General features: G+C 69.4%; 104 protein-coding genes, 2 tRNA genes, 1 other RNA gene and 1 pseudogene (1 of these 108 only partly in view). 46 read left to right on the top strand and 62 right to left on the bottom strand.

Annotated features, from left to right (window positions below):
* From BM109_RS06105 to BM109_RS06090, 4 genes are all read right to left on the bottom strand, one after another.
* A protein-coding gene (locus BM109_RS06105; protein WP_093341427.1) for a DegQ family serine endoprotease crosses the window boundary here: on the bottom strand, positions 1-309 show its 5' portion. The gene continues 1,167 nt to the left of window position 1, outside the view; only the first 309 of its 1,476 coding nucleotides appear in the window; its start codon is at positions 307-309; its stop codon lies off the left edge, out of view.
* Between the two features lie 114 nt (positions 310-423).
* Entirely contained in the window at positions 424-1,761 is a 1,338-nt protein-coding gene (locus BM109_RS06100) for an ATP-binding protein (RefSeq protein ID WP_371268792.1), read from the bottom strand.
* A gap of 8 nt (positions 1,762-1,769) precedes the next feature.
* A complete protein-coding gene (locus tag BM109_RS06095; protein ID WP_057592472.1) occupies positions 1,770-2,429 on the bottom strand; it encodes a response regulator in 660 nt (219 codons plus the stop codon).
* A 55-nt stretch (positions 2,430-2,484) separates the two neighbouring features.
* Positions 2,485-3,255, bottom strand: a complete 771-nt coding sequence (locus BM109_RS06090) for an IclR family transcriptional regulator domain-containing protein (protein WP_057592473.1) — start codon at positions 3,253-3,255, stop codon at positions 2,485-2,487.
* Between the two features lie 130 nt (positions 3,256-3,385).
* Here BM109_RS06090 and pobA point away from each other — a divergent pair, with 130 nt between their 5' ends.
* Positions 3,386-4,567: a 4-hydroxybenzoate 3-monooxygenase gene (pobA, locus tag BM109_RS06085; protein WP_093341425.1), complete on the top strand. Its 1,182-nt coding sequence runs from the start codon at positions 3,386-3,388 to the stop codon at positions 4,565-4,567.
* Here the strand turns inward: pobA and BM109_RS06080 are convergent.
* From BM109_RS06080 to BM109_RS06070, 3 genes are read right to left on the bottom strand one after another with little or no spacing between them, the layout of a single operon-like run.
* Complete coding sequence (locus tag BM109_RS06080; RefSeq protein ID WP_093341424.1) at positions 4,537-4,965, bottom strand: SRPBCC family protein; 429 nt, start codon at positions 4,963-4,965, stop codon at positions 4,537-4,539. The genes pobA and BM109_RS06080 overlap by 31 nt on opposite strands.
* Positions 4,966-5,014: 49 nt before the next feature.
* Positions 5,015-5,932, bottom strand: coding sequence for a helix-turn-helix transcriptional regulator (locus BM109_RS06075; RefSeq protein ID WP_093341423.1), 918 nt, complete (start codon positions 5,930-5,932; stop codon positions 5,015-5,017).
* Between the two features lie 37 nt (positions 5,933-5,969).
* Positions 5,970-8,300 carry a xanthine dehydrogenase family protein molybdopterin-binding subunit gene (locus tag BM109_RS06070; RefSeq protein WP_093341421.1) on the bottom strand — a complete coding sequence of 777 codons (2,331 nt, stop codon included), beginning with the start codon at positions 8,298-8,300 and terminating at the stop codon, positions 5,970-5,972.
* A gap of 237 nt (positions 8,301-8,537) precedes the next feature.
* Between BM109_RS06070 and aat the strand changes: the two genes are divergently transcribed.
* The 3 genes from aat to BM109_RS06055 are packed head-to-tail and all read left to right on the top strand — an operon-like array spanning position 8,538 to position 10,921.
* A complete protein-coding gene (gene aat / locus BM109_RS06065) occupies positions 8,538-9,293 on the top strand; it encodes a leucyl/phenylalanyl-tRNA--protein transferase (protein WP_093341420.1) in 756 nt (251 codons plus the stop codon).
* The gene (locus tag BM109_RS06060; RefSeq protein ID WP_093341418.1) at positions 9,290-10,039 is read left to right on the top strand and encodes an arginyltransferase; all 750 of its coding nucleotides are present in this window, start codon (positions 9,290-9,292) and stop codon (positions 10,037-10,039) included. Before aat ends, BM109_RS06060 begins: the two co-directional genes overlap by 4 nt.
* A gap of 30 nt (positions 10,040-10,069) precedes the next feature.
* Positions 10,070-10,921, top strand: a complete 852-nt coding sequence (locus tag BM109_RS06055; RefSeq protein ID WP_093341417.1) for an IclR family transcriptional regulator — start codon at positions 10,070-10,072, stop codon at positions 10,919-10,921.
* Positions 10,922-11,033: 112 nt separating this feature from the next.
* Here BM109_RS06055 and BM109_RS06050 read toward each other — a convergent pair whose 3' ends face one another.
* The 7 genes from BM109_RS06050 to BM109_RS06020 form a co-directional block, all read right to left on the bottom strand.
* Positions 11,034-12,218: a serine hydrolase gene (locus BM109_RS06050; RefSeq protein WP_093341415.1), complete on the bottom strand. Its 1,185-nt coding sequence runs from the start codon at positions 12,216-12,218 to the stop codon at positions 11,034-11,036.
* A 117-nt stretch (positions 12,219-12,335) separates the two neighbouring features.
* Positions 12,336-13,874 (bottom strand): 2-isopropylmalate synthase, encoded by a 1,539-nt coding sequence (locus BM109_RS06045; protein WP_093341414.1) that lies wholly within the window; start codon positions 13,872-13,874, stop codon positions 12,336-12,338.
* Between the two features lie 50 nt (positions 13,875-13,924).
* A complete protein-coding gene (leuA, locus tag BM109_RS06040) occupies positions 13,925-15,631 on the bottom strand; it encodes a 2-isopropylmalate synthase (RefSeq protein WP_093341412.1) in 1,707 nt (568 codons plus the stop codon).
* A gap of 223 nt (positions 15,632-15,854) precedes the next feature.
* The gene (gene pssA / locus BM109_RS06035; protein ID WP_057592484.1) at positions 15,855-16,679 is read right to left on the bottom strand and encodes a CDP-diacylglycerol--serine O-phosphatidyltransferase; all 825 of its coding nucleotides are present in this window, start codon (positions 16,677-16,679) and stop codon (positions 15,855-15,857) included.
* A gap of 183 nt (positions 16,680-16,862) precedes the next feature.
* Positions 16,863-17,879, bottom strand: a complete 1,017-nt coding sequence (gene ilvC / locus BM109_RS06030) for a ketol-acid reductoisomerase (RefSeq protein WP_093341411.1) — start codon at positions 17,877-17,879, stop codon at positions 16,863-16,865.
* Positions 17,880-18,025: 146 nt separating this feature from the next.
* Positions 18,026-18,517 carry an acetolactate synthase small subunit gene (gene ilvN, locus BM109_RS06025; RefSeq protein ID WP_012747479.1) on the bottom strand — a complete coding sequence of 164 codons (492 nt, stop codon included), beginning with the start codon at positions 18,515-18,517 and terminating at the stop codon, positions 18,026-18,028.
* Between the two features lie 141 nt (positions 18,518-18,658).
* Complete coding sequence (locus BM109_RS06020; protein WP_093341410.1) at positions 18,659-20,443, bottom strand: acetolactate synthase 3 catalytic subunit; 1,785 nt, start codon at positions 20,441-20,443, stop codon at positions 18,659-18,661.
* Between the two features lie 296 nt (positions 20,444-20,739).
* Between BM109_RS06020 and BM109_RS06015 the strand changes: the two genes are divergently transcribed.
* The 6 genes from BM109_RS06015 to BM109_RS05990 all read left to right on the top strand — a co-directional run bounded on the left by BM109_RS06015 (position 20,740) and on the right by BM109_RS05990 (position 24,398).
* A complete protein-coding gene (locus BM109_RS06015) occupies positions 20,740-21,306 on the top strand; it encodes an RNA polymerase sigma factor (RefSeq protein WP_093341408.1) in 567 nt (188 codons plus the stop codon).
* Positions 21,303-21,734, top strand: a complete 432-nt coding sequence (locus tag BM109_RS06010; RefSeq protein WP_093341407.1) for a DUF3619 family protein — start codon at positions 21,303-21,305, stop codon at positions 21,732-21,734. Before BM109_RS06015 ends, BM109_RS06010 begins: the two co-directional genes overlap by 4 nt.
* A gap of 168 nt (positions 21,735-21,902) precedes the next feature.
* A complete protein-coding gene (locus tag BM109_RS06005) occupies positions 21,903-22,781 on the top strand; it encodes a DUF3106 domain-containing protein (protein ID WP_256222386.1) in 879 nt (292 codons plus the stop codon).
* A 12-nt stretch (positions 22,782-22,793) separates the two neighbouring features.
* Positions 22,794-23,372 carry an RDD family protein gene (locus BM109_RS06000; RefSeq protein ID WP_093341404.1) on the top strand — a complete coding sequence of 193 codons (579 nt, stop codon included), beginning with the start codon at positions 22,794-22,796 and terminating at the stop codon, positions 23,370-23,372.
* A complete protein-coding gene (locus tag BM109_RS05995; protein WP_057592491.1) occupies positions 23,369-23,776 on the top strand; it encodes a diacylglycerol kinase in 408 nt (135 codons plus the stop codon). Before BM109_RS06000 ends, BM109_RS05995 begins: the two co-directional genes overlap by 4 nt.
* Positions 23,777-23,807: 31 nt before the next feature.
* Positions 23,808-24,398 carry an LOG family protein gene (locus BM109_RS05990; protein WP_093341403.1) on the top strand — a complete coding sequence of 197 codons (591 nt, stop codon included), beginning with the start codon at positions 23,808-23,810 and terminating at the stop codon, positions 24,396-24,398.
* A 44-nt stretch (positions 24,399-24,442) separates the two neighbouring features.
* Here the strand turns inward: BM109_RS05990 and BM109_RS05985 are convergent, their stop codons facing one another.
* The gene (locus BM109_RS05985) at positions 24,443-24,781 is read right to left on the bottom strand and encodes a P-II family nitrogen regulator (protein WP_013540975.1); all 339 of its coding nucleotides are present in this window, start codon (positions 24,779-24,781) and stop codon (positions 24,443-24,445) included.
* Positions 24,778-26,469 (bottom strand): NAD+ synthase, encoded by a 1,692-nt coding sequence (locus BM109_RS05980; protein ID WP_093341401.1) that lies wholly within the window; start codon positions 26,467-26,469, stop codon positions 24,778-24,780. The genes BM109_RS05985 and BM109_RS05980 overlap by 4 nt, the downstream gene beginning before the upstream one ends.
* A 19-nt stretch (positions 26,470-26,488) precedes the next feature.
* On the opposite strand from BM109_RS05980, the gene BM109_RS05975 reads away from it, so the two are divergent.
* From BM109_RS05975 to BM109_RS05965, 3 genes are all read left to right on the top strand, one after another.
* Positions 26,489-27,655 carry a GNAT family N-acetyltransferase gene (locus tag BM109_RS05975; RefSeq protein WP_093341400.1) on the top strand — a complete coding sequence of 389 codons (1,167 nt, stop codon included), beginning with the start codon at positions 26,489-26,491 and terminating at the stop codon, positions 27,653-27,655.
* Positions 27,656-27,739: 84 nt separating this feature from the next.
* Positions 27,740-28,492, top strand: a complete 753-nt coding sequence (locus BM109_RS05970) for a hypothetical protein (protein ID WP_093341399.1) — start codon at positions 27,740-27,742, stop codon at positions 28,490-28,492.
* A gap of 126 nt (positions 28,493-28,618) precedes the next feature.
* On the top strand, positions 28,619-29,275 hold the full coding sequence (locus tag BM109_RS05965) for a lysozyme inhibitor LprI family protein (protein ID WP_093341398.1): 657 nt from the start codon (positions 28,619-28,621) through the stop codon (positions 29,273-29,275).
* Between the two features lie 30 nt (positions 29,276-29,305).
* On the opposite strand, the gene ppa is transcribed toward BM109_RS05965, so the two are convergent.
* Complete coding sequence (gene ppa, locus BM109_RS05960; RefSeq protein WP_093341396.1) at positions 29,306-29,833, bottom strand: inorganic diphosphatase; 528 nt, start codon at positions 29,831-29,833, stop codon at positions 29,306-29,308.
* Between the two features lie 264 nt (positions 29,834-30,097).
* Here ppa and BM109_RS05955 point away from each other — a divergent pair, with 264 nt between their 5' ends.
* The 5 genes from BM109_RS05955 (at position 30,098) to BM109_RS05935 (ending at position 37,537) form a co-directional block, all read left to right on the top strand.
* Positions 30,098-32,602 (top strand): sodium-translocating pyrophosphatase, encoded by a 2,505-nt coding sequence (locus tag BM109_RS05955; protein WP_093342400.1) that lies wholly within the window; start codon positions 30,098-30,100, stop codon positions 32,600-32,602.
* Between the two features lie 172 nt (positions 32,603-32,774).
* Entirely contained in the window at positions 32,775-34,214 is a 1,440-nt protein-coding gene (locus BM109_RS05950; RefSeq protein WP_093341395.1) for a TolC family protein, read from the top strand.
* Positions 34,215-35,201, top strand: a complete 987-nt coding sequence (locus BM109_RS05945) for an HlyD family secretion protein (RefSeq protein ID WP_093341394.1) — start codon at positions 34,215-34,217, stop codon at positions 35,199-35,201. It begins immediately after the preceding gene.
* A gap of 3 nt (positions 35,202-35,204) precedes the next feature.
* Complete coding sequence (locus tag BM109_RS05940; protein WP_093341392.1) at positions 35,205-36,389, top strand: ABC transporter permease; 1,185 nt, start codon at positions 35,205-35,207, stop codon at positions 36,387-36,389.
* Positions 36,389-37,537 carry an ABC transporter permease gene (locus BM109_RS05935; RefSeq protein ID WP_093341391.1) on the top strand — a complete coding sequence of 383 codons (1,149 nt, stop codon included), beginning with the start codon at positions 36,389-36,391 and terminating at the stop codon, positions 37,535-37,537. The genes BM109_RS05940 and BM109_RS05935 overlap by 1 nt, the downstream gene beginning before the upstream one ends.
* Here the strand turns inward: BM109_RS05935 and BM109_RS05930 are convergent.
* Positions 37,534-38,160: a TetR/AcrR family transcriptional regulator gene (locus BM109_RS05930; protein ID WP_093341389.1), complete on the bottom strand. Its 627-nt coding sequence runs from the start codon at positions 38,158-38,160 to the stop codon at positions 37,534-37,536. The two genes, BM109_RS05935 and BM109_RS05930, sit on opposite strands and share 4 nt — an antisense overlap.
* Before the next feature lie 130 nt (positions 38,161-38,290).
* Here BM109_RS05930 and BM109_RS05925 point away from each other — a divergent pair, with 130 nt between their 5' ends.
* Positions 38,291-39,142 (top strand): metal-dependent hydrolase, encoded by an 852-nt coding sequence (locus BM109_RS05925; protein ID WP_093341387.1) that lies wholly within the window; start codon positions 38,291-38,293, stop codon positions 39,140-39,142.
* A gap of 10 nt (positions 39,143-39,152) precedes the next feature.
* Here the strand turns inward: BM109_RS05925 and BM109_RS05920 are convergent, their stop codons facing one another.
* The 8 genes from BM109_RS05920 to BM109_RS05885 all read right to left on the bottom strand — a co-directional run bounded on the left by BM109_RS05920 (position 39,153) and on the right by BM109_RS05885 (position 46,776).
* The gene (locus BM109_RS05920) at positions 39,153-39,740 is read right to left on the bottom strand and encodes a hypothetical protein (RefSeq protein ID WP_093341385.1); all 588 of its coding nucleotides are present in this window, start codon (positions 39,738-39,740) and stop codon (positions 39,153-39,155) included.
* A 256-nt stretch (positions 39,741-39,996) separates the two neighbouring features.
* The gene (locus BM109_RS05915) at positions 39,997-40,254 is read right to left on the bottom strand and encodes a hypothetical protein (RefSeq protein WP_093341384.1); all 258 of its coding nucleotides are present in this window, start codon (positions 40,252-40,254) and stop codon (positions 39,997-39,999) included.
* Entirely contained in the window at positions 40,241-40,612 is a 372-nt protein-coding gene (locus BM109_RS05910) for a hypothetical protein (RefSeq protein ID WP_093341382.1), read from the bottom strand. Before BM109_RS05910 ends, BM109_RS05915 begins: the two co-directional genes overlap by 14 nt.
* Positions 40,613-40,629: 17 nt before the next feature.
* Positions 40,630-41,565, bottom strand: a complete 936-nt coding sequence (locus BM109_RS05905) for a DUF6999 family protein (RefSeq protein WP_093341380.1) — start codon at positions 41,563-41,565, stop codon at positions 40,630-40,632.
* Positions 41,552-43,477, bottom strand: a complete 1,926-nt coding sequence (locus BM109_RS05900; RefSeq protein WP_093341378.1) for a StlD/DarB family beta-ketosynthase — start codon at positions 43,475-43,477, stop codon at positions 41,552-41,554. The genes BM109_RS05905 and BM109_RS05900 overlap by 14 nt, the downstream gene beginning before the upstream one ends.
* Before the next feature lie 3 nt (positions 43,478-43,480).
* On the bottom strand, positions 43,481-44,404 hold the full coding sequence (locus BM109_RS05895) for a fatty acid desaturase (protein WP_093341376.1): 924 nt from the start codon (positions 44,402-44,404) through the stop codon (positions 43,481-43,483).
* Complete coding sequence (locus tag BM109_RS05890) at positions 44,388-45,182, bottom strand: sterol desaturase family protein (protein WP_093341375.1); 795 nt, start codon at positions 45,180-45,182, stop codon at positions 44,388-44,390. The genes BM109_RS05895 and BM109_RS05890 overlap by 17 nt, the downstream gene beginning before the upstream one ends.
* A 10-nt stretch (positions 45,183-45,192) precedes the next feature.
* Positions 45,193-46,776, bottom strand: a complete 1,584-nt coding sequence (locus BM109_RS05885; protein WP_093341373.1) for a phospholipase D family protein — start codon at positions 46,774-46,776, stop codon at positions 45,193-45,195.
* 165 nt (positions 46,777-46,941) lie between these two features.
* On the opposite strand from BM109_RS05885, the gene BM109_RS05880 reads away from it, so the two are divergent.
* The gene (locus BM109_RS05880; RefSeq protein WP_177239265.1) at positions 46,942-47,505 is read left to right on the top strand and encodes a peroxiredoxin; all 564 of its coding nucleotides are present in this window, start codon (positions 46,942-46,944) and stop codon (positions 47,503-47,505) included.
* A 42-nt stretch (positions 47,506-47,547) separates the two neighbouring features.
* Positions 47,548-48,981: an aldehyde dehydrogenase family protein gene (locus BM109_RS05875; RefSeq protein ID WP_093341372.1), complete on the top strand. Its 1,434-nt coding sequence runs from the start codon at positions 47,548-47,550 to the stop codon at positions 48,979-48,981.
* Between the two features lie 72 nt (positions 48,982-49,053).
* Here BM109_RS05875 and BM109_RS05870 read toward each other — a convergent pair whose 3' ends face one another.
* Both BM109_RS05870 and BM109_RS05865 read right to left on the bottom strand, forming a co-directional pair.
* Positions 49,054-49,944 carry a ZIP family metal transporter gene (locus BM109_RS05870; protein ID WP_256222460.1) on the bottom strand — a complete coding sequence of 297 codons (891 nt, stop codon included), beginning with the start codon at positions 49,942-49,944 and terminating at the stop codon, positions 49,054-49,056.
* A gap of 38 nt (positions 49,945-49,982) precedes the next feature.
* Positions 49,983-50,633, bottom strand: a complete 651-nt coding sequence (locus BM109_RS05865; protein WP_057592514.1) for a superoxide dismutase — start codon at positions 50,631-50,633, stop codon at positions 49,983-49,985.
* A 187-nt stretch (positions 50,634-50,820) separates the two neighbouring features.
* Between BM109_RS05865 and BM109_RS05860 the strand changes: the two genes are divergently transcribed.
* The 8 genes from BM109_RS05860 to BM109_RS05825 all read left to right on the top strand — a co-directional run bounded on the left by BM109_RS05860 (position 50,821) and on the right by BM109_RS05825 (position 59,434).
* A complete protein-coding gene (locus BM109_RS05860) occupies positions 50,821-51,528 on the top strand; it encodes a hypothetical protein (protein WP_093341368.1) in 708 nt (235 codons plus the stop codon).
* A 112-nt stretch (positions 51,529-51,640) separates the two neighbouring features.
* Positions 51,641-52,786 (top strand): GTP 3',8-cyclase MoaA, encoded by a 1,146-nt coding sequence (moaA, locus tag BM109_RS05855; RefSeq protein ID WP_093341367.1) that lies wholly within the window; start codon positions 51,641-51,643, stop codon positions 52,784-52,786.
* Between the two features lie 8 nt (positions 52,787-52,794).
* The gene (glp, locus tag BM109_RS05850) at positions 52,795-54,108 is read left to right on the top strand and encodes a molybdopterin molybdotransferase MoeA (RefSeq protein WP_093341366.1); all 1,314 of its coding nucleotides are present in this window, start codon (positions 52,795-52,797) and stop codon (positions 54,106-54,108) included.
* A 170-nt stretch (positions 54,109-54,278) separates the two neighbouring features.
* Positions 54,279-55,259 carry a Bug family tripartite tricarboxylate transporter substrate binding protein gene (locus BM109_RS05845; RefSeq protein ID WP_093341365.1) on the top strand — a complete coding sequence of 327 codons (981 nt, stop codon included), beginning with the start codon at positions 54,279-54,281 and terminating at the stop codon, positions 55,257-55,259.
* A 14-nt stretch (positions 55,260-55,273) separates the two neighbouring features.
* On the top strand, positions 55,274-57,019 hold the full coding sequence (locus BM109_RS05840) for a CocE/NonD family hydrolase (RefSeq protein WP_093341364.1): 1,746 nt from the start codon (positions 55,274-55,276) through the stop codon (positions 57,017-57,019).
* Positions 57,020-57,079: 60 nt separating this feature from the next.
* The gene (locus BM109_RS05835; RefSeq protein WP_093341362.1) at positions 57,080-57,751 is read left to right on the top strand and encodes a TetR/AcrR family transcriptional regulator; all 672 of its coding nucleotides are present in this window, start codon (positions 57,080-57,082) and stop codon (positions 57,749-57,751) included.
* 25 nt (positions 57,752-57,776) lie between these two features.
* A complete protein-coding gene (locus tag BM109_RS05830) occupies positions 57,777-58,220 on the top strand; it encodes a VOC family protein (RefSeq protein WP_093341360.1) in 444 nt (147 codons plus the stop codon).
* A complete protein-coding gene (locus BM109_RS05825; RefSeq protein WP_093341358.1) occupies positions 58,217-59,434 on the top strand; it encodes an FAD binding domain-containing protein in 1,218 nt (405 codons plus the stop codon). The genes BM109_RS05830 and BM109_RS05825 overlap by 4 nt, the downstream gene beginning before the upstream one ends.
* A 9-nt stretch (positions 59,435-59,443) precedes the next feature.
* Here BM109_RS05825 and BM109_RS05820 read toward each other — a convergent pair whose 3' ends face one another.
* The 12 genes from BM109_RS05820 to BM109_RS05765 form a co-directional block, all read right to left on the bottom strand.
* Positions 59,444-60,433, bottom strand: coding sequence for an acetamidase/formamidase family protein (locus BM109_RS05820; RefSeq protein WP_093341356.1), 990 nt, complete (start codon positions 60,431-60,433; stop codon positions 59,444-59,446).
* Positions 60,434-60,458: 25 nt separating this feature from the next.
* Complete coding sequence (locus BM109_RS05815) at positions 60,459-61,172, bottom strand: ABC transporter ATP-binding protein (RefSeq protein WP_093341355.1); 714 nt, start codon at positions 61,170-61,172, stop codon at positions 60,459-60,461.
* A complete protein-coding gene (locus BM109_RS05810) occupies positions 61,159-61,887 on the bottom strand; it encodes an ABC transporter ATP-binding protein (RefSeq protein ID WP_093341353.1) in 729 nt (242 codons plus the stop codon). Before BM109_RS05810 ends, BM109_RS05815 begins: the two co-directional genes overlap by 14 nt.
* Positions 61,884-62,978: a branched-chain amino acid ABC transporter permease gene (locus BM109_RS05805; RefSeq protein WP_093341351.1), complete on the bottom strand. Its 1,095-nt coding sequence runs from the start codon at positions 62,976-62,978 to the stop codon at positions 61,884-61,886. Before BM109_RS05805 ends, BM109_RS05810 begins: the two co-directional genes overlap by 4 nt.
* Positions 62,979-63,011: 33 nt before the next feature.
* Positions 63,012-63,878 (bottom strand): ABC transporter permease subunit, encoded by an 867-nt coding sequence (locus tag BM109_RS05800; RefSeq protein WP_057592524.1) that lies wholly within the window; start codon positions 63,876-63,878, stop codon positions 63,012-63,014.
* A gap of 38 nt (positions 63,879-63,916) precedes the next feature.
* The gene (locus BM109_RS05795; RefSeq protein WP_093341349.1) at positions 63,917-65,140 is read right to left on the bottom strand and encodes an urea ABC transporter substrate-binding protein; all 1,224 of its coding nucleotides are present in this window, start codon (positions 65,138-65,140) and stop codon (positions 63,917-63,919) included.
* A 65-nt stretch (positions 65,141-65,205) separates the two neighbouring features.
* Positions 65,206-66,606, bottom strand: coding sequence for an amidase (locus BM109_RS05790; protein WP_093342397.1), 1,401 nt, complete (start codon positions 66,604-66,606; stop codon positions 65,206-65,208).
* Positions 66,607-66,756: 150 nt separating this feature from the next.
* Positions 66,757-68,169, bottom strand: a complete 1,413-nt coding sequence (locus BM109_RS05785) for an amidase (RefSeq protein ID WP_093341348.1) — start codon at positions 68,167-68,169, stop codon at positions 66,757-66,759.
* The gene (locus BM109_RS05780; RefSeq protein ID WP_093341346.1) at positions 68,166-68,405 is read right to left on the bottom strand and encodes a hypothetical protein; all 240 of its coding nucleotides are present in this window, start codon (positions 68,403-68,405) and stop codon (positions 68,166-68,168) included. The genes BM109_RS05785 and BM109_RS05780 overlap by 4 nt, the downstream gene beginning before the upstream one ends.
* Positions 68,406-68,532: 127 nt before the next feature.
* The gene (locus BM109_RS05775) at positions 68,533-69,468 is read right to left on the bottom strand and encodes an AraC-like ligand-binding domain-containing protein (protein WP_177239264.1); all 936 of its coding nucleotides are present in this window, start codon (positions 69,466-69,468) and stop codon (positions 68,533-68,535) included.
* 156 nt (positions 69,469-69,624) lie between these two features.
* On the bottom strand, positions 69,625-70,074 hold the full coding sequence (gene rnhA / locus BM109_RS05770; protein WP_093341342.1) for a ribonuclease HI: 450 nt from the start codon (positions 70,072-70,074) through the stop codon (positions 69,625-69,627).
* Positions 70,075-70,117: 43 nt separating this feature from the next.
* On the bottom strand, positions 70,118-70,903 hold the full coding sequence (locus BM109_RS05765; RefSeq protein WP_256222384.1) for a class I SAM-dependent methyltransferase: 786 nt from the start codon (positions 70,901-70,903) through the stop codon (positions 70,118-70,120).
* Here BM109_RS05765 and gloB point away from each other — a divergent pair.
* The 3 genes from gloB (at position 70,902) to BM109_RS05750 (ending at position 75,113) form a co-directional block, all read left to right on the top strand.
* On the top strand, positions 70,902-71,681 hold the full coding sequence (gene gloB, locus BM109_RS05760; protein WP_093341338.1) for a hydroxyacylglutathione hydrolase: 780 nt from the start codon (positions 70,902-70,904) through the stop codon (positions 71,679-71,681). The two genes, BM109_RS05765 and gloB, sit on opposite strands and share 2 nt — an antisense overlap.
* The gene (locus tag BM109_RS05755) at positions 71,678-73,264 is read left to right on the top strand and encodes a transglycosylase SLT domain-containing protein (protein WP_093341336.1); all 1,587 of its coding nucleotides are present in this window, start codon (positions 71,678-71,680) and stop codon (positions 73,262-73,264) included. The genes gloB and BM109_RS05755 overlap by 4 nt, the downstream gene beginning before the upstream one ends.
* Before the next feature lie 82 nt (positions 73,265-73,346).
* Complete coding sequence (locus BM109_RS05750) at positions 73,347-75,113, top strand: monovalent cation:proton antiporter-2 (CPA2) family protein (protein ID WP_093341334.1); 1,767 nt, start codon at positions 73,347-73,349, stop codon at positions 75,111-75,113.
* A gap of 35 nt (positions 75,114-75,148) precedes the next feature.
* On the opposite strand, the gene BM109_RS05745 is transcribed toward BM109_RS05750, so the two are convergent.
* From BM109_RS05745 to dnaX, 7 genes are all read right to left on the bottom strand, one after another.
* The gene (locus BM109_RS05745; protein ID WP_093341333.1) at positions 75,149-75,988 is read right to left on the bottom strand and encodes an ABC transporter permease; all 840 of its coding nucleotides are present in this window, start codon (positions 75,986-75,988) and stop codon (positions 75,149-75,151) included.
* Entirely contained in the window at positions 75,985-76,800 is an 816-nt protein-coding gene (locus BM109_RS05740) for an ABC transporter ATP-binding protein (protein WP_093341331.1), read from the bottom strand. The genes BM109_RS05745 and BM109_RS05740 overlap by 4 nt, the downstream gene beginning before the upstream one ends.
* A 74-nt stretch (positions 76,801-76,874) precedes the next feature.
* Positions 76,875-77,909: an ABC transporter substrate-binding protein gene (locus BM109_RS05735; protein ID WP_093341329.1), complete on the bottom strand. Its 1,035-nt coding sequence runs from the start codon at positions 77,907-77,909 to the stop codon at positions 76,875-76,877.
* Positions 77,910-78,069: 160 nt separating this feature from the next.
* Complete coding sequence (locus BM109_RS05730; protein WP_093341327.1) at positions 78,070-78,462, bottom strand: MAPEG family protein; 393 nt, start codon at positions 78,460-78,462, stop codon at positions 78,070-78,072.
* A 70-nt stretch (positions 78,463-78,532) separates the two neighbouring features.
* Positions 78,533-79,123: a recombination mediator RecR gene (gene recR / locus BM109_RS05725; RefSeq protein WP_093341325.1), complete on the bottom strand. Its 591-nt coding sequence runs from the start codon at positions 79,121-79,123 to the stop codon at positions 78,533-78,535.
* A gap of 24 nt (positions 79,124-79,147) precedes the next feature.
* Complete coding sequence (locus BM109_RS05720; protein ID WP_007836669.1) at positions 79,148-79,480, bottom strand: YbaB/EbfC family nucleoid-associated protein; 333 nt, start codon at positions 79,478-79,480, stop codon at positions 79,148-79,150.
* A gap of 124 nt (positions 79,481-79,604) precedes the next feature.
* Complete coding sequence (dnaX, locus tag BM109_RS05715; RefSeq protein ID WP_093341323.1) at positions 79,605-81,470, bottom strand: DNA polymerase III subunit gamma/tau; 1,866 nt, start codon at positions 81,468-81,470, stop codon at positions 79,605-79,607.
* Positions 81,471-81,588: 118 nt separating this feature from the next.
* Here dnaX and ffs point away from each other — a divergent pair.
* Positions 81,589-81,685: signal recognition particle sRNA small type (gene ffs / locus BM109_RS05710), an RNA gene on the top strand.
* Positions 81,686-81,762: 77 nt separating this feature from the next.
* Here ffs and BM109_RS05705 read toward each other — a convergent pair.
* The 3 genes from BM109_RS05705 to BM109_RS05695 are packed head-to-tail and all read right to left on the bottom strand — an operon-like array spanning position 81,763 to position 88,846.
* Entirely contained in the window at positions 81,763-83,004 is a 1,242-nt protein-coding gene (locus BM109_RS05705; RefSeq protein ID WP_093341321.1) for a TIGR03862 family flavoprotein, read from the bottom strand.
* Positions 83,001-86,264, bottom strand: a complete 3,264-nt coding sequence (locus BM109_RS05700) for a UvrD-helicase domain-containing protein (protein ID WP_093341320.1) — start codon at positions 86,262-86,264, stop codon at positions 83,001-83,003. The genes BM109_RS05705 and BM109_RS05700 overlap by 4 nt, the downstream gene beginning before the upstream one ends.
* Entirely contained in the window at positions 86,261-88,846 is a 2,586-nt protein-coding gene (locus BM109_RS05695; RefSeq protein WP_093341318.1) for a PD-(D/E)XK nuclease family protein, read from the bottom strand. Before BM109_RS05695 ends, BM109_RS05700 begins: the two co-directional genes overlap by 4 nt.
* Positions 88,847-89,003: 157 nt before the next feature.
* On the opposite strand from BM109_RS05695, the gene trxA reads away from it, so the two are divergent.
* Together trxA and rho are read left to right on the top strand one after the other, a co-directional pair.
* Positions 89,004-89,336: a thioredoxin TrxA gene (gene trxA, locus BM109_RS05690; protein WP_057594218.1), complete on the top strand. Its 333-nt coding sequence runs from the start codon at positions 89,004-89,006 to the stop codon at positions 89,334-89,336.
* 188 nt (positions 89,337-89,524) lie between these two features.
* A complete protein-coding gene (rho, locus tag BM109_RS05685) occupies positions 89,525-90,790 on the top strand; it encodes a transcription termination factor Rho (protein ID WP_057594219.1) in 1,266 nt (421 codons plus the stop codon).
* Between the two features lie 67 nt (positions 90,791-90,857).
* On the opposite strand, the gene BM109_RS05680 is transcribed toward rho, so the two are convergent.
* A complete protein-coding gene (locus tag BM109_RS05680) occupies positions 90,858-91,925 on the bottom strand; it encodes an oxidoreductase (RefSeq protein ID WP_093341317.1) in 1,068 nt (355 codons plus the stop codon).
* 135 nt (positions 91,926-92,060) lie between these two features.
* Between BM109_RS05680 and BM109_RS05675 the strand changes: the two genes are divergently transcribed.
* The 3 genes from BM109_RS05675 to BM109_RS05665 all read left to right on the top strand — a co-directional run bounded on the left by BM109_RS05675 (position 92,061) and on the right by BM109_RS05665 (position 95,533).
* On the top strand, positions 92,061-92,333 hold the full coding sequence (locus BM109_RS05675; RefSeq protein WP_093341315.1) for a type B 50S ribosomal protein L31: 273 nt from the start codon (positions 92,061-92,063) through the stop codon (positions 92,331-92,333).
* A 93-nt stretch (positions 92,334-92,426) separates the two neighbouring features.
* Positions 92,427-94,190 (top strand): hypothetical protein, encoded by a 1,764-nt coding sequence (locus BM109_RS05670; RefSeq protein ID WP_093341313.1) that lies wholly within the window; start codon positions 92,427-92,429, stop codon positions 94,188-94,190.
* A complete protein-coding gene (locus BM109_RS05665) occupies positions 94,187-95,533 on the top strand; it encodes an MATE family efflux transporter (protein WP_093341311.1) in 1,347 nt (448 codons plus the stop codon). The genes BM109_RS05670 and BM109_RS05665 overlap by 4 nt, the downstream gene beginning before the upstream one ends.
* Positions 95,534-95,563: 30 nt before the next feature.
* Here BM109_RS05665 and phoR read toward each other — a convergent pair whose 3' ends face one another.
* The 7 genes from phoR to pstS are packed head-to-tail and all read right to left on the bottom strand — an operon-like array spanning position 95,564 to position 102,295.
* A complete protein-coding gene (gene phoR / locus BM109_RS05660) occupies positions 95,564-96,910 on the bottom strand; it encodes a phosphate regulon sensor histidine kinase PhoR (protein WP_093341310.1) in 1,347 nt (448 codons plus the stop codon).
* 44 nt (positions 96,911-96,954) lie between these two features.
* A complete protein-coding gene (phoB, locus tag BM109_RS05655; protein WP_057594225.1) occupies positions 96,955-97,647 on the bottom strand; it encodes a phosphate regulon transcriptional regulator PhoB in 693 nt (230 codons plus the stop codon).
* Positions 97,648-97,685: 38 nt separating this feature from the next.
* Positions 97,686-98,387 (bottom strand): phosphate signaling complex protein PhoU, encoded by a 702-nt coding sequence (gene phoU / locus BM109_RS05650; RefSeq protein WP_093341308.1) that lies wholly within the window; start codon positions 98,385-98,387, stop codon positions 97,686-97,688.
* Between the two features lie 30 nt (positions 98,388-98,417).
* Positions 98,418-99,206, bottom strand: coding sequence for a phosphate ABC transporter ATP-binding protein PstB (pstB, locus tag BM109_RS05645; RefSeq protein ID WP_093341306.1), 789 nt, complete (start codon positions 99,204-99,206; stop codon positions 98,418-98,420).
* 52 nt (positions 99,207-99,258) lie between these two features.
* A complete protein-coding gene (pstA, locus tag BM109_RS05640; protein ID WP_093341305.1) occupies positions 99,259-100,143 on the bottom strand; it encodes a phosphate ABC transporter permease PstA in 885 nt (294 codons plus the stop codon).
* Positions 100,140-101,219: a phosphate ABC transporter permease subunit PstC gene (gene pstC, locus BM109_RS05635; RefSeq protein ID WP_093341303.1), complete on the bottom strand. Its 1,080-nt coding sequence runs from the start codon at positions 101,217-101,219 to the stop codon at positions 100,140-100,142. Before pstC ends, pstA begins: the two co-directional genes overlap by 4 nt.
* A 41-nt stretch (positions 101,220-101,260) precedes the next feature.
* Complete coding sequence (gene pstS, locus BM109_RS05630) at positions 101,261-102,295, bottom strand: phosphate ABC transporter substrate-binding protein PstS (RefSeq protein ID WP_093341301.1); 1,035 nt, start codon at positions 102,293-102,295, stop codon at positions 101,261-101,263.
* 251 nt (positions 102,296-102,546) lie between these two features.
* Here pstS and BM109_RS05625 point away from each other — a divergent pair, with 251 nt between their 5' ends.
* Positions 102,547-104,067 carry a Ppx/GppA phosphatase family protein gene (locus BM109_RS05625; protein WP_093341299.1) on the top strand — a complete coding sequence of 507 codons (1,521 nt, stop codon included), beginning with the start codon at positions 102,547-102,549 and terminating at the stop codon, positions 104,065-104,067.
* Between the two features lie 81 nt (positions 104,068-104,148).
* Here the strand turns inward: BM109_RS05625 and BM109_RS05620 are convergent, their stop codons facing one another.
* From BM109_RS05620 to BM109_RS05610, 3 genes are all read right to left on the bottom strand, one after another.
* On the bottom strand, positions 104,149-104,610 hold the full coding sequence (locus tag BM109_RS05620; RefSeq protein ID WP_057594239.1) for a SixA phosphatase family protein: 462 nt from the start codon (positions 104,608-104,610) through the stop codon (positions 104,149-104,151).
* Between the two features lie 25 nt (positions 104,611-104,635).
* A complete protein-coding gene (gene ppk1, locus BM109_RS05615) occupies positions 104,636-106,777 on the bottom strand; it encodes a polyphosphate kinase 1 (protein WP_093341297.1) in 2,142 nt (713 codons plus the stop codon).
* Positions 106,778-106,962: 185 nt separating this feature from the next.
* Positions 106,963-107,859 carry a GNAT family N-acetyltransferase gene (locus tag BM109_RS05610; protein ID WP_093341295.1) on the bottom strand — a complete coding sequence of 299 codons (897 nt, stop codon included), beginning with the start codon at positions 107,857-107,859 and terminating at the stop codon, positions 106,963-106,965.
* 183 nt (positions 107,860-108,042) lie between these two features.
* Between BM109_RS05610 and BM109_RS05605 the strand changes: the two genes are divergently transcribed.
* From BM109_RS05605 to BM109_RS05585, 5 genes are all read left to right on the top strand, one after another.
* A complete protein-coding gene (locus tag BM109_RS05605; protein WP_093341292.1) occupies positions 108,043-109,740 on the top strand; it encodes an FAD-dependent oxidoreductase in 1,698 nt (565 codons plus the stop codon).
* Between the two features lie 40 nt (positions 109,741-109,780).
* Positions 109,781-110,044, top strand: coding sequence for a UBP-type zinc finger domain-containing protein (locus BM109_RS05600; protein WP_057594236.1), 264 nt, complete (start codon positions 109,781-109,783; stop codon positions 110,042-110,044).
* 115 nt (positions 110,045-110,159) lie between these two features.
* On the top strand, positions 110,160-110,867 hold the full coding sequence (locus tag BM109_RS05595) for a glutathione binding-like protein (RefSeq protein ID WP_093341290.1): 708 nt from the start codon (positions 110,160-110,162) through the stop codon (positions 110,865-110,867).
* 36 nt (positions 110,868-110,903) lie between these two features.
* Positions 110,904-110,980: transfer RNA gene (locus tag BM109_RS05590), tRNA-Pro, on the top strand.
* 41 nt (positions 110,981-111,021) lie between these two features.
* Positions 111,022-111,098: transfer RNA gene (locus tag BM109_RS05585), tRNA-Arg, on the top strand.
* A 70-nt stretch (positions 111,099-111,168) separates the two neighbouring features.
* On the opposite strand, the gene BM109_RS40645 is transcribed toward BM109_RS05585, so the two are convergent.
* Positions 111,169-111,633, bottom strand: coding sequence for an ankyrin repeat domain-containing protein (locus BM109_RS40645; RefSeq protein WP_143129085.1), 465 nt, complete (start codon positions 111,631-111,633; stop codon positions 111,169-111,171).
* A gap of 322 nt (positions 111,634-111,955) precedes the next feature.
* Between BM109_RS40645 and BM109_RS41575 the strand changes: the two genes are divergently transcribed.
* Complete coding sequence (locus BM109_RS41575) at positions 111,956-112,468, top strand: hypothetical protein (RefSeq protein ID WP_256222383.1); 513 nt, start codon at positions 111,956-111,958, stop codon at positions 112,466-112,468.
* A 99-nt stretch (positions 112,469-112,567) separates the two neighbouring features.
* Positions 112,568-112,797, top strand: a pseudogene (locus BM109_RS05575) (TonB-dependent receptor); the annotation flags it as partial.

Raw genomic sequence — 112,797 nt, 5'->3', positions numbered from 1 at the left:
CTGGAAGCGGCGGAAGAACTGGAACATCGGATCGTCGGGATCGATGCCCTGGATCTGCGCGGCCTCCTCGTCGTCCGAGGCCTTCATGGTGCCGGTGACGCTGATGTTGACCACGGCCGCGCCGTCGCGCGCGGTGATGGTCGAGAAGTCGGGCAGCGTGACCATGGCGGCCGGCGCGGTCGCGGTGGCGTTGGTGGGCGTGCCCACGGCGCGCGCGCTGGTGTAGGCGCCGGCGCCGACGGCGCCGATCACGCCCGCGGTGGCCAGGGCCAGGACCAAGGCACGGGGCGAAGTCAGTCGGGTGTTCATGGATCGGTTCCTTTCATTGCGTCGTGACGCTGATGCGATGGAAGGAATGTCGTTGCGCTCGCTTAAGCGCCGCTTAAACGCCGCTGAACGATCCGGCCGGCCTCGGCCGCGGTGTCAGGCGTGCTGCGGAAAGCGCACCACCACCCGCAGCCCGCCCAGGCTCGGCGAGGCATCGAGCGCCACGCTCGCGCCATGCAGCTCGGCGATCGACTTGACGATCGAGAGGCCGAGCCCGCTGCCCGGCGCCTGCGGCTCGCCCGAGCGGTAGAAGCGGTCGAGCACGCGCTCGCGCTCGGTGGGCGGCAGGCCCGGGCCGCTGTCGTCGACGCTGAGCTCGACCGCCTCGCCCTGGCGCGCGATCGCGATGTCGACGCGGCCGTCCTCGGGCGTGTACTTCACGGCGTTCTCGAGCAGGTTGCGCAGCAGCATGCGCAGCGCCTCGGGCTGGCCCTTCACCGCGGCGCCCTCGTCGGCGCGCGCGATGCCGATGTCGATGCGCCGCGCCTGGGCCGCGGCCACGGCGTCCGACACGGCCAGTCGCGCCACCTCCGCGAGCGCCACCGGCTCGGGCGGCGCGCCCGCGGCCATGCTGGCCTCGTGGCGCGCGAGCGCGAGCATCTGCTCGACCAGCCGCGTCGCGCGGTCGATGCCCGCCACCAATCGGCCGACGGCGAGCTCGCGCGCGCCGTCGTCGGTGGCGCGCTGCAGGCCCTGCACCTGCAGCTTGAGCGCGGCCAGCGGCGAACGCAGCTCGTGCGCGGCGTCGGCCACGAAGTGCTTCTGCGCCTCGAAGGCCTGCCGCACGCGGTCGAACAGCAGGTTGAGTTCCTGCACCAGCGGGCGCACCTCGTCGGGCAGTTTCTCCTCGCTCACGGGCGAGAGATCGTCGGCCTGGCGCGACGCCACCTGGGTGCGCACGCGCGCCACCGGCGCGAGCGAGCGGCTCACCACCCACCACACGACCAGCATCAGCAGCGGCGCCATCAGCGCCACCGGCGCGACGGTGCGCAGCGCCAGGGTGCCGGCCATGTGCTGGCGCGCCGCCATGTCCTGCGCCACCTGGATCACCAGCCCGCGCGTCTGCATCGAGAACACGCGGTAGGTGGTGCCGCGCGCGCGCACGTCGGCGAAGCCCAGCACCGCGAGCTGCGGCAGCGCGGCCTGGTCGGCCGATTCGAAGATGCGCACGCCGTCGGCGGTCCAGACCTGCACCACGAAATCGAAGTTCTGCTCGGCACCGCCGAGGCCGCCCACCGCCGCGCTGGGCGGCAGGCCGGCGCGCAGCGACAGCGCCATCTGCTGCATGTGGTAATCAAAGATCTCGTCGGCTTCCTTGAGCACGGTGCGGTAGGCCACCAGCGCCTGCGCGCCGGCCGCCAGCACGATGGCCGCGAGCAGGAACCACAGCAGGCGCGCGCGCAGCGAGCCGGTCATGCGCGCGGCCAGTCCCATCACGCCCCTCACGCCTTCGGCACCATGTAGCCGACGCCGCGCACGTTGCGGATCAGCTCCGCGCCGAGCTTCTTGCGCAGGCCGTGCACGTAGACCTCGACCGCGTTGCTGCTGATCTCGTCCTTCCAGCTGTAGAGCTTCTCCTCGAGCTGCGCGCGCGATAGCACCATGCCGGGCCGTGCCAGCAGCGGCTCGAGCACGGCCCATTCGCGGGCCGACAGCACCACCGGCTGGCCGGCCACGCTGACCTCGCGGGTGGCGGGATTGATGCTCACGCCCATGTGCTCGTAGACCGGCTCGGCGCGCCCGGCCGCGCGGCGCAGCAGCGCGCGGATGCGCGCCAGCAGCTCGTCGAGGTCGTAGGGCTTGAGCACGTAGTCGTCGGCGCCGGCGTCCAGGCCCTCGATGCGCTGCTGGATCGAGTCGCGCGCGGTGGCGATCAGCACCGGCATGCGCTGCTTGCGCGCGCGCAGGTTGCGCAGCACCTCCAGGCCGTCGCGGCGCGGCACGCCGAGGTCGAGCAGCACCAGGTCGTAATCCTGGGTGCGCAGCGCCGACTCGGCGCTGTCGCCGTCCTTGACCCAGTCGACCGCGTACTGCTCGGCACGCAGCAGGTCGAGCACGGCTTCGCCGATCATCACGTCGTCTTCGAGGAGCAGCAGTCGCATGGCGGGTTCCTGATGTTCTGGTTTGGCGGTTCGAGGCGGAGGGACCGGGCGAAGTTCAAAGCAGCGCGCGCACCTCGCGCGCGGCCTCGAACAACAGCGGCAGCATGTCGCGCCGCACGGCCTCCTCCTGGTAGCGCGCGCCCGACAGCACCACGTTGAGCGCGGCCACCGTGTGGCCCTGCATGTCGCGCAGCGGCACGGCCAGCGCCTGCACGCCGAGCTCGTGCTCCTCGCTCGCGAAGCAGTGGTCTTCCTTGCGCGCGCGCGTCACCAACTGGCGCAGCGCGCGCGCCTGGGTGGTGGTCTGCGGCGTGAGGCGCGCCAGGTGGCGGCCCGTGAGCCAGCGCGTGAACTCGGCCGGCGGCAGCGCGGCCAGCAGCACACGGCCGGTGGAGGTGGCATGGGCCGGCAGCCGCGCGCCCAGGTGCAGGCCATAGGCCAGCACGCGCGTGGGCGTGCCGTAGCTGCCGCTGCGCGCCACGATCACCACCTCCTCGCCGTCGAGCACCACGGCCGAGAAGGATTCGCCGGTCTGCGCCGCGAGCCGGTTCAGGGTGGGCTGCAGCGCGCGCGGCAGGCGCGACGAGGCCAGGTAGCTGCCCGAGAAGCGCAGCACCTTGGGCGCCATCCAGAAGTAGCTGCCGTCGGTCTCGAGGTAGCCCAGGTGCGCCAAGGTCAGCAGGTGCCGGCGCGCCGCGGCGCGCGTGAGGCCGGCGCGCTCGGCCGCCAGGGTGGCGTTGAGGCGCTGGCGCTCGGTGTCGAAGCTTTCGAGCACCGCCATTCCCTTGGCGATGCCCTCGATGAAGTCGGCTCTGGCGATGGTCATGATTGAGGCGAAGCGGGAAGTTGCGCGATCATCGCGCAGCCATTCGCATGATCGCACACAGCCGCATCGGCCGGCGTGTCAGGGCGGCGCGCTCGCCCTACGCTTCGCGGAACTTCTCGGAGACATCGACATGCGCACCCAGGTAGCGATCATCGGCGCCGGCCCGGCCGGCCTTCTGCTCGGCCAGCTTCTGTTCAAGGCCGGCATCGACAACGTCATCGTCGAACGCCAGAGCGGCGACTACGTGCTCGGGCGCATCCGCGCGGGCGTGCTCGAACAGGTCACGATGGACCTGCTGGAACGTGCCGGCGTCGACGCCCGCGCCAAGGCCGAGGGCCTGCCGCACGGGGGCATCGAGCTGCTGTTCAAGGGCGCGCGCCATCGCATCGACATGCACGGCCTCACGGGCGGCAAGCAGGTCACCGTGTACGGCCAGACCGAGGTGACGCGCGACCTGATGGAAGCGCGCGCGGCCGAGGGCCTGACCACCATTTACAGCGCGGCCAACGTGAGCCTGCACGACTTCGATTCGCGCTCGCCGCGCGTGCGCTACGAGAAGGACGGCCAGACGCACGAGATCGAATGCGACTTCATCGCCGGCTGCGACGGCTACCACGGCGTGAGCCGCGCGAGCGTGCCGGCCGATGCGATCCAGACCTACGAGAAGGTCTACCCCTTCGGCTGGCTCGGCGTGCTGGCCGACGTGCCGCCGGTGTCGCACGAGCTGATCTACGCCAACACCGAACGCGGCTTCGCGCTGTGCAGCATGCGCAGCGCCACGCGCAGCCGCTACTACGTGCAGGTGCCGACCGAGGAACGGGTGGAGAACTGGAGCGACGAGGCCTTCTGGAACGAACTGCGCGCGCGCCTCGACCCGGAAGCGCGCGAGCGGCTGGTGACCGGGCCTTCGCTCGAGAAGAGCATCGCGCCGCTGCGCAGCTTCGTGGCCGAGCCGATGCGCTTCGGCTCGCTGTTCCTGGCCGGCGACGCGGCGCACATCGTGCCGCCGACCGGCGCCAAGGGGCTGAACCTCGCGACCGCCGACGTGGGCTACCTGTCGCGCGCCTTCGAGATCTTCTACCGCGAGCGCTCGGCCTCGGCGCTCGACCGCTATTCCGACCTGTGCCTGCGCCGGGTCTGGAAGGCCGAGCGCTTCTCGTGGTGGTTCACCTCGCTGATGCACCGCTTCCCCGAGACCGGCGCCTTCGGCCAGAAGATCCAGGAGGCCGAGCTCGACTACCTCGTGCATTCGCACGCGGCCTCGACCTCGCTGGCCGAGAACTACGTCGGGCTGCCGCTCGAGGACTTCTGAGCCTCGGCCTCGAGCTTCTTCTTCATCGCGGCCGCGCCCTCGTCCATCATGCCGGCGATGTAGGGCGCGAGCTCGTCGGGCAGCACGTCGGTGATCCAGACGAAGCGCGAGCGCCCTTCGCCCGCGTCGAACACCTGCGCCGACGCATGGTGATGCCGCATGCGGCTGCCGGTGACGGTGTAGGCGATGCGGCGCAACGACTCGTCGATCGACACCGGCAGCTCGCGCGCCACGCTGCCGTTGGAGAAGTCGAGGATGCGCGCGCCCTCCTCGTCGATGCGACAGCCCGTGAGGAAGCCCGGCGCGAGCCGTTGATGCACGGCGCGGAAGTCGCGCAGCGCGTCCCAGACCTGTGCCGCGCTCGCGACGAGTTCGAATTCCCGGTGGATGGTGGCCATGGCGGGCTCCTTCGCGCTCAGGGATGGCGGCCTGCGCAGGCCGGGACTGTCAGTTCGAGTTCGATGGCGTGATGCATGGCGATGGCTTCCTGGTCGATGAATGGATCAGGCGCTCATCGTCGAGCAAGGCCGCAAGGCGGTCTTGGAGAATCTTGCGGTCGCCGCGCGCGGCACGGCGGAAATCGCCCGGCGAGACACCGGCGGCGCGCCGGAAGGTGCGCACGAAATTGCTGAGGTCGGCAAAGCCCACGTCGAGCGCGATCTCGGTCACGGGACGGTCGCCGTCGGCGAGCAGGCGCGCCGCATGGCGCAGCCGCGAGCGCACGAGGTACTGGTGCGGCGTGACGCCCAGCACCTGGGAGAACAGCCGCAGGAAATGGAAGGCGCTGAGCCCGGCCTCGGCCGCGGCCTGCTCGAGGCCGATGTCCTCGTGCGAACCCTCGGCGATCCACATCGCGGCATCGACGGCGCGGCGCCGGTCGCGCGCGGGGGCCGCTCCAGGCCGCGGCGCATCGCGCCCTTCCACGAGGTCGACGAAGCGATGGGCGAACTGCATGCCGACCTCGTCGAGGCCGAGATCGCTGCGCCCCTCGACCGCGGCCTGCGCGAGTTCGCCGAGCACCATCAGCCCGGACAGCGGCGGCAGGCCGCCGGCCTGCCAGGTGCCGCGCCCGCCGCCGATCAGCTCGACGAAGCCCGGCGAGAGGTGGAAGGCCAGGCACTCGTCGCCGCAGACATGGTGGTCGTGGGTGCAGACGTACTCGTCGCCCGGCGCGCCGACGAGCACCGAGCCGGCCACGAGCTCGTAGGCATGGCCGCGCGTGCGGTAACCGAAGCTGCCCTTGCGCACGTACGAGACCGAATGGCCCTCGTGCATCTCGGCGAAAGGCGGGGCATCGGGGCCCGCGTCGCAGCGGTAGCTCGAGACCCGGATCGGCTCGGTCTGCAGCTCGGTGACCACGAGCATGATGGTTCTCCCGCAGTACCGGCCGTGCGGCGGGTCCTCAGTCGACCGTCTGCATCGCCTGCCACACGCGCGAAGGGCTCAGCGGCATGTGCAGGCGCGGCGCGCGCGCGGCGAGGCCGTTGCGCGCGAAGGCGTCGGCCACGGCATTGACGATGGCCGGCGTGGCACCGATGGTGCCCAGTTCGCCCACGCCCTTCACGCCCAGCGGGTTGTTCTTGCAGGGCGTCGATTCGTCCATCTCCATGTGGAACATGGTGCTGACGATGTCGGCGCGCGGCGCGGCGTAGTCCATCAGGCTGCCGGTGACGGGCTGGCCGGTCTCGTGGTCGTACACCACCTGCTCGTAGAGCGCCTGGCCGATGCCCTGCACGGCGCCGCCCTCGAGCTGGCCGCGCACGATCATCGGGTTGACCACGCGGCCCACGTCATTGACCGAGCTGTAGGCCACCACGCTGATCTCGCCGGTGGGCGGATCGATCTCGATCTCGCAGATGTGGCAGCCGTTGGGCCAGGTCGGGCCGGCCACGGTGCTGGTGGAGTCGACGAAGATCTCGCGCTCGGGCTGCTTGCCGGCCAGCGTGAACAGGTCGAGCTCGAGGTCGGTGCCGATCACGGCGAAGGCGCCGCGGCTGTAGGTCACGTCGTCGATCGCCACCTCGAATTCCTGGGCCGCGAGTTCGCGCGCCTTGTCGATGGTGCGCTCGGCGCCGATGCGCACCGCCGAGCCGCCGGTGAAGAGCGAACGCGAACCCGCACTGCCGAAGCCGTCGCCGCGGTCGGTGTCGCCGAGCACCACGCGCACCTTCTCGATCGGCACGCCGAAGGCGTCGACCGCGAGCTGCGCCAGCGAGGTGGCGATGCCCTGCCCCATGGCGTTGACGGCCGAGAACACCTCGATCACGCCGTCGGCCTGCACCGAGACGGTGACGCGCTCCTCGAACACGTTGCCGCCAGTCCATTCGAGGAAGGTGGCGATGCCCAGGCCGCGGTGCCGGCCGTTGCGCGCCGATTCGGCGGCGCGGCCCTCGAAGCCGTTCCAGTCGGCCAGGCCCAGCGCCTGGTCCATCACCGACTCGAACTTGCCAGTGTCGTAGGTCTGCGCCATCGGGTTCTTGTACGGCATCTGCTCGGGGCGGATGAAGTTGCGCCGGCGCAGCTCGATGCGGTCGATGCCGGTCTGGCGCGCGGCCTCGTCCATCAGTCGCTCGATGGTGAAGATCGCCTCGGGCCGGCCGGCGCCGCGGTAGGCGCCGGTGGGCGCGGTGTTGGTGAGCACCGCCTTGAAGTGGAAGTCGATGGTCTGGATGTCGTAGACGCTGGTCTGCACCCAGGGGCCGATCAGCAGCTGGATCGCAACGCCGGTGCCGGTGGCATAGGCACCGACGTTGGCCAGCGTCTTGATGCGCAGCGCGAGGATGCGACCCTTGGCGTCGAGCGCGAGCTCGGCCTTGGCCTCGATGTCGCGGCCATGGGCGCTCGAGAGGAATTCCTCGCTGCGGTCGGCCACCCATTTCACGGGGCGCTTCACCTGCAGCGCCGCGAAGGCCACCGCGATGTCCTCGGGATAGGCACCGGTCTTCATGCCGAAGCCGCCGCCGACGTCGCCGACCACCACGCGGACCTTGTCCTTGGCCAGGCCGATGGCGGCGCAGATCGAGTCGCGCACGCCCGAGGGCATCTGGGTGCTCATGCGGATCGTGAGGCGGCCGGTGTCGGCGTCGGGCGCGGCGAGCACCGAGCGCGGCTCGATGGTCAGCGCCACCACGCGCTGGTTGACCACGTCGAGCGCCACCACATGGGCGGCCTTGGCGAAGGCGGCCGTGGCGGCCTCGCTGCTGCCGTGGCGCATCTCGGCCGCGATGTTGCCGCCGGCCTCGTCGCACAGCTGCGGCGCGCCGTCGGCGGTGGCGGCCGCGAGGTCGACGACCATCGGCAGCTCCTCGTACTCGACCATCACGGCTTCGGCCGCGTCGCGCGCCTGCTGCACGGTGTCGGCCACCACCACGGCGACGGCCTCGCCGACGAAGCGCACGCGTTCGTGCGCGATGGCATGGCGCGCGGGGCTGGCGCTGTCGCCGCCGTCGGCACGCTTGAAGCCGGCGGCGCCGGGCATCGGCTTGACGCCGGCCGCGGCCAGGTCGGCGCCGGTGATCACGGCGAGCACCCCCGGCAGCGCGAGCGCCGCCGAGGCGTCGACCGAGGCGATGCGCGCATGAGGGTAGGGAGAACGCAGGAAGACCAGGTGGGACTGGCTCGGCAGGGACACATCGTCCGTGTAGCGGCCGGCGCCTGAAAGAAGACTCTGGTCTTCGAGCCGGCGCACGGCCTGGCCGCTGCCGAAACGCATGGGATTGGGGTCTGTGGTCAACGTGGTCCTCTTGTACCGGGCCCGCGCACAACGCTGGCGCGCGGAGACCGTCATGGGGTGCTTCTTCGAAGGAAGCTCCGCACTATATGTGAGCTGGAGCAAACGTGTGCGCCTTTGGACGAGTGCATTGGGAGGGCACCAGAAAGGGGCATGCCCGAGGGGCCCGCGGCGGAGCCGGCGTTGGGTTTTCGCCTCTGACACGAAGATGCGCCCCGCAAGCCGTGTATACCTACGGCCATGCGACAACTGCCCTGGCTCGAACCCGGCGATGCCCTGCCCGACCCCTCGACGGCGTGGGGGATCGCCGATCCCGTGCCCGGGCTGCTGGCCGCCGGCGGCTCGCTCGACGTCGATACTCTCTTGCGCGCCTACGGCCGCTGCGTCTTCCCCTGGTTCAGCGAGGACCAGCCGATCCTGTGGTGGAGCCCCGATCCGCGCATGGTGCTGCAGGTGGCCGATTTCCGGCTCCACCGCTCGCTGCGCAAGACGCTGACGCGCTTCGCGCAGGCGCCGGGCTGCGAGATCCGCATCGACCACGACTTCGGGGCCGTCATCCGGGCCTGCTCGGGCTCGGCCCGCCCGGGCCAGTCGGGCACCTGGATCGTGCCCGACATGGTCGCCGCCTATACCGAATTGCACCGGGCCGGCCATGCCCACAGCGTCGAGACCTGGATCGACGGCGAACTCGCGGGCGGCCTCTACTGCGTGGCGATCGGCGGCGCGGTGTTCGGCGAGTCGATGTTCACGCGCCGCCCCGACGCCTCGAAGACCGCGCTGGCGGCACTGGTGTGCCTGTGCCGGCGCTTCGGCGTGCGGATGATCGACTGCCAGCAGAACACGGCCCACCTCGCGAGCCTGGGCGCGCACGAAATGCCGCGCGCGTGCTTCGTCGAACACGTGGCCCGGGCTCGGGAAGCGACGGGGCCCGCCTGGCGTTTCGAGCCCGTATACTGGTCCGAACTCCTGTCTGCGCGACCCTCTCACCCGACGTGACGCACCTCAAGGATCTCCCGCTCCACACGCTGCAGTTCTACGCGACCGCGCCCTATCCCTGCAGCTACCTGCCGGACCGCCAGGCCCGCTCGCAGGTGGCCACTCCCAGCCACCTGATCCACAACGACGCGTACTCGGACCTGGTGCTCAGCGGCTTCCGGCGCAGCGGCATGTTCACCTACCGCCCGTACTGCGACGGCTGCCGCGCCTGCGTGCCGCTGCGGGTGCTGGCCAATGCCTTCAAGGCCTCGCGCAGCCAGCGCCGTGCCGCCAAGCAGCACGTCGACCTGCAGGCCCGCGTGCTCAAGCTGTGCTTCGTGCCCGAGCACTACCAGCTCTACCTGCGCTACCAGAACGGCCGCCACGCGGGCGGCGGCATGGACCACGACAGCATCGACCAGTACACCCAGTTCCTGCTGCAGAGCCGCGTGAACTCGCGACTGGTGGAGTTCCGCGAGACCCTGCCCGACGGCAGCGCGGGCGCGCTCAAGATGGTGTCGATCCTCGACGTGCTCAACGACGGCATCTCGGCCGTCTACACCTTCTACGAGCCCGAGGACGGCATGGCCTACGGCACCTACAGCGTGCTCTGGCAGATCGAGCAGGCGCGCAAGCTCGGCCTGCCCCACGTCTACCTGGGCTACTGGATCGAACACAGCCCGAAGATGAACTACAAGGCGCGCTTCGCGCCCCACGAATTGCTGATCGACGGCCGCTGGCAGCGCGCCAGCGATTTCACAAGATAAAATGGCGCCCGGTCTTCACCGCACAGCGCCATGAGAAAAAACCATTCAGACATTCCGGCCACCCCCGTCATCCAGGTCATCGAACGCATGTTCGCGCTGATCGACGTGCTGGCCTCGCGCGAAGAAGCCATTTCCCTGAAGGAAATCAGCGAAAAGACGGGGCTTCATCCCTCCACCACCCACCGCATCCTCAACGACCTCGCGGTCGGCCGCTTCGTCGACCGTCCCGAGGCCGGCAGCTACCGGCTCGGCATGCGCCTGCTGGAGCTCGGCAACCTGGTCAAGGGCCGGCTCAACGTGCGCGACGCCGCGCTGGGCCCGATGCGCGAGCTGCACAAGCTCACGCAGCAGCCGGTCAACCTCAGCATGCGCCAGGGCGACGAGATCGTGTACATCGAGCGCTCCTACAGCGAGCGCTCGGGCATGCAGGTGGTGCGCGCCATCGGCGGCCGCGCCGCCCTGCACCTCACTTCCACCGGCAAGCTGTTCCTGGCCGCGGACGATCCGCAGCGGGTGCGCAGCTACGCCACCCGCACCGGGCTGGCCGGCCACACGCGCAACAGCATCACGCAGCTGCCAGCGCTCGAGCGCGAGCTGTCGAAGGCGCGCCAGTACGGCATCGCGCGCGACAACGAAGAGCTGGAGCTGGGCGTGCGCTGCATGGCCGCCGGCATCTACGACGACCAGGGCAAGCTGGTCGCGGGGCTGTCGATCTCGGCGCCGGCCGACCGGCTCGACGAAGGCTGGCTGCCCAAGCTGCAGGCAACGGCGAACGAGATCTCGGAAGCGCTGGGCTTCAAGCAGGGCGTGGCACCCGCTGCCGGGGCCGTGGCGGCCGCTTCGGGGTCGCCGGGCGGCCCATCCCCCTCCGTGGGGGCTTGAGCGCGCCTGGGCGCGTTTCAGGCCCTTGCGGCGACCCTCAGGGGTCGAAGCTCTTCCCCCGCACCATGAAAAAAGCCGGCAACCGCCGGCTTTCGTCTTTGGGCAGACCCGCTCAGCCTGCGATCTGGTACGCCACGGCGCGCGAGGCGGCCGGCGAACCCGGCACGGCGTGCGTGGCCTCGACCCAGCGGCGCACGCGCTCGGCGTCGGCGATGCGGCTGAACTTGCCGGCCGAATCGAGGAACACCATGATCAGCTTGCGGCCCGCGACCCGGGCCTGCATCACCAGGCACTGACCGGCTTCGGAGATGTAGCCGGTCTTCTGCACGCCGATGTCCCAATCGGGGCTCTTCACGAGGCGGTTGGTGGTGTTGAACTGCAAGGTGCGGCGGCCGACCTCGACCTGGTATTCGGGCGAGGTGGACAGCGAACGCACGGTGGCGTCGGCGTAGGCGGCGTTCACCAGCAACGCCAGGTCCTGCGCGCTCGACTGGTTGCGGCTCGACAGGCCGGTGGGCTCGACGTAGCGCGTGTCCTTCATGCCGAGCATGCGCGCCTTGGCGTTCATGATGCTCACGAAGGTGCTCAGGCCACCTGGATAGGTGCGGCCCAGCGCGTGGGCGGCGCGGTTCTCGCTCGACATCAGCGCCAGGTGCAGCAGTTCGCCGCGCGTGAGCGTGGTGCCGACCGTCAGGCGCGAGCTGCTGCGCTTCTCGGTGTCGACGTCGTCCTGAGTGATGGTGATGAGCTCTTCGTTCGGCAGCTTGGCCTCGCTGATCAGCAGGCCCGTCATGAGCTTGGTGAGCGAGGCGATCGGCAGCACGGCGTGGTCGTTCTTGCTGAACAGCACCTCGTGCGTGTCCTGGTCGACCACCAGCGCGACGCTCGACTTGAGCTCGAGCGCGTCGTCGGTGGTGTGCAGGCCGGCCATCTGGCCGAAGGACTGGCGCGGCGGCGCCTCGACACGGACCACCGAGCGGCGCTGCACGGCCACCACGGTCTTGCCGTTCTTCTTTTGCAGGGTGGCCACCACGTTGCGGCCACCACGGACCACCTTGTCGGCCTTGTCGTCGCGCTCGGCACGGCCACCACGCTTGGCGACCTTGGACGACGCGGCATTGCGCTTCACCTCGACCGGCGCAGCGCCGCGGGCTTTCTTCGAGACGGCCGCCGTCTTGGCAGGGGCCGCCTTCTCTTTCTTGGCGGCTTGGGCGCCGGACAACAAAAAAGCCGTCGCGCAGAACGCGACGGCGAGGGTGCGAAGGCTTGAAACGCGGTGGAGACGGGCTTCGGGCATGTACAAAATCTCCAGCGGCAGGAATAAGGACCGCAGTGTATCGAAATCAAAAAAGGCACGCAATATCAGCTACTTGCATCCTTTTCTTCATTCGAATACCAAGGATCGCCCGAAAACCTAACCTTGTGCCGCCACTCTCTCAGCTTGGCTCTGTAACTTGTTGAGCGCACTCAAATAAGCCTTTGCTGACGCCACCACGATGTCGGGATCCGCCCCGACGCCGTTGACCACCCGCCCTGCGTTTTGTAACCGGACTGTAACTTCTCCCTGGCTTTCCGTCGAGCCACTGATGGCATTGACCGAGTAAAGCACCATCTCGGCGCCGCTCTTGACGTGCGACTCGATGGCCTTCAGGGAAGCATCGACCGGGCCATTGCCGTCCGACTCGCCCGTGACTTCCTTGCCATGGACGGTGAAGACGATCTTCGCCTGGGGGCGTTCACCGGTTTCGCTGTGCTGCGCGAGAGAAACGAAAGCAAACTGTTCGCCAACGTTCGCACCCTCCTCCGCGCTGACAAGCGCGAGGATGTCCTCGTCGAAAATTTCGGACTTGCGGTCGGCCAGCTCCTTGAAGCGCAGGAAGGCGGCGTTGATCTCGCCCTCGCTCTCCATGGCCACGCCGAGCTCCTGCAGCCGCTGCTTGAAGGCGTTGCGGCCGCTGAGCTTGCCCAGCACGATCTTGTTGGCGGCCCAGCCCACGTCCTCGGCCCGCATGATCTCGTAGGTGTCGCGCGCCTTGAGCACGCCGTCCTGGTGGATGCCCGAGGCATGCGCGAAGGCATTGGCGCCCACCACCGCCTTGTTCGGCTGCACCACGAAGCCCGTGGTCTGGCTGACCATGCGGCTCGCGGCCACGATGTGCTGGGTGTCGATGTTCAGCGTGAGGCCGAAGTAGTCCTTGCGGGTCTTCACGGCCATCACCACCTCTTCGAGCGAGCAGTTGCCCGCGCGCTCGCCGAGGCCGTTGATCGTGCACTCGATCTGGCGCGCGCCGCCGATCTTCACGCCGGCCAGCGAGTTCGCCACCGCCATGCCGAGGTCGTTGTGGCAGTGCACCGACCAGATCGCCTTGTCGCTGTTGGGAATGCGCTCGCGCAGCGTCTTGATGAAATTGCCGTAGAGCTCGGGGATCGCGTAGCCCACGGTGTCGGGCACGTTGATGGTGGTCGCGCCCTCGGCGATCACGGTCTCGAGCACGCGGCACAGGAAATCGGGATCGCTGCGGTAGCCGTCCTCGGGGCTGAATTCCACGTCGCCCACCTGGTTGCGCGCGAAGCGCACCGCGAGTCTGGCCTGCTCGTATACCTCGTCGGGCGACATGCGCAGCTTCTTCTCCATGTGCAGCGGCGAGGTCGCGATGAAGGTGTGGATGCGGCCGCGCGCCGCGCCCTTCAGCGCCTCGGCGGCGCGCGCGATGTCGCGGTCGTTGGCGCGCGACAGGCCGCACACCGTCGATTCCTTGATCGCGTTGGCGATCGCCTTGACCGCCTCGAAGTCGCCGTTCGAGCTGGCCGGGAAGCCGGCCTCGATGACGTCGACCCGCAGCCGCTCGAGCTGCTTGGCGATGCGCAACTTCTCGTCGCGCGTCATCGAGGCGCCGGGCGACTGCTCGCCGTCGCGCAAGGTGGTGTCGAAAATTATGAGTTGGTCGGTCATCGTGGTTCTCCTTCGTTTCTGGCCACCTGGCGCTTCGGTCGGATCGAGGCTCAGACGGTCGCGGTCTCCGATTGTGCGCTGTGCGCGCCATTGCCCCTGGCGCGCTCCACGCCCGAGACGATCGCCTTCAGCGACGCGGCGATGGTGTCCTCGTCGATGCCCACGCCGAACAGCGTGCGCGACTCGTCCACGCGCAGCTCCAGGTAGGCCACGGCCTTGGCGTCGGCACCGGCGCCGATCGCATGCTGGTGGTAGTCGATGACGCGCACCGCATGGCCCGTCGCGGCGCTCAGCGCGTGCGTGAAGGCATCGATGGGACCGTTGCCGCGGCCCTCGATGGCCACGGTCTCGCCGTCCCAGGCCAGGTCGCCGCGCAGAAGCACCGAGGGGTTGGCGCCGTCCTTGCCCTCCTCCTGCAGCACGCGGTGCTGGAGCGCCTGCACCGACTCGATGCCGTACTCGCGCACGAAGAGCTGCCAGAGGTCCGCGGCCGTGAGCTCCTTGCCCGCGACGTCCATCACACGCTGCACCGTCTGGCTGAATTCCATCTGCAGGCGGCGCGGCATCTCGATGCCGTACTCGCTCTCGAGCAGGTAGGCGATGCCGCCCTTGCCCGACTGGCTGTTGACGCGGATCACGGCCTCGTAGCTGCGGCCGACGTCCTTCGGATCGATCGGGAGGTAGGGCATGTCCCAGATGTCGCCGTCCTTGCGCGCGGAGAAGGCCTTCTTGATCGCGTCCTGGTGCGAGCCCGAGAACGAGGTGTAGACCAGGTCGCCCACGTACGGGTGGCGCGGATGCACCGGGATCTGGTTGCAGTGCTCGACCGTGGCGCGGATCTCGTCGATGTTCGAGAAGTCGAGTTCGGGCGAGACGCCCTGCGTGTAGAGGTTGAGCGCCACGTTGACGAGGTCGAGGTTGCCGGTGCGCTCGCCGTTGCCGAACAGGCAGCCTTCGATGCGGTCGGCGCCGGCCATCAACGCAAACTCGCCGGCGGCGGTGCCGGTGCCGCGGTCGTTGTGCGGATGCACCGAGAGCACGATCGCGTCGCGGCGTTCGAGGTTGCGATGCATCCACTCGATCATGTCGGCAAAGATGTTCGGCGTGGAGTGCTCGACCGTCGACGGCAGGTTGACGATGCACTTGCGCTCGGGCGTCGGCGTCCAGACCGCGGTGACCGCGTCGACCACGCGCTTGGAGAACGCGAGGTCGGTGCCCGAGAACATCTCGGGCGAGTACTGGAAGGTCCAGCGCGTGTTGGGCTGTTTCGCGGCCATCTCGTTGAACATGCGCGCATGCGTGGCGGCGAGCTCGACGATGCCGTCCTCGTCCATGCCGAGCACCACGCGGCGCATCACGGGCGCCACGGCGTTGTAGAGATGGACGATGGCGCGCGGGGCGCCTTGCAAGGCTTCGAAGGTGCGGGCGATCAGGTGGTCGCGCGCCTGCGTCAGCACCTGGATCGTCACGTCGTCGGGAATGCGGTCTTCCTCGATGAGCTTGCGCACGAAGTCGAACTCGACCTGCGACGCGGAGGGAAAGCCGACCTCGATCTCCTTGAAGCCGATGGCCACGAGGGTCTCGAACATGCGCATCTTGCGCGTGATGTCCATCGGCTCGACCAGGGCCTGGTTGCCGTCACGCAGATCGGTCGACAGCCAGATCGGCGCCTTGGTCAGCACGGCGTCGGGCCAGGTGCGGTCCTTGAGACCGATGGGCGCGAACGCACGGTATTTGGCTTGAGGTTGCTTCAACATGTCGATTTCTCTGCTGTGATGGTTGGTGATCAACCAGCAACCCCAAAAACAAACGGCCCGTTGCTGGTGCGAACGGGCCGTGGTGATGGATTTGCGCGTGCGCTACCGTCTCCGCCCGTGAGGGAGAGCTAGTAGGGCCAGCAGCGAAATCATCTTCGTCATGAGGGTTGCGAATTTAGCACAGGCTTCGAGACTTTGTGAAGACAGTGCCGCAATGCCTGTCTCAGTTGTGCAAACCGCGCTCGTCGGGTTCCTCGGTCGAGGTGCTGATCACGCTGGTCTGCTGCCCCTTGGCCTTGCGCCATGCATAGACCACGTAGCCGCTCAGGCCGTAGACCACGAACAGGCCGAACAGCACCGTCGGCGGATGGATGTTGATGACCGCGATGCCGAGCGCGATCAGCACGATCACGGCGAAGGGCACGCTCTTCTTCATCTGCACGTCCTTGAAGCTGTAGAACGGCGCGTTGGTCACCATCGTGAGGCCCGCATAGAGCGTGAAGGCGAAGGTGATCCAGGTGATCTGCGTCCACGAGAGGTACAACACCTCACCGCCGCGCTTGCCCCATTCGGTCATGAGCCAAATGAAGCCGGCCACCAGCGCCGCCGCCGCGGGCGACGGCAGGCCCTGGAACCAGCGCTTGTCGACCACGCCGGTGTTGACGTTGAAGCGTGCGAGCCGCAGCGCGGCGCAGGCGCAATAGACGAAGGCCGCGATCCAGCCCCAGCGGCCCAGGCCCTTGAGCGACCACTCGTAGGCGATCAGCGCTGGCGCGGCGCCAAACGAGACCATGTCGGACAGCGAGTCCATCTGCTCGCCGAACGCGCTCTGCGTGTTGGTCATGCGCGCCACGCGGCCGTCGAGGCTGTCGAGCACCATGGCCGCGAAGACGCCCAGCGCGGCGAGGTCGAAGCGCGCGTTCATCGCCATCACGACCGAATAGAAGCCGCCGAACAGCGCGGCCAGCGTGAACAGGTTCGGCAGGACGTAGATGCCCTTTCGCCGCTTGCGCGGCTGGACCTCGTCGGGGACGGTGTCGTCATGCATTGGATAGGTCTCCGTCCCTCATGGGCATTGTCGGTTCAGCTATCTCTTCGATAGCAATTCGGTCACTGGATCGCATCCCCGGGAGTGTAGTTCAGGGGCACGCCCGCCCCTCCAAGCAAAAGGGCCACCGCGAGGGTGGCCCTTGGGGGAATCGGGCGCCGGAGCGCCCTGCTCGCCGGGAGATCAGTTGCGGGTCTGGTCGACCAGCTTGTTCTTCTTGATCCAGGGCATCATCGCGCGCAGCTTTTCGCCAACCACTTCGATCTGGTGCTCTGCACCCAGGCGACGGCGGCTGATCAGCGTGGGCTGGCCGGCAGCGGCTTCGAGCACGAAGCTCTTGGCGTATTCGCCGGTCTGGATGTCCTTGAGCACCTGCTTCATGATCTTCTTGGTCTCGTCGGTCACGATGCGCGGGCCCGTGACGTACTCGCCGTATTCGGCGTTGTTCGAGATCGAGTAGTTCATGTTGGCGATGCCGCCTTCATAGATCAGGTCGACGATCAGCTTGAGCTCGTGCAGGCATTCGAAGTACGCCATTTCGGGCGCGTAGCCGGCTTCCACCAGCGTTTCGAAACCGGCCTTGATCAGCTCGACCGTGCCGCCGCACAGAACCGCTTGTTCGCCGAACAGGTCGGTCTCGGTTTCTTCGCGGAAGTTGGTCTCGATGATGCCGGCCTTGCCGCCGCCGTTGGCGGTGGCGTAGCTCAGCGCGAGGTCACGCGCCTTGCCGGTCTTGTCCTGGTGCACGGCCACGAGGTGGGGCACGCCGCCGCCTTGGGTGTAGGTGCTGCGCACGGTGTGGCCCGGGGCCTTGGGAGCGACCATCCACACGTCGAGGTCGGCGCGCGGCTGCACGAAGCCGTAGTGCACGTTGAAGCCGTGCGCGAAGACCAGCGAAGCGCCTTCCTTGATGTTCGGCGCCACGTCGTTCTTGTAGACGTTGGCGATCTGCTCGTCGGGCAGCAGGATCATGACGACGTCGGCGGACTTCACGGCATCGGCCACTTCGGCGACCTGCAGGCCGGCCTTGCCGACCTTGTCCCACGAAGCGCCGCCCTTGCGCAGGCCGACCACGACCTTGACGCCGCTGTCGTTCAGGTTCTGCGCGTGCGCGTGGCCTTGCGAGCCGTAACCGATGATGGCCACCGTCTTGCCCTTGATCAGGCTCAGGTCCGCGTCCTTGTCGTAATAAACCTTCATGATGTTCTCCAGATAGATATGCGAGTTGCAGTGTGTTGTGCCGTTCGTCCTGAGCCTGTCGAAGGGCTCAATGCAGTCCCCGCTCGCGCGGGGGCTTCGACAAGCTCGGCCCGAACGGGCAGCGACCGAGCTCCGTTTTCATCGGGTCAGACCCGCAGGATGCGTTCGCCTCGGCCGATGCCGCTGGCGCCGGTGCGCACGGTCTCGAGGATGGCGCTGCGATCGATCGCCTCGAGGAAGGCGTCGTTCTTGCCATGGTCGCCGGTGAGCTCGATGGTGTAGCTCTTGTCGGTGACGTCGATGATGCGGCCGCGGAAGATCTCGGCCATGCGCATCATCTCCTCGCGCTCCTTGCCGACCGCGCGCACCTTCACCATCATGAGCTCGCGCTCGGTGTAGGCGCCTTCGGTCAGGTCGACCACCTTGACCACCTCGATCAGGCGGTTCAGGTGCTTGGTGATCTGCTCGATCACGTCGTCGGAACCGGCGGTGACGATGGTCATGCGCGACAGGCTCGCATCCTCGGTGGGCGCGACGGTCAGCGACTCGATGTTGTAGCCACGGGCCGAGAACAGGCCCACCACGCGGGAAAGAGCACCGGGCTCGTTTTCCAGCAGAACGGCAATGATGTGTTTCATGTGTGCGTGACTCCTCTTTTCGCCAGCGCGGAAGCTTTCGCTTTCGCCGCCCTCCCCCGCGCACGGTAATGCGCGGGCTCGGCGGGCAATAGATTCGTCAGTGAAAGGTTGAGAACGAACGGTCGAAAACAGGCCGAGGGATCAGAGATCCTCGGACCCCAGCAGCATCTCGGTGATGCCCATTCCGGCCTTGACCATCGGGAACACGTTCTCGGTGGGGTCGGTGCGGAAATCCATGAACACGGTGCGGTCCTTGAGCTTGCGCGCTTCGCGCAGCGCGGGCTCCACGTCCTGCGGACGCTCGATCAGCATGCCGACGTGGCCATAGGCCTCGGCGAGCTTCACGAAGTTGGGCAGCGCATCCATGTAGCTGTGGCTGTAGCGGCCGGAGTACTCGATCTCCTGCCACTGGCGCACCATGCCGAGGTAGCGGTTGTTCAGCGAGCAGATCTTGATCGGCGTGTTGTACTGCAGGCAGGTCGACAGTTCCTGGATGCACATCTGCACCGAGCCTTCGCCCGTGATGGTGAAGACTTCCGACTCCGGCTTCGCGAGCTTGATGCCCATGGCGTAGGGAATGCCCACGCCCATGGTGCCCAGGCCGCCGGAGTTGATCCAGCGGCGCGGCTCGTCGAAGCGGTAGTACTGCGCGGCCCACATCTGGTGCTGGCCGACGTCGGACGTGATGTACGCGTCGGCGTCCTTGGTCATGTTCCACAGCGTCTCGACGACGAACTGCGGCTTGATCACGTCCTTGTTGCCGCGGTCGTACTTGAGGCAGTCGCGCGAGCGCCAGCCTTCGATGGTGGTCCACCAGTTGGCGAGCGCGCCGGCATCGGGCTTGGTCGTGCTCTCGCGGATCATCGAGATCAGCTCGGTGAGCACGTCCTTGACGTCGCCCACGATCGGGATGTCGACCTTCACGCGCTTGGAGATGCTCGACGGGTCGATGTCGACGTGGATGATCTTGCGTTCGTTCTGCGCGAAGTGCTTGGGGTTGCCGATCACGCGGTCGTCGAAGCGCGCGCCCACGGCCAGCAGCACGTCGCAGTTCTGCATCGCGTTGTTGGCTTCGATGGTGCCGTGCATGCCCAGCATGCCGAGGAACTTGCGGTCGCTCGCCGGATAGGCGCCCAGGCCCATCAGCGTGTTGGTGACCGGGTAGCCGAGCATGTCGACCAGCGTGCGCAGCTCGTTGGTGGCATTGCCCAGCAGCACGCCGCCACCGGTGTAGATGTAGGGGCGCTTGGCGTTGAGCAGCAGCTGCAGCGCCTTGCGGATCTGGCCGCCGTGGCCCTTGCGCACCGGGTTGTACGAGCGCATCTCGATCTTCTCGGGATAGCCGGCGTAGGCCACCTTCTTGAACGAGACGTCCTTGGGCACGTCCACCACCACCGGGCCCGGACGGCCGCTGCGTGCGATGTGGAAGGCCTTCTTCATCGTCATCGCGAGATCCTTCGGATCCTTGACGAGGAAGTTGTGCTTGACGATCGGGCGCGTGATGCCGACGGTGTCGCATTCCTGGAAGGCATCCAGGCCGATCGCCGCCGTGGGAACCTGGCCCGAGATGATCACCATCGGGATCGAGTCCATGTAGGCCGTCGCGATGCCCGTGACCGCGTTCGTCAGGCCCGGACCCGAGGTGACCAGCGCCACGCCCACCTCGCCGGTGGCGCGCGCATAGCCGTCGGCCGCGTGGACCGCCGCCTGCTCGTGGCGCACCAGCACGTGCTGGATGGTGTCCTGCTTGTAGAACGCGTCGTAGATGTAGAGAACCGCGCCACCGGGGTAGCCCCAGATGTACTGGACGCCTTCGGCCTGCAGTGCCTTGACCAGCACTTCGGCGCCCATGAGTTCTTGCGTGTGATTGCCGGCGCCGGAGGACGCGGCTGCTGCGGAAGCGAGTTCCGCCTTCGAGATTTCCATGATCAACCTTTGGAGTTTTTTCGGGAACGAAAAACCTTGGGTGCCCCTTGCCAACCCTTGTGGGGCCGCGCCAGGACTTGAGGCCAAAGCCATGAGCGGACTGATTGTTCCGCCGGACCGTGACCCGTTTGCCTTTTGACTTGCGAGCGCGATTATGACACCGCCGCGGGCTTCCGCCGAGCCCGTATCGCCCCGCAACACGATTCGTCAAGAGCGGCGGGCATAATTCGCGGCCAACAACGAGGCATTCCCGCCCGACATCCATTCCCACGCGGCGCCCGGCGCCCCTCTCACGCTTGGCCACCGAACAAGAACTCTCCGATTTCCTGAAAAGCGTCGAACGCCGCGCTTTCAAGCGGTCGGTCTATCACGTGCGAGACGATGAAGCGGCGCTCGACATCGTGCAGGACAGCATGATGAAGCTGGCCCAGCACTACGGCGACAAGCCGGCCGCCGAGCTGCCGATGCTGTTCCAGCGCATCCTGTCGAACTGCACGCTCGACTGGTTCCGCCGCCAGAAGACCCGCCGCGCCCTGTTCTCGAACCTCAGCGATTTCGAGGCCACCGACGACGACGGCGATTTCGACCTGCTCGAGAACTTCGCCTCGCCGACCGACTCCAGAGAAACCGAGAGCGCCGAGGACACCACGCGCCGGGCACAGGTCCTGCATGAGATCGAAGAACAGATCGCGGCATTGCCGGGCCGTCAACGCGAGGCTTTCCTGATGCGTTACTGGGAAGAAATGGACGTCGCAGAGACGGCCGCCGCAATGGGCTGCTCCGAGGGCAGCGTCAAAACCCACTGCTCGCGCGCCGTCCACGCTCTGAGCAAGGCGCTCAAAGCCAAGGGAATTTCGCTATGAATACTAAGGTTCCTCTTTCTTCCGTCGCCGAAAACGAATTCGGTCAACGCGTGGCCGCGCGCCTGTCCGCCGGCAACCAGGCGTTGCCGCACGACATCGGCGAACGCCTGCGCGTGGCGCGCGCGCAAGCCGTGGCCCAGCGCAAGCAGGCCCCGCAGCTGCGCGCCGCGCCCGCCGTGGTGCAGGCGGGCAACACCGCCGCGTTGGGTGGCGGTGGTGGCTGGGGCTGGTGGACGCGCATCGGCACCGTGGTGCCGCTCGTGGCCCTGGTGGCCGGCCTGGTCACCATCAGCGTGATGCAGGACGAGGACCGCGCCAGCGAGCTGGCCGAAGTCGATTCCGCGCTGCTCACCGGCGACCTGCCGCCGGCGGCCTACACCGACCCGGGCTTCGCGCAGTTCCTCAAGTCCGACGGCGCCTCCGACTGACGAGGGCCTCACCCGCCCTCCCAGCCCCGCGCCCGGCTTCGCCGCTCCCGTCTGCCGCCTAGACCTTCCCGCCTGTCCGAAGCCTCCATCCGACCGATCATCCGAATGCCACGCCGCACCCTGCCCCCCGCGATTTCGCCCCGCTCCTCGCGCTCGTGGTCGCAAGGCGTGGCGACTCGTCTCGCCGGGGTCGGCACCGTGGCCGCCGCGGCACTGGGACTGACGATCGCGGCCGCGCAGACCACGCCCGTGCGCTCGGAAGCCGTTCGCGCGGAGACGCCGAAGGCCGCGCCGACCGGCACCATGGCCGCGTCCGCCGCCGCCAAGCCGCCCACCCTCACCAAGCCGCTGTGGGCCGAGCTCACCGCCGAGCAGCAGCAGGCCCTGCAACCGCTGGCGCCGCACTGGAACACCCTCAACGTCGGCCAGAAGCGCAAGTGGCTCGCGCTGTCGCGCAACTACGCCTCGCTGCCGGCCGAGGACCAGATCACGCTGCGCAGCCGCATGATCGAGTGGGCCGCGCTCAGCAACCAGCAGCGCGTCCAGGCGCGCCTGAACTTCGCCGAGGTCAAGCGCGTGCCGGCCGACGAGCGCAAGGCCAAGTGGGAGCAGTACCAGGCGCTGAGCGAAGAGGAAAAGCGCAAGCTCGCCGAGCGTGCGCCCGCCAAGCCCAAGGGCGCCGCCATCCCGGTGCGGCCGGTGTCGTCCCAGAAGCTCGTGGCCGTGCCCACGGTCACGCCGCCCGGGCAGCACACGCCCCGCATCCAGCTCGCGCCGCCGATGGCGCCCGCGACGCCGGCCATCGTGCCCGCTGCGGCCGTCGTCACGACCCCGCCGGCCGCATCCTCCGGCACGGCTGCGGCCACCGTCGCCCCGGCGACGCCCTCGGCCGCGACCCCCGCCACCTTCACGCCCCAGCCGGTGCCGGCCGAAGCCCAGGTGCCGTCTCCGTACTCTTCATCGTCCGGCCCGTCGACTTCGGTATCCTCCACACCGTCTTCCACTTCTGCGGGGCGCACGCTCGAGCAACCCTCGGCCGCCCCCTGACCCAAGGTCTCGATGGTTTCCAGCTCTTCCGAAGTTTCGGAGTCGGATTCGCCTGCTTCGCTCGTCCCTCCTGCGTCTGACGTTTCTTCTTCCACGGCACAGGGCCCGGTTCCGGGACTCTGGCGTCGCATGGCCTGCTGGCTCTACGAAGGCATGCTGCTGTTCGCGGTGGTGTTCGTTTCGGGCTGGCTCTTCAGCACGCTGGGCCAGATGCGCGACGCCATGGACTCGCGGCGCCACCTGTTCCAGGGCTTCCTCTTCGTGGTGTTCGGCGTCTACTTCGTCTGGTTCTGGGCCAAGGGCCAGACGCTGGCGATGAAGACCTGGAACATCCGCATCGTCGACGTGCACGGCCACCCGGTCAGCCAGCGCCGCGCGCTCGCGCGCTACCTGCTGAGCTGGATCTGGTTCCTGCCGCCGCTCGCCGCCGTCGCGCCCTTCAAGCTGTCGGGCCCCGAAGTCACGGTGCTCGTCTTCGGCTGGGTGGCCATCTGGGCCCTGCTGGCACGCTTCCATCCGCAACGCCAGTTCTGGCATGACGCCTGGGCCGGCACCCGGCTCATTACCTCCAAGCCCATGAGCCGCCGATGAGCGCCCTGCCCGAACTTCCCGATCCCGCCGTCAATCCGCAGAAGGCCCGCAAGGGCTTCGATCGCGTCTGGCACGCCACGCTGATCTCGCTGCACGGCCTGCGCGCCGGCTGGGGCGAGCCGGCCTTCCGGCAGGAAGCCATCCTGTCGATGGTCATGATCCCCGCCGCCTTCTGGCTCGGCCGCAGCTGGGTCGAGATCGCCCTGCTCGCGGGCAGCGCGGTGCTGGTGATGATCGTCGAGCTGCTCAACACGGCTGTGGAAGCGGCCATCGACCGCATCGGTCCCGAATGGCACGACCTCTCCAAGCGCGCCAAGGACATGGGCAGCGCCGCGGTGCTGCTGTCGCTCTCGCTGTGCACCTGCATCTGGGCCGCCGCCCTGTGGACGCGCTTCGTGTCATGAGCGGGCCCGCCGCGCGAGGCATGATCGGGGGATGACCCCTGAATTTTCGATTTGCGTGTATTGCGGCTCGCGCCCCGGCGAGCGTCCCGAGTTCACAGAAGCCGCCACGGCGGTAGGCCGTTGGATCGGCCAGCAGCGTGGCCAGCTGGTCTACGGCGGCGGCCGCACCGGCCTGATGGGCACGGTGGCCGAGGCCACGCGCGCCGCGGGCGGACGCGTGGTCGGCATCATCCCCAAGGCCCTGGTCGACAAGGAACTGGCCAACCCGCTGTGCGATGAGCTGCACGTGGTCGACACCATGCACGAACGCAAGGCGATGATGGGCGAGCGCGCCGATGCCTTCCTGGCCATGGCCGGCGGCATCGGCACCTTCGAGGAACTGTTCGAGATCTGGACCTGGCGCCAGCTCGGCTACCACGACAAGCCGGTCGGCATCCTCAACAGCGCCGGCTACTACGACAAGCTGCTCGACTTCCTCGGCCAGAGCGTGCGCGACGGCCTGATGGGCGACTGGCAGATGAGCCTGGTGCGCACCGGCACCGAAGCCGAGCCGCTGCTCGCGGCGCTGCGTGCCGAGGTGCCGCGCCATCCGCGCGACGACCGGCTGGCCGAGAACCTCTGAACCTCTGGTGAAAGGCCGGCGAGCGCCGGCCCCTGCGGTTCAGCTCAGACCGCGTTCTCGTTCTCTTCGCCGGTACGGATGCGCACGATGCGCTCGACGGCCGTGACGAAGATCTTGCCGTCGCCGATCTTGCCGGTGCGCGCCGAGTTGACGATGGCCTCGATGCAGCGCTCGACATCGCCCTCGTTGACGACGACTTCGACCTTCATCTTCGGCAGGAAGTCGACCACGTACTCGGCGCCGCGGTACAGCTCGGTGTGGCCCTTCTGGCGGCCGAAGCCCTTGACCTCGGTCACGGTGAGTCCGGTGACGCCCACTTCGGCCAGGGCCTCGCGTACGTCCTCGAGCTTGAAGGGTTTGACGATGGCGGTGATCTGCTTCATGGTTTGCGTGCTCCGGCGGTTTCGTTGAATTTGCTGGTGATAGGGTAACGCCAATCCTTGCCAAAACTGCGGTGCGTCACCCGGATGCCTACCGGCGCCTGGCGCCGCTTGTATTCGTTGATCTTGATGAGCCGTGCCACCCGCTCGACCACCGCGCGGTCGTAGCCCGCGGCGATGATCTCGTCGATGCCCTCGTCGTCCTGCATGTAGCGTGCCAGGATCGCGTCGAGGATGTCGTAGGGCGGCAGGCTGTCCTGGTCGGTCTGGTCGGGCCGCAGCTCGGCGCTCGGGGGCCGCGTGATGATGCGCTCGGGGATCGGCTCGGCGCCGGTGCCGTAGGGATCATGGGCATTGCGCCAGCGCGCGAGCGCGAACACGGTCGTCTTCAGCAGGTCCTTGATGACCGCGAAGCCGCCCGCCATGTCGCCGTAGAGCGTGCAGTAGCCGGTGGCCATCTCGCTCTTGTTGCCCGTGGTGAGAACGATCGAGCCGAACTTGTTCGACAACCCCATCAGCAGCGTGCCGCGGATGCGGGCCTGGATGTTCTCTTCGGCCGTGTCCTCGGGCCGACCCGCGAACTCGGGGGCCAGCGCCGCCTTGAACGACTCGAAGGTGGGCCTGATCGAGATCTCGTCGTAGCGCACGCCCAGGCGACCCGCCATGTCGCGCGCATCGATCCAGCTGATGTCGGCCGTGTAGGGCGAGGGCATCATCACCGCGCGCACCTTGTCCTTGCCGAGCGCATCGACGGCGATCGCGAGCACCAGCGCCGAATCGATGCCGCCCGACAGCCCGAGGATCGCGCCCGGAAAACCGTTCTTGCCCACGTAGTCGCGCACGCCGAGCACCAGCGCATCCCAGAGCTGGGCCTCGGCGTCGCGCGGCGCGGCGATGGGCTCGGGCAGGAAGCGCACGCCCTGCGACGGTGCACGCTCGAGCTCGGCCAGCACCAGCTTCTCCTCGAAGCCCGGCGCCTGCACGGCGAGCGCGCCATCGGCCTGCAGCGCGAAGGAGGCGCCGTCGAACACCACCTCGTCCTGCCCGCCCACGAGGTGGGCATAGACCAGCGGCAGCCCCACGGCGCGCGCGCGATCGGCCATGCGCGCCACGCGCTCGCCCTCCTTGCCCACGTGGTAGGGCGAGGCATTGATGACGGCCAGCACCTCGGCGCCGGCGGCACGCGCCAGCTCGGCCGGCGCGTCGAACCAGGCGTCCTCGCAGATCAGCAGCCCGACCGACACGCCGCCGGCCTCGAACACGCAGGTGCCCTGCCCCGGCGCGAAGTAGCGACGCTCATCGAACACCTGGTAGTTGGGCAGCTCGCGCTTGGCGTAGGTCTGGAGGATGCGGCCTTCCTTGAGCACGCTGGCCGCGTTGTGGCGCAGCTGCACCGACACGGAGCGCCCGCGCAGGCTGCCGCCGCTCGGATGCCCCACCACCACGACCATGTCTTTGAGGTCGGCCAGAGCGGCGGCGATGCCTTTCACGGCATCATCGCAAGCTTCGGTGAAGGCGGGCCGCAGGAACAGGTCCTCGGCCGCATAGCCGGCGATCGAGAGTTCGGGCGTCAGCAGAAGGCGAGCGCCCTGGGCATGGGCCTCGCGCGCGGCCGCCACGATTCTTCGGGCATTGCCGGGGAGATCGCCCACCACGAAATTGAGTTGCGCGATGGCGAGCTTGAGCGTCATACGGAAGGAAGAAACAGGCTTGAACGATTATGTCATTCGGGTTGTCGCGTCGCCGTCGGACGTGAACCCGCAGGCCTGGAACGCGCTGCTCGCCGCGCAGGCCGAACCCTCGCCCTTCATGCGCCACGAGTACCTGGCCGCGCTGCACGAGAGCGGCAGCGCCACGCCCGAGAGCGGCTGGACGGCCCAGTTCTTCACCCTCTGGCGCGGCGACACGCTCGAGGCCGCCTGCCCGGTCTACGTCAAGGACCATTCCTATGGCGAGTACGTGTTCGACTGGGCCTGGGCCAACGCCTACCAGCAGCACGGCCTGGCCTACTACCCGAAGGCGACGGTCGCGGTGCCGTTCACGCCCGTGCCCGGCGCGCGCCTGCTCGCGCGCGACGCGACCGGCCGCGCGCTGCTGGCCCAGGCGCTGGTGGCCTGGTGCAAGGAGAGCGAGCTCTCGTCGCTGCACCTGCTGTTCGGTGGCGCGGCCGACATCGAGGCCTGCACCGAGGCCGGGCTGATGCTGCGGCACACGGTGCAGTTCCATTGGCAGAACCCGACGCCCGGATACGCGGACTTCGAGGCTTTCCTCGCGAGCCTCGCGCACGACAAGCGCAAGAAGATCCGCCAGGAGCGCCGCAAGGTCGCCGATGCCGGCGTGCGCTTCCGCTGGTCGCGCGGGACCGACATCTCGCGCGCCGACTGGGACTTCTTCTACCGCTGCTATGCGCGCACCTACCGCGAGCACGGCAACCCGCCCTACCTCACGCGCGACTTCTTCCATCGCATGGCCGACACGCTGCCCGAGGCCTGGCTGCTGTTCATCGCCGAGCGCGAAGGCAAGCCGATCGCCGCCAGCCTGATCGCACTGGCCACCGACGAGAGCACCGGCAACCCGCTCGTGGCCTACGGCCGCTACTGGGGCGCGGTCGAGCGCGTCGACTGCCTGCACTTCGAAGCCTGCTACTACCAGCCGCTGGCCTGGTGCATCGCGCACGGCGTGCAGCGCTTCGAGGGCGGCGCGCAGGGCGAGCACAAGATGGCGCGCGCCCTGATGCCCGTGAAGACCACCAGCGCCCACTGGCTCGCGCATCCGGCCTTCGCCGACGCGGTCGAGCGCTTCCTCGAGCGCGAGGGCGAAGGCATCGAGAACTACATGGACCACCTGGGCGAGCGCAGCCCGTTCAAGGCCGCCTGAGCGCGACGGCGGGCCCGCGTCAGGCCACGGCCAAACACGGCTGCTATAAACCCCGGCAGATCGCCAACAACAAGGGGAAAAGTCATGCCATTCGTCGGCCTGGGTCTGCACATCCTGATCGCGCTGTTCTTCGCGGTGCACGCGATGCGCCACGGCAAGCAGATGTACTGGCTCTTGATCCTGTTCAGCTTTCCGCTGCTGGGCAGCATCGTCTACTTCGTGGTCGAGTACCTGCCCGCCTCGCGCATGCAGCGCACCGCGGGCAAGGTCGCGAGCGCGGCCATCGGCTTCATCGATCCCGAGCGCGAATACCGCGCGGCCGATCAGGCCTACGACCTCGCGCCGACGGCGCAGAACAAGCTGCGCCTCGCCAAGGCCGCGCTCGATCGCGGCCAGGCCGGCGAGGCGGTCGGGCACTACCGCGATGCGCTCAAGGGCCCGCTGGCCTCCGATCCCGAGCTGCAGTTCGGCCTCGCGAGCGCACTGCTGGCCGCGGGCGGTCCGGGCGCGGGCAGCGAAGCGATGCAGGCGCTGCAAAGCCTGCGCTCGACCCGCGACGACTACCGCAAGGACGAGGTCGCGCTGCTGGTGGCCCGCGCCCTGGCCGCCGAGGGCCGCCATGACGAGGCGCGCCAGGCTTTCGAATCGACCCTGAGCCTCTACAACACCGTCGAGGCGCGTGCGCGCTACGTGGCCTGGCTCGCGCAGCAGGGCGACAGCGCCGCCGCGCAGCGCCAGTGGGACGAGCTCCAGCAGGCCGCGCGCCACTGGAACTCGCACGCCCGCTCGGTCAACCGCGAATGGATGCGGCTGGCCGGCGACGCGGCCCGCGGCTGAGGTCGAGGCTCCGACCAAGGGCATAGCCGGCCCTGCCGTTCGGCAGATCGACAGCGGCCGGCGCGGGAACGAGCATGCGGCCATCGCGCGCGCCCGGCGCGCAGGAGAGCACCGCATGCCGCATCGATCCACCCCCTCTTCCCCTGGGCGCTGGTCCTGGGCCTCGCGGCCCTCGCCTGTGTCCCGGCCCATGCCGCCAGCTTCGACTGCGCCAAGGCCTCGAACCCCACCGAGAAGACCATCTGCGCCACGCCCGCGCTCTCGCTGCAGGACGAGAGCATGGCCGAGCTCTATCGCAAGCAACTCGCGATACCCAACGCCGGCCAATGGGCCACCTACCTGAAGCGCGACCAGCGCGACTGGCTCGCGGTGCGCAACCGGCACTGCAAGGCCGACGTGAAATGCCTGCGGGAAGACTACGAGCGGCGCATCCGCTACCTGGTGGAGCCGCTGCTGCACTGGACCGGCCGCTACGTGGAGGGCCGTTGTCCGAAGGACGGGCGTTTCCTGGACGTGACGCCGTCGAACGACGGCACGCTCGACATCGAGCTCTACATCTGCCCCGATGCGCGCGGCAACATGCTGCTGCAGGGCGGTGGCCGGCTCGACGAACGGCAGCGGCTGGTGGTGCCGTTCGGCGGGCGTTGCACCCGCACCCTGCAATTCAGCGCCGACCGCATCGTGGTGACCGACACGCCCGCGGGCGCCGCGGAATGCGCGAGCCCGTCGACGGCCGGCACCTTCGTGCGCGATGCGCGCCGGTCGCCATTCGAGCAGGAGTGACTGCCCGCGCGACCGACACGCCCCGCCCGATCACTTCTTGTAGGCGGCGATACCGTCGAGGATTTCCTTGCGGGCGGCGTCGATGCCTTCCCAGCCCAGCACCTTGACCCACTTGCCGGCTTCGAGGTCCTTGTAGTGCTCGAAGAAGTGGCTGATGGCCTTCAGGCGCATCGGGTTCACGTCGTCCACCGATTTCCAGTGGCTGTAGATCGGCAGCACCTTGTCGGTCGGCACGGCCAGCACCTTGCCGTCCACGCCGGCTTCGTCTTCCATCATCAGGATGCCCAGCGGGCGGCAGGGCACGACCACGCCCGGCAGCAGCGGGTACGGCGCGATCACCAGCACGTCGACCGGGTCGCCGTCGCCCGACAGCGTCTGCGGCACGTAGCCGTAGTTGGCCGGGTAGTACATGGCCGTGGTCATGAAGCGGTCGACGAAGATCGCGCCCGACTCCTTGTCGACCTCGTACTTGATCGGGTCGGCATTCATCGGGATTTCGATCACGACGTTGAAGGCATCGGGGACGTTCTTGCCGGGGGAGACTTTGTCGAAGGACATGACGTTTTTCGAGTAGTTGAAAAGTATGAGGGGGATGCGGACAAACCCGAAGTTTACTTTCCGAGTCACGGACCCGTCGCACGCGATTTCGTTTTTGCCTGTAAATTGCAGCCGTTGGCCAATCGGCTCCGCACCCCGGCTCCCCGGGATGCAGCGAGCTTCGAGGAAGCAACGCGGCGGAAATCTCGACTCCCGCGCGTTGCACGCAACGGATCCTCGCGCTTTCCGTCTCCACGTCACAACGAACGAATGGAGAAGCAACGCATGAATGGCAACACCCCTCTCATCCTCGCCATCGTCTGCGGCCTCGTGGCCGTGGCCTACGGCATCTGGGCCCGAAGTTGGATCCTCGCCAAGGACGCGGGCAACGCGCGCATGCAGGAGATCGCGGCGGCGATCCAGCAGGGCGCGGCGGCCTACCTGGCCAAGCAGTACCGCACCATCGCCATCGTGGGCGTGGTGCTCGCGATCCTGATCGCCCTCTTCCTCGACCTCACGACCGCGGTCGGCTTCGTGGTCGGCGCGGTGCTCTCGGGCGCCTGCGGCTTCATCGGCATGAACGTCTCGGTGCGCGCCAACGTGCGCACCGCGCAGGCCGCCACGCAAGGCATCGGGCCGGCGCTCGACGTGGCTTTCCGCGGCGGCGCCATTACCGGCATGCTGGTGGTCGGGCTGGGCCTGCTGGGCGTGTCGATCTTCTACTGGTTCCTGGCCTCCAGGGGCCTGCCGAGCGGCAACCATGCGCTGGCGGCGCTGCTCAATCCGCTGATCGGCTTCGCCTTCGGCTCCTCGCTGATCTCGATCTTCGCGCGCCTGGGCGGCGGCATCTTCACCAAGGGCGCCGACGTCGGCGCCGACCTGGTGGGCAAGGTCGAGGCCGGCATCCCCGAGGACGATCCGCGCAACCCCGCGGTGATCGCCGACAACGTGGGCGACAACGTCGGCGACTGCGCCGGCATGGCGGCCGACCTGTTCGAGACCTACGCGGTGACGCTGATCGCCACCATGGTGCTCGGTGCGCTGATGGTCACGGCGGCGCCGGTCAACGCGGTGCTCTATCCGCTGGCGCTGGGCGGCGTGTCGATCATCGCGTCGATCATCGGCTGCTTCTTCGTCAAGGCCTCGCCGGGCATGACCAACGTGATGCCGGCGCTCTACAAGGGCCTGGCGGTGGCGGGCATCCTGTCGCTGATCGCGTTCTGGTTCGTCACCAGCTGGCTCATTCCCGACAACGCGATCGCGGCCAGCGGCAGCCAGCTCAAGCTGTTCGGCGCCTGCTTCGTGGGCCTGGCGCTGACGGCGGCGCTGGTGTGGATCACCGAGTACTACACCGGCACACAGTACAAGCCGGTGCAGCACATCGCGCAGGCCTCGACCACGGGCCACGGCACCAACATCATCGCGGGCCTCGGCGTGTCGATGCGCTCGACGGCCTGGCCCGTGATCTTCGTGTGCATCGCCATCCTGGCCTCGTACGCGCTGGCAGGCCTGTTCGGCATCGCGGTGGCCGCGACCTCCATGCTCAGCATGGCCGGCATCGTGGTGGCGCTGGACGCCTACGGCCCCATCACCGACAACGCCGGCGGCATCGCCGAGATGAGCGAGCTGCCCGCGAGCGTGCGCGACATCACCGACCCGCTGGATGCGGTGGGCAACACCACCAAGGCCGTGACCAAGGGCTACGCCATCGGCTCGGCCGGCCTCGCGGCGCTGGTGCTGTTCGCCGACTACACGCACAAGCTCGAGAGCTTCGGCCTGAACATCACGTTCAACCTCAGCGACCCGATGGTGATCGTCGGCCTGTTCATCGGCGGCCTGATCCCCTACCTGTTCGGCGCGATGGCGATGGAAGCCGTGGGCCGCGCCGCGGGCTCGGTGGTCGAGGAAGTGCGCCGGCAGTTCCGCGACATCCCCGGCATCATGGAAGGCACCGCCAAGCCCGAATACGGCAAGGCCGTGAGCATGCTGACCGGCGCGGCCATCAAGGAGATGATGATCCCCTCGCTGCTGCCGGTGCTGGTGCCGATCGTGGTCGGCCTGCTGCTCGGACCGAAGGCCCTGGGCGGCCTGCTGATGGGCACCATCGTCACGGGCCTGTTCGTCGCCATCTCCATGTGCACCGGCGGCGGTGCCTGGGACAACGCCAAGAAGTACATCGAGGACGGCCACTTCGGCGGCAAGGGCAGCGAGACGCACAAGGCCGCCGTCACCGGCGACACCGTGGGCGACCCCTACAAGGACACGGCCGGCCCGGCCGTGAACCCGCTGATCAAGATCATCAACATCGTGGCACTGCTCATCGTGCCGCTGGTGGTGAAGTTCCATGCCGGCGATGCGACGGCGGCCGTGCCGCCCCCGGCACCGGTGGCCGCCACGGCACCGGCCGCGGTCAGCACGCCGGCGGGCGCCGTGGCCTCGGGCGCGGTGACCGCGGCCGAAGCCGCCGCGGTCAAGGTCGAGAACGGCGTGGTCAAGTTCTACTTCGCCACCGGCAGCGCCGAGGTCGCGCCCAATGCCAGGGAAGCGCTGGCCGACGTGATCAAGGCGGTGCAGAGCGGCAACACGGTGCTGGTGAGCGGCTACCACGACGCCACCGGCGACGCCGCGAAGAACGCGGAGCTCGCCAAGCAGCGCGCGATGGCGGTCGGCGATGCGCTCAAGGCCGCGGGCGCGCCCGAGGACAAGATCGAGCTCGCCAAGCCCGAGCAGACCCAGGCCGACGGCCCCGCGGGCGAAGCGCGGCGCGTCGAGGTGAAAGTGAAGTCCTGAGGCTCGCGCCCGACTGAAACGCCATTCCGCACGGGGCGACGCCGCATTGGCGTCGCCCCTTTTTCTTGCGCCTTCGGGAACACCCGCCATCGAAGCGAGGTGCGCGCGCCACGTTTCGCGTGACCGGGCCGCGCCGGCCCGCTACGCTTGCGCGCAAGGCATTTCGAATCCGATGACACACCTTCACCTTCGCAACGCCCTCCTCCAGGCCCTGGCCCCGCTGCTGCTCGCGGCCACCGGCGGCGCGGCCTTCGCGCAGGCCCCCGCGCCAGCCGACGATGCCACCGCGATGAGCTTCGATGCCGCGCGTGCCCGCATGCTCGACCGCTCCGACAAGCTGGCCGCCGCGCGCGCCGCGGTCGAGGCCAAGCAGCTGCAGAGCGATGGCCTCAAGCGGCTGGGCGGCCCGGTGGTCAGCGTGTCGGGCCTGGCCTATGCGTACAACGCCAACCTGAACCTCGACCTCGATCCGCTCAACCAGAAGCTCGGCCAGATCGGGCAGGCGCTGCCGCCCTCGATCCAGAGCTTCATCGCGCGCGTGCCGATCCCGCAACTGCCCAACAGCTACACCTTGAACCGGCACGACACCGGCTCCAACGCCTCGGTGTCGGCGGTCTGGCCGATCTACCTGGGCGGCGCCACCGATGCGGTGCGCGGCTTCGTGTCGGCGCAGACGCGCGAGGCCGAGGCCGATGCCGAACAGGCCAGCCACGAGGTCGACACGCTGCTGGTGCAGCGCTACTTCGGCGCCCAGCTCGCGCAGCGCGCGGCGCAGTTGCGCGCGCAGGCCGAGCGCACCATCGCGCAGCACGACGCGGCGGCGCAGAAGATGCTCGCAGCCGGCGTGATCTCGCGCGTCGAACGGCTGCAGGCCAGCGCGGCCTACGAGGAGGCGCGCCGCAACGCGCGCAAGGCCGAGAACGACGCCGCGCTCGCGGCCGTGGCGCTGGCGCGCACGGTGCGCGCCGAGGGCCGCGTGGCACCGCAGACGCCGCTGTTCGTGATCAGCGCGCCGGTCGAGCCGCTGGGCTGGTTCATCGATTCGGCGCTCAACCGCCATCCGGGCCTCGAGAAGGTCGCGGCCAAGAAGTCGCAGGCCGAGCAGCTGCACGAAGGCGAGGAAGCGCTGCGGCGCCCGCAGGTCATCGCCTTCGGCACGCGCCAGCTCAAGAGCGGCAATGCCGACTGGGTCGCGGGCCTGGGCGTGCGCTGGACCTTGTACGACTCGGTCGATCGCGATGCGCTCTCGGCCGCGTCGCAAAAGCAGGTCGAGCAGGCCGAACGCACCGGCGCCCAGGCGCGCAGCGACATCTCGCTGCTGGTGGAACGCAACTGGCGCGCGCTCGACAACGCGCGCCGCCAGTACCTCGAGATGCAGGCCTCGGTGGAACTGGCGCGCGAGGTGCTGAAGCTGCGCACCTCGGGCCTGCGCGAAGGCACCAGCACCACGCTCGACCTGATCGATGCCGAGACCAACCAGGCCAAGGTGCTGACCGAGCGCGCGCAGGCCGCCAACGAGTACGTGCAGGCGCTGGCCCAGCTGCTCGAGAGCGCGGGCCTGTCCGACCGCTTTTCCGACTACATCGCGCGTGCCGACGTGAAGGTGAACTGAATGATGAGTGCCAAGACCCGCAAACTGATCGCGATCCTGGCCGCGCTGCTCGTGCTGGCGCTGCTGGCCTGGGGCTTCTGGCGCGCCTCGCGGCCCGCGCCCGAGGTGTTCCAGGGCCAGATGGAGGCGCGCGAGACCGATGTCGCCGGCAAGGTGACGGCGCGCGTGGCCGAGGTGCTGGTGAAGGAAGGCGATCGCATCCAGGCCGGCGCGGTGCTGGTGCGCATGGACAGCCCCGAGGTGCGCGCCAAGCTCGCCCAGGCCACCGCCGCCGAGCAGGCCGCGCAGGCCGTGGCGCAGAAGGCGCAGAACGGCGCGCGGCCGCAGGAGATCGAGATGGCGCGCATGCAATGGCAGCGCGCCGAGACCGCGGCCCAGCTCGCGCAGACCTCGTTCCGCCGCGTCGACGGCCTCGCGCGCGAGGGCCTGGTGGCCGACCAGAAGCGCGACGAGGCCGAGGCCAACTGGAAGGCCTCGCGCGACGCGGCCATCGCCGCCAGGGCGCAGTACGACATGGCACGCGCCGGTGCGCGCCCCGAGGACCAGGCCGCGGCCAGCGCGCAGGCGCGCCAGGTGGCCGGCGTGGTCGCGGAAGCTGAGGCCGCCAAGGCCGAGACCGAGCTGCGCAGCCCGGTCGCCGGCGAGGTGGCCAAGGTGCTCGCCAAGGTCGGCGAACTCTCGCCGCAGGGCGTGGCGGTGGTCACGGTGGTCGACCTGGCCGACCAGTGGGTGGTGCTCAACGTGCGCGAGGACCGGCTGCCGCGCTTCGCGATGGGCAGCGAGTTCGAGGCCCGCCTGCCCGCGCTGGCCGAGGACCGGCGCACGGCGCGCTTCAAGGTCTACTACAGCGGCGTGCTGCCCGACTTCGCGACCTGGCGCGCCACCCGCGGCGGCGCCGGCTTCGACGTGCGCACCTTCGAGGTCCGCGCGCGGCCGCTGCAGCCGATCGAGGGCGCGCGGCCCGGCATGAGCGTGCTGGTCGACTAGAACATGAGCCTTCGCGGCTTTTCCACCGCCAGCGCACGGCGCGAGTTCGCGCTGCTGCGCACGCGGCCCTGGGACCTCGCGATGATCACCTGGGTGCCGCTGCTCGCGGTGCTCTTGATCTGGTGGATCTTCTCGGCCGGCCTGCCCGAGCGGTTGCCGATCGGCGTGCTCGACCAGGACCGCTCGGCGCTGTCGCGCCAGATCGTGCGCTTCCTCGATGCCACGCCGGGCCTGTGCGTGGTGCAGCGCTTCGACGACGAAGGCGCGATGGCGCGCGCGCTCACCAGCGGCGCGGTCGATGCCGCGGTGCAGCTGCCGCGCGATCTCAGCCGCGAGGTCAAGCAGGGCCGCACGGGCCAGGTCGTGCTGCTGCACAACGCCCAGCTCGGCACCCATTCGAGCCTGATCCAGCGCGACGTGCGCACCGTGGTCGCCACGGTCTCGGGCGGGGTCGAGCTCGCGGTGCGCAACAAGCGCGGCGAATCGATGATCGCCGCGCGCGCCACCATGGAGCCGCTGAAGGCCGGCACCGTCGCGCTGTTCAACACCTCGGGCGACTACGAGCAGTTCCTCGGCGCCGCGCTGATCCCGGCGCTGCTGCACATCCTCGCGATGACCGCCGGCGCCTGGGCCGTGGGCCGCGAGCTGCGCGACCGCAGCATCGGCGGCTGGCTCGGCGCCGCGCCGCGCTGGCACGAGGCACTGGCCGCGCTCGCGGGCAAGCTGGCGCTGCCGTTCGCGAGCCTGTCGCTGGTCGGCATCGCCGCCATGCTGTGGATCACGGCCGGGCGCGGCTGGCATCCGGTGGGTTCGCTCGGCTGGACGCTGTTCGCGCTGGTGGTGTTCCTCGCGCTGTCGATCGCGCTCGGCGGCTTCGTGGCGGCGCTCACGCGCTCGCTGCGCACCGCGCTGTCGGCCACCGGCTTCATCACCGCGCCGGCCTTCGCGTTCGGCGGCGTGGGCTTCCCGCTGGTGGCCATGCCCGCGCTGGCGCAGCTGTGGGCCGCGCTGCTGCCCTACACCCACTACATCCGCGTGCAGATGGAGCAGCTGCAGATGGGCGCGCCGCTGGCCTATTCGGCCGCGACGCCGCTGTGGATGGTGCTGGGCAGCGCCGTGCTGCTGGCCGCGACGGCCGCCGCGCTGGGCCGCGCGGCGCGCGCGCCCGATTCGTGGGGCGGCCGCTGATGGACCGCCACCGCGCCCTCGCCCGCTTCGGCGCCGCCTGGAGCGACACCGCGCTGGCGGTGCTGCGCGACAAGGGCGTGCTGCTGATCATGCTGCTGGCGCCGATCATCTACGGCTTCTTCTACCCCTGGCCCTACGGCTCGCAGGCCGTGACCCGCGTGCCGGTGGCGGTGGTCGACCAGGACCACACCGGGCTGTCGCGCCAGATCGCGCGCTTCGCGATGGCCAATCCGCGGCTGGACGTGCGCCTGGTCACGGCCGACGTGCACGAGGCGCAGCAGGCCCTGTGGCGCGGCGAGATCGAGGGCTATGCGCTGCTGCCGGCCGACCTCAAGCGCAGCGTGCTGCGCGGACTGCCGGCGGTGGTCAGCATCGAGGGCAACGGCGCCTATGCGCTGCTCAACAAGGCGGTGCTCTATGGCTTCTCGGAGGCGGTGGGCACGGTCTCGGCCGGGGTCGAGATCCGCAAGCTGCAGGCCGGCGGCCAGAGCGCCGTGCAGGCGGCGCGCAGCCGCAGCCCGCTGGTCACGCAACTGGTGGCGCTCTTCAACCCCACCGAGGGTTACGGCAGCTACGTGGTGCCGGCGGTGGCGCTCTTGATCCTGCAGCAGACGCTGCTGATGGGCACCGCCATGCTGGCCGGCACCTGGGCCGAGGCGCGGCGGCTGCGCGCCTCGATGAGCGCCTGGCTGGGCCGGCTGGCGGCGCTGTCGGGCTTCGGCGTGCTCAGCGGCATCTTCTATTTCGGCTGGGTGTTCTTCCTGCAGGACTATCCGCGCGGCGGCAACCCCTTCGGCGCGCTGGTGCTGCTGGCCTTCTACGTGCCCGCGATCTGCACGCTGGGCCTGCTGCTGGGCTGCTGGTTCCGCGACCGCGAACGGGCGCTGCAGGTGCTGTTGTTCACGGCCCTGCCGATGGCTTTTCTGTCGGGCTTCTCGTGGCCGGTCGAGGCCCTGCCCGCGCCGCTGCAGGCCCTGCGCTGGCTGTTCCCGAGCACGGCGGGCATCCAGGCCTCGCTGCGGCTCAACCAGATGGGGGCGCCGCTGCACGACGTGCTGCCGCACCTGGGCGTGTTGCTGGCGCTGCTGACCGCGGGCCTATTGGCGCTGTGGCTCGCGGCAACGCCGCAGCGTGCGACACCCGCCTAGCGCTGGCTCTCCGCCGCCACCGCGCGCACCAGCCGCGTGGCCGGCGCGACCAGCTCGCGCAGATCGCCCGCGCGCTCCTGCTCGATGGCCTGCAGCACCAGCTCGTTGATGCCGCCGACCACCGTCATCGCCATCTCGCTCGTCAGGTGCGCCTGCGGGCCCGGGCCGGTCGTGCCGCTGCTGTTGATCGCGGCCTGGATGAAGTTCGCGATCTCGTCGTTGACCCGGCGCCGCGCCACCAGCCCCGGCATGCCCAGGCCCAGGATCTCGACGAACAGCGTGCGCAGCAGCACCGGGTCCTGCGCCAGATAGTCGAAATAGGCCGTGATCGCGCGCTCCACCTGCGCATGCCAAGGCTGCACCGGATCGAAGGCTTCGCTGACCGCCTGCAGCGCCAGATGGCTGGCCGCCTCGTAGAGCGCGATCAGGCATTCGGTCTTGGTCGCGAAGTGCTCGTAGAAGGTACGGCGCGACACCGCGGCCTCGCGCACGATGTCGGCGATGGTGGTGTCGGCGTAGCCCTTGGCTGCCACCGCGCGGGCCATGCCCTCGAGCAGCCGGTGGTAGTGCTCGTTGCGCGATTCGGCCGGAGTCCGGGAGGTGTTGTCGGTGACGGCACTCATGAACGGAACATTTTCCTACGCCTTGGTACTTGACAGTACCAAGCACCCGGAGGCACCATGCAGGCATCGCGGTACGCATCTGTACCACGCTCCCTTGCCACCATCATTCCGATTCACGAGGATTGTCTTCATGAGCACCGAACTCGTCGTCCGCCGCCTTCTGATCGATCTCCAGGCCCCGTTTGCCCGCGACTGGTGCGGCGGCGACGCATTCTCCACCGCCTTCTTCAACGCCCTGTCGATGAGTTTTCCCTTCGGCGAGCAGTTCTTCATCGATGCCGTGCGCGACGCCGTCGCCACCCTGCCGCCCGAGACCCAGGACAAGTACCGCGCCGAGGTGCGCGGCTTCATCGGCCAGGAGGCGACGCACCGGCGCATCCATTCGCTGTTCAACGCCCATCTCGAGAAGCAGGGCCTGGTCGACCGCTGGACCGAGCGCGCGAGCAAGCGGCTGTCGCTGATGGAAGGCGCCGACCCCCGCCACGCGCTCGCGGTGACGGCCGCCACCGAGCACTTCACGGCCATGTTCGCCGAGTGGCTGCTCGCGCATCCGCAGATCCTCGACGGCGCCGAGCCCCGGCTGCGCACCATGTGGCTGTGGCACAGCGCAGAGGAGCTCGAGCACAAGAGCGTGGCCTTCGACGTCTACCGGGCCGCGGGCGGTTCCGACGAATGGCGCACGCGCTGGTTCCGCCGCGTCACGCTGATGTTCCTCGGCGACCTGATGCACCAAACGCTGGCCAACCTGCGGCACGAGAAGCAGCTGTGGAAATGGTCGACCTGGAAGAGCGCCGCGCGCATCCTGCTCGCGCGCGACGGGCTGCTGCGCGGCAACTACGCGATGTGGCGCCGCTACCTGCGCACCGATTTCCATCCGGCGCAGCAGGACAGCAGCCTGTCGGAACGCTGGCTGGTGGACAACCGCGCGGCCTATGTGCCGGTCGGCGCGGCCGCGACGCAGCCTGACACCGCCGCGGCCTGAGCGCGGCCCCTCAGAAGAAGCTGGTGCGGTGCTGCGGCACCGTGCCGCCGGCCTGCTGCTGCGGGTCGACGCGCAGCGGCACCTCGTGCAGGGTGTCGAAGTCCGAGGGCGCATCGGGCACGCGCATCACGGCTTCGAGTTCGTGCATCGAGGCCACCCAGCGGCCGGCCGGCGACTCGGCCGGCTCGTCGTTGGCGAAGGTGCCGTCGCGGATGTAGAAGGTCTCGCCCTCGGGGCGCTCGCCGTGCAGCTCGACCAGGCGCGCGATCGAGAAGTTGTAGGTCACCAGCTTCTCGCGCGTCAGGCGGTCCTTGCCGCCGCAGTTGAACGAGCCCTCGGCCGCGATCACGATGCACGAGCCGTCCACGCTGCTGTCGGTGCCGTGGCCCGAGCGCCAGATGGCGTTGGGCAGCCGCACCCGCACCTTGTCGATGACTAGGTCGCGCTGCTTGTTGAGGCTGCCCAGCGGCGGCACCAGCGAACGCAACTGCCGCAGGCGCTCGGCGAAGTTGTCGTCCATCACGAATTCCACATGGTGCGACGCGCTGCCCGAAGACCGCTTGACCACCTGCATGACGACGTGACGCGGTTTAGCCACGGCAGCTTCCTTTTGCGCGCGCGGACGACCGCACTACGCCAAAAGCACCCATTGCCTTGCTGCAAATCATCTGATGTCGGCCTGAAATTAGAACTTTTTGACCAATGCAATTACATGCATCAATTGTTTCTAACTGTATAACTATTGCGGCCGCTGTGGAAGTCGGACGACGCGATGCCCGCACGGGCATGTCGCCAAGGCGTCGCCCCGCCGTGCTAGACGAGGCGCGCGGAAAAACGCCCTTGCGGGCGTTGCGTCATTCGGGCGACGACGGCGCGGCGGCGGCTTCCAGTGCCTCGTCGAGCGCCTTGCAGGACGGCGCGCAGACGGTCTGGGACTTGCCGAGCACCTGGCGGGTGCGCAGTTGCGAGCGCACGCGGTGCTTGCCGCACATGAAGCACGACATGGTGGCGCCGCTGAACGACGCGGAGGCGCGGAACGGGGACCCCGGCGTCTTCGACTTGTAGCGCAGGCCGTCTTCCAGGACGGCAGTCTTCACCTCAGCCTTGGCCATCGGTTTCTTCCTTCTTCTTCGGTTCGGGGCGGCGCATGGCGCGCGCGATTGCTTCCCTGGCGCGGGTCTCGGCCGCCAGCGAGGCGTCGAGCGCGGAGCGGCACAGGCCGGCGTGCTTGTAGTTGAGGTTCTCGTACACCTCGGCGGCGGCCGGATAGGCGTCGAGCAGGCGACTGAGGTCGGCGCCCGATTCGACGTCTTCGAACTCGTGCACCAGGTGCGCGACCACCGAGCGGTACTGCTCGGCACCGACGGGCACCTTGCTGTGCTCCAGCCGCTCGAGCAACTGGGCCAGCACATGGGTCACCGACAGATCGGTCTTGGGGGACGGAGTGTGGGTCGTGTTCATGGTCTGCATCTGGGGACAGCATACCCCTATGCAAGTGGCGGGGTGTCGGCCGAAGCCCCTTCCCCGGCCGGGACGAAGCCGGATTCGCCGCCCTCGCCGCTCCTCGCGGCCTTCATGCGCTGCAGCAGGCTGTGCAGCATTTCGGTCGAGAGGCCATGGATCACCAGCCGATGCCCGGCCCGCAGGGTCGACAGCGGCACCAGCGGGTGCTTGTTGTTGACCAGGATCAGGTGCTCGGGCGCCGCGAGGATGGTGGCGGCATAGATGCCGATGGTTTCATCCAGTTGCAGCGAATTGGCGGCGCGCCAGAAGTCGTTGTCGGTCAGCATCAGCTGGTAGAGCGGCGTGAACAGCTCGATGGCGCTTTGCAGGTCGAGGAAATTGAGCCGCCCATGCGGCATGTCTTCCAGCCGCAACGCGGGCTCCCGGATCATCGAGAAATCGGGCGCCTCCGTCTTGCCCAGCGCCAGCCCGCGGTCGCGCAGCGCCTGGTTCAGCCGGATCACGAAATTGAACAGGTTGAGGTCGTGCTTGAGGAACATGTCGTCCTTCAGCGCCTCGATGTCCGGCGGCTCCAGCGGCGAGGTGGCGACCGGCGCCGGCGAATTGCGCCCGATGAAGGCCAGCACCTGCGAGCCCAGGTGGAAGTGCCGCAGGATCAGCCAGTTGGCCTCGGGCGACACGAAATGCTGGAGCCCCCAGGCCAGGATGCGATGCAGCAGCCGCGAGTGCGACCAGTTGCGCGGCACGAACACCTTCACCACCTGGATCAGGATGATGGTGGCGCGCGCGATCGGCCGCAGGAACGGCAGCAGGTACTGCCGCGAGCCCGAGCTCGAATCGGCGAGCCAGGCCGCCTTGACCTCGTCGGGCAGCGGCGTGCTCTGGTCGAGGTAGAGCGCCAGCCAGGGGCTGGGATCGCGCTCGTCGTGCCCTCGGGCCAGGAATTCAGGCGTTCGCATGGGAAATCCGCTCGGTGATGTGCTGGAACTGCATCAGGTAGAGGGCGGCCGTGTGGCGCGCCGTGTCGGCGATCTGGCGCGCGGCGCGGGCCTGGCCCTCGACGGCCATCACCATCTCGACCGCGAGCAGCCAGCGGTTCAGGTGGTTCTCGTCGTTGTGGCCGTGGTATTCGAGGAAGCGGAAGGCATCGGGCGGCAGCCGCAGGCTGGCCTTGAGCAGCGGCAGCAGCGCCGGCACGATGCGCTGGCCCGTGCCCTCGATGATGTAGATCGCGCCCAGCAGGCCGATCGGGTCGCGCGTGGCGGCCAGCGCATGCAGGTAGGCGTTGAGCGCCTCGCCGCCCGGGTTGCGGCGCAGGTCCTCGATGCGCTCGACCGTGCCGCCGGCCTTGCGGTAGTCGCTGAACAGGATCTGGAAGTCGTTCTGCTCCTCGCCCGCATGCACGCCGATCAGCGACGACAGCGCCTGGTACGGCTCGCTCAGCGAGGCCGCGCCCTCGCGCATCCAGAGGCTGCCTTCGCGCACCTGCGGCACCCACTGCTCCATCCAGTTCAGGTAGTCGGGCACGGCGAAGCGGCGCTCGCGGATCTGCCGCACGAGCGGCGTGCGCCAGACGCGCGAGCGGTAGTCGTGCCAGATGGCGGCCAGCTCGGTCAGCAGCGCGCCCAGGCCCTCGGGCGCGGCGGCCGGGTCGTGCGGTGGCGCGATCACGAGCTCGTCGTCGGCCGCGGCTGCAGCAGTTGCAGCGGCGCGCGGCGCGACCATCACGGGCGGCGCCTCCACCGCCTCCACCTCGAGCAGCATGTAGGCCGCCATGAAGCGCCCCGACTCCGGCACGTAGCAGAAGACCTGCTCGCCGGGCTTCAGCGCGCGGGTGTGGAGGAACTCGGCCAGCATCACCAGGATCGACGCCGCCCCGGTGTTGCCGCGCCACGCGAGGTTGCTCCACCAACGCTCGCGCGGGATCGACAGCTCGGCCTTGGCCATCAGGTCCTCGACCACCGGGATGAACTTCTCCGACGAGTAGTGGCAGAGGAAATGGTCGACGCGCTTGGGATCGACCCAGCCGTCGCGCACCAGCCCCGCGTATTCGTGGATGCCGATGTCGAACAGGTGCGGCAGCAGCCGGATGTCCTGGCGCAGCGACAGCGCGCCGGCCGCCTCGGCCTCGGACCAGGAGGCGAAGTCGAGGTGGCCACGCGCGCGGTCCTCGGTCAGGCCCAGCTGCATGCAGACCGGGTAGTCGCCCGAGAACGAGCGCTGGTGCACCCACTTCAGGCGCAGCCGCAGGCCCGGCGAGCCGGCCAGCGCGGGCGCGCCGTCGGACAGCAGCAGCGCCCCGGCGCCGTCCGACAGCATCCAGCGCAGGAAGTGCGAGTCGAAGTCGGTCTCGTAGCCGCGCGCCGCGAAGCGCGAGCGCTTGAACAGCCGCGAGGGCATCTCGCTGGCCACCGCGAGCGCCGAGCGGTGCGCGCCCAACTCGATGCCCTGCGCGGCGGCCTGGATCGCCGACACGCCGGCCGCGCAGATGCCGTGCACCGCGAGCGTTTCCATCGGTGCCGCCGCGAGCTCGCCCTGGATCATGTTGGCGAAGCCGGGCATCAGCGTGTCGCCGCCCGAGGAGCCGCTGGCCAAGAGCGACACGCGCGACAGCTCGGCGCCACCGCGGCGCAGGCAGTCGCGGATCGCGCCGGCCGCCATCTGCGCATTGGTGTGGCGCGTCGCGCCCTCGGCATCGATCGCGTAGTGGCGCGTGCGGATGCCGTTCTCGGCCAGGATGCGGCGCTTGATGCGCTCGGACATCCGGTTGAGCGGCGCGATGAAGTCGGCCATGCGCTCGTTGGGCACGGGGTCGCCCGGCATGAAGTAGCCGGCGCTTTCGAGGTAGACGCGTTGGAAGGGAACTGGCATGTGTCAGGAAGTGAAGGAATCGCCCGGCATCAGCGGTCGGCTGCGCCATCGCGGCCAGACCGCACCGAGCACGAACACGCGCGCCATGTACGGCACCAGCCCGCCCTCGTTGAGCGACGGATCGACCCGCGCGCGGTAATGCGTGAGATGCAGATGCGTGAGCTCGGACCAATGGGCATGCGGGTTCTCGTGGTGCGCCGTGTGGAGCCCGATGTTGAACAGCAGCGGATTGACCCAGCCCTCGAAATTGCGCGCGTAGTTCAGCGGGGTACCCGAGGTATCGCCGCGCGCCCCCCGTGCGGGCCGGCGGCCGTCGGCATGCGCGTGCTGCAGGTAGTTGGTGGCCAGCAGCCAGTGCAGGCCGTGCAGCTGCGGCAGGATCACGAACACCAGCGCCTTGCGCCAGTCGAGCGCGAGCAGCACGGCCCAGCTCGCGAGCCACAGCGCGTACTGCGCCATGCAGTAGCGCCAGGCCCCGCGCCGGTGGCGATGCAGCCGGCCCAGCCACGCGATGAACAGCGGGAACAGCACCCACACCGCCTGGAACGGATGCAGCAGGTAGCCGCGCAGGTGGTTGGTGTCGCCGCCGAAGCGGTAGGTGCGCGCCACGTCCTTCGGGCCATGGCGATGGCGGTGGTGGTTGGCCACGTGCGCGGGCCAGAACACGAAGGTCGGATGGCCCTGCAGCAGCGTGATCCAGAAGTCGGTCAGCCGGTTCATGCGCCGGCCACGCCACATGCGCAGGTGCACGTGGTTGTGGTGGATCACGCCGACGCCGAGCGTGAGGAACAGCATCGGCGCATAGAGCCAGAGGCTGAAGCCATGCACCCATTGCCAGGCGGCGAGCGCCGGCAAGGCCGCCAAATAGAACAGGCTCTGCCAGTCGCGCCAGTGACGCAGCCGCGGCATCTCAGGCCGGCCTGCCATCGTGCGTGGCCGGACGGCCGCGCTGCCTGTCGCGAAAGCCCCGGAACAGCGGCTCGGCCGCGTCGGCCGCGATGCGGGTGCCGAACAGCCGGTCCATGAAGGTGAACTGGAAGCCGTAGTTGCCGTTGTGGCAGGCGTGGTGCAGGTGATGGCGCCGGCTGGCCGCGAACCAGTGGCTGTACGACACGCGCGGGAAGAAGTCGTAGTTCGAATGCCCGACGCTGTTGAAGAACAGGCTGAACACCGGCACCAAGGCCAGCGACCAGAAGCTGAAGTCGTGCAGCACCATCGGCAGCAGGATCACGTTGCCGAGCATCGCGGCCTCCAGCGGATGGAAGCTGTAGGTGGCCCAGGGCGTGGTCACGAAGGAGCGATGGTGCGGCCCATGGAAGCGCCGCAGCCAGCGCGTGTGCAGCAGCCGGTGGTTGAGCCAGAAATGCACGTCGTTCCACAGCGCGAGCACCACGATCTCCAGCACGACCTGGCGCCAGCCCGCATCGGGATCGAGCCGCGCCCAGCCCAGCTGCAGCAGCCCCCAGGGAAACACCATGCCGAGCCCGAAGATCAGCACCGAGATGCCCGACTGCGTGAGCTCGCGCCGCAGTTGCCCGGGCTGCAGCGGCCGTGGGTCGAGCACCCGGCCGATGCCCAGCGCCGGCAGCACGCGCCGGGTCAGCAGGGCATTGAGCGCGCCGAAGCCGAGGTAGATGCCGCCGAAGAACAGCAGCCCCCACAGCATCACCTGCGGGGCGGAAAGGGACGTGAAGGTCTGCGCCATCCCCCCGAGGCTACAGCAGCATCTCGGGCACGATCGGGGCGATCAGCATGTTGTAGAAGCGCTGGAAGAAATCCGACTCGGGCTCGGCGGTCAGGATCAGCTCCTTCTCGCCGTCGGTCGTGAGCCATTCCAGGGTGCCCGTGCCCTTGGCCAGCCGCAGCCGGTAGGAGTTCTGCAGCTTGCTGATGTTGATCACGCGCAGCATCTCGCGCGCGAGCTGCGGGCTGTCGGCCACCACGCCCATCTCGGTGTTCTGGCTGGCCGAGCGCGGGTCGAGGTTCATCGAGCCGATGAAGATGCGGCGCTTGTCGATGGCCGCGGTCTTGGCATGCAGCCGGCCCAGCGACTTGCCGAACATGCCGAAGCGCTCGCCCGCGCTGGTGCGCTTGGGGCTCAGCTCGTAGACATCGGCGCCGCTGCGCAGCAGCCGCTCGCGGTAGCGCGCATAGCCGGTGTGCACCAGCGGCTCGTCGTTGGCGGCCAGCGAGTTGGTCAGCAGCGTGAGCTTGACCTTGCGCTTCGTCAGTTCCTCGAAGGCCGCCATGCCGCGCTCGCCCGGCACCAGGTAGGGCGAGGTCAGGTCGACCTCGCTCTGCGCGTCGAGCATCAGGGTCCAGACCTTCATCGTCACGCTGGTGGCGATGGCCTCCTCGGCGGTCATGGTGGTCGGCTTGGTCGGCGGATCGGCGATGGCGCGCGCCTCGCCCCACAAGAGGCCCATGCGGCCCGCGTCGAGTTCCTCGGCGATCGGCCCGTAGCCGAGGATGTCGACCGGCGGCAGCACGATCTTCGGCGGCGGCGCGGCCATGCCGATCCAGGCGTCGAAATCGGCCGCGCCCGGCGCACGGCCGCCCTCGCCCGTCACGATGTCGGCCACCGGCCAGACCTGCTGGCTGTTCCAGTAGGTGTCGAAGATCGATTCGAGCTGCGGCACCACCTTGCCGACCACCAGCGCGTCCATGTCGATGAAGTTCTGCGCCTCGCTGAGCACGAAGTACTCGTCGGCGATGTTGCGCCCGCCCACCACGGCCATCGCGCCGTCGGCGATGAACAGCTTGTTGTGCATGCGGTGGTTGAGCCGCGCGATCTCCAGCGGCGAGGCCGCGAAGCGCGACAGCAGCCCGCCGCCACGCCCGCAGCAGAAGGGGTTGAACAGCCGCACCTGCACGTTGGGCACGGCGGCCAGCGCCAGCAGCAGCTGCTGGCTCTTCATGGTGTAGAGGTCGTCGACCAGCAGGCGCACCTGCACGCCACGCGCGGCGGCCTCGCGCAGCGAACGCAGCAGCAGCCGGCCGGTGGCGTCGTTCTCGAGCTGGTAGTACTGCACCACGAGCGAACGCTGGGCCCGCTGCGCGAGCTGGATGCGCGCGTCGAGCGAATACACGCCCAGCGGCATCAGCCGGAAGCCCGAGTGCTCGCCGGGCGGCGTCGAGGCCTCGGCGATCTTCGCGAGCCGGGTCGAGGGATCGAAGGCGGCGGCATGCTCGGCGGGCCGTTCGCGCGCGGGCGGCAGCGCACCGCAGGCGGCGAGCGTCGCGGCCACGCCGAGGGCGTACACGAGGCGCAGCGCGCGCCGGATCCAGGCATTCGTCATTTCTTCCGTCCTTCCCCACCATCGGCGCGATGAGCGCGCTCCCGGGGCCGCATCTTCCCTCTTTTCGACCGCGGCCCCTGCAGCAAGTACGGCGCGCACGCCGCGCCGGTTTCAGCGGCGGCATCGTCCTAGAATCCGCCCCCACAGCGACCGGAGCACACCGCCATGCAACTTCCGACCTTCTCGCGCGCGGCATTCGGAACCCTCGCCCTCACCCTGGCCGCGGCGGCACTCTGCGCACCCGCCCACGCGGCACTCGACATCGGCGACCCCGCGCCCCGCTTCACCGCCACCGCCGCGCTCGGCGGCAAGACCTTCCGCTACTCGCTGGCCGATGCGCTCGCCAAGGGGCCGGTGGTGCTGTACTTCTTTCCGGCCGCCGACTCGAACGAGTGCTCGATCGAGGCCCATGCCTTCGCCGAGGCCATCGACCAGTTCGCGGCCCTGGGCGCGACGGTGATCGGCGTCTCGGCCGACGACATCGACACGCTGTCGAAGTTCTCGGTCAAGTCCTGCCAGAGCCGCTTTCCGGTGGCCTCCGACGAATCGAAGGCCGTGATCCAGTCCTTCGACGCGGTGATGCAGACCCGGCCCGACTTCGCCAACCGGCTGTCGTACGTGATCGCGCCCGACGGCAAGGTCGCCTCCTACTACCAGAACCTCAATCCCGACAAGCATGTCGAGCGCATGCTCAATGCGGTGAAGGCGCTGCCCAGGGCCGCACGGTAGGCGCCGCGCGGGGTTTCGCCGCTTCGCGCAAAATCCCGGCCCATGCAGCTCAACTTCATCGCCAACGCCGACGTTCCCTCGGCCTCCGGCCGCACCCTCCCCGTCATCGACCCTTCCGACGGCCAGCCCTACGACGAGATCCAGCGCAGCAATGCCGCCGACATCGACAGCGCGGTGCGTGCCGCGCGCGACTGCTTCGAGGGCGTGTGGCACAAGGTCAGCGCGGCCGACCGCGGCCGGCTGCTGTTCAAGCTTTCGCTGAAGATCGCCGAGCACGTCGACGAGCTCGCGGCCATCGAGCAGCGCGACTGCGGCAAGCCCGTGAAGCAGGCGCGTGCCGATGCGCTCGCGCTGGTGCGCTACTTCGAGTTCTATGCCGGCGCCTGCGACAAGCTGCACGGCGAGACCATCCCCTACCAGGACGGCTACAGCGTCTTCACCTGGCGCGAGCCGCACGGCGTGACCGGCCACGTGATCCCGTGGAACTACCCGATGCAGATCTTCGGGCGCAGCGTGGGCGGCGCGCTCGCGGCCGGCAACGTCTGCGTGGTCAAGCCGGCCGAGGACGCCTGCCTGTCGCTGATCCGCGTGGCGCAGCTCGCGGCCGAGGTCGGCTTCCCGGCCGGCGCGCTCAACATCGTCACGGGCTACGGCCACGAGGTGGGCGACGCGCTCGCGCGCCACGAGGGCATCGACCACATCAGCTTCACCGGCAGCCCGAAGATCGGCACGCTGATCCAGCAGGTGGCGGCCGAGCGGCATTGCCCGGTCACGCTCGAGCTCGGCGGCAAGAGCCCGCAGATCATCTTCGCCGACGCCAACCTCGACGCGGCGATCCCGGTGCTGATCAACGCCATCGTGCAGAACGCCGGCCAGACCTGCTCGGCCGGCTCGCGCGTGCTGGTCGAGCGGGCCATCTACGAGCCGCTGCTCGAACGCCTGGGCCATGCCTTCGAGGCGCTGCGCGTGGGCCCGGCCGCGATGGACCTCGACGTCGGCCCGCTGATCCGCCAGACCCAGCAGCAGCGCGTGTGGGACTTCCTGAGCGACGCGCAGGTGGCCGGCATCCCGATGGTGGCCCAGGGCATCGTGGTCGACGAAGCACCGGAGACCGGCTTCTACCAGGCACCCACGCTGCTGCGCGACGTGCCGGTGAACCACCGCCTCGCGCAGGAGGAAGTGTTCGGCCCGGTGCTCGCCGCCATGGCCTTCGCCGACGAGGACGAAGCCGTCGCGCTTGCCAACGCCACCCAGTTCGGCCTGGTCGCTGGCATCTGGACCGAGAACGGCGCGCGCCAGTTCCGCATGGCCAAGCGCGTGCGCAGCGGCCAGGTGTTCATCAACAACTACGGCGCCGGCGGCGGCGTCGAGCTGCCCTTCGGCGGCGTCAAGTCCTCTGGCTATGGCCGCGAGAAGGGCTTCGAGGCGCTGTACGGCTTCACCACGCTGAAAACGGTGGCGGTGAAGCACGGCTGAGTCGCCTCCCTTCAAGACAGAACGCGGCGGACCGAAAGGCCCGCCGCGTTTTTTCTTGTGTGCCGCAGCCGCTCAGCCCAGCGCCGTATCGAGCAGCATCATGAGCACGAAGCCGACCATCAGCCCGCCGGTGGCGAAGGCCTCGTGCCCCTTGCGGTGCGACTCGGGAATGATCTCGTGGCTGATCACGAACAGCATCGCACCCGCCGCGAAGCCCAGCCCCCAGGGCAGCAGCATCGCCGAATGGCCGACCACGGCCGCGCCGAGCACCGCGCCCAGCGGCTCGACCAGGCCCGAGGCCATGCCGATCAGCACGGCGAAGCTGCGGCTGTACCCCGCGGCCAGCAGCGCCACCGCCACCACCAGGCCCTCGGGCACGTCCTGGATCGCGATGCCGGTGGCCAGTGCGTCGGCGCGCAGGCCGTTGTTGGCCGCGTAGCCGACACCGATCGCCAGCCCCTCTGGCACGTTGTGCAGCGCGATCGCGAACACGAACAGCCAGGTGCGCCGGATCTGCCTCGCCGCCTGCCCTTCGCGGCCCTTGATGAAATGCTCGTGCGGCAGCACGCGGTCCATCACCATCAGCGCGATGCCGCCGAGCAGGATCGCGCCGCCGATCACGCCGCCGGCCGCCCAGTCGCCACCGCCGAAGACGCCGATCGACTTGGCCGCCTCGAGGCCCGGAATGATCAGCGAGAAGGCGCAGGCCGCGAGCATCACGCCGGCGCCGAAGCCGAACAGCGTGTCCTGCACGCGGTCGGGCAGGCGCTGCGAAAAGATCACGGGCGTGGTGCCCAGCGCCGTGGCGAAGGCCGCCACCGAGCCGCCGAGAAACGCGTTCCAGACCACCGGGTCGGCGGTCACGAAACGCCAGAAATGCGCCACCACGACGACCGCGCCGGCCGCCACGATCGCCAGCCCGAGCCATTCGCGCGTGCTGCGGGCGGGACGCGGGCCGTGCATCGCGGGAGCCGCTGCCGGTTGCTCGGAGCTGTCGGGGTTCATGCGCCGGAATTTCCGCCGCGCAGCGCCGCGGCATGGCGACGGGCCACCTCGGCCCAGTTCACGACGTTGTAGAAGGCCGCGATGTATTCGGGGCGGCGGTTCTGGTACTTGAGGTAGTAGGCGTGCTCCCACACGTCGAGCCCGAGGATCGGCACGTTGCCCGAGCCGATGCCGCGCATCAGCGGGCTGTCCTGGTTGCCGCTGCTCTCCACCGCCAGCTTGCCGGCGGGTGTGACCGTGAGCCAGGCCCAGCCGCTGCCGAAGCGCGTGAGCGCGGCCTTGGTGAAGGCCTCCTTGAAGGCCTCGAAGCCGCCGAGGTCGGCATCGATGGCCTTGGCGAGTTCGCCTTCGGGCGCGCCGCCGCCGCCCTGGCCCACGGGCGCCATCACGGTCCAGAACAGGCCGTGGTTGGCGTGGCCGCCTCCGTTGTTGCGCACCGGGGCGCGCAGGGCTTCGGGCAATTGCTCGACGCCGGCGATCAGTGCCTCGACCGGCTGGCCTTCGTGCGGCGTGTCCTTCAGCGCGGCGTTGAGGTTGTTGACGTAGGTCTGGTGGTGCTTGCCGTGGTGGATTTCCATCGTCTGCGCGTCGATATGGGGCTCGAGCGCGTCGAAGGCATAGGGCAAGGCGGGAAGAACGTAGGGCACGATGACAAAGCTCCTGGTTGAAAGAAGCCCTTTGCGTCGTCCATTCGCTACGTACTCAGGCGCACAAATGATAATTGTTCGCATTGTCCATGTCCAGACAGGCTGCCTGGGAATGGCGAGAACCCGCCAGACGGGGGCGCGGCCGATACACTGGCCGGGCCGTCGCCGCCTGCGCAAAGAACGCCCGATGAACGCTCCACGCCCCCTGCCCTTCGTCCGCCTCCTCCCCGTGCTCGTGCTCGCCGCCGCCGGCCTCGCCCGCGCCGAGTTCGCCTCGCCGCCGCCCGGCGAATACATCTACCAGGGCGGCAACGGCGCCCTGCGCGTCAAGCCCAACGGCCATTTCGACATCACGACCATCGGCGCCAACGCCCACACCTGCGCGCTCGACGGCAACGTGGCGCGCGGCACGGCGAAGCTCGACGACTCGAGCTGCGTGGTGAACTTCACCGTCAACGGCGGTACGGTCAAGGTCGGCAGCAACGGCGCCGACCAGTGCCGCGACAGCTGCGGCGCCCGTGCCACCTTCGAGGGCACCTACACCCGCCCGGCCCCGGCCTGCACCGACAAGGCCGTGGCCGCCTCGCGCCAGGGCTTCAAGCGCCGCTACGACGCGCGCGACTACGCCGCCGCCCTCACCACGCTGGCGCCCGTGCTCACCGAGTGCGACAAGACCCTGGACTGGATCAGCAAGGGCTGGATGCGCAACGACCTCGCGCTGACCCAGTACAAGCTCGGCGACCGCGCCGCCTGCCTGCAGACCCTGGCGCCGCTGGCCGAGAGCGCGGGCAAGAGCGACGAGAAGATCCAGGAGGAATACCCGCCGGCCGACGCCGAGATCTACCTGCCGGTGGTGCGCGCCACCCGCACCAACCTCAAGCTCTGCCGCGGTTGAACGGCCCCGTATCGCCGAAGCTTGACCGCGGGCAAGGTCCGCCGCGGCGCGATCCAGTAGCCTGCGCGGCACAGGCCCTTGGGCCATGGCGCAAAATCGGACCCCTCGCCCCATGAACAACCGCAGCAGCTCCAGCACCGTCATCCCGATCGCCGAGATCGGCCGCGCGCGCGCGGCCCTCGCCGTGCCCGGGATCGCGCTGCCCGCCACCGGCGCGCTGCACGACCGCCTGGGCCGGCCGCTGACCGACCTGCGCATCAGCGTGACCGACCGCTGCAACTTCCGCTGCAGCTACTGCATGCCGAAGGACGTGTTCGACAAGGACTACCAGTACCTGCCGCACAGCGCGCTGCTGAGCTTCGAGGAGATCACCCGGCTGGCGCGCCTGTTCGCCGCGCATGGCGTGCGCAAGATCCGGCTGACCGGCGGCGAGCCGCTGCTGCGCAAGAACATCGAGGGCCTGATCGAACAGCTCGCCGCGCTGCGCACGCCCGCGGGCGAGCCCCTTGAGCTCACGCTCACCACCAACGGCTCGCTGCTCAAGCGCAAGGCCGCCGCGCTCAAGGCCGCCGGCCTGCAGCGCGTGACCGTCAGCCTCGACAGCCTCGACGATGCCGTGTTCCGCCACATGAACGACGTCGACTTCCCGGTCGCCGACGTGCTGGCCGGCATCGAGGCCGCGCATGCCGCGGGCCTGGGCCCGATCAAGGTCAACATGGTGGTCAAGCGCGGCACCAACGAGCAGGAGATCCTGCCGATGGCACGCCACTTCCGCGACCAGCTCGACGGCAAGGTCGTGCTGCGCTTCATCGAGTACATGGACGTCGGTGCCACCAACGGCTGGCGCATGGACGAGGTGCTGCCCTCGGCCGAGGTCGTCGCGCGCATCGGCGCCGAATTCCCGCTGCGTCCGCTCGAGGCCAGCGTGGCCGGCGAGACCGCCCAGCGCTGGGCCTATGCCGACGGCCGCGGCGAGATCGGCGTCATCAGCAGCGTCACGCAGGCCTTCTGCCACGACTGCAGCCGCGCGCGGCTGTCGACCGAGGGCAAGCTCTACCTGTGCCTGTTCGCGAGCGCCGGCCACGACCTGCGCCCGCTGCTGCGCGGCGCCGCCAGCGACGAGGAGATCGCCTCGGCCATCGGCCATGTCTGGCAGGGCCGCGCCGACCGCTACTCGGAACTGCGCGCGCTGCGCGGCCCCGACGATGGCGGCGCCAAGGCGCAGCGCCGCGTCGAGATGAGCTACATCGGCGGATGAGCGCACCGATGGGCCGCATCGCCGACATCGCCGCCGGCCTCGCCTGCCACGACCCCCAGGACCTCGGCGTCGACGGCGTGCGCAGCTTCATCGAGCGGCTGGTCGAGGGCGCCGTCGTCGCGCAGCGCGAGCAGCTCGGCCTGCGCCAGGCGCTCGGCCGCGTGCTGGCCGAAGACATCGTCTCCCCCGTCAGCGTGCCGCCGCACGACAACTCCGCCATGGACGGCTTCGCCTTCGACGGCGCATTGCTGCGCGACGATGCGCCCAGCGATGCCTCGGTCTCGCTGCGCATCGTCGGCACGGCATTGGCCGGCGCCACCTGGCGCGGCGCGCTGGCCCCGGGCGACGCGGTGCGCATAATGACCGGCGCCGTCATGCCCGCCGGGCTCGACACCGTGATCCCGCAGGAGTTCTGCCGCGTCGAGGACGATCGCCTGAGCTTCCCCGCGCGCGTGGTGCGCCGCGGCGACAACCGCCGCCTCACGGGCGAGGACCTGATGCAGGGCCAGCCCGCGCTGCGCCGCGGCCAGCGGCTGTCGCCCGCCGCGCTCGGCATGGTCGCGAGCCTGGGGCTGACCGGCGTGCCGGTGCTGCGGCGGCTGCGCGTGGCCTGCCTGTCGACCGGCGACGAGATCCTCGAGATCGGCGACGCGCCGCGCGAAGGCGCCGTCTACGACAGCAACCGCTACACCGTCACCGCCCTGCTCGAGCGGCTGGGCTGCGAGGTCATCGATCTCGGCCTGGTGCGCGACGATCCCGCCTCGCTGGCGGCCGCCGTGCAGCGCGCGGCGCGCGAGGCCGATGCCATCGTCACCAGCGGCGGCGTCAGTGCCGGCGCGGCCGACCACACGCGCGACGTGATGCAGCAGCTCGGCGACATCGCCTTCTGGCGCGTCGCGATGCGTCCGGGCCGGCCGATGGCCGTGGGCCTGATCCCTCGCGAGCCCCAGGGCCACGAATCCGCCGTGCTGTTCGGCCTGCCCGGCAATCCCGTCGCCGTGATGGTCACCTTCCTCGCCTTCGTGCGGCCCGCGCTGCTGCGCATGATGGGCTGCCATGCCGCGGCCGCCGCGCACCCGCCGCTGCTGCGCGCGCGCAGCCTCGGACCGATCCGCAAGAAACCGGGCCGCACCGAGTACCAGCGCGGCTTCGTGCAGTCGGTGCCCGGCACGCTGCCCGAGGTGCGGGTGGCGGGCAACCAGGGCTCGGGCGTGCTCAGTTCGATGGTCGAGGCCAACGGCCTCGTGGTGCTGCACCACGACCAGGGACCGGTGGCCGCGGGCGACGAAGTCGACGTGATGATGTTCGACGGGATCGTCTAGCGCGCCCGCCGGGCGGCCTGCCGCCAAATCGTTGCAGTTGATAAATAAAGAGCTGCAACCCCTCTCCCCCACCTCTCCCACTCCCTTCGGGTTAACACCGAGAAATTCCGATTTCTTGCGGGCTATGCTTCGCCTAGTTGTTGATCAAACGATTATTTAAAGGAGACAAGATGCAGCCCGACCGAAGAGCCTTCCACCGACTGTCCGCCGCGCTGGCCGGCCTGCTGCTGCCCGCGTTCCCGCTCGCCGCGCTGGCCGCCGAGGGCCCGGCCGTGGTGCGCATCGTCGTGCCCTTCGGCGCCGGCAACCCGCTCGACACCTCGGCGCGCGTGCTCGCGCAGAGCCTGTCGCAGGTCACGCAACGGCAGTTCATCGTCGACAACAAGCCCGGCGCCGGCGGCCTGATCGGCACGGCCGAGGTGGCGCGCGCCAGGCCCGACGGCTCGGTGCTGCTGTTCACCACCGGCGGCCACACCACCAACGCCGTGCTCTACAACAAGCTGCCCTACGACACGCTGGCCGACTTCACGCCGATCACGCAGATCCACAGGGCCGACGGCTTCGTGCTGCTGGTGCGCGCCGACTCGCCCTACAAGAGCGTGGCCGACGTGCTGCAGGCCGCGCGCGCCAAGCCCGGCGCGGTGAGCTACGGCTCCTGGGGCACCGGCAACACCACGCACCTGGTGGGCGAGCTGTTCTCGCGCTCGGCCAACGTCAGCCTGCTGCACGTGCCCTACAAGGGCTCGCCGCTCACGGACTTCCTCGGCGGCCATGTGCAGCTCACCTTCCTCGGCACCTCGTTGGCGCAGCCGCTGCTGCAGGAAGGCAAGGTGCGCGCGCTCGCCATCACCAACCCGCACCGCGTGGCCAGCCTGCCCGAGGTACCCACGCTCGAGGAACTCAGCATCCGCAACGTCGACGTGCCCGCCTGGTCGGGCCTGCTCGGCCCGGCCGGCATGCCCGCCGCGATGACCGACGGACTGCAGAAGGACCTGGCCAGCGCCGTGAAGCTACCCGATTACCAGGCCAGCATGAAGATCCAGGGCGTGACGCCGGTGGTCTCCACGCCCGCGCAGTTCGCGGCCTACATCCGTTCCGAGGTGCAGCGCTACAGGCAGCAGCTGGCACCGCTCCACATCAGCCTCGACTAAGGAAAGACCTCACCATGCACAGCGAAACAAGAGACGGCATGCGCATCGACTGGGATGCGCCGATCGAGATGTCCGACGGCCTCGTGCTGCGGGCCGACGTGTTCCGCCCGATCGGCGAGGGCCGCTACCCGGTGCTCATGAGCTACGGCCCCTACGGCAAGGGACTCGCGTTCCAGGAAGGCTATTCGACCGCCTGGACCATCATGGCCGCGCAGAAGCCCGAGGTGCTCGAGGGCAGCAGCAACAAGTACCAGCAGTGGGAAGTCTGCGACCCCGAGAAGTGGGTGCCGCACGGCTACGTCTGCATCCGCGTCGACTCGCGCGGCGCCGGCCGCTCGCCGGGCGTGCTCGACTGCCATTCGCTGCGCGAGACCGAGGACTTCCGCGAATGCATCGAATGGGCCGGCGAACAGCCCTGGTCCAGCGGCAAGGTGGGCCTGAGCGGCATCTCCTACTACGCGATGAACCAGTGGAGGGTGGCCGCGCTGCGGCCGCGCCACCTGGCGGCGCTGATGATCTGGGAAGGCGCGGTCGACCGCTACCGCGAGGCCTCGCGCCACGGCGGCATCGCCTGCTCGTTCTCGAAGAACTGGCTCGAGATGCAGGTCAAGCCGCTGCAGCACGGCCGCGGCGAACGCGGAGCGCGCAGCGCCGTCACCGGCGAACTGGTGTGCGGCCCCGAGACCGTGCCCGACGAGGAACTCGCGAAGCTGCGCGTCGATGCCTGGCCCTCGCTGATCAACCGGCCGCTCGACGACGACAACTACCGCGACCGCAGCGGCCTGCCCGAGCGCATCGAGGTGCCGCTGCTGTCGGCCGCCAACTGGGGCGGCCAGGGCCTGCACCTGCGCGGCAACATCGAGGGCTTCCTCGCGGCCGGCTCGCAGCGCAAGTGGCTCGAGGTGCATGGCGGCACGCACTGGGTCGAGTACTACACCGACTACGGCATCGGGCTGCAGCGGCGCTTCTTCGACCATTTCCTCAAGGGCGTCGACAACGGCTGGGACCGCGAGCCGCCGGTGCTGCTCAACGTGCGCCGGGTCGACGGCTTCGTGCAGCGCGCCGAGCACGAATGGCCGCTCGCGCGCACTCGCTGGACCCGCCTGTACCTGCATGCCGAGGGCATGGCGCTGCGCCCCGAGCCGCCCACCGTCGCCGCCACGCTCGACTACGACACGATGGGCGAAGGCCTCAGCTTCCGCTCGGCCCCGATGGCCGAGGAGACCGAGATCACCGGCCCGAGCGCGCTGCGCCTGCGCCTGTCCTCGCGCACGCGCGATGCCGACCTGTTCGCCGTGCTGCGCGTGTTCGATCCCGCGGGGAAGGAGCTGCTGTTCTACGGCGCGCTCGATCCCAAGACGCCGGTCGGCCAGGGCTGGCTGCGCGCCTCGCACCGCAAGCTCGACGCCGCGCGCAGCACGCCCTGGCGGCCCTACCACACGCACGACGAGCTGCAGCCGCTCGCGCCCGGCGAGCCGGTCGACCTCGACGTCGAGATCTGGCCCACCTCGGTGGTCGTTCCCAAGGGCTGGAGCGTCGCGCTCACGCTGCTCGGGCGCGACTACGAGCACGGCCAGGACAGCGCGGCGCTGTCGAACATGAAGAACCCGATGCGCGGCTGCGGCCCCTTCGTGCACGACGATGCCGACGACCGGCCGCCGGCCGTGTTCGACACCGTCTGCACGCTGCACCTCGATCCGGCCGACCCGGCCTGGCTGCTGCTGCCCGTCGTGCCCGAAGCCGCGAAGGAGGTAGGATGACTCCGGCAACCCAGGCCACGCGCCGGCCCGTCGGCCGCGTGCACCGCCCTTCCGTTTTTCATGCCCGAGAAATCCTCCCCTTCCATCGCGACCGAGCGTGCCCCGCGGCGGCGGCTGGCGCCCGAAGACCGGCAGGAGCAGATCCTGCAGGCGGCCATCGCCTTCTTCGCGCGCCATGGCTTCGAGGCCAGCACGCGCGACCTCGCCAGCGAGATCGGCATCACCCAGCCGCTGCTCTACCGCTACTTCCCGACCAAGGAGTCGCTGATCGACAGCGTGTACGAGGAGATCTTCGTGCGGCGCTGGAATCCCGAGTGGGAGGAATGGCTGGCCGACCGCGCGGTGCCGCTCGAGGCGCGGCTCCAGCGCTACCTGGTCGACTACGGCCGCTTCGTGCTGCGCAGCGACTTCGTGCGCATCTTCATCCAGGCCGGCCTGAGCCGCGAGGGCATCAACCAGAAGTACCTGGCGCGGCTGCGCGAGCGCCACTTCGTGCTGATCGCGCGCGAAATGCGCCAGACCTTCGGCATTCCCGAACCGAAGGACCAGGCCGCGCTCGACGAGGAGATCGAGCTGATCTGGGCCATGCATTCGAGCGTGTTCTACCTCGGCGTGCGCAAGTGGATCTACCAGTTGCCCACCCCGCGCGAGGTGGAGCGCGTGATCGACCTGCGCGTGCGTGCCTTTCTTTCGGGCGTGCCGGCGGTGCTGAAGGCCGAGCGCGGCGCCTGAGCCGCCTCGCGCGGGAGGCCCGCGCATGACGATCCGCAAGCTCGACCACTGCTCGATCCGCACGCCCGACCTCGCGGCCTCGCTGCGCTTCTACGTCGACATCCTCGGCCTGCGCGAGGGCCACCGGCCGCCGTTCGACTTTCCCGGCGCCTGGCTCTACCGCGACGGCGACCAGGCCGACTACGGCGTGGTCCACCTGATCGGCATCGACCGCGACCATCCCGAGGGCCTGGCCGCCTACCTCGGCGACAAACCCGAGGCGCAGCTGCACGGCTCGGGCGCGATCGATCACCTCGCCTTCCTCGCCAGCGGCCTGGCCGGCATGCGCGCGCGGCTGCGCGGCGCCGGCCTGCCGTTCACCGAACGCACCGTGCCCGCGATGGGCCTGCACCAGCTCTTCGTCGCCGACCCGTCGGGCCTGACGATCGAGCTCAACTACGAGGCCGCCGAAGCGGTGGAGACCCGATGAAGGCGGTGATCGCGGGCGGTTCGCTCGGCGGCCTGTTCGCGGCCCACATGCTGCGGCGCCGGGGCTGGACCGTGGAGGTGCACGAGCGCGTCGAGCAGGCACTGCAGGGCCGCGGCGCCGGCATCGTGACCCATCCCGCGCTGCTCGAGGCGCTGCGCGCGTTCGGCCTGCCGGCCGACGATTCGCTCGGCGTGCGCGTGGCCGAGCGCCTCGTGCTGGCGCGCGACGGCAGCGTGCGCGGCCACCGCGAGGTGCCGCAGCTGCTGACGGCCTGGTCGCGCCTGTTCCACCTGCTACGCACGGCACTGCCCGACGAGTGCTATCGCTCGGCCAGCGAGGTCGTGGGTTTCGAGCAGGACGACGAGTGCGTGCGCATCCGCCTCTCGAACGGCCGCGAGATCGAGGCCGCCCTGCTGGTGGCCGCCGACGGCCTGCGCTCCGCGATCCGCAAGCGCCTGCTGCCCGGTGCCGAGCCGCGCTACGCGGGCTACGTGGCCTGGCGCGGCATGGTCGACGAGGCCGTGCTGTCGGCGCCGGTGCGCGAGCGCGTATTCCCGCATTTCGTCTTCGACCTGCCGCCGCACGAGCAACTGGTCGCCTACCCGATCGCGGGCGCCGACAATAGCGTCGAGCCGGGCCGGCGCCGCTTCAACTTCGTCTGGTACCGCCCGGCCGACGAGCACGGCGCGCTGCGCGACCTGCTGACCGATGCCGAGGGCCGCCACTGGCCCGAAGGCATACCGCCGCCGCGCGTGCGGCCCGAGGTGCTCGCGGCCGCGCGCCACGCCGCGGCCGAGGTGCTGTCGCCGCAGTGCGCCGAGGTGATCGCCAAGGCCACCAACCTGTTCTTCCAGCCGATCTTCGACCTCGAGAGCCCGCGCCTGGCCTTCGGCCGCGTCGCGTTGCTCGGCGATGCGGCCTTCGTCGCGCGGCCGCATTGCGGCATGGGCGTGAGCAAGGCCGCCGACGACGCGAGTGCGCTGGCCGAGGCGCTCGCGGGCACGGCCTCGGTCGCCGAAGCGCTGCAGGCCTACGAGCGCAGGCGCCAGCCCGAAGGCACGCGCATCGTGGCGCATGCCCGCGCGCTCGGCACCTACATGCAGGCGCAGTTGCGGACCGACGAGGAGCGCGCGATGGCCGAGCGCCACCGCTCGCCCGAGGCCGTGATGCGCGAGACCGCGATGCCGATCACGCCGGGCGTCGCCGTGGACTGAACGCGCGGTTCAGGGCGCCAGATACTCCTTCGAGATCCCCGCCCCCACCGTGTACTTCGGATCCACGAAGTTGCCCAGCCGCACCTTGCCGCACTGGCTCAGCATCATGTAGGCGTCCCAGCGGTCGTAGCCGTACTCGGCCTCCATCCACAGCACCAACTCCTTGTAGGCGATGCGGGTCGCGTCCTCGAGCGGCCGCGCGCTGCCGATGGCCATGATCATGGCCTCGGTCTCCAGGCGCGGCCATTCGAGCTTCCAGCCCTTGATCAGGTCGACGCGGATGGTCGTGAGGCTTGGGTACTCGACCGCGGTGCCGCAGACCTCGCCGTCGCCCTGGCAGGCATGGGCATCGCCGATGAACAGCCGCCCGCCCGGCGTGCGCACCGGCAGGTAGGTGATGCTGCCCGGGCCCATGTCGGGCAGGTCCATGTTGCCGCCGTGCTGGTCGGGCGTGAGGCTGTTGATGGAGTCGAGCTCGGGCGAGCAACTCAGGGTGCCGATGTGCGGGCGGTACGGCAGGGTGACGCGCTTGCTCCAGTACACGCCCTCCTCGTCCACGTCGATCTTGCGCACGGTCTCGGGCAGCGGCTGGTTCAGCAGCGCGGTGAAGGCTGTGCCGCTCAGCGCGCCGAAGTCCGGGATCATGCAGCAGGTGCCGCGCGGATTGGGCCCGCGCGGCGCCATCGATTCGATGTGCACCGCGATCGCGTCGCCGGGCTCTGCGCCCTCGACCATGATCGGGCCGTTCTGCGGATTGACGAACGGCATGGTCAGCACCTTCGAAGGCAGGTCCTGCTCGGTCTTGACCTTGCCGTCGAAGGCATCGCGCGTCTCGACCACGATGCGGTCGCCGGGCTTCACCGTCAGCACGGGCTGGGTGTAGGGGCCGATGGTGAAGTGGTAGGTGCCCTGCTTCGCCTCGGTGAGTTCGTGGGTGGCCACGCTGCGGCTGCGGCCCTCGCCGCGCGTCTGCATGATCGATCGTTCGAGCCAGCTCATGGATTGGGTCTCCTTCTTGGTTGCTTCACAGCGAGAGGTGCTCGCGCACCGCCTGCGCGTTCATGGCGCCGGGCTCGATGCGCCCGACGATGCGGCCCTTCTCCATCACGTAGGCGCGCTCGCCCACGTCGAGGATGGTGTCGAGGTTCTGCTCGACGAACAGGATGGTGGTGCCGAGGTCGCGGCGGATCGCGCGCAGCACGTCGCAGATCAGCTGCACGATCGAGGGCTGGATGCCTTCCGAGGGTTCGTCGAGCAGCATCAGCGCCGGGTTGCCCACTAGCGCGCGGCCGATGGCGAGCTGCTGCTGCTCGCCGCCCGACATGGTGCCCGCGAGCTGGTCGCGCCGCTCGGCCAGGCGCGGGAAGTACTGGTAGACCAGCTCGGGCTGCTTGCGGCCGCGCGGGCCGCCGATCAGCTCGCCCACCATCAGGTTCTCGGCCACCGTCATGCGCGGGAACACCTCGCGCCCCTGCGGCACATAGCCGATACCCAGCCGCGCGCGCGCATCGCTGGTCAGGGTCTCGATGTCGCGCCCCAGGAAGCGGATGCCGCCGCCGCGCGTGCGCAGCAGGCCCATCAGGCAGCGCATGGTGGTGGTCTTGCCCACGCCGTTGCGCCCGATCAGCGCCACGATCTCGCCCTTGCCCACTGTCAGGTCGACGCCCTGCAGGATCGGCGTGGCGCCATAGCCGGCCTGCAGGCCGCGGATCTCGAGCACGGTCTCAGTGGTGTTCATGCGTCTTCCCCAGGTAGATCTCGGCCACGCGCGGATCGGCGATCACCTCGGCGATCGAGCCCTCGGCGAACACCTTGCCGAAGTGCAGCACGGTCACGCGCTGCGCGATCTGGCGGATGAAGGCCATGTCGTGCTCGACCACCAGCACCGTCATGCCCTCGGCATTGAGCTTCTGGATCAGCTCGCCGGTCTTGAAGGTCTCCTCGGGCGACAGTCCGGCGGTTGGCTCGTCCATCAGCAGCAGCACCGGCTTGAGCGCCAGCGCCATGCCGATCTCCAGCCACTGCTGCTGGCCGTGGGACAGCTCGCCCGCGGGCTTGTCGGCATCGGCCGCGAGGTCCAGCAGCTCGAGCAGCCGGTCCTCCTCGCGCCGCAGCTCGGCCAGCCGCGCATGGTGCTGCAGCGCGATGTGGATGTTCTGCCGCACCGGCAGTTCGCGGAACACGCTGGGCGCCTGCATCTTGATGCTCATGCCCTGCTGCACGCGCTGGTAGGGCCGCTCGCCGGTCACCTCGCGGCCCTGGAACTCGATGCGGCCCTCGCTGGCCTCGTGGGTGCCGACGATCAGCTTGAACAGCGTGCTCTTGCCCGCGCCGTTGGGCCCGATCAGGCAATGGATCTCGCCGCGGCGCACCGAGAGGTCGACCTCCGACACGGCCGCATGGCCGCCGAAGCGCTTCGACAGGCCGTGGGTCTGCAACAAGACCTCGCTCATGCGCGCACCTCCGCGGTCGTGGCTTCGGGCAGCTTCGACGGCGCCGCGGCCTTGGTTGCGCCGCGCCGCGCGAACAGCCGCCGCACCGCGTTCGCCACGCCGATCACGAAGCCCTGCGGCGCCACCATCACGGTGCACAGCAGCATCGCGCCCATCAGCAGCAGCGCCGCCTGCTGGCTGTAGACCGTCAGCGCCTGGAAGGCCCAGAGCACGAGGAAGGAACCGACCAGCGTGGCCGTGATGTCGCCGCGGCCCGAGAACGCGACCCAGACGATCGGCATCGCCGCGGCCGGCAGGCCGATGCTCGCGGGCGTGATGAACTGACCCCAGGAGGTGTAGAGCACGCCGCTCAGGCCCGCCAGCGCGGAGCCGATCACGAAGGTGGCGAGCTGGTACTTGCGCACGTCGTAGCCGAGCAGCTCGGCGCGCTGCGGATCCTCGTGCACCGCCACCACCACGTTGCCGAAGCGCGAGTTCAGCAGGATGCGCAGGCCCAGGTAGACCACGAGGATCAGCGCCACCACCAGGTAGTACAGCGCCACGCCCTCGAAGAACAGTGGCTCGCCGCCGAACCACGGGATGTTCAGCGGCGCCATGTCCTTCATGCCGTTGAAGCCGTTGAGCCGCGCGTTGCCGATGTGCCATTCGGGCCCGGCCGTCTGGCCGAGGAAGAAGGCCAGCACCAGCGTGGCCGACAAGGTGACGATGCCGAAGAACACGCCGCCCACGCGGCCCCAGATCATGAAGTAGCCGAGCACCGCCGCCGCCAGCGCGGCCAGGCCGAGGGCCAGCGCCAGCGCGAGGAAGGTGGTGCCCGACTCGCCGCCCAGGTTGGTGGCCAGCACGCCGTAGCCGTAGCCGGCCACGCCGAAGAAGAAGGTCTGGCCGAAGGACAGCATGCCGCCGTAGCCCCAGACCAGGCACAGGCCCATGGCCATGAAGGTCCAGGTCAGCAGGTAGGCCATGTTGCCGACGTCGTACGAATCGGCGACGGCCGGGTACGCGAGCACCAGGACCAGCACGGCGAGGAAGGGAAGCCAGAAGACGCGGCTGGCGCCCAGCGTCTGCGGCCCGTTGATGAGTTGGAACATGCGAGGAGGACTCCGTGCAGGGGAAGACGCCATTCAGCGGGTGCGCCGGGCCAGCCAGCCCGACACCCCTTCGGGCAGGATGCGGATCACCACGATCACCGCCAGCAGCATCCCGATCTGGCCCACGATCTGGCCGCCCCAGCCATTGAGGCCGGTGCGGATGACCGCGAGCAGGATGCCGGCCGGCGCGGTGCCCAGCAGCACGTTGGCGCCGCCCACCACCACCGTGACGAAGCTCTCGACCAGGAAGGCCGCGCCCATGGTCGGGATCAGGGTCATGGTCGGCGCATAGAGCGCGCCGCACAGCCCCGCGAGGCCGGCGCCGATGCCGAAGCTCAGCGCGTACACGCGGCCCACGCGCACGCCGGTGGCCTGCGCGATCGAGGCGTTCTGCATGGTGGCGCGCGCATGCACGCCGAAGCGGGTGCGCATGAAGACCAGGTAGATGCCGCCGAGCACCGCCACCGCGGCCGCGAACAGCACCAGCCGGTAGACCGAAAAGCTGTAGCCGCCCACGCTGAAGCTGCCCTCGGGCGTGCCCACGCCCGCGAGCGTGGAGCCGAACACCAGCAGCATGCCCTGCGTGACGATCAGGCTCAGGCCGAAGGTGGCGAGCAGCGAGTCGAGCGGCCGCTTGTAGAGCTTGCGCACCAGGCTCCACTCCACGGCCATGCCGATCAGGCCGGCCGCGAGCGTGCCGCACAGCTGCGCGAGCGGCAGCGGCAGCCCGCCGTGCACCAGGCCCACGGTGACGTAAGCGCCGCACATGATGAACTCGCCGTGCGCCATGTTGATCACGCCCATCATCCCGAACACCACGGCCAGGCCGGCCGCCGAGAGGATGAGGAACGCGAACACGTCGGCGAACTGGTAGAGGAAGGAGAAGATTTCGGCGAACACCGCGGCTCCCGGTCAGTGGCTGGCTGGTGCAAACGCGCTCAGGACTTCTTCGGCAGGTCCGAGGGCGTGTACTGCTTGCGGTCGTTCTTCTTCGTCAGGTCGCAGCCGATCTGGCCGAGCCAGTAGGGCTGGATGGTCCCGTAGTCCTTGAGCACCTTCACCGCATGCTTGTCGTCGACCGAGATCAGCCGCATCTGGTGCGACACGTGCTGGCTCTTGGGATCGATGCAGATCTTGCCCTCGGCCGCCTCGATGCAGGCGTCGCCGGTGGCGATCACCTTGCGCAGGTCGGCCAGCTTGGTCGACTTGGCCTTCTCGACCAGGGTCTTGTACATGTAGAGCGTGTTGTAGGCGTTGTAGCCCATGTCGTTGATGTAGGGCTCGTTCGGGAACTTGGCGTGCCAGCGCTTCTTGAACTCGGTGGCCGCGGGCGTGTCGATCTCCTCGAACCAGTTGGCCGTGGCATGCATGCGGTTGAGCGCGGGCGGCGCGAAGCGCTTGTGCTCGAAGCCCAGCATCACCTTCACCGACGAGCCCATCGGCAGGTTCAGCTTGGCGGCCGCGGCCTGCTCGAAGAAGGAGTCCTGCGCCGCGCCCACGTTGAGCATCAAGAGCCAGTCGGGCTTGGCCTTCTGGATGTTCTGGATCGTCTGCGCGAACTGCGACACGCCCAGCGGGATGAACTCCTCGCCCACCACGGTGCCGCCCAGGTCCTTGAGGATGGTGCGGTTCCACTCGGCGGAGATCTGGCCGAAGTTGTAGTCGGCCGCCACCACGTAGACCTTCTTGCCGAAGGTCTGGACCATGTAGGGGATCAGCGTGGAGAACTGCTGCTCGGGCACCGCGCCCATGCTGATCATGTTGGCGTCGCACACGCCGCCCTCGTACTGGTTGGTATAGAAGTACGGCGTCTGCGTGCGGTCGACGATCGGGCGCACCGCCTCGCGCGAGGCCGAGGTGATGCCGCCGATCAGCAGGTCGACCTTGTCCTTGCTCAGCAGGCGCCGCGTGAACTCCTGGTAGCGCGCGTTGTCGCCCTGCGGATCGAGGTGGATCAGCTCGATCTGGCGGCCCATGATGCCGCCGGCCTTGTTGATCTCCTCCACGGCCAGCAGCGAGCCGTTGAGCTTGGGCTTGCCGAGCACGGCGAGGTCGCCCGAGACGTCTTCCATCAGGCCGATCTTCAGCGGATCGGCGGCCATCGCCGAGGTGGCCAGCGCCAGCGTGCAGCCCAGGGAGAGAAGCGCATTGCGTAGTGTCATGGTGGTGCTTTCGAGGGAAGAGAAAAAGAACGAGGGAGAACGAAGGAATGGGAAGCCCGCGGCGCTCACAGCGCGGGATGGCGGCGGTGCCAGTCGGTGAGCTGCTGGAAGGCCGCGCCGGCGCGCACCAGCAGCGCCTCGTCGAAGTGGCGCGACACGAACTGGAAGGCCACCGGCATGCCCGCGGGCGTGAAGCCGCCGGGCAGCGTGATCGTGGGGCTGCCGGTCATGTCGAACGGGCAGGTGTAGCGCAGCATCGCGGCCATCAGCTCGGCGTCGACACCCATCTGCGCCATGCGCTCCATGGTCGGCGAGGCGATGCCGGTGGCCGGGATCAGCAGCAGGTCGATGTCCTCGAACATCGCGCGCACGCGGCCGCTGAAGTCGTGGCGGTGCAGCACGATCTTCTGGTAGTCGGTGCCGCTTTGCGCCAGGCCCAGCTCGATCAGGCCGGCCACGGCCGGGCCGTACATCTCCTTGCGCGCCGGATAGGTCTTCTCGTGCACCACCGCGGCCTCGATGCCGCACAGCGGGAACCAGTCGGCCAGCGCCTGCGCCGGATCGGGAAAGCGCACCTCGCGCAGTTCGCCGCCCAGTGTCTTCACCGCGGCGACGGCGGCATCGAAGACCTCGCGCGTCGGCGCGTCCACGCCCTCGGTGGCCCAGCGCGGGTCGATGCCCACGCGCAGCCCGGCCAGGCCCCGGCCGATGTCGGCCAGGTAGTCGGGCACCGGCAGCAGGCTGGCGGTGGGATCGTTCGCGTCGGCGCCCGCGATGGCGCCGAGCATCGCGCCCGCATCGGCGGCGCTGCGCGTCATCGGGCCGATGTGGTCGAGCGTGGCGGCGAGCTCGAAGGCGCCGTGGCGGCTCACGCGGCCCCAGGTCGGCTTCAGGCCCGTGAGGCCGTTGGCGGCCGAGGGAAAGCGGATCGATCCTCCCGTGTCGGTGCCCAGCGAGCCGTAGCACAGGCCCGCCGCGGTGGCCACGCCCGAGCCGCTGGAGGACACGCCCGGCCAGTGCGCCGCGTTCCACGGATTGACCGGCGGCGACACGCTCGGATGATGGTCGGCATAGGCGCTCTCGGTGAGCTGCAGCTTGCCGAGGATCGGCGCGCCGGCCTCGCGCAGCTTGCGCACCACGGTGCCGTCGACCTCGGGCACGAAGTCCTGGTAGAGCGTCATGCCGGCGGCCGTGGGCACGCCCGCGGTCCAGCACAGGTCCTTCACCGCCACCGGCACGCCGTGCAGCGGGCCGCGCGATTCGCCGCGCGCGATCTCGGCGTCGGCGCGCGTGGCCTCGGCCAGCGCCGAGTCGGCCATCACGCGCACATAGCTGCGCAGGCCGCCGTCGACCTGCTCGATGCGATCGAGCTGGGCCTGCGTGACCTCGACGCTCGAGAGTTCCTTCGACTGGATCAGGCGGCCGACTTCGAGCAGTTCGAGGTAGTGCAGATCGGTGTTCGGCATGGTGTGGAGGCTCCGTTCGTTGTGGATGGAAAAGGGGTCGGCCTGTAGGAAGACGCCGACATCGAAGGTATAGAAGCGCCGCCTTGGCGGCTTGGCTCGCAGCGCCATCGCGATGTGCTGGCGCGGCCAGTCGTGGGTGGGTTGGCGCTTTCAGGCCAGCGCGGGCGCGCGGCGATGGAAATCGGTGGCCTGCTGGAACGCATGGCCCGCGCGCAGCAGCGTGGCCTCGGCGAAGGGCCGGCCGATCAGCTGCATGCCGATCGGCAGGCCGTCGGGATCGAAGCCGCAGGGCACGTTGAGCGAGGGCAGCCCCGTGAGGCTGGCCACGCCGGTGAACTGCATGATCGCGGACAGCATGTCCTCGGGCCGGCCCGGCTCGATCTCCACGCTGGTTTCGCCGATGCGTGTGGCCGCGAAGGGCAGCGAGGGACAGACGAACACGTCGACGCGGCGGAAGGCCTCGAGGAACTCGGCGCGCAGCAGCGCGCGGTAGCGCTGCGCCTGCAGGTAGTGGGTGGCCAGCAGCATCTCGCCAGCCTCGAGCAGCGTGCGCACGTCGTCGCCGTAGTCGCCGGGCCGCTCGCGCAGGCTGCGCTGGTGATAGGTGCTGGGCTCGGCCGACTCGATGGTGAGCTGGGCCGAGATGTTGCCGTGGATGTGGCCGATGTCGACCTCGACCACCTGCGCGCCGAGTTCGACGAAGGCCGCGATCGCGGCCTGCACGGCGTCGTGCACCGGTGCCTGCAGGTGCTCGAAGAAGTAGCCCGGCACGATGCCGATGCGCAGGTGGCGGCAGCCGCCCTCGAGGTCTTGCAGGTAGTCGTCCACCGCGCGCGGCGCGCTGGCCGCGTCCTTCGGATCGAAGCCCGCGATGGCGCCGAACATCAGCGCGCAGTCCTCCACGCTGCGGGCCATCGGGCCCACCGTGTCCATGCTCCAGGCCAGCGGGATCACGCCGTGGTTGCTGACCCGGCCATAGGTGGGCCGCAGCCCGACGATGCCGTTGATGGCCGAGGGCAGCCGGATCGAACCGCCGGTGTCGGTGCCGATGGCGCCGAAGCACAGGCGCGCGGCCACCGCCACGGCCGAGCCGCCGCTGGAGCCGGCCGGGAAGCGCTCGGTGTCCCAGGGGTTGCGCACCGCGCCGTAGTGCGGGTTGGCCGAGGTGCCGCCCCAGGCGAACTCGTGCATGTTGGTCTTGCCGATGAACAGCGCGCCGGCCTGGCGCAACCGTGTGGCGACAGTGGCGTCGGCCTCGGGCAGCCAGTCGGCCAGCAGCTTGCTGCCGGCCGTGGTGCGGCTGCCGCGCAGCGCGACGTTGTCCTTGAGCGCCAGCGGCACGCCGTGCAGCGGACCGAGCTCGTGGCCCGCGGCCGACAGCATCTCGGCCGCGCGCGCGACCTGCAGCGCCTGTTCCTCGAACACGGTGATGAAGGACTTGAGCACGCCGTCGTGGGCGCGGATGCGCGCGAGCGAGGCCTCGACCAGTTCCACGGGCGAGACCTTGCGCGCGCGCACCAGGCGCGCGGCCTCGGCCAGCCCCAGGTTCGCGATGTCGTTCATGCGCCCTCCTCCGGCAGCTCGTGCGCATGCGTGAAGGCCGTGACCGGCATCAGCGCCTGCCGCGCGGGATCGCTCATCTGCGCGCTGAGCGCATTGGCGGCCGGGATCCAGGCCTGCAGCACGGCATCGACCGCGGCCAGCCGCTCGGGGCTCAGGTCGAGGCCGGCGCAGCGCGCCAGCGCGGCGGTGTCGATCGCCGGCGGGGCATCGGAGGGGGCGGATGAGGGGGAAGGCATCGTCGTTTCCTTGCGTGAAGCGCCCGTCTGGAGGCTGGCTTCACGATAGGCAACGACGCGGTTCGCGGCTTGGCTGCGCCTGCCATCGCGATGGGCTGGAACCGCCAGCCGCGGCGGACGGCCGTGCTCAGTGGCGGCGCAGCAGGGTCTGCGGCGTCACGCCGTAGGCCTTCTTGAACACGCGGCAGAAATGCGAGAGGTCGCTGAAGCCGTGCTGGAACGCGGCCTGCGTGACCTGCCGCACCCGGCCTTCGCTGAGCGCCGCATGGCTGGCCTCGAGGCGCTGCTTCCACAGGTGCTGGATCGGCGTGCTGCCGTATTCGGCGAACACGCGCGCCAGCGTGCGCGCCGACACGTGCTGCGCCGCGGCGATCTGCTCCACGTCGAGCTCGCAGTCGTCGAGGTGCGCGGCGATGTACTCGCGCGTGCGCTGATAGAGCTGGGCATGCGAGGACAGCGCGGCCTCGGCGCCGTCGCTCTGCACCTGCAGCACGGCCGAGAGCATGTCGAGCATCGAGCCCGCGAGGCTGGCCTCCATGGCCTCGCTGCCCGAGAGCTCGAGGCTCGCCGCCTCGCGGATCATGTGGCCGAGCAGCCGCGCCGTGGGATGGCCCTCGGCCAGGTGCATCGCCGTGAGGTTGTGGGCCTCGGGAAAGCGGCACAGCAGTTGCCGGCGCGGAATGCGAACCAGCAGCGTGGACTCGGGCGCGAGGTCGAAGCTGAAGGGCCGCGCGGCGTCGTAGAGCACGATGTCGCCGTTGCGCTGCACCACTTCCCGCCCCGACTGCGAGAGCACGCCGTGGCCCGACACCATCAGGCTCAGCATGAAGTCCTCGTTGGGGCCGCTGCGCAGGTGCTGGGCATCACGCTCCCAGACATGGCGCGGCGACGACATCTCGGCCAGCGCGAGCTTGCCGAGCGAGCGCAGCCTGAAGCGCGCGTTGAAATGCTGGCGGTCGGGCACCACGCTCTTGGCCGGGATCAGGTGCTGGCACACCACGTCGCTCCAGTAAGCAAAGCGCTGGGCGTCGTCGACCGTGTCGGTGGAGTAGTCGAGGTGCATGCTGCGAGCGAAGGGTTGGAAACCATCTCGCGATGGCCATCGCAACGCCTCAAGCAACATCCATGCCCTTGCCGAGGCCTGCCCGCGCACTCTAGCGTGCGGGCCCCGCTTCCCTCTGAGGGCTGACCCGTAGTCTCCGCGTGTTCAGCCGCGCGCTCAGCCGCGGCCCAGCGCCTTGTCCACGCCCTTGTTGGCCAGCATGTCGGCGCGCTCGTTGCCCGGGTCGCCCGAATGGCCCTTGACCCAGCGCCACTCGATGACGTGGCCGCCCTCCTGCACCAGCTTGTCCAGCCGCTGCCAGAGCTCGACGTTCTTCACCGGCTGCTTGGTCGAGGTGAGCCAGCCCTTGGCCTTCCAGCCGCGGATCCACTCGGTGATGCCCTGGCGCACGTACTGGCTGTCGAGGTAGAGCGTGACCTTGCAGGGCCGCTTGAGCGCGGCCAGGCCCTCGATCACGGCCGTGAGCTCCATGCGGTTGTTGGTGGTGTTCAGCTCGCCGCCGAACAGCTCCTTCTCGGTGGGGCCCGACTTGAGCCAGGCGCCCCAGCCCCCGGGGCCGGGATTGCCCTTGCAGGCACCATCGGTGTAGATCACGACTTCGTTCAAGCTCTCTGTTCCTTCATTTCTTCACTGTCGATATTCATTCACGTCATTCGCCGTCGGCGCGGCGTCCCTGCCGGTGCACCTTGCCCGCGATCGGCACCGGCGCCGTGGCGCGGGCGCTGGCGCGGCGCCACTCGGGGCTCAAGAGGCGCATGCCGCGCACGCGCTTGACCGCCACCAGGAAGTAGGCCGCGCCGAAGATCGGCCACCAGCGTTCGCCGGCCACGTCCATCCAGCGGCTGCGCTCGAGCCAGGCCTCGCTGCGCGCGGACGGCCGGTAGACGCCGAAGCGGCCCGACTCGACCTCGAAGCTCAGCAGGCGCAGCCAGTCGCGCATGCGCCAGTAGCCGATGAACTCGCCGCCCTCGGGCAGGAAGAGTTCGCCGAAGCCCAGGCGCCGGTACAGGTGCGCGCGGCGCTGCCGCATGCCCCAGAGGCTGGTCGGGTTGAGCCCGCAGATCACCACCCGGCCCTCGGGCACCAGCACCCGCTCGACCTCGCGCAGCGTGGCGTGCGGATCGGGGCTGAGCTCGAGCGCATGCGGCAGCACCACCAGGTCCAGGCTGTTGGCCGCGAACGGCAGCGCCGCGAAATCGGTCAGCAGCACGGCCTGCGGCGCATGCGCGAGGTGCGCCGGGTCGTCGAGCGCCAGCCAGCGGTGCGGCATGCGGTTGGCGCGCAGGCCCTCGACCTGGGCGGCCCCGAGCTGCAGCGCGTGGTAGCCGAAAACGTCGGCCACGGCCTGGTCGAACTGGGCTTGTTCCCAGGCGAGAAGGTAGCGTCCGGGGGGGGTCGCGAACCACTCCTGCAAACCTATAATTTGACCGCTCATGACCCTCGTTCCGCTGCCCGCCTTCGCCGACAACTACATCTGGATGCTGCAGGACGGGTCCAACGCGATCGTGGTGGACCCGGGCGATGCCCGGCCGGTGCTCGACGCACTGGCAAGCGGCAAGCTGCAACTGGCCGCGATTTTAGTCACGCACCATCACGCCGATCACACGGGCGGCGTGGCCGAGCTGCGCGCCGCCACCGGCGCCGCGGTGTGGGGTCCGAGGCACGAGCGCATCCCCGAGCCCTATGCCCCGCTGGTGCAGGGCGACCACGCGGATGCACTGGGCCTGCGCTTCGAGGTGATCGACGTGCCGGGCCACACGGCCGGCCACATCGCCTACTTCCTGCCGGCCGCCGAGGGCCGTGCACCGCTGCTGTTCTGCGGCGACACCCTGTTCTCGGGCGGGTGCGGGCGCCTGTTCGAGGGCACGCCCGCGCAGATGCTGGCCTCGCTCGACGCGCTCGCCGCGCTGCCCGGCGACACCCGCGTATGCTGCGCCCACGAATACACACTTTCTAACCTGCGCTTCGCCCAGGCGGTGGAACCCGGCAACACCGACCTGACTCAGTACCGGGCGCATTGCGAAAGCCTGCGCGCCCAGGGCGAGCCCACGCTGCCATCGCAGCTGGCCCTCGAACGCCGGATCAACCCCTTTCTTCGCAGCCGCGAAGCCACTGTCCTTCGAGCGGTGCGCGCGCATGCCGAGCTGTCCCCCGACGCGGGCGAAGCCGACGTGTTCGCGGCGCTGCGCCAATGGAAAAACGACTTCCGATGAAACTCACCGCTGCCGCCTGCCTTGCAGGCATCCTGTTGCTCGCCGGCTGCGCGGGCACCGGCACCCCCTCTTCCTCGTCTTCCTCCCCTTCCCCCTCCTCTCCCCCCACCGCCGGTGGCACCGGCGCCGCCGCCAGCCGGGCCGCGCCCATCTACCCGAGCGGCCAGCTCGCCCCCATCGCCAGCAGCGAGGCGCGTTCGCAGAGCGTGGTCACGCTGGCCCCGCCGGCCGACATGTGGGACCGCATCCGCCGCGGCTTCAAGATGCCCGACCTCGACAGCGACCTGGTGCGCGACCGCGAGCAGTGGTATGCGAGCCGGCCCGACTACATCCAGCGCATGACCGAGCGCTCGAACAAGTACATCTTCCACATCGTCGAGGAGCTCGAGCGCCGCAACATGCCCACCGAGCTGGCGCTGCTGCCCTACATCGAGAGCGCCTTCAACCCGCAGGCCGTGTCGAGCGCGCGCGCCGCCGGCATGTGGCAGTTCATGCCGGCCACCGGCACCGACTTCGACCTCAAGCAGAACATCTTCCGCGACGACCGCCGCGACGTGGTCGCCTCCACGCGCGCCGCGCTCGACTACCTGCAGAAGCTCTACAACATGTTCGGCGACTGGCAGCTCGCGCTGGCCGCCTACAACTGGGGCGAGGGCAGCGTGAGCCGCGCCATCGCCAAGAACCAGCGCCTGGGCCTGCCCACCACCTACAGCGACCTCACGATGCCGGCCGAGACCCGCATGTACGTGCCCAAGCTGCAGGCGGTGAAGAACATCGTGGCCAACCCGCAGGCCTTCAACGCCGAGCTGCCGGTGATCGCCAACCACCCCTACTTCCAGACCGTGCCGCTCACGCGCGACCTCGACGTGGAACTGGCCGCCAAGCTCGCCGACGTGCGCATCGAGGACTTCCGCGCGCTCAACCCGGCGGCCCACAAGCCGGTGCTGATCGCCGCCGGCACCTCCGAGATCCTGCTGCCCTGGGACAACGCCGCCGTGTTCCAGCGCAACTTCGACGCCTACACGCAGGGCCAGTACGCGAGCTGGACCGCCTGGGTCGTGCCCAACACCATGACCGTGGCCGATGCCGCGCAGCGCGCCGGCATGAGCGAGTCGGACCTGCGCGCGCTCAACAATGTGCCGCCGCGCATGCTGATCAAGGCCGGCTCCACGCTGATCGTGCCGCGCGGCGCGCGCGTCAAGGAGGACGTGGCGGCGGTGGTGGCCGACAGCGGCCACCTGAGCTTCCAGCCCGAGATCGTCACGCGCCGCACCACCGTCAAGGCCGGGCGCAGCGACAACGTGGCGAGCATCGCGCGGCGCTACAACCTGCGGCCCGCGAACGTCGCCGAGTGGAACGACGTCAAGCCCAACCATGCCTTCAAGCGCGGCATCAGCGTGGTGGTCTACCTGCCGGTGCGCGCCGCCCCGGCCGCGCGCGTCGGCAGCGGTGCCGGTCCGCGCGCACGCCCGGTCGCGCAGGTCAAGCGCGGCAGCAACGTGAGCAAGGTGCCGGCCAGCGCGCCGAGCAAGCAGGTGGTGCGCGAGAAGCGCGGCGGCACGCCCTCGAAGAAGAAGCGCTGAAGAAGCACCGAAGTGGCGGCAAGGCCGGCGCATCGCCTTTCGCGGCGCCGGTCATGAATAACTAGATCAGGAGGGCCACGACATGGCAGTGGAAGGAAGCGCGGGCGATCTCGTCAAGGTCGTCACGCTGTTGGGGGCCGCGGTGGTCGCGGTGCCGCTGTTCAAGCGCATCGGGCTCGGCTCGGTGCTCGGCTACCTGGCCGCGGGGCTGGCCATCGGCCCGTTCGGCTTCGGCCTCTTCACCGATCCGCAGACCATCCTGCACACGGCCGAGCTCGGCGTGGTGATGTTCCTGTTCGTGATCGGCCTCGAGATGCGGCCCTCGCACCTGTGGAGCATGCGGCGCGACATCTTCGGCCTCGGCAGCCTGCAGGTGGTGGTCTGCGGCATCCTGCTGACCGGCGTGGGCATGGCCTTCGGCTTCCCGCTCGCCGTGTCCTTCGTCTGCGCGATGGGCTTCGTGCTGACCTCCACCGCCATCGTGATGCAGCTGCTCGGCGAACGCGGCGACATCGCGGCGCCGCGCGGCCAGAAGATCGTCGCCGTGCTGCTGTTCGAGGACCTGCTGATCGTGCCGCTGCTGGCCATCGTGGCCTTCATCGCGCCGCCCGACGCCACGCAGCACGTGGTCGAGGCCGGCTCGCGCTGGATCGGCGTGGGCATCGCGCTGGCCGCGCTCGCGGCGCTGGTGGCGGCCGGCATCTGGCTCTTGAACCCGCTGTTCCGCGTGCTCGCCAATTCGAAGGCGCGCGAGGTCATGACCGCCGCCGCGCTGCTGGTGGTGCTGGGCGCGGCGCTGCTGATGCAACTCGGTGGCCTTTCGATGGCCATGGGCGCCTTCATCGCGGGCGTGCTGCTGTCCGAATCCACCTTCCGCCACCAGCTCGAGGCCGACATCGAGCCCTTCCGCGGCCTGCTGCTCGGGCTGTTCTTCATCGGCGTGGGCATGTCGCTCGACCTCGCGGTGGTGGCGCGCAACTGGCAGTTGATCCTGGCCGGCGTGCTGTCGATGATGGTGGTGAAGTCGCTGTGCATCTACGCGGTGGCGCGGCTCGCGAAGAGCTCGCGCGCCGACGCGCTCGACCGCGCGGTGCTGATGGCCCAGGGTGGCGAGTTCGCCTTCGTGCTGTTCTCCTCGGCGCTCGCCGCGGGCGTCATCAGCCCGGTGGTCAACGCCAACATGACGGCGGTGGTGGTGCTCTCGATGGCGCTCACGCCGCTGGTGGTGCTCGCGCACCGCCGCTTCGCGCCGGCCGTGGCCGAGTCCATGGACGGCATCGACAAGGCCGAGGACCTGGTCGGCAACGTGCTGGTGATCGGCTTCGGCCGCTTCGGCCAGATCGCGATCCAGGGCGCGCTGGCGCGCGGCGCCTCGATCGCGATCATCGACACCGACACCCAGGTGATCCGCGACGCCGCCCTGTTCGGCTTCAAGGTCTACTACGGCGACGGCTCGCGCGCCGACGTGCTGCATGCCGCCGGCGCCCACAGCGCGCGCGTCATCATGGTCTGCGTGAACGACAAGGCCGCCACCACGCGCATCGTCGAGCTGCTCAAGGCCGAGTTCCCGCATGCGCAACTGCTGGTGCGCGCCTACGACCGCGAACACATGCTCGAGATCGGCAAGCTCAACGTCGACTTCCAGATCCGCGAGACCTTCGAATCGGCGATGGCCTTCGGCCGCCAGGGCGTGCTGGCGCTCGGCGCCTCCGACACCGAGGCCGACGAGGTGATCGACGAGCTGCGGCGGCGCGACGCGGAGCGCCTGGTGCTCGAGATGGCCGGCGGCATCTTCGCGGGCCGCGCGCTGGTGCAGGTCAACACCGAGGCGCACGGCAAGAACGCCTGAGCGCGCCCGAGCTCGTTCTCGGGCCACCGCGCGGTTCAGAGCTTCTCGGTCTCGCCGCTGCGCGGCTGCCACTTCATGAGCCGCTTCTCGATCAGGCCCACCAGCGCGTCGAGCGCGAGCGCGAAGGCCGTCAGCACCACGATGCCGGCGAACACGGTGTTGACGTCGAAGGTGCCCTCGGCCTGCAGGATCAGGTAGCCGACACCGCGCGCCGAGCCCAGGTACTCGCCCACCACCGCGCCCACGAAGGCCAGGCCCACCGAGGTGTGCAGGCTCGAGAACACCCAGCTCGTGGCGCTCGGCAGGTAGACGGTGCGCAGCAGTTGGCGCTGGTTGGCGCCCAGCATGCGCGCATTGGCCAGCACCACCGGGCTCACCTCGCGCACGCCCTGGTAGACATTGAAGAACACGATGAAGAACACCAGCGTGACCGCCAGCGCCACCTTGCTCCAGATGCCGAGGCCGAACCACAGCGCGAAGATCGGCGCGAGGATCACGCGCGGCATCGAGTTGGCGGCCTTGATGTAGGGGTCGAGGATCAGGCTCGCGGTGGGCGCGAGCGCGAGCCACAGGCCGCAGCCCAGGCCCAGCACGGTGCCGATGCCGAAGGCCAGCACGGTCTCGAGCAGCGTGGTGCCCAGGTGCAGGTAGATGTCGGCATTGCCCTTGAGCCCCTCGGGGAACAGCGGGTTCGCCGGCACCTCGAAGGGCAGGAACCAGCTCCAGATGCGCCCAGCCACCTGGATCGGCTCGCCGAGGAAGAAGGCCACCTGCTGGTTGCGCGAGGCCAGGTGCCAGCCCACGAGGATCACGACCAGCAGCACCAGCTGCCAGAAGCGCGCGTTGCGTTCGTTGAGGGCCAGGCGCGACATCATGCGGCCTTCTTCAGTTGCTGCGCGTAGCCCTTGAGCACCTCGTCGCGCAGCACCTCCCAGATCTGGGTGTGCAGCTCGACGAAGCGCGGCTGGGTCCGTACCTCGGCCACGTCGCGCGGGCGCGGCAGGTCGATCTCGAACTCGCCGATCGGATGGGTGGCGGGTCCGGCCGAGAGCACGACCACGCGGTCGCTCATCGCGATGGCCTCGTCGAGGTCGTGGGTGATGAACAGCACGGCCTTCTTCTTCGCGCTCCAGAGGTCGAGCACCTCGTTCTCCATCAGCTGCCGGGTCTGGATGTCGAGCGCGCTGAAGGGCTCGTCCATCAGGATGATGTCGGGGTCGAGCACCAGCGTCTGCGCCAGCGCCACGCGCTTGCGCATGCCGCCCGAGAGCTGGTGCGGATAGCGGTCGCCGAAGCCCGAGAGGCCCACGCGCGCGAGCCAGGCCTCGGCCTCGCGGCGCGCTTCGGCATCAGGCACGCCGCGGTACTGCAGTCCCACCATCACGTTGTCGATGGCGCTGCGCCAGGGCATCAGCGCCTCGGTCTGGAACATGTAGCCCGCGCGCGCGTTGATGCCCGCGAGCGGCTGGCCGAACACCTTGACCGTGCCGGACGAGGGCTGCAGCAGCCCTGCGCCGATGTTGAGCAGGGTCGACTTGCCGCAGCCCGTGGGACCGACCACCGACACGAACTCGCCGGCGCGCACGCGCAAGGTGGTGTCGGCCACCGCGGTGTAGCGCTGGCCGGGGTCGTCCTTCGAATGGAAGATGCAGCTGATCGAGAGGAGTTCGAGTGCGTGGTCGGACATGGCGGAACTGGATGTCGAGCGAAGTGCGTCCCCCAGAAAAAACCCGGCCGAAGCCGGGTCGCGGGACATCGAGGTCAGGCCTTGAACCTGTCCTTCGCTCGCCGTGCGAAATCGTTGGTGTAGGTTTTCGCCAGGTCGATCTTGTCGGCCTTGACGGATGTATCGAAACTCGCGATCGCCGCCAGCGCGGTCTTGGGTCCTTCAGACGGCACGATGCCGTCGGGCGCGATCGATTCGCGCACCTTGTCGAACGAGGCGAGGTAGAGCGCGCGGTCGCCGAGCAGGTAGGTCTCGGGCACGGTCTTGATGATGTCGCCCGGGCCCGCGGTCTGCAGCCACTTGAGGCCGTGCACGATCGCGTTGGCCAGCGCCTGGCAGGTGTTGGGGTTCTTCTGCACGAAGTCGACCGGCGCGTAGAGGCAGGCGGCCGGCATCGGCCCGCCGAACACCTGCTGCGTGCCCTTGAGCGTGCGCGTGTCGCTGATGATCTTCACGTCGCCCTTCTGCTCGAGCATGGTCATCACCGGGTCGGTGTTGCTGATGGCGTCGATCTGGCCCGAGCGCAGCGCGGTGAGCGCGCCGGCGGCGACGCCCACGCCGATGTAGCTCACGTCGCTGGCCTTGAGGCCGCCGCGCGAGAGCACGAGGTTGGCCACCATGTTGGTCGACGAGCCCGGCGCCGAGACGCCGATCTTCTTGCCCTTGAGGTCGGCGATGCCGGCATAGCTCGACATGTTCTTGGTCGACACGCCCATCGCGATCTGCGGTGCGCGGCCCTGCAGCACGAAGGCCTGGAAGAACTGGTTCTTGGCCTGCAGGTTGATGGTGTGCTCGTAGGCACCCGAGCACACGTCGGCCGAGCCGCCGACCACCGCCTGCAAAGCACGCGCGCCGCCCGCGAAGTCGGAGATCTCGACGTCGAGCCCCTCGGCCTTGAAGTAGCCGAGCTGCTCGGAGATGGTGAGCGGCAGGTAATAGAACGCCGCCTTGCCGCCGACCGCGATCGAGATCCTGGTTTTCTCCAGCTTCGGCTGCGCAAACACCCGCGGCAACGCGATGGTGGCGGCGGCGATGGCCGAGGCGGAGATGAGGGTGCGGCGGTGAAGCATGGAACGTGGCCTGCGGCGGCTTGGGGTGGCTCTGGGATGCGTCGAAACTGAATCGAGCTTAGGGGCGCGCGCAGGGTCGCTGCATCGGGGTCATCCCGTGCGGGTTTTCACGTAAGCATGAAGGCCTCTCACAGAGTGAAAAAGGCCGGATTCGACCGCGCTATTTCGCGAGGAACAGGATCGCGATGTTGACCACGAACGCAGCCGCCCAGACCGCGCTGCGCAGCGCCGGAATGCCCTTGATGTAGAGCGCGAGATAGGCCACGCGCAGCAGCACGTAGGCGATCGCGAGGCGGTCGATCCACAGCTGCGCGGCGCCGAGCTGGTGCGCGATGAGCACCGCGCCGATGAAGAACGGCAGGCCTTCGAAGCTGTTGGCCTGCGCGGCATTGGCGCGCGCGCGCCAGCCCGCCTGCTTCGCGGCCCAGTCGCGCGGCTGCGCGTTGTCGCTGGGACGGAACGCGCCGGCCTTGGCGATCCAGGCCGCGAGGTACGGCAGGCCGCAGGCGATGAAGACGCACCAGTAGGCGACGGTGAGCAGCGACAGGGTCATGGTGTCTCCGGAATCTCCTGGATGCGCGGCGCGGTATGGGCGCCGCGCTGCGGCGGTGGCCGCCGCGGGATCAGCGCCGGTCGACCAGCGCGTGCGCGATGGTGCCGAGGTCCACGTACTCGAGCTCGCTGCCCGCGGGCACGCCGCGCGCGAGCCGCGTGACCGTGAGGCCGCGCTGGCGTAGCGCATCGCCGATGACGTGCGCCGTGGCCTCGCCCTCGGCCGTGAAGTTGGTCGCGAGGATCACCTCGGCCACGGTGCCGTCGAGCGCGCGCTCGAACAGCTTCTGCAGGCCGATGTCCTTGGGACCGATGCCGTCGAGCGGACTGAGCTTGCCCATCAGCACGAAGTAGTAGCCGCGGAAGGCGTTGGTGCGTTCGAGCGCGGCCTGGTCGGCCGGCGTCTCGACCACGCAGAGCTTGGTCGCGTCGCGCCGCACGTCGAGGCAGACGTTGCACACCGGCATCTCGGTGAAGGTGTTGCAGCGCTCGCAATGGCGCACCTGCCCCGCCGCCTGCTGCAGGGCGCGCGCGAGCAGCTGCGCGCCCTCGCGGTCGTGCTGCAGCAGGTGGAAGGCCATGCGCGAGGCCGACTTGACGCCCACGCCCGGCAGGCGGCGCAGCGCATCGACGAGCGCGTCGAGGGAACCGGCGTCGGACACGTCAGCCTTGGTGGCTCGGCGGCATCAGAACGGCAGCTTCATGCCCGGGGGCAGGCCCGGCATGCCGGCGGTCAGCTTGCCCATCTTCTGCTCGCTGGTCTCCTCGGCCTTGCGCACGGCGGCATTGAAGGCGGCGGCCACGAGGTCCTCGAGCATGTCCTTGTCGTCGGCCAGCAGGCTCGGGTCGATGGTGATGCGCTTGACGTCGTGCTTGCAGGTCATCACGACCTTGACCAGGCCGGCGCCCGATTCGCCCTCGACCTCGATGTGGGCCAGTTCTTCCTGGGCCTTCTTGAGGTTGTCCTGCATTGCCTGCGCCTGCTTCATGAGGCCGGCCAGTTGTCCTTTGTTGAACATCGTTGGTCCTGTGGATCGGTTGGGTGGATGGGGAAGGATAAGAGATGGAAGCGCAGATGGCGGCGAAGCCTCGCCGCCGCAAGGGCCACGGCCGATTGTCGCCGCTGCGCGTGGCCCGCTGCGCTCAGGCCGGTTTGAGCGAGCCCGGGACGATCCTCGCGTCGAAGTCGCGCATCAGGGCCTGGATCTCGGGGTCGCTGCGGATCGCCTCCTCGGCGATGCGCTGGCGCTCGTCGGCGGCGGCCTTGTTGCGGCGTGCCGGGCTGTCGACCACGCCGCCGACCTCGATCGCGAGCTTGACCTCGTGGCCGATCGCGGCCAGCGCGGCGATCAGCTTCTCGCGGCTCGAGGGCTGGTTGAGCGATTCGCGCTCGATGCGCAGCAGCCACTGGTCGGTATCGCGCGCCACCAGCTGCGACTGCAGCGCCAGTTCGCGCGTGAGCGCGGCGATGCTCTCGGCCGCGATCAGCTGCGTGACGGTGGCGAACCAGAAGTCGCCCTCCTCGCTCGGCGGGATCGGCGCGGCCGGGGCCTGGGCGCCGTCGCGCGGCGTGTCGCGCGCGCCGGGCGGCGGCTGCACGCGCATCGGCACGGCGACCACCTTGGCGGGATCGGGCTCGGGGGCGTCCTCGGGCGGACGCGCCTCGGGCCGGCGCACGGGCTGGTCGACGACCGGCAGGCGGTGGCCTGCGGGCGCGTGGGCCGGCGGCTGCGTGGGCGCGGCATCGGACACGGGCGCCGGACGCGGCACTTCGGCCGACATGCTGCGCACCGGGATCGGCCGCGGCGGCTGCACGGGGGCGGCAACGGGGGCCGGCGCCGCCGCCGGGGCGTCATTCAGAGTTTTTTTTTCCGCGGAGGCCGAGCCGGCCGCGTTCTGCGCAGGCTTGAACGCCAGCAGCCGCAGCAGCACCATCGTGAGCGCCGCGTATTCGTCGGGCGCGAGGCCGAGCTCGCCGCGGCCGTGCAGGCACAGGCTGTAGAGCAGCTGGGTCTCGTCGGCCGGCATCAGCAGCGCGAGCCGCGCGGTGTCGGCCGCGTCGGGATCGGTGGCGGACGTGGCGGCCTCGGCGCGCGAAGGCACGGCCTGCAGCACCGCCATGGCCTGCAGCACCGCGGTCATTTCCTCGAGCGTGGAAGCGGCCGACATGCCGTCGATGCGCAGCGCCTCGGAGGTCTCGACCACGGTCTTGCCGTCGCCCTGCGCGAGCGCCTCGATCAGGCGGAACACATGGCCGCGGTCGACGCTGCCGAGCATCTGGCGCACGCCGGCCTCGACCAGCTCGCCGTTGCCGAAGGCGATCGCCTGGTCGGTCAGCGAGAGCGCGTCGCGCATCGAGCCGCGCGCCGCGCGCGCGAGCAGGCGCAGCGCCTGCGGCTCGGCCGGCACCTGCTCGGTCTGCAGCACCGAGGTCAGGTGCTCGAGCACCGTCTCGGGCGCCATCGGGCGCAGGTTGAACTGCAGGCAGCGCGACAGCACCGTGACCGGCACCTTCTGCGGATCGGTGGTGGCCAGCACGAACTTGAGGTACTCGGGCGGCTCCTCGAGCGTCTTCAGCATCGCGTTGAACGCGGTGTTGGTCAGCATGTGCACTTCGTCGATCATGAAGACCTTGAAGCGGCCCTGCACCGGTTTGTAGACCGCCTGCTCGAGCAGCGACTGCACCTCGTCGACGCCGCGGTTCGAGGCCGCGTCGAGCTCGGTGTAGTCGACGAAGCGGCCGGCGTCGATGTCGCGGCAGGCCTGGCACACGCCGCAGGGCGTGGCGGTGATGCCGCCCTGCCCGTCCGGCCCCTGGCAGTTGAGCGACTTGGCCAGGATGCGCGAGACGGTGGTCTTGCCCACGCCACGTGTGCCGGTGAACAGGTAGGCGTGATGCAGGCGCTGGGTGGTGAGCGCGTTCTCGAGCGCCTGCACCACGTGCCCCTGACCGACCATCTCAGCGAAGGTTTTCGGACGGAACTTGCGGGCGAGCACGATATAGGACATTGCGCCCATTCTAAAAGCCGCGAAGGGGGCCTTCGGCGTCCGCCTCTTCGATGTTTCTCATCGATCGATTCACCGCCCCGGCGAAGGGGGCAACGCGAGCGAGGTTAGAATCGCCGCTGACGGGCCTCCCTGCATGGTGAAGTGGCCAACCGGGTCAGGTGGGGAACCAAGCAGCCCTAACTGCGTAGTCAGTGCCAGGGGTAAGGCTCGTCAACTTCTTCAGCGCTTTCGTTTCGGCTCGAAACGGGAGCCGCGCCAACCGCTCCTCGTTCCATCGATCACGGCCTGGGTCTCACGCAAGACCCAGCCGTGCGAGCACGCCACGCGCGGCCGCAACGCCGCTGGCCATCGAGGCGGTGAGCAGGTAGCCGCCGGTCGGCGCTTCCCAGTCGAGCATCTCCCCCGCCACGAACACACCGGGCAGCGCGCTCGTCATCAGTTGCGCATCGAGCGCCTCGAAGCGCACGCCGCCCGCGGTGCTGATCGCCTCGTCGACCGGGCGCGCGGCCAGCAGCCGCAGCGGCACGGCCTTGATCGCCTGCGCGAGCTGCGGCGGATCGTGCATCGCCTCGCGGCTCAGCACCTCGTAGAGCACGCCGGCCTTGATGCCCTCGAGGCCGAGCCGGCTCTTGAGATGGCTGCCGAGCGAACGCGCGCCGCGCGGATGCTTGACCGCGGCCAGCACCTGTTCGGCGCTGCGGTCGGGCAGCAGGTCGAGCAGCAGCGTGGCGCTGCCGTGGGCGGCGATCTCGTCGCGCAGCAGGGCCGAGACGGCATAGACGAGGCTGCCCTCGATGCCGCCCGCCGTGGCGACGAACTCGCCCTTGCGCGCGAACTGCCGGCCGCGGCTGTCGGTGAACGACACGGCCACCGACTTGAAGGGCTGGCCCGCGAAACGCTCCGAGAAATGCGCGCTCCAGCCGCTGCCGTCGAAACCGCAGTTGGCGGGTTGCAGCTCCGCCACCGCCACGCCCTGCGCCTGCAGCCGCGGCGCCCAGGCGCCATCGGAACCGAGCCGCGCCCAACTCGCGCCGCCGAGCGCGAGCACCACCGCGTCGGCCGAGGCCTCGACCTCGCCCGTGGGCGTGTCGAAGCGCAGCACGCCGGGCGAGACCACGGCATCGCCGGTCCAGCGGTGTCGCATGTGGAACTGCACGCCGGCCTCGCGCAGCCGGTGCAGCCAGGCGCGCAGCAGCGGCGCAGCCTTCATGTCGGTGGGAAATACGCGGCCCGAGCTGCCGACGAAGGTCTCGATGCCCAGGCCCGCGGCCCATTCGCGCAGTTGCGCGGGATCGAAGGCCGCGAGCATCGGCTCGAGTTCGGCGCGGCGTTCGCCGAAGCGGCCCACGAAGGCCTCGAAGGGCTCGGAGTGCGTGAGGTTGAGCCCGCCGCGCCCCGCGAGCAGGAACTTGCGCCCCACCGAGGGCATGGCGTCGTAGAGGTGCACGTTCGCACCGGCCGCGGAGAGGATTTCCGCCGCCATCAGGCCGGCGGGGCCGCCGCCGATCACGGCGACGGTGGGAGAAGAAGTCATTCGAGGTTCACCAGTTCGCCCTGCCCGGTCAGGAACGCGGCGCGTACCGTGGCACCGGGATGGGCCTGCTGCACGGCCGCGCGGTAGCGCTGCATCTGTGCGATGAGCGCGGCATCGCGCTCGGGCCTTGCGGCCGATTTGTAGTCGAGGATCCACCAGGTGCCGCTGGCGCGCTCGCGCACCAGCCGGTCGATGCGCAGCGTGTCGCCTTCGTGCACCAGCGTGACCTCGTTGCCGTGCCAGTCGATCCGCTCGAGGTCCCAGGCCCAGGCACCCGCGCCGGCGCGGATGCGCGCGGCCAGCGCCGCGGCGCCGCGCGCCTGCTGCGCGTCGAGCAGGAACTCCTGCGCCGCCGCGCGCACATGGGCCGCGGCCAAGGGTTCGCCGGGCACCGACCATTCGAGCAAGCGATGCATCGCCTGGCCGAAGGCCGCGGCGCGCGCGTCGAGGGTGGCCGCCTTTTCCTTGCGCGCGACGGACACGGTCGGCGTCGCGGAAGCGAACACCGGCAGTTCGTGGATCGCGAAGACGGCCTGCGCCTGCGCCGCGATCGGGGCCACCAGCGGCTCGTCGGCAGCTACGGTCTCGCAGGCCTCGGCCAGCCGCGCCCACCAGCTGCCTTCGTTGGCGCGCGCGGGGCGCACCGACGACAGCACCAGCCGCGCGCGGGCGCGCGTGGTCGCGACATAGAGGCCGTTGAGCTCCTCGCGGTGGCGCGCGCGCTGCTCGTCGAGCAGCAGCGATGCCGCGCAGGCCGGCGGCGTCTTCTCGCTCGCGAGGAAGACGAAGCGCGTCGGCACGCGGTCGCCGCCCTTCCACTCGACCAGCACGCCCATGGTCTGGGCGCGCGGCGGCGGCGCGTCGCAGTCGAGCATCAGCACGGTATCGGCCTCGAGCCCCTTGGCGCCGTGCACCGTCAGCAACTGCACCGCCTCGGGCGCGGCCACCGACGGGGCGCGGACGCCGCCGGCGCGCAGCGCGCGGACCAGCGCATAGGGCGTGACGAAGCGCGCGCCGTCGATGTCGAGCGACGCGGCCAGGAGGCCGCGCAGGTTGGCCAGCGCGCCCTGGCGCAGCGCTGCGGGCACGGCCGCACCGAACTTCGCGAGCACGTCGCCGTCGTGGAAGATCGCATCGAGCGCATCGTGCGGCGGCAGCGTGGCCAGCCAGCGCTGCCAGCGCTTGAGCCGCGGCGCGGCCTCGGCCAGCGCGGCCGGCAGGTCCTCGCCGGTCTGCAGCAGCCGGAACCAGCTCCAGCCCGGCAGCGCGCGCTGGCGCAGCGCCAGTTGCACCAGGTCGTCGTCGCCGATGCCGAACAGCGGCGACTTGAGCGCGCGCGCCAGCGAGAGATCGTGCGCGGGCGAGACCAGCGCGTCGATCAGCGCCACCATGTCCTGCACCTCGGGTGCATCGTGCAGTTCGTTCTTCTCGGGCTGCTGCACCGGGATGTGGCGCTGGCGCAGCGCGTCCTGCATCGCGGCGAGCCGGCTGCGGCGGCGCGACAGCACCATGATCTGGCGCGGCGGCGTGCCGTCGGCGATCAGTTGCGCGATCCAGCGCGCGGCCTGTTCGCACTCCTTCTGCAGCAGCTGCTCCTCGGGCAGCACGCGCGGCGTGACCAGGCTGTCGCGCCAGTGCAGCATGCCGTCGTCGGCCGGTGCCGCCTCGGCCGCGGCTTCGGCGGCATCGCGCTCGATGGCCGGCAGCTTCAGCAGCGCGCCCTCGTCGCTGCGCTCGGTGGTGTGGGCACGGAAACCGTCGAACTCGCCGGCCTCCTGCGCGGCCAGCATGGCCTGGTTGACCAGGCCCACGACGGCGCGCGCATTGCGGTGCGTGTGGTCGCAGTTGAGCAACTCGCCGCCGAGGCCCTCGCGCACGAACTTCTTCGCGGCGATGAAGACCTGCGGCTCGGCGCGGCGGAAGCGGTAGATGCTCTGCTTCGGATCGCCCACGACGAACACGCGCGGCGCGCTGCCGCCCGCGCCCACGTAGGCGCTGAGCCAGCCGTAGAGCGCCTGCCACTGCAGCGGATTGGTGTCCTGGAACTCGTCGATCAAGAGGTGCGCGATGCGCGCATCGAGCCGCTCCTGCACCCAGCCCGAGAGCGCCGACTGGCCCAGCAGCAGTTGTGCGGCCTGCTCGACGTCGTTCATGTCGACCCAGCCATGAGCCCGCTTGACGCCCGCGAAGGCATCGATCAGCAGGCGCGTGAGCCGCGTCATGCGCTGCTGGTAAAGCCAGGCCGCGTGCTGGGCCTGCGCGGCGCACAGCAGCTGCAGCTCGGCCTCGGCCTCCTGCGCTGCGGGGTACTTCTGCAGGTTCTTGTTGAGCCGGTCTTCGGTTGCGACGAAGAAGCTCTTGCGCAGCAGCGCGAGCGCCGCCGGCAGCGCGGACTCGGCCGGCTCGCCGGTGCCGAAGATGTCGATGACGGCCTCGGCCGCCTTCTGCGGCGTCTTGTTGGTCTCGCGGCCGAGCGCGGCGGCGCGGTCGAGCCAGCGCCGGCGCACGGCCTCGCCGCGCAGCGCGTCGGTCGGCGTGTCGAAGCCGGCCAGCGCCGGATGCAGGTCGGCGAAATGCCGCACCGCCTCGGCCGGCTCGGCGAGCGAGAACTCCACGCGCCGCGTGAGCGCCTCGCCGAGCGCCTTGGCGGTCTGCGAGCGGCCGTAGGTGGCGACCACCGCGTAGTAGTCGGCCAGCGCATCGGGGTCGGCGGTCACGGCCTCGAAGAAGGGGCGCCAGGTGCGCGAGCGCGCCTCGGCATCGTCCTCGAGCAGTTCGTAGTTCGACGGCAGGCCGAGCTCGCGCAGCACCGCCAGCGGCGCATTGCGCAGCAGGCCCGCGAACCAGGCGTGGAAGGTGCGGAACTGCACCGGCCGGCCGCCTTCGAGCAACTGCCGGTACAGGCCCTTCAGGCGCGGCGCGGCGGCCAGCGCCTCGGCCGGCGGCATGCCGCGCATCACCAGTTCCTTGACCAACTCTTCGGGCTCGCGCTCGGCGAAGGCCTCGAGCCACTGGTCGAGCCGCTCGCGCATCTCGCCGGCGGCCTTCTTGGTGAAGGTGATGGCGAGGATCTCGTGCGGCTGGCAGGCGTTGGCACCGTCGTCGAGCAGCGCGCGCACGATGCGCGACACCAGCATCCAGGTCTTGCCCGCGCCCGCGCAGGCCTCGACCGCCACCGAGCGCCGCGGATCGCAGGCGACGGTGTAGAAGGCCTCGCGCGGCACGCGCTGGCCGTTGTGTTCGTAGGCGGCGCCATTCATGGCGTGCTCCCCTGCAGCACGGCGGCGCCGGCATCGTCGCTCCAGAAGTCCTTGCGGCACAGGCCGCGCGCGGTGCAGTGCTCGCACACCGTGCCCTCGCCCAGCGGCGGCAGCGGCGTGCCTTCGGCGATGCGCCGGAAGTCGTCGAGGATGCCGGCCACCAGCGCATCGCGCGCCTGCACCACCACCGGCTGCTCCACCGTCTGCGTGCCCGAGGACTTCTCGCCCACGTTGACGTAGGCCGCGCGCAGCGTGTCGTCGGCCACCAGCGCGGCATAGAAGGCCAGCTGCGTGTCCTCGGTCGGCTCCTTCACGCGCTCCTTGGTCACGGCCGAGGATTCGGTCTTGTAGTCGATCACGAAGGGCTGGCCATCGGGCATGCGGTCGATGCGGTCGAGCCGGCCCACCAGCTGCAGCGCGCCCAGCGGCTGCTCCTTCCAGGGTTCGGACTCGACGAAGACCGCGCCCGCGGCCTCGTGGCCCGCGAGCCAGTCGAGATAGCCATCGCGCACCGCGGGCCAGGCCGCGGCGAAGGGCAGGAACTCCGCGTCCGACAGGCCGTACTCGCGCGTGGCGCGCACGGCCGCGTCCTCGATGAAGTGCAGGCGCTCGCCGGCGTCGCGCGTGGGCATCTCCCGCAGCGTCTCGTGGAAGTGGCCGAGCACCGCATGCAGCCAGTTGCCGAAGTCGCGCTTGTCGACCTCGGCATCGAGCTCGTCGGCGCTGCGCAGGCCGAGCTGGCGCAGCGCGAAGAAGCGGTAGGGACAGCGGCGCAGGTCCTCGTAGACGCTGGTCGACACGTTGCGCAGCGGCAGCAGCGCGCCCGAGGGCATCGGATAGAGGGTGGGGCGCACGGGCACCTCGCGCCGCGTGCGCGGATCGTCGGTGAACGCGAGCGCATGGTCGAGCTCGAGGCCCTGCACCAGCGGGCTGGGCCGCACGGGCTCGCCGCTGGCATCGGCGCTGCGCCACAGCAGTTCGCACCAGGGATTGCACAGGGCCGCGTTCCAGGCCGCGCGCTGCGCCGCCTCGAGCGCCTCGCGCGAAGGCAGGCCGAGCTCGAGCCGCTGCGCGGCGCTCCAGTTGCCGGGCGGCTCGGGCGATGCGGGCAGGCGGCGGTCATCGCAGCCCGGGATCACGATCGCGCCGAAGGCCCGGCCCAGCAGCTGGTGCAGCGGCAGCACGATCACCTGCGGTATCTCGCCATTGACGGGCGGCACGAAGCTCGCGTCCTCGAGCACGTCGCGCACCCAGGCCGTGAACTCGGACAGCGTGTGACGACCGCCCGGAAAAGCCTCGTCGTCGCCGTGCGCGCCGGCATCGAGCCACAGTGCCGAGATCACCTTGCCGCCCGCGAGGTCGGCCTCGAGCGGCTCCCACTGGCCGGCCGCCTCGAGCAGCGCGCGCAATGCGACCAGCCATTCGGCGAGCGGGCGCGCCCGCGCCATCGGCGCGCGGCGGGCCTCGATCTCGTTCGTGAAGGGCATCAGCGCGACGTCCTGCGGCTTCTCGCTGTGCGCGGCCTGCGCGCACCAGGCCGACCAGTCGCGCACGCCCTCGCGCCGCAATCTCGACTCGAGTCCCTGCACCGCGAGTGCATCGCCGTCGTCGCCGCTCTTGAGCCAGTCGAGCACCTGGTCGCTGCCGGCGTCGTGCGCGCAGGCGCGCAGCGCGCTCATCAGCATGGCGGCCGCGCGCGTGGTCGAGAGCTTCCAGCCGGTCTCGTCCTGCGCCGTGACGCCCTGCCCCTTGAGCCGCGCGCCGATGCGGCGCGTGAGCGCGCGGTCGGTGGCGACCAGCGCGACCGGGCTACGGCCCTCGGCCAGGTGGCGCAGCGCGCAGGCCGCGGCGAGTTCGGCCTCGTCCTCGGGATCGATCGCGACATGGGCCGCGGACTGCCCGCGCGGCGCGATGGCCGGCACCAGCGACAGGCGCACGGCGCGCTCGCCCCACAGGCCGCACAGGGTCTGCGTCAAAGGGTCGGTCTGGAAGCCCTCGAGCACGATCAGCACGTCGATCTGCGCGCGCGCGGGTTCGCGCAGCAGCACATCGGTGGCATAGCTGGCGTTCGCGGCCCAGGCGACCGCGATGCGGATCAGCGCGCTCTCGATGCGGAACCACTCCGACTCGCTGCCCGCCTGGGCCACGCCCGCGGCGCGCTCGGCCCAGGCGCTGCCGCGCTCCTCGGGCGCGACCGCGGCCGCGAGCGGCGCGAGCTGGTAGGCCAGCTCGACCACGCGGCCCGCGAGCGCGAAGCGTTCGGCGCCGAAGCCGGTCTGTGAGAGCAGGCCCTGCGCGGTCACGAGGTCGCGCGCCATGTCGAAGGCGATGTCGTAGCCCGAAGGGACGAAGCCGCCCGCGCTGCGCGCCCAGTTGCGCGTGGTCTCGAAGCGTGGCACGAAGCCCGGCGAGCCGCAGCGCGCCCACATGGCCTGCGCCACGCCCATGAGCTGCGCATAGGGCACCAGCACCATCGTGCGCGCCGCATGCGCCTGGCGTTCGGCGAGCACGCGCACGATGCGCGCGACCACACCATCGGCAGGGTCGCACCACAGGGCCTGGACGGGATGGCCTTCGTTCATGTTCTGTCGCGGGGGATTCGGTAGCGGGGCCGGGTCGCGGCGAGGGCTCTGGCTATCGGCGCCATAGCCTTCGTGCATGCCACGTCACCCCTTGGTTTCTGTCACAATGACCCGCACTGTAGCTGCACCGAAACTCCCCGCGCACAAGGACTCCATCATGGCCAGCGAGCTGATCAAACACATCTCCGATTCCTCCTTCGAAGCCGACGTGCTCAAGTCCAGCCAGCCCGTGCTGGTCGACTACTGGGCCGAATGGTGCGGCCCCTGCAAGATGATCGCCCCGATCCTCGACGAAGTGTCGAGCGCCTACGAAGGCAAGCTGCAGATCGCCAAGCTCAACGTCGACGAGAACCGCGACATCCCCGCCAAGTTCGGCATTCGCGGCATCCCCACGCTGATGCTGTTCAAGGACGGCCAGCTCGCCGCCACCAAGGTCGGCGCCATGAGCAAAGCCCAGCTCACCGCCTTCATCGACCAGCAACTCGCCTGAGTGCTTTCAAACCGGCCAGCGCGCAACGCGTTGGCCGGCGCGTTTTTCCTGTCATAATCCTTAGCAGATCGCCGGCCCTTTCAGGTAGCCGGTTCGAGTTCCCCGGTCAGTGAGGCAGTTCTCGTCTCACATCGAACCACCCCCCTGTTCTCCGTTTCCCCTCGATTGCCCCCGCAAGGGGTCGTTCCATGCACTTAAACGAACTCAAGGCACTCCACGTGTCTGAAGTCCTCAAGCAGGCCGAAGCCCTTGAGATCGAAAACGTCGGCCGCATGCGCAAGCAGGAGCTGATGTTCGCGATCATCAAGAAGCGCGCGAAGGCCGGCGAACAGGTCTTCGCCGACGGTGTGCTCGAAATCCTGCCCGACGGCTTCGGCTTCCTGCGCAGCCCGGACACCAGCTTCACCGCCAGCACCGACGACATCTACATCAGCCCGAGCCAGGTGCGCCGCTTCAACCTGCACACCGGTGACATGATCGAGGGCGAGGTCCGCATTCCGAAGGACGGCGAACGCTACTTCGCGCTGACCAAGCTCGACGCCGTCAACGGCGGACCGCCCGAGCAGAACAAGCACAAGGTGATGTTCGAAAACCTGACGCCGCTGTTCCCCAAGGAACAGATGCGCCTCGAGCGCGACGGCATCAAGGGCGAAGAGAACATCACCGGTCGCGTCATCGACATCATCGCGCCCATCGGCAAGGGCCAGCGCGCCCTGCTCGTGGCACCGCCCAAGAGCGGCAAGACGGTGATGATGCAGCACATCGCGCACGCGATCAGCGCCAACTACCCCGAGGTCCACATGATGGTGCTGCTCGTCGACGAGCGCCCCGAAGAAGTGACCGAAATGCAGCGCACGGTGAAGGGCGAGGTCATCGCCTCCACCTTCGACGAGCCCGCCGCGCGCCACGTGCACGTGGCCGAAATGGTGATCGAGCGCGCCAAGCGCCTGGTCGAGCTCAAGAAGGACGTGGTGATCCTGCTCGACTCGATCACCCGCCTCGCACGCGCCTACAACAACGTCGTGCCCTCGTCGGGCAAGGTGCTGACCGGCGGTGTCGACGCCAACGCACTGCAGCGTCCCAAGCGCTTCCTGGGCGCGGCACGCAATGTCGAAGAAGGCGGCTCGCTGACCATCATCGGCACCGCGCTGATCGACACCGGCAGCCGCATGGACGAAGTGATCTTCGAAGAGTTCAAGGGCACCGGCAACTCCGAAATCCACCTCGACCGCCGCCTCTACGAGAAGCGCGTGTTCCCCTCGATCCAGCTCAACCGCAGCGGCACGCGCCGCGAAGAGCTGCTGCTCGCGCCCGAGATCCTGCAGAAGACCCGCATCCTGCGTCAGCTCATGTACAACATGGACGAGATCGAGTCGATGGAGCTGATGCTCAAGAACATGAAGGCGACGAAGACCAATGTCGAGTTCTTCGACATGATGCGTCGCGGGGGTTGAGCCGGTCTTCGACCGAAGCTCGCCTCCCCAAAAAGCGCGTTGCATCGCAAGATGCAGCGCGCTTTTTTCATGGGCGCGCGACGGGCAGCGCGCGACCTTCCTCGGCACTGCGCCGGCCGAGATCGAGCAGTTCCATCAGCGCCACCGCCTGCGCGGGCGGCACGGGATTCGGCCCCTGGCCGAGGATCGCATCGCGCACGGCCGCGTAGTACGCGACATAGTCGCCCGCGCGCGTGGGCCAGGCGCGCTTCGCCACCGTGCCGTCGGCCGCGGGCAGCACGAGCTCGCCATCGAGCGGATCGACGCCCCACCCCACGATCGGCGGCCGCTGGCCGGCGCGCAGCGCGTCCTCCTGCGGATCGACGCCGTGCTTGACGTAGCTGCCGCGCGTGCCGTGCACGAGGTAGCGCGGCGCGGCATGGGCCGCGAGCGTGGTCGAGTGCAGCACCACGCGCAGCGGCGCATGCGGCCCCGACTCGTAGCGCAGCACCGCGTGGAAGTAGTCCTCGACCAGGGCCCCGTCGCGCAGCACGGCGGTGTCGAGCTGCAGGGTGTCGGGCATGCCGAACAGCTGCACCGCCTGGTCGACCAGGTGCGCCCCCAGGTCGACCCAGATGCCCGCGCCCGGCACCTTCTGCTCGCGCCAGCGCTCGCGCACCTCGGGCCGGTAGCGGTCGAAATGCGATTCGAAATAGACCGGGCGGCCCAGCTCGCTGCTGGCCAGCAGTTCCTTCAGGGTCAGGAAATCGGCGTCGAAACGGCGGTTCTGGTAGACCGCGAGCACCCGATCGTTGCGTTCGGACAACAGCTTGAGCTCGCGCGCCTCCCCGGCATCGAGCGTGAACGGCTTGTCGACCACCACGTGCTTGCCGGCCAGCAGTGCCGCCTTCGCGACCGGATGGTGCTGGGCGTTCGGCGTGGCGACCACGACGAGGTCGATGTCCTGCCGCGCGACCAGCGCCGCCGTGTCGGGCACCACGGCCACGCCGGGCCAGTCGGCATGCACCTTGTGCGGCTGGGAACTGGCCACGGCCGCCAGCTCGAGCCCGGGCACGGCCGACAGCACGGGGGCATGGAAGGTCTGGCCGGCAAAGCCGTAGCCGACGAGGCCGGCGCGCAGGGGTCTGGAGGTCATGGGAGGCCCGATTTGGCTGGGGACGGGCCGAAGTGGCCGCCATCGGCCCAGTATGCGATAATCGACGGCTTCGCGAAAAGTGCGGCCGGCGTCCTGCCCGCCAGTGGCTCTCGCATCGACCCCCAAGGAAAGACCATGGCAAAAGAAGGCATCCACCCGAATTACCGCGAAGTCCTGTTCGTCGACATGTCGAACGGCTTCAAGTTCGTGACCCGTTCCTGCGTGAACACGAAGGAAACCGCCAAGGCGGACGACGGCCGCGAGCTGCCCCTGTTCAAGCTGGACACGACCAGCGAATCGCACCCGTTCTACACCGGCACCCAGAAGTCGGTCGACAACATGGGCGGTCGCGTCGAGAAGTTCCGCAACCGCTTCGGCAAGACGACCGGCGCCGCTGCCTCCAAGTAAGGCACGCACCCAGGCTCAGGCCTGGCGTCGAGGGCAGCCCGGTTTACCGCGCTGCCCTTTTTGTTTCCCCCACCCGTTGCCGCCCATCGCCCTTTGAACCAGCCCACGCCCGCGATCGTTGCCCAGAATGCCGTGCGCCGGCTGCCGCGCATCGCGCTGCTGCTGCTGTGCGCCGCCTATCTGCTGCCGGGGCTGGTCGGCCGAGGGCCCTGGAAGAGCGCCGACATCACGGCCTTCGGCTACATGGCCGAACTGGCGCGCAGCACCGAGGGCATCGCCCGCTGGTTCGATCCGCGCCTGCTGGGCATCGCGCCCGAAACGCCCGCGCTGGTGCCGTACTGGATCGGCGCGCTGGCAATCAAGATCGCGCCCGCCTGGCTGCATCCCGACTTCGCGGTGCGCATCGTGTTCGCGCTGCTGCTGTGGGGCACCTTCACCGCGACCTGGTACGCGGTCTATTACCTGGCCCGAACCGCGCGCGCCCAGCCCGTGGCCTTCGCCTTCGGCGGCGAGGCGCGGCCGACCGACTACGCGCGCGCCATGGCCGACGGCGCCCTGCTCGCGCTGATCGCCTGCCTGGGCCTGGCGCAGCTCGGCCATGAAACCACGCCCGCGCTGGCCCAGCTCTACTTCGCCTCGCACCTGTTCTACGGCGTGGCGGCCCTGCCCTACCGGCGCGCCGGGCCGGTCATCGCGCTGGTGGTCGGCACGCTGGGCATGACGCTCAGCGGCGGCCCGACCGTCGGCCTGGCTCTCGCCACCGGCAGCGTGCTGTTCATCGCCTACGAGCGTCGCCGCATGCGCCGCGCCGCCGAACCCGCGAGCACCGGCTGGTCCGGCACGGGCGAGGACGAAGGCCCGGGCTACACGCGCGGTGCGCTGTTGACCATGGCCGGCGTGACGCTGCTGGCCGCGGCGCTCGCGATCGGCCTCGGCCTGCTGCAATGGAAGATCGACCTGCCCGGCGCCCATCCCGGCACCTCGATCGCAAGCGACATCCGCAGCCAGGCCCGGCTGCTGCTGTGGTTCACCTGGCCGGCCTGGCCGCTCGCGCTGTGGACGCTGTGGCGCTGGCGCCGCCAGCTCGCGGCGCGCCACGTGGCGCTGCCGTTCTGGTTCGCGCTGGTGCCGCTGGCCGCCACCTGGACCACCGACTACTCCGACCGCTCGCTGATGCTGGCGCTGCCCGCGATGGCCACGCTCGCGGCCTTCGCGCTGCCGACCTTCCGCCGCAGCGTGGCGGCGCTGGTCGACTGGTTCACCCTGCTCTTCTTCAGCGGCCTCGCGCTGCTGGGCTGGATCTACTGGATCGCGATGCAGACCGGCTACCCGCCCAAGCCCGCGGCCAGCGTGGCGCGGCTGGTGCCGGGCTTCGTGCCCGAGTTCTCGCCCATCGCCTTCGTGCTCGCGCTCGCCGCCACCATCGCCTGGTGCTGGCTGGTGCGCTGGCGCACCGGCCGCCACCGCGCGGCGCTCTGGAAGACGCTGGTGCTGCCGGCCGGCGGCACCGCGCTGTGCTGGATGCTGCTGATGACGCTGTGGCTGCCGCCGATCGACTATGCGCGCAGCTACGCGCCGCAGGTGCGCGCGGTGAGCGAGCGCGTGGGCCATCCCAAGTGCGTGGCCGAGCTCGCGCTGAGTCGCGCCCACATCGCGGCGCTGCAATACCACGGCCACTTCGAGCTGCAGCCGCTGCTGCTGGGCACCGATTGCCCGTGGCTGCTGGTGGCCCCCGAGACCATCGAGCGGCTGCACACCATCATCTCGCTCGACCAATGGCGCTTCGCGGGGACCCTGCGCCGCCCCAGCAGTCCCTCCGACGACCTGCTGCTGTACGAGAAGATCGCACCGCGGTGAGGGGCGAACGCGGACTGATCGCCCGCCACGCGGGCACGGTGCTGGTCGGCCAGCTCGCCGTGATGGCCTTCGGCGTGACCGACACCATCGTGGCCGGCCGCTATTCCGAGGACGCGCTGGCCGCCCTGTCGGTCGGTGCCGCCATCTTCGTCAGCGTCTACGTCTCGCTCATGGGCGTGCTGCAGGCCCTGCTGCCGGTGTGGGCCGAGCTGCACGGCGGCGGCCGCGGCGCCGAGGTGGGCCGCTCGGTGCGGCAGTCGCTCTACCTCGCGGGACTGGCGATCGTCGTGGGCATGGCGCTGCTGCTGCTGCCGGGGCCGGCCCTGCAATGGACCCAGGTGCCGCCCGCCATGCGCAGCGAGGTCGAGGCCTACCTGATGGTGCTGGCCTTCGCGCTCGCGCCCGCGCTGCTGTTCCGCCTGTTCAGCACCCTGAGCCAGAGCCTGGGCAAGCCGCAGCTCGTGACCTGGCTGCAACTCGCCTCGCTGGCGATCAAGCTGCCGCTGTCGGTCTGGTTCACCTTCGGCGGCGCCGGGCTGCCGGCCATGGGCCTGGTCGGCTGCGGCTGGGCCACCCTGGTCGTCAACTGGGCGATGCTCGGCTGCGCCGTGTGGCTGCTGCGCGCCAGCCCGTTCTACCGCGGCTACCGGCTCTGGCAACCGATCGAGAAGCCCGACTGGGCGCAGATTGGCCAGTTTGCGCGCCTGGGCGTGCCGGCCGGCCTCGCGGTGCTGGTCGAGGTCACCTCGTTCACGCTGATGGCGCTGTTCATCGCGCGCCTGGGCACGACCGCGGCCGCGGCGCACCAGATCGCCGCCAACCTGCTGGCCGTGGCCTACATGGTGCCGCTGTCGCTCGCGATCGCCACCAGCGCGCGCGTGAGCTTCTGGCTCGGTGCCGGCGATCCGGCGCTGGCGCGGCGCGCCTGCCGCACCGGCTTCGAGCTGACCGTGCTGTGCGCGCTGCTGTTCGCGCTCGCCATGTGGGGGCTGCGCTTCCAGCTCGCGGCCGTGTATTCGGACAAGCCGGCCGTGATCGCGCTCGCGGGCGCGCTGCTGCTCGTGGTGGCGCTCTACCACTTCGCCGATGCGCTGCAGACCCTGTGCGTGTTCGTGCTGCGCTGCTACCGCGTCACGCTCGCGCCGCTGGCGATCTACTGCACGCTGCTGTGGGTGGTGGGCCTGGGCGGCAGCTACCTGCTGGCCTACCGCGGGCTCGGCCCCTGGCCGGCCATGCAGTCGCCGCTAGCGTTCTGGATCATGGGTGCCGCCGCGCTGGCCGTCACGGCGCTGCTGTTCGGCGCGCTGCTGCGCTGGACCATGGCGCACCGCGTGCGCGGCTGAGCTGCTGAGTGGTGACAGCGGCGCGGCCGTTCAGGCCTGCAGCCGCGCCAGCACCCGCGCTTCGCGCACGCGCGTGGCCGGGAACAGCAGCGCGAAGCGCGAGCCCTTGCCCACCGTGCTCTCGATGCGCAGCTCCGCGCCATGGCGCTGGGCGATGTGCTTGACGATCGCCAGCCCGAGCCCGGTGCCGCCGGTCTCGCGCGAACGGCTGCGGTCGATGCGGTAGAAGCGCTCGGTCAGCCGCGGGATGTGCTCGGCCGCGATGCCCGGGCCGGTGTCCTTCACCGCGTACTCGCCGCGGCCGTCGGGCAACACGCGCCAGCTCACCGCCACCTCGCCACCGCCGGGCGTGTAGCGGATCGCATTGCTCAGCAGGTTCGACATCGCGCTCTGCAGCTCGGTGGCGGCGCCGGACATCTCGGAATCGGCATCGATGGTGAACGACAGCTTGTGGCCCAGCTGCGGCGAGAGCCGGCCCGACAGGCCGCGGCCCTCGTCCTCGCACTGCGCGAGCAAGGCGCGGATGCGGGTCCACTGGGTGCCGCCCGGCGCGGCACTGCCCTCGAGGCGCGACAGGGTCAGCAGGTCGTTGACCAGCGTCTCCATGCGATGCGACTGCTGCCCCATCAGCCCGAGGTAGCGCGCGCGCTCGTCGGCATCGAGCGGCAGGTTCTGCAGCGTCTCGACGAAGCCCGCGAGCACCGTGAGCGGCGTGCGGATCTCGTGCGAGACGTTGGCCACGAAGTCACGCCGCATCGCCTCGGCCTGCTCGAGCGCGGTGATGTCGCGCGTGAGCAGCATGCGGCGGTTGCCGGCATAGGGATGCACCTGCACCGACAGCCGCACCGTGTGGCTGCGTTGCTGCGAGCCCGGGCCGTGGCCGTCGATGACGACGTCGCGGCTGTAGTTCCATGACGCGAGGTAGGCGACGAAGGCCGGATCGCGCACGAGGTTGGCCAGGTGCTGCAGCAGGTCGCGCTCGGCATCGATGCCGAACTGCGCCGCCGCGGTCTGGTTGCACCACTCGATGCGGCCCTGCTCGTCGAGCAGCACCACGCCGTTGGGCGAGGCCTGGATCGCGGCCAGGAACTCCTGCAGCCGGTCCTCGGCCTGGCGGGTCTGCTGTTCGCGATCGCGCAGCAGCTTGCGGATGCGCTCGGCCAGTTCGCCCCACATGCCGACGCCGCGGCTGGGCAACCCGACCGCGTCGTTGCGCAGGATCTGCAGCAGCCGCTTGGCACGCCAGCCGTCGAAGGCCAGCCAGACCACCGCGCCGCCCCAGGCGCCGATCCAGCCGAGCTTCCAGCCGAAAAAGGCTGTAACGCCCGCTCCACCAAGGAGAGACGCTATTAAAAAGGTAGCAATGCGAAACGGCATGGCGGGCGATTATCCGCGCCCGCGGGCGGAGACGCTCACGGCGGTCAAACGGTGGCTTGGGCCGTCAGTCGGTAGCCGGCGCCGCGCACCGTCTCGACCATCGGGGACGCCGCACCCAGCGATTCGCGCAGGCGCTTGACGTGCACGTCGACCGTGCGCTCCTCGATGTAGACGTGGTCGCCCCACACCTTGTCGAGCAGCTGGGCCCGGCTGTGGACGCGCTCGGCGTGCTGCATCAGGTAGGCCAGCAGCTTGAACTCGGTCGGGCCGACCTTCAGCGCATTGCCCTGCCAGGTCACGCGGTGGGTGGCGGTGTCGAGCGCGAGCTCGCCGATCTCGACGCGCTCGGTCACCACCTCGGGCGCGCGGCGGCGCAGCACGGCGCGGATGCGCGCGAGCATTTCCTGGGTGGAGAAGGGCTTGGTGATGTAGTCGTCGGCGCCGGCGTCGAGGCCGGCCACCTTGTCGGGCTCATCGCCGCGCGCGGTCAGCATCAGGATCGGGACAGCCTTGGTACGGGGGTCCTTGCGCCACTGGCGCGCGAGCTGCAGGCCGCTCTGGCCCGGCAGCATCCAGTCGAGCAGGATCAGGTCCGGCAGGAAGGCATCGATCTCGCGTTGGGCCGCCGCGCCATCCTCCGACCAGATCGGCTCGAAGCCGTTGTGGCGGAGGTTGACGGCGATCAGCTCGGCGATCGAGGACTCGTCTTCGACGATCAGGACTCGGGGTTTTTTCATGCTTTCTTGGGAGTCTTGCCGCAGTCGTACTGGTGTCGTTACTGCAGCGCCGACTCGATTTCCTGCATCGAAGTGTGCCGCACATCGGCACCCTTGACGATGTAGATGATGAACTCGGCGATGTTCTTGGCGTGGTCGCCGATGCGCTCGATGGCCTTGGCCAGGAACAGCAGGTCGAGGCTCGCGGAGATGGTGCGCGGGTCTTCCATCATGTAGGTGACCAGCTTGCGCACGAAGCCGTCGAACTCCTTGTCGATCAGGTCGTCGTCCTTGAGGATCGACAGCGCCGCGGCGGTGTCGAGGCGCGCGAACGCGTCGAGCGCGGTGCGCAGCAGGTTCGACGCCAGGTCGGCCGCGATGCGCAGCTCGGTGGTCGGCAGCACGCGCGAAGCACCGCTCTCGATGATCGACTTGACCATGCGCGCGATCTTGTTGGACTCGTCGCCCACGCGCTCGAGGTTGGCGGTGGTCTTGGAGATCGCGATCAGCAGGCGCAGGTCGCGCGCGGTCGGCTGGCGACGCGCGATGATCGACGACAGCTCGCGGTCGATCTCGATTTCCATCGCGTTCACGCGGTGCTCGGTTTCCATCACGCGGTCGGCCGCGTCCGAATCGAACTGCAGCAGCGCGTAGATCGCCTGGTGGATCTGCGACTCGACCATGCCGCCGAGTTCCATCACGCGCGACGAGACGCCGTTGAGTTCGCTGTCGAACTGGCTGGAGAGGTGTTTTTCAGTCATGGTGTCGTCCTCTTTGCATCCGTTGTTGCATCAGCCGAAGCGGCCGGTGATGTAGTCCTCGGTCTCCTTGCGCTGCGGCTTGAAGAACATCTGCTCGGTGGCACCGAACTCGATCAGGTCGCCCAGGTACATATAGGCGGTGTAGTCGCTGCAGCGGGCCGCCTGCTGCATGTTGTGGGTCACGATGACCACCGTGTATTCGTTCTTCAGCTCGGCGATCAGTTCCTCGATCTTGGCGGTCGAGATCGGATCCAGGGCCGAGCAGGGTTCGTCGAGCAGCAGCACTTCGGGCTTGATCGCGATGCCGCGCGCGATGCACAGGCGCTGTTGCTGGCCGCCCGAGAGGCCCGAGCCGCTTTGCTGCAGCTTGTCGCGCACTTCGGTCCACAGGGCCGCCTTCTTCAGCGCCCATTCGACGCGGTCGTCCATGTCGCTGGCCGAGAGATTCTCGAACAGCTTCACGCCGAAGGCGATGTTGTCGTAGATCGACATCGGGAACGGCGTCGGCTTCTGGAACACCATGCCGACCTTGGCGCGGATCAGCGCCACGTCCTGCTTGCTGGTCAGCAGGTTCTCGCCGTCGAGCTCGATGGCGCCCTCGGCGCGCTGCTCGGGATAGAGCTCGAACATGCGGTTGAAGGTGCGCAGCAAGGTCGACTTGCCGCAGCCCGAGGGGCCGATGAAGGCCGTGACCTTGTTCTCGGGGATCTCGAGGTTGATGCCCTTGAGCGCATGGAACTTGCCGTAGTAGAAGTTCAGGTTCTTGACCGAGATCTTCGCGGGCGCTGCGGCGGCGGTGGGAGCGGTGATGGGTGCCATGTTGCGTTTCTCTTGTTCGTTCTGTGCGGGTTGCGTGGAAGCCGCTTCGGGTTCAGTGCTTGGAGCGCGTGAGGACCCGCGCCAGGATGTTGAGGACGAGCACCGCGACGGTGATCAGGAACACGCCGGCCCAGGCGAGCTGTTGCCAGTTCTCGTAGGGGCTCATGGCGAACTTGAAGATCGTCACCGGCAGGCTGGCCATCGGCTGCGTCACGTCGGCGGTCCAGAACTGGTTGTTCAGCGCGGTGAACAGCAGCGGCGCGGTCTCGCCGGCGATGCGGGCCACGGCCAGCAGGATGCCGGTCACGACACCGGCGCGCGCGGCGCGCAGCGTGATGCTCAGGATCACCTTCCACTTCGGCGTGCCGAGGGCGTAGGCGGCTTCGCGCAGGCCAGGGGGCACCAGCTGCAGCATGTTCTCGGTGGTGCGGATCACGACCGGGATCACGATCAGCGCGAGCGACAGCGCGCCGGCCAGGCCCGAGAAGTTCTTGAAGTAGGCCACGACCACCGCGTAGACGAACAGGCCGATCACGATCGACGGTGCCGACAGCAGGATGTCGTTGACGAAGCGCGTGACCGACGACAGCATGCCCTTGGGGTTGTACTCGGCCAGGTAGATGCCGGCCATGATGCCGATCGGCGTGCCGACGAAGGTCGCCAGCAGCACCATCACGAAGGAGCCGAAGATGGCGTTCAGGATGCCACCCGGCTCGTTCGGCGGCGGGGTCATCTCGGTGAAGGCCATGATCGACAGGCCGCCGATGCCCAGGCGCAGGGTTTCCCAGAGGATCCAGACGAGCCAGAACACGCCGAACACCATCGCGGCGAGCGACAGCGTGAGGGCGATCTTGTTGACGCGGTTGCGCGAGGCGAAGCGGGCCTGGCGGGTTTCGGCCAGGGTCTTGGCGTTGATGAGGGATTGGCTTGTGCTCACGACTTCTTTCCTTCGCTCTTCTTCATCTGCGCCAGCAGCACCTTCGACAGCGACAGCACGACGAAGGTGATGAAGAACAGCACGAGGCCCAGGTACATCAGCGCGGCCTGGTGCAGGCCGGCGCCGGCTTCGGCGAACTCGTTGGCGAGCGCCGAGGTGATGCTGTTGGCCGCCTCGAACACCGAGAGCGAGTTCAGCTGGTTCATGTTGCCGATCACGAAGGTGACGGCCATGGTCTCGCCGAGCGCGCGGCCCAGGCCGAGCATGATGCCGCCGATGACGCCGGCCTTGGTGTAGGGAAGCACGACCTTGGAGACGACCTCCCAGGTGGTGGAGCCGAGGCCGTAGGCCGATTCCTTGAGCAGCGGGGGCGTGACCTCGAACACGTCGCGCATCACCGAGGCGATGAACGGGATGATCATGATCGCGAGGATGATGCCGGCCGAGAGAATGCCGATGCCCACCGGGGGACCGGACACCAGCGCGCCGAGGTAGGGCACGCCGGCCAGCAGCTTCTGCAGCGGCTGCTGGACCCAGCTCGAGAGGATGGGGCCGAACACCAGCAGGCCCCACATGCCGTAGACGATCGACGGCACGGCCGCCAGCAATTCGATGGCGGTGCCCAGCGGGCGCTTGAGCCAGCCGGGCGAAAGTTCGGTGAGGAAGAGCGCGATGCCGAAGCTCACGGGCACCGCGATCACCAGGGCGATGGCCGAGGTGGCCAGCGTGCCGTAGATCATCACGAGGCCGCCGTATTCGTTCTGGACCGGGTCCCACACGCTGCTCGTGAGGAAGCCGAGGCCGTACTTGGTGATGGCAGGCCAGGCGCCGACGATCAGCGACAGCAGGATGCCGATCAGCATCGCCAGCGTCAGCAGTGCGGCACCCTTGGCGGCCAGGCCGAACAGGCGATCGACCATGGGACCGGAGCGCGATGCCTTCATCGGCGGCGGTGCGGTGGTGCGGCCCTGCTCGGCGGAAAGATCGAGCGCGGTGGCGGCGGCGGGGAAAGTGGATGACACGTGTCGCTCCGGCAAGGACGAAAGCGGCGCGCCATCGAGCGGATTGCTGCTCATTGGCGCGCCGTGTTTTCTTTTTCTATCGGGAAGAGAAAGGCTTACTTGAAGGCAACGGGCTTGCCCGAAGCGTCCTTGACCTCACCCCAGGACTTGGCGATCGTGGCCTTCACGGCGTCGGGCATCGGCACGTAGTCCAGTTCGTCGGCCGTCTTGTCGCCGCTCTTGTAGGCCCAGTCGAAGAACTTCAGCACGGTGGTGGCATTGGCCGGCTTGTCCTGCGTCTTGTGCAGCAGGATGAAGGTGGCGCCGGTGATCGGCCATGCACCCTTGTCGGCCTGGTTCGTCAGCACCTGGTAGAAGCTCTTGTTCCAGTCGGCACCGGCGGCGGCGGCCTTGAAGGCGGTGTCGTCGGGCGAGACGAAGTTGCCGGCGGCGTTCTGCATCTGGGCGTACGTCATCTTGTTCTGCTTGACGTAGGCGTATTCCACGTAGCCGATCGAGTTCGGCAGGCGGCCCACGAAGGCGGCGACGCCTTCATTGCCCTTGCCGCCCGCGCCGGTGGGCCAGTTCACGGCCGTGCCTTCGCCGACCTTGCTCTTCCACTCGGCGTTGACCTTCGACAGGTAGTTGGTGAACAGGAAGCTGGTGCCCGAACCGTCGGCGCGGCGAACCGGGGCGATGGCAGCGTCGGGCAGGTTCAGCGAACCGTTCAGGGCCTTGATCGCGGGGTCGTTCCACTTCGTGATCTTGCCGAGGTAGATGTCGCCCAGCACCTGGCCGCTGAGCTTGAGTTCGCCGGGCTTGATGCCCTGGATGTTCACGACCGGGATCACGCCGCCGATGACGGTGGGGAACTGCATCAGGCCCTTGGCCTGGAGTTCGTCGTCCTTCAGGGGAGCGTCCGACGCGCCGAAGTCGACGGTCTTGGCTTCGATCTGCTTCAGGCCGGCGCCCGAACCGACCGACTGGTAGTTGATCTTGACGCCGGTGGCCTTGTTGAAGTCCGAAGCCCACTTGGCATACAGCGGGGCGGGGAAGCTGGCGCCGGCACCGGTCACGTCCTGGGCGAACGCGGGAAGAGCGAAAACCGCGGCGACGAGGCCGGCGGTTGCAAATTTGAACGTCGTTTTCATGAAGCTTCCTTTAGAAGTAAGAAGTAGTCCCCTTTCGGGCTTGCGACGGACTCTAGAAAGCTTGTGTGACATCGATGTGACACCCCTCTGTCGAGGGAAAATGGGGCTACGGAGCCCTCCGGCTCTGTGACGCTGTCACACAACCGTCATGCGCCCGAACTAGCCTCTCGAACCTCGCTGCGGTGGGGTTTGGAGGCGGTGGGGAAACCGTCAACGACATACGAATCAGGCTCCGCCTTCTTTACTACAACATGCAAAACGGCACCCGCCTCGCAGCGGTCGATCTCGGTTCCAACAGCTTCCGGCTCGAAATCGGCCAGGTCGATCACGGCCAGATCCACCGCACCGAATACCTGAAGGAGACCGTGCGCCAGGGCAACGGCCTGGACAGCGCACGCAACCTCACGCCCGAAGCCATGCAGCGCGGCTGGGACGCCCTCGCCCGCTTCGGCGAGCGGCTGGCCGGCTTCAAGCGCTCGCAGGTGCGGGCCGTCGCCACCCAGACGCTGCGCGAGGCGCGCAACCGCGAGGAATTCCTGCTGCGCGCGCGCACCATCCTGGGCTTCGGCATCGACGTGATCCCGGGGCGCGAGGAAGCCCGCCTGATCTATCAGGGCGTGGCGCACATGCTGCCGCACAACGACGCCTCGGACCGCGAACGCCGGCTGGTGATCGACATCGGCGGGCGCTCCACCGAAATGATCATCGGCCGCGCCCTCGAGGCCGAGCTGATGGAGTCTTACCGCGTCGGCAGCGTCGCCTGGTCGATGAAGCACTTCCCCGAGGGCCAGTTCACCGCTGCCGCCTTCCGCGCCGCCGAGGTCGCGGCCAAGGCGGTGCTCGACGACGCGCTCGGCAGCTACACGCGCGACCAGTGGGACGTGGCCTATGGCGCCTCGGGCACGATCGGCGCGGTCGGCGACGTGCTGGCCGCGGCCGGCGGCGAGCCCGGCGTGGTCAAGCGCGAGGGCCTCGACTGGCTGCTCGACCGGCTGCTCAAGGCCGGCGGCGCCGACAAGCTGCGCATCGAGGGCATGCGCGAGGACCGCAAGGCCGTCATCGGCGGCGGCCTGAGCGTGCTGCGCGCGGTGTTCGACCTGCTGGGCATCGAGGAGATGAAGGTGGCCCAGGGCGCGCTGCGCCACGGCGTGCTCTACGAACTGCTGGAACGCGACGAGAGCGTGGCCGACATGCGCACCACCACGGTCGCGCGCCTCGCCACCCGTTTCGCGGTCGACCCGGTCCAGGCCCGGCGCGTGGGCGACACGGCCGCCGCCCTGTTCGTGCAGCTGGCGCCGGCCGCGCGCGGCGGCAGCACCACCAGCCGCGCCGGCCGCGCGCTGCGCAAGCTCGGCTGGGCCGCGCAGCTGCACGAGATCGGCGCACTGGTCTCGCACAGCGACTACCACAAGCACGGCGCCTACATCCTCGACAACACCGACGCCCCCGGCTTCGCGGTCAACGAGCTCCACACCCTCGCCCAGCTGGTGCTGGGCCAGCGCGGCAAGCTGCGCAAGCTCGAGGGCTCGCTCGACGACGAGACCTTCGTGATGCAGCTGCTGGCGCTGCGGCTCGCGGTGATCCTGTGCCACGCGCGCCGCGACCCCGCGCCCGAGGCGCTGCACCTGTCGCCGCTCGGCACCCGCACTTTCTCGATCGCCTGCGCGCCCGACTGGGCCGAGGCCTTCCCGCAGTCGGCCCACCTGCTGCGCGAGGAGGTGCTGGCCTGGCAGAAGATCAGTACCTGGCGCGTGGACCTGGCGGGCTGCTGAGCCGCCCGGCCGGATGGCCGGCGGACAGCCGGCACCGCTGCCCGCGGCGACACCGTACGAGCGGCATGGCCGCGCGCAGGCTCAGAGAAGTTCGGGCGACTGCACCGTCACCACGACGGTCTGCACGTCGCCATCGCGCTCGCGCGTGCGGATCCACCACAGCGCGCCCTTGCGCACCGGGCAGCTGTCCTGCTTCAAGCCCAGCAGCAGCGAGATCGCCTGCCCCAGCGACGGCTGGTGGCCGATCATCAGCACCACCGACTTGCCGTTGGGCCAGCCGGCCGAGGCCAGCAGTGCGTCGGCGGTGGTGTCGGGCGCCAGTTCGCTGCGCAGCTTGTACTTGCGCCCGAGCGCCAGCGCGGTCTGTTCGCAGCGCCGCGCGGGGCTGCTGATGATGCGCGTACCGTCGGGCAGCTGGCGGTCGAGCCAGCTGGCCATGCGCTTGGCCTGCTTCTCGCCGCGCGCGGTGAGCGAGCGCTGCATGTCGTCGCAGCCCTCGGTCCAGTCATCGGCTTCCGCATGGCGCCAGAAGATCAGGTCCATGGTCATCGTCTTTCGAACTTCGGCTTCATTCGCCGGATGCGACGTCACGGGGCCCTCGCGCTGCATAGCGGTTCATCAGGGCGGCCTGCGCGCCGTGCGCCTCGATCGCACGCGACGCACCGGCTTCGCCCGGGTGCGTGTCGTGGTCGATGCGGGTGTAGACGCCATCGGCGCCGAGGTCCCAGGCATCGCGGCCGTCGTGCAGGTAGGCGACCAGGCACTCGTCGATGAGTCGCTGGCGCAGCACCGGGTCGGTCACGGGCCAGGCGAGCTCGATGCGCCGCATCATGTTGCGGTTCATCCAGTCGGCGCTCGAGAGATAGAGCGACTCGTCCTCGCCATGGCGGAAATAGAACACCCGCGAATGCTCGAGGAAGCGGCCGATCACCGAGCGCACGCGGATGTTGTCGGTCAGCCCCGGCACCTGGGCCGGCAGCGTGCAGGCACCGCGCACGATCAGGTCGATCTTCACGCCCTTCTGCCCCGCATGCACCAGCGCCGCGACCAGTTCCTCGTCGGTCAGCGCATTCATCTTGGCGACGATGCGCGTGGGCTCGCCGCGCTCGGCGGCCGCGGCCAGCGTGGCGATCTGCGCGCGGATGTTGCTGTGCAGGTCGAAGGGCGCGAGCCACACGCGGTTGAGCTTGGGCAGCTTGCTCTGGCTCGCGAGGTGCACGAACACCGCTTCCATGTCGGCGGTCAGCAGCGGGTCGGCCGTGAGGTGGCTGATGTCGGTGTACAGGCGCGCGGTGCGCGGGTTGTAGTTGCCGGTCGACAGGTGGCCGTAGCGGCGCATCTGCTTGCCCTCGCGGCGCGTCACCAGCAGCATCTTGGCGTGGGTCTTCAGGCCCACCACGCCGTACACCACCTGGGCGCCGATCGACTCGAGCATCTCGGCCCAGTTGATGTTGGCCTCTTCGTCGAAGCGCGCCTTGAGCTCCACCACCACGGTGACTTCCTTGCCGCGGCGCACCGCCTCGCGCAGCAGCTCCATCAGCTCGGAGTCGGCGCCGGTGCGGTAGATGGTCTGCTTGATCGCCAGCACCTGCGGGTCGTGCACCGCCTCGCGCAGGAAGGCCAGCACGCCCTCGAAGCTCTCGAAGGGCTGGTGGATCAGCACGTCGCCGCGCTGCAGCCGCTCGAAGAAGGACTGTGCGGGCGACAGCGTGATCGGGTAGGAGGCCTGGTACGGCTTGAAGCGCAGCTTCGGCTCGTCGAGCAGGTCGGCCAGCTGGGTGAAGCGCGCGAGGTTGACCGGGCCGTGCACGCGGTACAGCGCCTCGGGCGGCAGGTTGAACTGCTCGAGCAGGAAGCTCGCGAGCGACTCGGCGCAGCTGGCCGACACCTCCAGGCGCACCGCCTGACCGAAGTGCCGGTGCTGCAGGCCCTGGCGCAGCGCGGTGCGCAGGTTCTTCACGTCCTCCTCGTCCACCGCGAGGTCGGAATGGCGCGTGACGCGGAACTGCGAGAAATCGCCGACCTCGCGCCCCGTGAACATCGAGGACAGGTGCGCGCGCACCACGCTCGACAGCGCCACGAACAGCGTCTTGCCGTCCGACACCTTGGCCGGCATCTTGATCAGCCGCGGCAGCACGCGCGGCACCTTCACGATCTGGATCGGGTTCTCGCGCCCGAAGGCGTCCTTGCCGCCCAGGCGCACGATGAAGTTCAGCGACTTGTTCGCGACCTGCGGGAACGGATGCGAGGGGTCGAGCCCCACGGGCAGCAGCAGCGGGCGCACCTCGCGCTCGAAATACTCGGCCACCCACTTGCGCTGCGCCGGGTTGCGCTCGCCGTGCGAAATGATGTGGATGCCGTGCGTGCCGAAGGTCGGCATCAGCTCGTCGTTGTAGAGCGCGTACTGGCGCGCCACCAGCGTGTGGACCGCCTCGGCCAGCCGGCGGAAGGACTCGACCGTGTAGGTGCCCTTGTGGTCGTCGGCGCTGCCCGCGATCAGGTGCGGCGCGGCGCGGACCTCGAAGAACTCGTCGAGGTTCGACGAGACGATGCACAGGTAGCGCAGGCGCTCGATCAGCGGCACCTCGGGGCGGTGCGCCCAGTCGAGCACCCGCTCGTTGAACGACAGGATGCTGTGGTCGCGGTCAAGCAAAGTGAATTTCGGCGTCTCGGCCACGGAAGGCAGCGAATCGGCCGGATCGGAAGGCATGGACACGGATTCTGGAACAAGCGGCACCATGGCCGTGCTCGATAAAGGGAATGTGACAGTGTCATGCGGGTTTGTGACATTTGCATGACTTTCCCGTGACGCCGTCAACATGCCTACTTTCGACTGCTCTTCCCCGTCCGGCGGCAGGACGGACGACCCGTTCGCGGGTCGGACGACCGCTGGTTTCATGCGCCCAGGAAATGCTTGCGGTAGCGCGCCGGCAGATCGTCGATGCGCATCAGCATCGGCAGGTCGGCGGTGTTGAAGTCCGGATCCCAGGCCGGCGCGCCGAGCACCTTGGCGCCCAGGCGCAGGTAGCCCTTGATCAGCGCGGGCGGTTCCACGTCGAGGCTGCCGTCGAGGCGCTCGACCGGCAGCGCGAGCCGCGGCTGCACCTGGTACTGGATCGGCGCCATGTGGCTGGCCGAGAGCTGGCGCCAGATGCTGGCCGCCGCGTCGCCGCAGGTCACGCCGTTGTGCGACATCGGGATGCTGGCGCAGCCGATCATCGTGTCGAGCTTGTTGCGGTGCATGAAACCGGCCAGCGCGCCCCACAGCGCCAGGATCACGCCGCCCTGGCGGTGCTCGGGGTGCACGCAGCTGCGGCCCAGCTCGACCATGCGCTCGCGCAGGTCGCGCAGGCGGGTCAGGTCGAATTCGGTGTCGCTGTAGGTGCTGCCCACGCGGCGCGCCTGGGCCGGCGTCAGCACGCGGTAGGTGCCGATCACCTGCTGCGTCAGTTCGTCGCGCACCAGCAGGTGTTCGCAGAAATCGTCGAACAGGTCCACGTCGTGGCCGGGCAGCGAGGTGGAGATGCGGGCACCCATCTCGCCGACGAATACTTCATAGCGCAGGCGCTGGGCCGCGCGAACATCGTCCTGGTGACGTGCCCAACCGACGGTGATGCCCTGCTTGGCCTCGATGACGGGGGCCGGCACGACGACCGCGGGGCTGACGGCAGCGGGGACCTTGGGCGTCGCGGTGACGGCGGCGGCGGTGCCGGCGACAACGGGCGCGGGCCAGAGGGCTGCGCGGAGCCCGATCTGCGACAGCGGAAATGTCGGGTTGGGCAGTTCTTTCATGTGGAAACCCTTTCTGCTGGGCGAGTCTCGGCACCCGTGGTGAAAAGCGCGTGTCATGGCCGTGGCAATTGCATGACGATGTGACGGGCCGCCGGCCTTCCTTTCGGGGGTGCTCCGCCGCCGCTTCTTTGACGTCTAATGGCTTTCATCGCCGAACCCGCACCGACCTGGAGTCCTCGCCCGATGGCCCTCACCGACGCTTCCACCGCCGCACCGGCTCCCGCCGGCGGTAACCGACAGTTGCAGACCTTTCCGGTGCTCAACGACAGCGAGATCGCGCGCATCGCGCGTTTCGGCAGCGTGCAGCACTTCGCGCGCGGCAGCCGGCTGTTCACCGCCGGCGAGGTCGGCGCCGGCATGTTCGTGCTGCTCAAGGGCGTGGTCTCGGTCACCCAGCGCGACGGCCTGGGCCACGTGGTGCCGATCGTGCGGCAGGGGCCAGGCGAATTCCTGGCCGAGGTCGGCCAGCTCAGCGGCCGCCCCGCCCTGGTCGACGGCCATGCCGAGGAGGACGTCGAGGCGCTGGTGCTGCCGCCCGCGCAACTGCGCGCCCTGCTGGTGGCCGAGGCCGACCTCGGCGAGCGCATCACCCGCGCGCTGATCTTGCGGCGCGTGGCGCTGATCGAATCGGGCGCCGCCGGCCCGGTGCTGATCGGCCAGCCGCAGTCGCCCGACATGGCGCGGCTCGAGAACTTCCTGCGCCGCAACGGCCATCCCTATCACCTGGTCGACGCCGACCAGGACCCCGACGCAGCCGCGCTGCTCGCGCAGTACGGCGGCCACCAGCTGCTGGCCGTGTGCCCCAACGGCTCGGTGCTGGTGAACCCGGCCGAGGACGCGCTGGCGCTGTGCCTGGGCATGGTCGATGCCACGGCGCACGACGAGCTCTACGACGTGGCCGTGGTCGGCGCCGGCCCGGCCGGCCTCGCGACCGCCGTCTATGCCGCCTCCGAGGGGCTGCGCGTGATCGTGCTCGACTGCCGCGCCTTCGGCGGCCAGGCCGGCGCCAGCGCGCGCATCGAGAACTACCTGGGTTTTCCCACCGGCATCTCGGGCCAGGCACTGGCCGGCCGGGCCTTCGTGCAGGCGCAGAAGTTCGGCGTCGAGATGCTGATCCCGGCCAAGGTGGCCTCGCTCGACTGCGCGCGCACCAACCCCGACGGCAGCCTCGCGATCGCGCTGGCCGACGGGCGCCGCATTTCGGCGCGCACCGTCGTCGTCGCCAGCGGTGCGCGCTACCGCCGGCCCGGCGTGCCCAGGCTGCACGAATTCGAGGGCCGCGGCATCTGGTACTGGGCCTCGGCCATCGAGGCCAAGCTCTGCGCGCAGCAGGAGGTCGCGCTGGTCGGCGGCGGCAACTCGGCCGGCCAGGCCGCCGTGTTCCTCTCGCACCATGCGGCCAAGGTCAACGTGCTGGTGCGCGGCCCCTCGCTCGCGGCCAGCATGTCGCGCTATCTGATCGACCGCATCGAGGCCACGCCCAACATCTCGCTGCAGCCCCATACCGAACTCGTGCGGCTGCACGGCGATCCCGACGACGGCCTCACCGGCGCCACCTGGCGCTGCCACAGCACCGGCGCCGAGCATGACTGCCCCGCGCGCAACATCTTCCTGTTCGTCGGCGCCGAGCCCGAGACCGACTGGCTCGCGGGCTGCGGCGTCGCGGTCGACAAGCACGGCTTCGTGCAGACCGGCCCCGACGCCAGCGCCGGCTTTCCGGCGCGCCCGGCCACCGCGCTCGAGACCAGCGTGCCCGGCGTCTTCGCGGTCGGCGACGTGCGCTCGGGCTCGGTCAAGCGCGTGGGCGGCGCGATCGGCGAAGGCGCGGCGGTGGTCGCACTGATCCACCAGCACCTGGCCTCCAACTCGGCGGTGGCCTGAGTCCCCGATCCCTCCACCATTCATCCAGGAGAACCCGCGCATGCGCATCAAGCCCTGCGAACACGTCCCCGCGGAGATCGCCGCGCCCCACACCCTGCGCGGCTGCGAGGAATGCCTCCAGACCGGCGACAGCTGGGTGCATCTTCGCCTGTGCGTGCACTGCGGCCACGTCGGCTGCTGCGATTCGTCGAAGAACCGGCATGCCACGCGCCATTCGCAGGCCGAGGGCCATGCCGTGATCCAGTCGCTCGAGCCCGGCGAGGACTGGATGTGGTGCAACGCGCACGAGCGGCAGGTGGGCTGAGGCGCGCGCCGGTCATTGGCCGTGCTGCGCACGTCCGCGCGGCCGCCTGTATATGCTGGCTGCCGCGTCGAGGAGCCCCTCTTCGCCGCCCCATCCAGACCGGAGACTCGACAACATGCCCGAACCGAAGACCATCGAGGTCTATTCCTGGCCCACGCCCAACGGCCACAAGATCCACATCATGCTCGAGGAGTGCGGCCTGCCCTACCGCGCGCACCCCATCGACATCGGCAAGGGCGACCAGTTCGCGCCCGACTTCCTGCAGATCAGCCCCAACAACAAGATCCCCGCCATCACCGACCCCGACGGTCCGGGCGGCGCGCCGATCTCGCTGTTCGAATCGGGCGCCATCCTCGTCTACTTGGCCGGCAAGACCGGCCAATTTTTGCCCCAGGGCGACCGCGCGCGCTACGACGTGCTGCAGTGGCTGATGTTCCAGATGGGCGGCGTCGGCCCCATGCTCGGCCAGGCGCATCACTTCCGCCTCTACGCGCCCGAGAAGATCGCCTATGCCATCGACCGCTACACCAACGAGGCCAAGCGCCTCTACGGCGTGATCGACAAGCAGCTGTCGAAGCACAGTTTCATCGCCGGCCCCGACTACAGCATCGCCGACATCGCCATCTTCCCGTGGCTGCGCAGCTGGCAGAACCAGGGCATCACCCTCGAGGACTACCCGCGCCTGAAGGACTGGTTCGACGGCATCGCCGAGCGCCCCGCCGTGCAGCGCGGCGTGAAGGTGCTGGCCGATCTGCGCAAGCCCATCACCGACGACAAGGCGCGCGAAGTGCTTTTCGGCAAGACCCAGTACGAGAAGCGCTGAGACCGCCTCATATTCGGGCTAGAATAGAAGGCTTGTCGGGGTGTAGCGCAGCCTGGTAGCGCATCTGGTTTGGGACCAGAGGGTCGAAGGTTCGAATCCTTTCGCCCCGACCAAGAATCTTCTTTCCTGCTTTGCTTTCTGTTCCGCCTGGAATCTGCCCGTAGCTCAGTTGGATAGAGCACCTGCCTTCTAAGCAGGTTGTCGGGGGTTCGATCCCCTCCGGGCAGGCCAATCTCAGCCTGCTTTCTTCTTGCAGGAACTCCCTCTCCGAGCGCAGCGCCCTGACGGCCGCCTCGAAAAGCTACCGCTTTCCGCAACGTTCCAATGCCGACTGAACCAAGGCGCGAGGCCCTGGCGGCAGGGGATGATCCATGCGAAAGCTCATTTCGTAGGGCGTCCCGAAGCCATCGCTCGCCACGGGCGTTTTCGAATCGGCGCCCGCTGCGCACAGCATCTCGATCAGCTCGATATTCGGCCAGAGCGAGAACGCAGTGATATGAAGCGGGGTCATTCCGTATAAAAGCCTGTGGGCCCGCCTCGGGTCCGCACCGCGCTCGAGCAGAAGTGCCACGATCCGATTGGCACCCCAGTCGCTCCCTGACCATCCAGCCCAACTGACAACGTTCAGCAGCGGCGTGTTTCCATACTCGTCCTCGGCTTCGATGTCGGCACCCGCGTCGATGGCTTGGCGCATTCTTTCGAGGAAAGCATCGACGGTTTCCGGGTTGGTCACTGTGCCTGGGCGATCGAAATGGAGATCGATCAATCGCGGCCGGCCTGCGGCGCCCCCTGGTCCTTGAGCGTACGAATCCAGAGCGGTACACACCGCGGCAATCGTGAAGATGAGGAGCGCGACGACGAACGGCCACGGTCTGCGCGCTCTACGCACCGAGGGACACGCATTGGCCGATATCGAAGGAATCACTCTGCGCCCCTGGCAATGAAGAGCGTCCAGTCTATGAATGACGCCAGCAACGAACGCCAGCTTGCTCGACAGGTACCGAAAGCCGGTACCTCGGGTTGCGCCGCATGATCCAGCGCCCTCTCACCTCCCGGGTTGAAGCATGTGGCCACGCTACGATGAAGCGATGCCCCTCCACCGAAACCGACACGCCATTGCCCTGTTATCTGCCGCGGCCCTCGTCAGCGCCTGCAGCACGCCTTCCGATCGTCAAGCCGATCAAACTGTGGGCACAACGAAACCCCAAACCACCACCCTCTCCCCCGCCCAAGCCCTGACACCCCAAGCCCAAGGCCAGCGCATCCACTGGAGCGGCGGCATCAACGCCATCGAGCCACAGGAAGGTTCTCGCCAGTGCTTCACCCTGCTGCACGCCACCTTCGATGCGCAAGGCGTGCTGCAGTGGCCCCGCGACGAACAGCAGTTCATCGCTTGCGGCGCGGGGGACTACGACCGGGACCTCGTGGCCCTGTACACGCTGGTGAGCTTCGACGGCCGCGTGGTCGGGCAGCGGATGTTCCTGGGCAAGCCGGTGCCTGTGATCGAGATCGAGGCCTTGTACAGGCACTCCGACTGCGTGCAGGGCGACGAAAAGATTCCCGCGTGCTACTCGGGCTTGCTGCAGCCTCGAAAGCCCTGACGGCGCGCCGAATCCGAAACGGGCTTGCGCGCGTATCAATGGCGCGTCATGGCAACGAGCATTCCCGCTCCGCGCGGACATCGAAGACGCGGGAGACCCATGAAAGCTTCGATTCGCCTCGCGCGCCAACCCTGGATGTTCGGCGCCCTGCTCGGCAGCGCCGCGGCCTGGGCCCAGCCCGTCCACCTGCCCCCGATCGAGGTCAGCGGCCCACGGGATGCGGCCATCGGCACCGCCGACAGCGCGAGCGAAGGCGCGGTGGAGAAAGCCTCGTTCCAGGCCCGCCCCAAGCTGCGCCCCGGCGACATCGTCGAGGCCGTGCCCGGCGT

Origin of the sequence: Variovorax sp. PDC80 (assembly GCF_900115375.1) — a bacterium.
GTDB lineage: Bacteria > Pseudomonadota > Gammaproteobacteria > Burkholderiales > Burkholderiaceae_C > Variovorax.
This window is presented reverse-complemented; position numbering and strand designations above follow the sequence as displayed.

Bases quoted from the DNA above. Each gene is read 5' to 3' on its own strand.
- phoB (WP_057594225.1), bottom strand. From the start codon at position 97,647: ATGAAAAAACCCCGAGTCCTGATCGTCGAAGACGAGTCCTCGATCGCC.
- BM109_RS05870 (WP_256222460.1), bottom strand. From the start codon at position 49,944: ATGCACGGCCCGCGTCCCGCCCGCAGCACGCGCGAATGGCTCGGGCTG.
- trxA (WP_057594218.1), top strand. From the start codon at position 89,004: ATGGCCAGCGAGCTGATCAAACACATCTCCGATTCCTCCTTCGAAGCC.
- BM109_RS05955 (WP_093342400.1), top strand. From the start codon at position 30,098: ATGAATGGCAACACCCCTCTCATCCTCGCCATCGTCTGCGGCCTCGTG.
- BM109_RS41575 (WP_256222383.1), top strand. From the start codon at position 111,956: ATGCCCCTCCACCGAAACCGACACGCCATTGCCCTGTTATCTGCCGCG.
- BM109_RS05735 (WP_093341329.1), bottom strand. From the start codon at position 77,909: ATGCTTCACCGCCGCACCCTCATCTCCGCCTCGGCCATCGCCGCCGCC.
- BM109_RS05755 (WP_093341336.1), top strand. From the start codon at position 71,678: ATGAAACTCACCGCTGCCGCCTGCCTTGCAGGCATCCTGTTGCTCGCC.
- BM109_RS05625 (WP_093341299.1), top strand. From the start codon at position 102,547: ATGCAAAACGGCACCCGCCTCGCAGCGGTCGATCTCGGTTCCAACAGC.
- BM109_RS05730 (WP_093341327.1), bottom strand. From the start codon at position 78,462: ATGACCCTGTCGCTGCTCACCGTCGCCTACTGGTGCGTCTTCATCGCC.
- pssA (WP_057592484.1), bottom strand. From the start codon at position 16,679: ATGCATGACGACACCGTCCCCGACGAGGTCCAGCCGCGCAAGCGGCGA.
- BM109_RS05900 (WP_093341378.1), bottom strand. From the start codon at position 43,477: ATGCCAGTTCCCTTCCAACGCGTCTACCTCGAAAGCGCCGGCTACTTC.
- ppa (WP_093341396.1), bottom strand. From the start codon at position 29,833: ATGTCCTTCGACAAAGTCTCCCCCGGCAAGAACGTCCCCGATGCCTTC.
- BM109_RS05700 (WP_093341320.1), bottom strand. From the start codon at position 86,264: ATGAATGGCGCCGCCTACGAACACAACGGCCAGCGCGTGCCGCGCGAG.
- BM109_RS05675 (WP_093341315.1), top strand. From the start codon at position 92,061: ATGGCAAAAGAAGGCATCCACCCGAATTACCGCGAAGTCCTGTTCGTC.
- BM109_RS05995 (WP_057592491.1), top strand. From the start codon at position 23,369: ATGAGCGCCCTGCCCGAACTTCCCGATCCCGCCGTCAATCCGCAGAAG.
- BM109_RS05945 (WP_093341394.1), top strand. From the start codon at position 34,215: ATGATGAGTGCCAAGACCCGCAAACTGATCGCGATCCTGGCCGCGCTG.
- BM109_RS05620 (WP_057594239.1), bottom strand. From the start codon at position 104,610: ATGGACCTGATCTTCTGGCGCCATGCGGAAGCCGATGACTGGACCGAG.
- BM109_RS05750 (WP_093341334.1), top strand. From the start codon at position 73,347: ATGGCAGTGGAAGGAAGCGCGGGCGATCTCGTCAAGGTCGTCACGCTG.
- BM109_RS05925 (WP_093341387.1), top strand. From the start codon at position 38,291: ATGAGCACCGAACTCGTCGTCCGCCGCCTTCTGATCGATCTCCAGGCC.
- BM109_RS05950 (WP_093341395.1), top strand. From the start codon at position 32,775: ATGACACACCTTCACCTTCGCAACGCCCTCCTCCAGGCCCTGGCCCCG.
- leuA (WP_093341412.1), bottom strand. From the start codon at position 15,631: ATGTTGAAGCAACCTCAAGCCAAATACCGTGCGTTCGCGCCCATCGGT.
- pstC (WP_093341303.1), bottom strand. From the start codon at position 101,219: ATGAGCAGCAATCCGCTCGATGGCGCGCCGCTTTCGTCCTTGCCGGAG.
- BM109_RS05915 (WP_093341384.1), bottom strand. From the start codon at position 40,254: ATGGCCAAGGCTGAGGTGAAGACTGCCGTCCTGGAAGACGGCCTGCGC.
- BM109_RS05795 (WP_093341349.1), bottom strand. From the start codon at position 65,140: ATGACACTACGCAATGCGCTTCTCTCCCTGGGCTGCACGCTGGCGCTG.
- BM109_RS05815 (WP_093341355.1), bottom strand. From the start codon at position 61,172: ATGAACACCACTGAGACCGTGCTCGAGATCCGCGGCCTGCAGGCCGGC.
- moaA (WP_093341367.1), top strand. From the start codon at position 51,641: ATGAACAACCGCAGCAGCTCCAGCACCGTCATCCCGATCGCCGAGATC.
- BM109_RS06090 (WP_057592473.1), bottom strand. From the start codon at position 3,255: ATGACCATCGCCAGAGCCGACTTCATCGAGGGCATCGCCAAGGGAATG.
- BM109_RS05840 (WP_093341364.1), top strand. From the start codon at position 55,274: ATGCACAGCGAAACAAGAGACGGCATGCGCATCGACTGGGATGCGCCG.
- BM109_RS05600 (WP_057594236.1), top strand. From the start codon at position 109,781: ATGCGCATCAAGCCCTGCGAACACGTCCCCGCGGAGATCGCCGCGCCC.
- BM109_RS06055 (WP_093341417.1), top strand. From the start codon at position 10,070: ATGAGAAAAAACCATTCAGACATTCCGGCCACCCCCGTCATCCAGGTC.
- BM109_RS05875 (WP_093341372.1), top strand. From the start codon at position 47,548: ATGCAGCTCAACTTCATCGCCAACGCCGACGTTCCCTCGGCCTCCGGC.
- rho (WP_057594219.1), top strand. From the start codon at position 89,525: ATGCACTTAAACGAACTCAAGGCACTCCACGTGTCTGAAGTCCTCAAG.
- aat (WP_093341420.1), top strand. From the start codon at position 8,538: ATGCGACAACTGCCCTGGCTCGAACCCGGCGATGCCCTGCCCGACCCC.
- pstB (WP_093341306.1), bottom strand. From the start codon at position 99,206: ATGGCACCCATCACCGCTCCCACCGCCGCCGCAGCGCCCGCGAAGATC.
- BM109_RS05930 (WP_093341389.1), bottom strand. From the start codon at position 38,160: ATGAGTGCCGTCACCGACAACACCTCCCGGACTCCGGCCGAATCGCGC.
- BM109_RS05970 (WP_093341399.1), top strand. From the start codon at position 27,740: ATGCCATTCGTCGGCCTGGGTCTGCACATCCTGATCGCGCTGTTCTTC.
- glp (WP_093341366.1), top strand. From the start codon at position 52,795: ATGGGCCGCATCGCCGACATCGCCGCCGGCCTCGCCTGCCACGACCCC.
- BM109_RS05885 (WP_093341373.1), bottom strand. From the start codon at position 46,776: ATGACGAATGCCTGGATCCGGCGCGCGCTGCGCCTCGTGTACGCCCTC.
- BM109_RS05895 (WP_093341376.1), bottom strand. From the start codon at position 44,404: ATGGCAGGCCGGCCTGAGATGCCGCGGCTGCGTCACTGGCGCGACTGG.
- ilvC (WP_093341411.1), bottom strand. From the start codon at position 17,879: ATGAAGGTTTATTACGACAAGGACGCGGACCTGAGCCTGATCAAGGGC.
- BM109_RS05745 (WP_093341333.1), bottom strand. From the start codon at position 75,988: ATGATGTCGCGCCTGGCCCTCAACGAACGCAACGCGCGCTTCTGGCAG.
- BM109_RS06050 (WP_093341415.1), bottom strand. From the start codon at position 12,218: ATGCCCGAAGCCCGTCTCCACCGCGTTTCAAGCCTTCGCACCCTCGCC.
- BM109_RS05905 (WP_093341380.1), bottom strand. From the start codon at position 41,565: ATGCGAACGCCTGAATTCCTGGCCCGAGGGCACGACGAGCGCGATCCC.
- BM109_RS05775 (WP_177239264.1), bottom strand. From the start codon at position 69,468: ATGCACCTCGACTACTCCACCGACACGGTCGACGACGCCCAGCGCTTT.
- BM109_RS06095 (WP_057592472.1), bottom strand. From the start codon at position 2,429: ATGCGACTGCTGCTCCTCGAAGACGACGTGATGATCGGCGAAGCCGTG.
- BM109_RS05780 (WP_093341346.1), bottom strand. From the start codon at position 68,405: ATGCCTTCCCCCTCATCCGCCCCCTCCGATGCCCCGCCGGCGATCGAC.
- BM109_RS06020 (WP_093341410.1), bottom strand. From the start codon at position 20,443: ATGGAAATCTCGAAGGCGGAACTCGCTTCCGCAGCAGCCGCGTCCTCC.
- BM109_RS06075 (WP_093341423.1), bottom strand. From the start codon at position 5,932: ATGCTCGTGGTCACCGAGCTGCAGACCGAGCCGATCCGGGTCTCGAGC.
- dnaX (WP_093341323.1), bottom strand. From the start codon at position 81,470: ATGTCCTATATCGTGCTCGCCCGCAAGTTCCGTCCGAAAACCTTCGCT.
- BM109_RS05990 (WP_093341403.1), top strand. From the start codon at position 23,808: ATGACCCCTGAATTTTCGATTTGCGTGTATTGCGGCTCGCGCCCCGGC.
- BM109_RS05680 (WP_093341317.1), bottom strand. From the start codon at position 91,925: ATGACCTCCAGACCCCTGCGCGCCGGCCTCGTCGGCTACGGCTTTGCC.
- BM109_RS05790 (WP_093342397.1), bottom strand. From the start codon at position 66,606: ATGCCGAACACCGATCTGCACTACCTCGAACTGCTCGAAGTCGGCCGC.
- BM109_RS05820 (WP_093341356.1), bottom strand. From the start codon at position 60,433: ATGAGCTGGCTCGAACGATCGATCATGCAGACGCGCGGCGAGGGCCGC.
- BM109_RS05940 (WP_093341392.1), top strand. From the start codon at position 35,205: ATGAGCCTTCGCGGCTTTTCCACCGCCAGCGCACGGCGCGAGTTCGCG.
- pobA (WP_093341425.1), top strand. From the start codon at position 3,386: ATGCGCACCCAGGTAGCGATCATCGGCGCCGGCCCGGCCGGCCTTCTG.
- phoU (WP_093341308.1), bottom strand. From the start codon at position 98,387: ATGACTGAAAAACACCTCTCCAGCCAGTTCGACAGCGAACTCAACGGC.
- BM109_RS05880 (WP_177239265.1), top strand. From the start codon at position 46,942: ATGCAACTTCCGACCTTCTCGCGCGCGGCATTCGGAACCCTCGCCCTC.
- BM109_RS06100 (WP_371268792.1), bottom strand. From the start codon at position 1,761: ATGGGACTGGCCGCGCGCATGACCGGCTCGCTGCGCGCGCGCCTGCTG.
- BM109_RS05980 (WP_093341401.1), bottom strand. From the start codon at position 26,469: ATGACGCTCAAGCTCGCCATCGCGCAACTCAATTTCGTGGTGGGCGAT.
- BM109_RS05720 (WP_007836669.1), bottom strand. From the start codon at position 79,480: ATGTTCAACAAAGGACAACTGGCCGGCCTCATGAAGCAGGCGCAGGCA.
- BM109_RS05740 (WP_093341331.1), bottom strand. From the start codon at position 76,800: ATGTCCGACCACGCACTCGAACTCCTCTCGATCAGCTGCATCTTCCAT.
- BM109_RS05810 (WP_093341353.1), bottom strand. From the start codon at position 61,887: ATGAGCGAGGTCTTGTTGCAGACCCACGGCCTGTCGAAGCGCTTCGGC.
- BM109_RS05835 (WP_093341362.1), top strand. From the start codon at position 57,080: ATGCCCGAGAAATCCTCCCCTTCCATCGCGACCGAGCGTGCCCCGCGG.
- BM109_RS06000 (WP_093341404.1), top strand. From the start codon at position 22,794: ATGGTTTCCAGCTCTTCCGAAGTTTCGGAGTCGGATTCGCCTGCTTCG.
- BM109_RS05860 (WP_093341368.1), top strand. From the start codon at position 50,821: ATGAACGCTCCACGCCCCCTGCCCTTCGTCCGCCTCCTCCCCGTGCTC.
- BM109_RS05705 (WP_093341321.1), bottom strand. From the start codon at position 83,004: ATGACTTCTTCTCCCACCGTCGCCGTGATCGGCGGCGGCCCCGCCGGC.
- ppk1 (WP_093341297.1), bottom strand. From the start codon at position 106,777: ATGCCTTCCGATCCGGCCGATTCGCTGCCTTCCGTGGCCGAGACGCCG.
- BM109_RS06045 (WP_093341414.1), bottom strand. From the start codon at position 13,874: ATGACCGACCAACTCATAATTTTCGACACCACCTTGCGCGACGGCGAG.
- BM109_RS06080 (WP_093341424.1), bottom strand. From the start codon at position 4,965: ATGGCCACCATCCACCGGGAATTCGAACTCGTCGCGAGCGCGGCACAG.
- BM109_RS05825 (WP_093341358.1), top strand. From the start codon at position 58,217: ATGAAGGCGGTGATCGCGGGCGGTTCGCTCGGCGGCCTGTTCGCGGCC.
- BM109_RS05595 (WP_093341290.1), top strand. From the start codon at position 110,160: ATGCCCGAACCGAAGACCATCGAGGTCTATTCCTGGCCCACGCCCAAC.
- BM109_RS05845 (WP_093341365.1), top strand. From the start codon at position 54,279: ATGCAGCCCGACCGAAGAGCCTTCCACCGACTGTCCGCCGCGCTGGCC.
- gloB (WP_093341338.1), top strand. From the start codon at position 70,902: ATGACCCTCGTTCCGCTGCCCGCCTTCGCCGACAACTACATCTGGATG.
- pstS (WP_093341301.1), bottom strand. From the start codon at position 102,295: ATGAAAACGACGTTCAAATTTGCAACCGCCGGCCTCGTCGCCGCGGTT.
- BM109_RS06010 (WP_093341407.1), top strand. From the start codon at position 21,303: ATGAATACTAAGGTTCCTCTTTCTTCCGTCGCCGAAAACGAATTCGGT.
- BM109_RS05610 (WP_093341295.1), bottom strand. From the start codon at position 107,859: ATGAAAGAACTGCCCAACCCGACATTTCCGCTGTCGCAGATCGGGCTC.
- BM109_RS05605 (WP_093341292.1), top strand. From the start codon at position 108,043: ATGGCCCTCACCGACGCTTCCACCGCCGCACCGGCTCCCGCCGGCGGT.
- phoR (WP_093341310.1), bottom strand. From the start codon at position 96,910: ATGCCGTTTCGCATTGCTACCTTTTTAATAGCGTCTCTCCTTGGTGGA.
- BM109_RS05890 (WP_093341375.1), bottom strand. From the start codon at position 45,182: ATGGCGCAGACCTTCACGTCCCTTTCCGCCCCGCAGGTGATGCTGTGG.
- ilvN (WP_012747479.1), bottom strand. From the start codon at position 18,517: ATGAAACACATCATTGCCGTTCTGCTGGAAAACGAGCCCGGTGCTCTT.
- BM109_RS05910 (WP_093341382.1), bottom strand. From the start codon at position 40,612: ATGCAGACCATGAACACGACCCACACTCCGTCCCCCAAGACCGATCTG.
- BM109_RS05830 (WP_093341360.1), top strand. From the start codon at position 57,777: ATGACGATCCGCAAGCTCGACCACTGCTCGATCCGCACGCCCGACCTC.
- BM109_RS05765 (WP_256222384.1), bottom strand. From the start codon at position 70,903: ATGAGCGGTCAAATTATAGGTTTGCAGGAGTGGTTCGCGACCCCCCCC.
- BM109_RS05785 (WP_093341348.1), bottom strand. From the start codon at position 68,169: ATGAACGACATCGCGAACCTGGGGCTGGCCGAGGCCGCGCGCCTGGTG.
- BM109_RS05695 (WP_093341318.1), bottom strand. From the start codon at position 88,846: ATGAACGAAGGCCATCCCGTCCAGGCCCTGTGGTGCGACCCTGCCGAT.
- BM109_RS05985 (WP_013540975.1), bottom strand. From the start codon at position 24,781: ATGAAGCAGATCACCGCCATCGTCAAACCCTTCAAGCTCGAGGACGTA.
- BM109_RS05935 (WP_093341391.1), top strand. From the start codon at position 36,389: ATGGACCGCCACCGCGCCCTCGCCCGCTTCGGCGCCGCCTGGAGCGAC.
- BM109_RS05805 (WP_093341351.1), bottom strand. From the start codon at position 62,978: ATGTTCCAACTCATCAACGGGCCGCAGACGCTGGGCGCCAGCCGCGTC.